The sequence below is a fragment of the Ancylobacter novellus DSM 506 genome, from assembly GCF_000092925.1.
Taxonomy (GTDB): Bacteria; Pseudomonadota; Alphaproteobacteria; order Rhizobiales; family Xanthobacteraceae; genus Ancylobacter; species Ancylobacter novellus.
This window is the reverse complement of sequence record NC_014217.1, coordinates 509,624-623,472: the sequence shown is the minus strand read 5'-3', so window position 1 is coordinate 623,472 and position 113,849 is coordinate 509,624. Positions and strand designations below refer to the sequence as shown.

Here is a 113,849-nt window from a genome sequence, read left to right as displayed (position 1 = left end):
AGAGGTAGCGACCTCCCCTCACCCGCGCCGCAGGCGGCTCCAGGCATAGGCGGCGAAGACGCCGAGCAGCGTGGCGGCGAGGCCGAACCAGGTCAGCGCATATTCGAGGTGGCGGTTGGGGAAGGCGATACGGGTCAGCCCGCCGCGCGGCAAGCCGCCGGGATTGGGCGTCGCGTCGGCGTCGATGAGGAAAGGCGCGACGCGCACCAGCCCCTTGGCGCTCGCGATCGCCTCGGGATCGCGCACGAACCAGCTGTCCTTCGCCGGATCGTTGGCAGGCGTGAACAGCACCGCCTCTTCCGGCAGGCGCAGCAGGCCGGTGATGGTGACAAGACCGTCGACCTGCCCTTCCGCGCGCGTCGCGGGCGAGCGGCGGTCGGTCGGCACGAAGCCGCGATTGACCAGGATGGTGGAGCCGTCCGCCGTCACCAGCGGCGTGATCACCCAGTAGCCCGGCCCGCCCGAGCCGTCCGGCGCCGTGTCGATCAGCGCATAGACCTGTACTTCGAGGTCGTGGCGCAGGCGGCCCTGCACGCTCACCCGGCGATATTCATCGCGATCGTAGTTGATTTCCGGCCAGTCGGCCTCGGCGGGCGGGTCCACCGGCTCGCGATGGATGCGGGCCTCCACCTTGGCGATGAGGCCCTCTTTCCAGGCAAGGCGCTCGAGCTGCCACACGCCCAGCCCGACCAGCACGCCGAAGGCGGCGAGGACGACCAGCGCGACGGGCAGCAGCTTGCGCGCGGAGCGGCCGGAAACGCTCACGCCTCACCCTTGTCCAGACGCCCCTCTTGCGCGCGCTTGGCGTATTGCAGGGCGATCAGCGTGGCTTTCAGCGGGCGCAGCAGGCCGAGGGTGGAGATCAGCACCAGCGGCGTCCACAGCAGGGCATGCACCCAGAGCGGCGGCTGCCAGGTCAGCTCGACCCACAGGGCGAGCCCAACCACCAGCGAGCCGGCGGCCAGGATGATGAACACGACGGGACCGTCGCCGGAATCGTCGAAGCTGTAGTCGAGCCCGCAGTTCTCGCAGGACGGCGCCACCTTGAGGAAGCCGCTGAACAGGCGCCCCCGCCCGCAGCGGGGGCAGCGGCAGGTCAATCCCGCCTGATAGGGCGAGACGCCGGTGTGGAAAGGCTGAAGGTCCATGATCGGCTTCTACTCCCGTTCCCCCGCGGTTGGAAATCCGCAATGCGCCCGATGGCCGGCCGCGAAACGAAAAGGGGCGGCTCGCGGCCGCCCCCGATCCCGAATGTCGTCCGCGTCGTCAGTGCGGCGCGCCCGAGCTGCCCCACACGTAGATGAAGGTGAAGAGGAACAGCCAGACCACGTCGACGAAGTGCCAGTACCAGGCCGCCGCCTCGAAGCCGAAGTGATGCGTCGGCGAGAAGTGGCCGGCATAGAGGCGGCCGAGGCAGACGGCGAGGAAGAGGGTGCCGACAATGACGTGGAAGCCGTGGAAGCCGGTCGCCATGAAGAAGGTCGCGCCGTAGATGTTGCCCGAGAAGGCGAACTCGGCGTGGCTGTACTCGTAGGCCTGCAGCATGGAGAACATCACGCCGAGGCCGACGGTGAGCCACAGGCCCCACTTGGCGCTGTCGCGGTCGCCATGCACCAGCGCGTGGTGCGCCCAGGTCAGCGTGGTGCCCGACGTCAGCAGGATCAGCGTGTTGAGCAGCGGCAGGTGCCACGGGTTGAACGTCTCGATGCCGTTCGGCGGCCAGTGACCGCCGGTGAACTCGGCGCGGGCATAGTTGATCGCCTCGCCGGGGAACAGCGCCGCGTCGAAGAAGGCCCAGAACCAGGCGACGAAGAACATCACCTCGGAGGCGATGAACAGGATCATGCCGTAGCGATAATGGAGCTGCACCACCGGCGTGTGCGCGTGCTGGTGCTCGGCCTCGCGGATGATGTCCCGCCACCACACGCACATGGTGTAGATGACGCCGATCAGGCCAACGATCATCACCAGGCTGGTGAGCTGGCCGTGCATCCAGAAGACGGCGCCGGCCGCGAGGACGAAGGCGAACACCGATACGACGGCCGGCCACGGGCTCGGGTCGACGATATGGTAGTCGTGGTGTCTGGCGTGGGCCTCGGCCATGGGTCGCGCTCTCCGTTCCGTCTACTTCTCTAGCGGGCCGGCGATGCGGCCGCAATGTGGCGTTCTGCCCGTTTCACAAAGGGGTCTTTCCGCCCTTCTCCGTGCCGACGGCCACCGGCGCCGCCTTCTGGAAGAAGGTGTAGGAAAGCGTGATCGTCTTGACGCCGGCCATCTCCGGATCCTCCGCGAAGGCGGGATCGACGAAGAACACGACGGGCATGTCCAGGGTCTCGCCCGGCTGCAGCGTCTGCTCGGTGAAGCAGAAGCACTGCGTCTTGGCGAAATGGTAGCCGGCCTGGGCCGGCGTCACATTGTAGGTGGCGCTCGCGGTGACGGGCCGGTCGCTGCGGTTGTGGGCGCGGTAGAAGGCCATCTTGGTCTCGCCGACGCGCACCGTGACCGAGCGCACTTCCGGCGCGAAGCTCCAGTCGAGGCCCGGCGCCACATTGGCGTCGAAGCGGATCTCGACCGTGCGTTCCAGCGGATGGGCCGGCACCTCGGTGGCGACCCTGGTCGCGCCGCCGAAGCCGGTGACCTGGCAGAACATCTGGTAGAGCGGCACGGCGGCGTAGGAGGCGCCGACCATGGCCGTGACGAAGGCGACGCAGCTGACCGCGACCAGCCGGTGGTTCCTGGTACGCGGCTGCGCGCGCGGGGTGGCGGGAGGCGTATCGGGGGACATGCCGGAATTTTCAGCCATCACTGCCTCACAGCGGCCGGACCAGCACGGCCGGGCCGAGCTTCACGATGGTCACCACGTAGAACAGCACGCACAGCGCGCCGAGCACGACCGCGATGGCGATGGAGCGCGCGCGCCGGCGACGCTTCTGCTCGTCGGTGAGCACAACGCCCTCGTCCTGCGGCTCCGGCTTCTTGTTCTCGTCCGGCATAGGTGTCCTCGCCAGCATGCGCTCAGAGCCCGAACCCGGCCGGCGCCACCGCCTCCACCAGGAGCACGGCGAAGAGCAGGAAGAGATAGAGGATGGAGAAGGCGAACAGGCGCTTGGCGGCCTGCTCGGCCGGGGCGCCCTCGCGGCGGCGATAGACCTGGACCGCGAGCAGCAGCATGAACGCGCCGGTGATGCCGGAGACGAGGCCGTAGCCGATCCCGGCCATGCCGAGGAAGAACGGCGACATGGCGAGCGGCACCAGGATCAGCGTGTAGAGCAGGATCTGGCGGCGGGTCTCGGCGGTGCCGGCGACGACCGGGAGCATGGGCACACCGGCGCGCTCGTAGTCGCCGGACTTGTAGAGCGCCAGCGCCCAGAAATGCGGCGGCGTCCAGAAGAAGATGATGAGGAAGAGCAGCACGCTCTCCAGCCCGATGCCGCCCGAGGCGGCAGCCCAGCCGACCATGGGCGGGAAGGCGCCGGCGGCGCCGCCGATGACGATGTTCTGCGGCGTCCAGCGCTTCAGCCACATCGTATAGATGACGACGTAGAAGAAGATGGTAAAGGCGAGCAGCGCGGCGGAGAGCTCGTTGACCAAGAGGCCGAGCACCAGCACCGAGCCGACGGCGAGCGTCATGCCGAAGGCGAGCGCCTCGCCAGGCGTCACGCGGCCAGCGGGAATCGGGCGGCGCTTGGTGCGGCTCATCACCGCGTCGATGTCGGCGTCCCACCACATGTTGAGCGCGCCGGAGGCGCCGGCGCCGATGGCGATGCACAGCAGCGCGGTGAAGGCGATGACCGGATGCACCTCGCCCGGCGCGCGCACGATGCCGACGAGCGCGGTGAAGATCACCAGCGACATGACCCTCGGCTTCAGAAGCGCGACATAGTCCGACACCGAGGCCTGGGACGGCCCGGTGCGGCTCAGCTCGTATTCGCGCGAGGCGACGTCGCTCATCACTTCACTCCGGCATCGCGCGACGGCAGGGCGTCCGGCGATGCGACTGCGGCGGGGGAGGACCGCGCCCGGGCGGCCCGTCCCTGGCCCTATCGTGCGACCGGCGCGACCTTCATCGCGCCGGATCTCGTTTTCAACGTTCCTGCCGGATCACTTGATCCGCGGCAGCACGTCGAAATGGTGGAAGGGCGGCGGCGAAGGCAGCGTCCATTCCAGCGTCGTGGCGCCCTCGCCCCACGGATTGGCGCCGGCCGGCACCTTGGCGGCGAACATCCGGTAGATGCCGAACAGGAACACCAGCACCGCGAAGCCCGAGATGTAGGAGCCGATCGAGGAGACGTAGTTCCAGCCGGCAAAGGCGTCCGGATAGTCGGCGTAGCGGCGCGGCATGCCGGCGAGGCCAAGGAAGTGCTGCGGGAAGAACACCAGGTTCACGCCGATGAAGGTGAGCCAGAAGTGAATCTTGCCGATGGTCTCGCTGTACATGTAGCCGAACATCTTCGGCGCCCAGTAGTACCAGCCCGCGAAGATGGCGAACACGGCGCCGAGCGACAGCACGTAGTGGAAGTGGGCCACCACGTAATAGGTGTCGTGCAGCGAGCGGTCGATGCCCGCATTGGAGAGCACGACGCCGGTCACGCCGCCGACGGTGAACAGGAAGATGAAGCCGATCGCCCACAGCATGGGCACGCGCATCGAGATCGACCCGCCCCACATGGTGGCGATCCACGAGAAGATCTTCACGCCCGTCGGCACCGCGATGATCATGGTCGCGGCGACGAAGTAGGCCTGCGTCGAGGAGGACAGGCCGACCGTGTACATGTGGTGCGCCCACACGACGAAGCCGACCACGCCGATCGCGACCATCGCATAGGCCATGCCGAGATAGCCGAACACGGGCTTGCGCGAGAAGGTCGAGACGATGTGCGAGACGATGCCGAAGCCGGGCAGGATGAGGATGTACACCTCGGGGTGGCCGAAGAACCAGAACAGGTGCTGGAACAGGATCGGGTCACCGCCGCCGGCCGGATCGAAGAAGGTCGTGCCGAAGTTGCGGTCGGTCAGCAGCATGGTGATGGCGCCCGCCAGGACCGGCAGCGACAGCAGCAGCAGGAAGGCGGTCACGAGCTGCGCCCAGGCGAACAGCGGCATCTTGTGCAGCGTCATGCCCGGGGCGCGCATGTTGAGGATCGTCGTGATCAGGTTGATCGCGCCGAGGATCGACGAGGCGCCCGCGATGTGCAGCGACAGGATCAGCAGGTCCATCGCCGGGCCGGGATGGCCGAGCTTGGAGGAGAGCGGGGGATAGATCGTCCAGCCGCCGCCGAAGCCGTCCGAGCCCGCCGCGCCCTCGACGAAGAGCGACAGGATCGCCAGCGAGAAGGAGGGGATGAGCAGCCAGAAGGCAACGTTGTTGATGCGCGGGAAGGCGGTGTCCGGCGCGCCGATCATCAGCGGCACGAAGTAGTTGCCGTAGCCGCCGATCATCGCCGGCATCACCATGAAGAAGATCATGATGAGGCCGTGCCCGGTGGTGAAGACGTTGAAGGTCTGCGGATCGGAGAAGATCTGCATGCCCGGTTCCATCAGCTCCATGCGAATGCCGATGGAGAGGATGCCGCCCACGATCCCCGCCACGATGGCGAAGATCAGGTACATCAGGCCGATGTCCTTGTTGTTGGTGGAGTAGACCCAGCGCTTCCAACCCGTCGGATCGCCCGCGTGACCGGCTGCATATGCCATAGAACCGTCCCTCATTCGCGCGTTCGCACGCGCTTCGAAACTTCGATACGCCGAACCGGCGACGCTTTAGCGCGTGGCGGCGACCAGCCCGGCGGCCGGCTCGCTCTGCGCGACCTGAGCCGGCGTGCCGGCGCTGGCGAATTTCTGCTTGGCCTCAGCAACCCAGGTCGCGAATTCCGCCTCGCTCACGACGCGGATCGCGATCGGCATGAAGGCATGGTCGCGCCCGCACAGCTCCGAACACTGGCCATAATACACCCCCTCCTTGGTCGCCTGGAACCAGCTTTCGTTCAGGCGGCCCGGCAGGGCGTCGATCTTCACGCCGAAGGACGGCAGGGCGAAGGAGTGGATCACGTCGGCCGCGGTGACCTGGACGCGCACGATCTTGCCCACCGGCACCACCACCTCGTTGTCGACGGTGAGCAGGCGCGGCTGGTCCGGCTTGAGGTCGGCGGTCTGCACCATCAGGCTGTCGAAGCTGAAGGGACCGTTGTCCGGATACTCGTAGGACCAGTACCACTGGTGCCCCGTCACCTTCACGGTGAGGTCGGCCTTCGGCAGGTCGAGCTGCAGGAACAGCAGACGGAAGGACGGGATCGCGATCGCCACCAGGATCAGCACCGGAATGACCGTCCAAGCCACCTCGATCAGCGTGTTGTGGGTGGTACGGGAAGGCACAGGATTGGCCTTCTCGTTGAACTTGACCATCACGACGATCAGCAGCACCAGCACCAGAAGCACGACGGCGATGATGATCGCGAGCAGGAAGGCGTGGAAGGAGTGGATGCTCTCCATCACCGGAGAGGCCGCTCCCTGAAGATTGATCTGCCACGGCGAGGGCTGCCCCGTGCCCGCCAGCGCCGCTCCCGTGCCGGCGAGCGCCAGCGCCAACATGCCGAAGACACCTCCGGCAAGGCCGGCGGCCGTGCGCGCAGCATTGCGGATCCACGAATTCATCGCGATCGTCACTCCCATCAAATCCCCCGCGACCCGGCCATGGCCATGAAAAGCGCGTGCCGGGCCAGTGGCATTTGATCCTCATCAAACACAAAAAGGACACCTGGGCAACGCGCCACGGCCCCTCCCCTCCTGCGACATGACGTCGGTGGCTGGAAACGTTCTATCTGCGCGACGCACGGCGAAGCCGCCTTCTCGGCCGCATTCTTGACACGGCTCTGAGGCGTTGTACGCGCCCGCTCCGCCGGCCCCGGCAGGGGCTCGGCACGATTCGCCTTGTCCGCCGCTGGCGATTCTTTAGAAGACTTAAGCGACGACACTTTTCGGGAGAGAGCCATGCCCGGCTATGCGGCACTCCGTTCAGCCTTTTTCGCGGTGCTTGCCGCTGCCGCCTTGATTGCCAGCGCGAATGGTGCGGCGGCGCAGGGGGTCGTGCGCTCGGTGCACGGCGAGTGGCAGATTCGCTGCGACACGCCCCCCGGCGCCCAGTCGGAGCAGTGCGTGCTGCTGCAGAGCGTGCAGGCCGACGACCGGCCGAATGTCGGCCTCACCGTCATCGTGCTGAAGACCGTGGACCAGAAGAGCCGGCTGCTGCGGGTGCTCGCCCCGCTCGGCGTGCTGCTGCCCTCCGGCCTCGGTCTGAAGATCGACAATGCCGATGTCGGCCGCGCCGGTTTCGTGCGCTGCGTGCCGAATGGCTGCGTCGCCGAGGTGGTGATGGACGACAAGCTGATCGGCCAGCTGCGCAACGGCCAGAACGCCACCTTCATCGTCTTCCAGACGCCGGAGGAAGGCATCGGCATCCCGCTCAGCCTCAAGGGCTTCGGCGAAGGCTTCGACGCCCTGCCGTGAGGCGGGTGCTGACGACCCCTCGTCCTGACCGCACGCCCTCATCCTGAGGTGCGAGCGGAGCGAGTCTCGAAGGATGCTCGCCAGAAATGCACCCGGACGAACATCCTTCGAGGCCCGGCCTACGCCGGGCACCTCAGGATGAGGATGTTCATGCGGGTCGGCAGGCAACGATGAACGACAGCGCCGAGACTCACACTCCCTCCCCGCCGCGCCTGCTCGTCTTCGACATGGACGACGTGATGCTGCGCTACGACGTCGATGCGCGCCGCGCCGCCATGGCGGGGATGGCGGGGCTGACCGTCGCCGATGTCGAGCGGCTGATCTGGACCAGCGGCATCGAGGACGCCTCCGACACCGGCGAGCTCACGCCCGAGGCCTATGTCACCGCTATCGGCGAGGCGCTGGGCGTGCCGTTCGGGCGTGAGGACTGGCTGCGCACCCGCGCGCTCGCCATGACGCTCGACATGGAGATGGTCAACCTCGTGGCGGCCTTGCGCGAGAGGGTCGCCATCGCGCTGCTGACGAATAACGGCTTCATCATGCGCGAGCATTTCGACGTGTTGGTGCCGGGCCTGCGCGAGCTGTTCGGCCCGGCCATGCATGTCGCCGCCGAGTTCGGCGGCAAGAAGCCCGCTCCCGCCATATATAAAGGTGTCGCCGCTCTCTACGGCGTCGCGCCGGAGGAGGCGGTGATGATCGACGACAAGATCGCCAATGTGGAGGGGGCGCTCGCCGCCGGCCTGCGCGCCCATTGCTTCACCGGCATAGGCGAGCTGAAGCGCTTCCTGCGCGGCCTCTCTATATAAAGAGTGCTTGCTGAGGAATCCGCACCGCCATGCCCGAGTTGCCCGAAGTCGAAACCGTCCGGCGCGGGCTCGCGCCGGTGATGGAGGGACGGCGCATCCTCGCCGCCGTCGCCCGCCGGCCGGACCTGCGCTGGCCGCTGCCCGAGCGCTTCGCCGAGCGACTGACTGGCCGGCGCATCGGCCGGCTTGGCCGCCGCGCCAAATATCTCGTCGCCGACATCGAGCCGCAGGACGGCGCCGCGCCGGAGGTGCTGGTCATGCATCTCGGCATGTCCGGCTCCTTCCGCATCGAGCCGGACGAGGGCGTGCCCTCCGTCCCCGGCGATTTCGTCATGGCCCGCTCCAAGACATCCGCCCACGACCATGTGGCCTTCCGCATGGAGGGCGGCGTCGAGGTCGTCTACAACGACCCGCGCCGCTTCGGCGCCATGCTGCTGGTGCCGCGCGCCGAGCTCGACGCGCACCCGCTGTTCCGCGACATCGGCCCCGAGCCGCTCGGCCCCGGCTTCAACGCCGAGAGCCTCGCCCAGGCGCTGGCCGGACGGCGTACGCCGATCAAGGCGGCGCTGCTCGACCAGAAGGTCGTGGCCGGGCTCGGCAACATCTATGTGTGCGAGGCGCTGCACCGCGCCGGCCTCTCGCCCGAGCGGCAGGCCGCGAGCCTCGTCACCGCCACGGGCAAGCCGACCGCCGCCACGCGCCGGCTGGTCGGCATCGTCCGCGAGGTGCTGGAGGAGGCGATCGCCGCCGGCGGCTCGACGCTGCGCGACCATGCCCAGGTCGACGGCACGCTCGGCTATTTCCAGCACACCTTCCGCGCCTATGACCGCGAGGGCGAGGCCTGCCTCACCCCCGGCTGCCGTGGCACCATCGCCCGGCTTGTGCAGAGCGGGCGCTCCACCTTTTACTGTGCGACATGCCAGCGATAGGAGCCGTGCGCCATGGCCTATGACAACATCCTCGTCGAGACCAACGGGCGCGTCGGCGTCATCACGCTGAACCGGCCGAAGGCGCTCAACGCGCTCAACGCCGCGCTGATCGCCGAGCTCGGCCGGGCGCTCGACATCTTCGAGGCGGATGCCGGCATCGGCTGCATCGTGCTGACCGGCTCGGACCGCGCCTTCGCCGCCGGCGCCGACATCAAGGAGATGCAGGCGCTCACCTTCCCGGGGACCTACGTCGACGACTTCATCACCTCCTGGGAGCGGCTGTCGCGCTGCCGCAAGCCGGTGGTGGCGGCGGTGGCGGGCTATGCGCTGGGCGGCGGCTGCGAGATCGCCATGATGTGCGACATCATCCTCGCCGCCGACAATGCCCGCTTCGGCCAGCCAGAGATCCAGCTCGGCATTATGCCGGGCGCGGGCGGCTCGCAGCGTCTCACCCGCGCGGTCGGCAAGGCCAAGGCGATGGAGATGTGCCTCACCGGGCGCACGCTGACCGCCGAGGAGGCCGACCGCTACGGCCTCGTCTCGCGCGTCGTGCCGCTGGCCTCGCTGCGCGAGGAGGCGATGAAGGTCGCCGACGTCATCGCCGGCCTGTCGCTGCCGGCGATGATGATGGCCAAGGAGAGCGTCAACCGGGCACTCGAGACCACGCTGGCCGAGGGCATCCGATTCGAGCGCCGGCTGTTCCAGGCGCTGTTTGCCACGGCCGACCAGAAGGAGGGCATGGCCGCCTTCGCCGACAAGCGCGGCGCCTCGTTCCAGAACCGCTAACGGTTTGCCTGGACGGCCAGGCGCTCGCGCGGGGCTGCCCCGCGCGCCTTTCATGTTGACGCGGCGGCGCCCCGCGACTATAAGCCCGCCACTCGCGCGGGGCTCCTCCGGGTTGGCCCGGCATCAGCTTTTGCAATCACATTCCGGCACGAACGGCCTGCCGTTCCTGCGACGACGAAGAGGATGGCCGATGGCCAATACGCCCTCCGCCAAGAAGGCGGCTCGCAAGATCGAGCGCCGCACCGAGGTCAACAAGAACCGCCGCTCGCGGATGCGCACCTTCGTGCGCAAGATCGAGGAGGCCATCGCCTCCGGCGACCGCACCGCTGCGGACGTCGCCTTCAAGGCTGCCGAGCCGGAGATCATGCGCGCCGCCCAGAAGGGTGTGCTGCACAAGAACACCGCCTCGCGCAAGGTCTCGCGCCTCGCCCAGCGCCTCGCGAAGCTCGGCGCCTGATCGCACCTCCGCGGTCTGCAACCAAGAGTTTATGAAGCCCGGCCTCGCGGCCGGGCTTTTTGCGTTCGCATCGCGTCGCTCCGCCACCCCCGCCGGGAGGCGTCGGACGATCCCGCCGCCGCTCACGGGCGCTCGGGCACCCTGTTGCAGAACCGTCACATCAGGGCAGTGAGCGGAAATCATCCGGTGCGCAACGGAGCGGGCACCCTTGACTCCCATGGCGCCCCGAAGCAGCCGCAAAACCCGCCCGCCGTCCGACCGGCGGGTTGGCGGTCGCGCAGAGATATACAATATAAATCAATGTCTTGCGATCCACGCGGGACAGACCCTTCCGAATCGGCATGGACTCCCCTCCCCCGCCCCGCGGCAAGTGAAAATTAGCTGCGGAAAGAGCCGTCACGAAGCGTCGCAGAATCTTGCAAGTGACTCAGAGATTTGCCGGCTGATGGTTCTATTTTAGGCGCCTGATTCGGCTTCCGCGGCACTCCGAAGCGGCGCGACGCTCACCAATGGCGTTGCGCAGGCGGGGGGCGCTGTGTATGTTGTCTTCATCCCGGTCCTGCCGGGCACCTCAGCGAAAAGTTGAGTTTTCCAACTGCTCATTTGACGTGAGGAGGACGTTGTGTGCTGTAATCATCACCTATCCTCCTCCATGTTTCGCACCATTTCTGGCGGAACGGCGCGCGCTGCTATGGTTTCCAGAGGGCAGCTGCGGGTGTAGTGCGTAACAGCTTGCGCATATAGTTGCATCCACAAGAATGAAGACTGCTAGGGACGGCAACGATCTTGCCGTGAAGGGGCTGCTATGATTACGCGAACGAACGCGCGAGGGGGTGCGTGCCCAGATTGCATCGCCGGTCCGACGGAGGACGGGCGGATCGGCAAGGAGCTCTGGGACCCCCTGTTGTGTTGCGCTCGTTCCGCACCCGCGGTCTTCCGTGAACCGCCCGGTTGAGGCGGCGGCGCCAGTCGTCTAAGACATCGCCGAGCGATTAACCGACGCGATCGACCGACGACTAGCGCCGGCTCATCACGCTTTCCATTCGCATCGAGGAACCGACCCCGACGGCCGCGCGAGCGGCGTCGCTGCGGCGTCGATCCCTTCGTGCGTCCCAACAACCGCAAAAGAAGCGCGGAGCGATCATGTTCAAGTCCGATGGTATCGAACCCTCAGGCCAGGCCCATTTCTCCGGTCCGGCCTCCAGCGCAGCGGCGCGCGCTGGCAAGGACAGTGACGCCCGCGAGGCAAACCATACCCGCGAAGCCTGGGACCGCGTGCGTCGGCGGCTGCGTGCGGAGATCGGCGAGGAAGTCTATTCGAGCTGGTTCCCCCGGCTCGAGCTGGACGGCGTGCAGGGCGGCATCGTGCGGCTCTCCGTGCCGACGCGCTTCCTCAAGACCTGGATCCAGCAGCACTATATCGACCGCCTGTCCGCGCTCTGGCAGGAGGAAGCCTCCGCCGCGCGCGTCGAATTGATCGTGCGCACCGCGGTGCTGCGCGCCCCCGGCACGGGCTCTGCGACCATCCGTAGCGTGACGCCCGCCGTCCGCGTCGTCGCCACAGAGCCGGCCGCAGCGGTCGCCGTCTCCGCCAATCCGGCGGAAGTGGCGAACGGTTCGCCGCTCGACCCGCGCCTGACCTTCGCGAGCTACCGGCTCGGCGAATCCAACCGCCTCGCCCATGCGGCGGCGCAGAAGGTGGCGGGCGCCCCGGCCGGCAGCGGCCCGGTGTTCAACCCGCTCTATCTCCATGCCGCGGTCGGTCTCGGCAAGACGCATCTCCTGCAGGCCATCGCCGCCGCCGGCGCCGAGAACGGGCGCCGCGTCGTCTACCTGACCGCCGAGCGCTTCATGTACGGCTTCGTCGCCGCGCTGAAGAGCCAGTCGGCGCTCGCCTTCAAGGAGCAGCTGCGCGGCATCGACACGCTGGTGATCGACGACCTGCAGTTCCTGCAGGGCAAGAGCGTGCAGCAGGAATTCTGCCACACCCTCAACGCGCTGATGGATTCCGGCCGCCAGGTGGTGATCGCCGCCGACCGTCCCCCGGCCGAGCTCGACGCGCTGGAGGAGCGGGTGCGCTCGCGCCTCGCCGGCGGCCTGGTGGTGGAGATCGCCCCGCTCGACGAGGAGCTGAAACTGGAGATCCTGGCGGCCCGCACCGCCTCGCTCGGCCAGCAGCATCCCGGCTTCAACGTCCCCGGCGACGTGCTCGGCTTCATCGCCCGCCATTGCGGGCAGAACGGGCGCGACCTCGACGGCGCGCTCAACCGCCTGCTGGCGCATAACCAGCTCACCTCCCGCGCCATCACGCTCGAAATGGCCGAGACCGCGGTGCGCGACCTCGTGCGCTCGGGCGAGCCCAAGCGCGTGCGGGTCGACGACATCCTGCGCATCGTCGCCAAGCACTACAATGTCAGCCGCGCCGACATCCTCTCGCAGCGCCGCACGGCGAATGTCGTGAAGCCGCGGCAGATCGCGATGTACCTCGCCAAGACGCTGACCCTGCGCTCGCTGCCGGAGATCGGCCGGCGCTTCGGCGGGCGCGACCACACCACCGTGCTGCATGCGGTGCGCAAGATCGACGGGCTGGTGGGCACCGACCGCGCCCTCGCCGAAGAGGTCGAGACGCTCAAGCGGCTCGTCAGCGACGAGTGAGAAGCGGCGCGCTAGCGCCCCTTCCCCGCAATCACCGCAGATTTCCCCACTAATTCGGCACATCTTCCGGGTGCGCCGCTTGCGTTGCAGCAGCGGTGACGGCAATGTCGTCGCCCCCGGCGGCGCGCCCGCGCCGCCCGCCCGGGGCGCGTTGCCGGGCCGCGCCCGCGCCAGCCGCGCTCCGTGCGCGTTCCTTTTCTCGTAAAGCCACGGGTGTCGCGGCCATGAAGGTCACCGTCGAGCGGGCCGAGTTGCTCAAGTCTCTGGCCCACGTCCATCGTGTCGTCGAGCGGCGCAACACCATCCCGATCCTCGCCAATGTGCTGATGCGCACGGATGCGCGCGGGCTCGCCTTGCGCGCCACCGACCTCGACATCGAGATCGTCGAGACCATCGCCGCGGAAGTAGGCCAGGAAGGCGCCACTACCGTGCCGGCGCACACCATCTACGACATCGTGCGCAAGCTGCCCGAGGGCGCGCAGGTGCAGATCGAGACCTCCGGCGACCGCGGCACGCTGACCGTGCGCGCCGGGCGCTCGCGCTTCGCGCTGCAGACGCTACCGGAGACCGAGTTCCCGGATCTCGCCGCCGGCGAGATGACGCACCGCTTCACCCTGCCCGCGGGCGAACTGAAGCGCCTCGTCGACAAGACCCAGTTCGCCATCTCGACCGAAGAGACCCGCTATTATCTCAACGGCATCTACCTGCACGTCGCCGATGCCAGCGGCCCGGTGCTGCGCGCGGTGGCGACCGACGGCCACCGCCTCGCCCAGGCGCAGACCACCGCGCCGGCGGGCGCGACGGGCATGCCGGGCGTCATCGTGCCGCGCAAGGCGGTCGCCGAGATCCAGCGCCTCGCCGAGGATGCCGAGGCCGAGGTGACGGTGGAGCTCTCCACCGCCAAGATCCGCGTCTCGCTCGACCGCGTGGTGCTGACCTCCAAGCTGATCGACGGCACCTTCCCGGACTATGGCCGCGTCATCCCGCTCGGTAACGACAAGACCCTCGTCGTCGACAAGGCCGACTTCGCCTCGGCGGTCGACCGCGTGTCGACGGTGGCTAGCGAGCGCGGGCGGGCGGTGAAGCTCTCGATCGGCGACGGCAAGCTGACCCTCTCGGTCACCAATCCGGATTCGGGCAGCGCGACCGAGGAAATCGAGGTCGAATACGCGGCCGAGCCGATCGATATCGGCTTCAACAGCCGCTATCTGCTCGACATCACCTCGCAGATCGAAGGCGGCACGGCCGAGCTCAAGCTCGCCGATCCGGGGTCGCCCACGCTGGTGCAGGACCCGGAGAAGCGCGGCGCGCTCTATGTGCTGATGCCGATGCGCGTGTGAGCCGCACACGTCTCACCCGCCTGCGGCTGACGGATTTCCGCAGCTATCACCATGCCGATATCCGGGCCGGCGACGGCCCGGTGGTGCTGGTCGGCCCGAACGGCGCCGGCAAGACCAATCTGTTGGAGGCCATCTCGCTGCTGGCGCCGGGCCGCGGCCTGCGCCGGGCCTCGCTCGACCAGTTCGCCGCCCGCGGGCCGGAGGGCACTCAGGCGGCCGGATGGGCGGTCTCGGCCGTGGTCGAGGGCGCCTATGGCGAAGTGACGCTCGGCACCGGGCTTGAGGCCGACGCCGGCGAGGCGCGCTCGCGCCGCTGCCGCATCGACGGCGAGCCGGTAGGCTCGGCCGCCGCCTTCGCCGATCATGTGCGCGTGGTCTGGCTCACCCCCGACATGGACGGGCTGTTCACCGGCCCGCCCTCCGAGCGCCGGCGCTTCCTCGACCGGCTGGTGCTGGCGGTCGACGCCGAGCATGGCGCGCGGGTCAACGCGCTGGAGCGTGCGCTGCGCTCGCGCAACCGGCTGCTGGAGGAGCCTTCCACCGATCCGCGCTATCTCGACGCGGTCGAGCACGAACTGGCAGCGCTGGCGGTGGCGGTAGCTGCCGCAAGACTTGAAACCGTGCGCCGCCTTGCCGCCAATATCGCGCAAAGCCGCGACGACACCTCGCTCTTCCCCTGGGCCAGCGTGGCGCTGGAGGGCGAGGTGGAGCGCGCGCTTGCCCGCGAGCCGGCGACCGTGGTCGAGGACCAGTACCGCCTCGCTTTGCGCGCTTCCCGCCCGCGCGACCGCGCCGCCGGCCGCACGCTGGAGGGCCCGCATCTCACAGACCTGCTCGTCGGCCACGGGCCGAAGGCAATCCCCGCCGCGCAAGGCTCCACCGGCGAGCAGAAGGCGCTGCTGATCGGACTGGCGCTCGCCCATGCCCGCCTCGTCGGCGAGATGGCCGGCATGGCGCCGGTGATGCTGCTCGACGACGTCGTCGCCTATCTCGACCCCGCCCGCCGTGCCGCCCTGTTCGAGGCGCTGGAGGCGCTGGGCAGCCAGGTCTGGATGACCGGCGCCGACCCTTCCGCCTTCGTGGCGCTGGGCGCGCGGGCCGAGCGCTTCGAGGTGCGGCCGGGGCAGGTCCTGTCAAGCGGCGCCGCATCCTGAGGATGCATTCGCGTAAAGCAGCACTTGACCTCTCGCGCGCGTGCGCGCACGAGAGGGGCATGGGCATTCTCGACCTCGTCGTCTTCGCCGCCGCCTTGGCGCTGGCCGCCGCCTCGCCGGGACCGAGCGTGATCGCGCTCGTCGCCCGCACGCTGGTGCGCGGGCGCGAGGGCGCCGCGCTGCTGGTCGCCGGCATCGTGCTCGGCGACATGGTGTGGCTCGCTGGCGCGGCGCTGGGCCTTGCCGCGCTCGCCGTCACGCTGGGCTCCCTGTTCTTCCTTGTGCGGCTGGCTGCGGCTGCCTATCTGATCTATCTCGCCTACAAGCTGTGGACGGCGCCGGCGCAGCCCGCGGAAGCGGCGGAGATCCGTGAGGCGGATTCCCGCGCGGGCCTGTTCCTCACCGGGCTGGGGATGACGCTGGGCAACCCGAAGGCCATGGCCTTCTACCTCGCTCTGCTGCCGAGTATCGTCGACCTCAACCATTTGACGATGCTTGGCTTTGCCGAGCTCTGCGGCGTCATCTCGGTGGTGCTGACCCTCGTGTTCGGCAGCTATGTGGCCCTCGCCCACCGGGCGCGGCACCTCGCCGCCAGCCCGCGCGGCATAAGGCTGATCAACCGGACCTGCGGCACGGCGATGGCCGGCGCCGCCGTTCTGGTGGCCACGAAATAACCGCGCCGTTGCGCTAGAAAAGACAAGTCAATTCAACCGATTCGAAGAGCTGATCCCATGGCCGATTCCGACAACGCCGCGACCCCGTCTTCCAACGGCGAGGACTACGGCGCGCAGTCGATCCAGGTGCTGCGCGGGCTGGACGCCGTGCGCAAGCGCCCGGGCATGTATATCGGCGACACCGATGACGGCTCAGGCCTGCACCACATGGTCTACGAGGTGGTGGACAACGCCATCGACGAGGCGCTGGCCGGCTATGCCGACGAGGTGACGGTGACGCTCAACGCCGACGGCTCGGTCACCGTGACCGACAATGGCCGCGGCATCCCGACCGACATCCATGCCGAGGAAGGCGTCTCGGCGGCCGAGGTCATCATGACCCAGCTCCATGCCGGCGGTAAATTCAACCAGAATTCCTACAAGGTCTCCGGCGGCCTGCACGGCGTCGGCGTCTCGGTGGTGAACGCACTGTCCACCACGCTCGACCTGACCATCTGGCGCAACGGGCTGGAGCATCACATCCGCTTCCGCCACGGCGACGCCGAGGCACCGCTGGCGGTGAAGGGCCCGGCGCCCGAGGGCCGGCGCGGCACCATGGTCACCTTCGTGCCGAGCCCGGACACCTTCACCCATATCGAATTCGACTACGCCACGCTGGAACATCGCCTGCGCGAACTCGCCTTCCTCAATTCCGGCGTGCGCATCGTGCTGACCGATGCGCGCCACCCGGAGGTGAAGCGCGAGGAGATGATGTATGAGGGCGGCGTCGAAGCCTTCGTGCAGTATCTCGACCGCTCCAAGCAGGCTTTGCTGCCCAAGCCCATCGTCATCCGCGCGGAGAAGGACGGCATCGCCGTCGAATGCGCGATGTCGTGGAACGACAGCTACCACGAGAACGTGCTCTGCTTCACCAACAACATCCCGCAGCGCGACCGCGGCACGCATTTCACCGGCTTCGCCGCCGCGCTGACGCGCCAGGTCATCGGCTATTCCGAGCGCTCGGGCATCGCCAAGAAGGAGAAGGTCGAGCCGACCGGCGAGGATTGCCGCGAGGGCCTGACCGCCGTCCTGTCGGTGAAGGTGCCGGACCCGAAATTCTCCTCGCAGACCAAGGACAAGCTGGTCTCCTCCGAGGTGCGCCCTGTCGTCGAGGCGCTGGTGAACGAGGCACTCGGCAGCTGGCTTGAGGAGCATCCGGCCGAGAGCAAGAGCCTCGTCACCAAGGTGGTCGAGGCCGCCGCCGCGCGCGAGGCCGCCCGCAAGGCGCGCGAGCTCACCCGCCGCAAGAACCCGCTCGACGTCGCCTCCCTGCCCGGCAAGCTCGCCGACTGCCAGGAGCGCGACCCGGCCAAGTCCGAGCTCTTCATCGTCGAGGGCGACTCGGCCGGCGGCTCGGCCAAGATGGGCCGCAACCGCGCCTTCCAGGCCATCCTGCCGCTGCGCGGCAAGATCCTGAACGTGGAGCGCGCCCGCTTCGACAAGATGCTGTCCTCCGAGCAGATCGGTACGCTGATCACCGCGCTCGGCACCGGCATCGGCCGCGACGACTTCAACGTCGACAAGCTGCGCTACCACAAGATCATCATCATGACAGACGCGGACGTGGACGGCTCCCACATCCGCACGCTTCTGCTTACCTTCTTCTTCCGGCAGATGCCGGATCTACTCGATCGCGGCCATGTCTACATCGCCCAGCCGCCGCTCTATAAGGTCACGCGCGGCAAGTCCGAGCAGTATCTGAAGGACGAGCGCTCGCTCGAGGACTACCTGATCGACCAGGGTCTCGACGAGGCCGCGCTGCATCTCGCCTCCGGCGAGGTGCGGGTCGGCGCCGACCTGCACCACGTGCTGGAGAGCACCCGCTCCTTCCGCAACGTGATGAACGGGCTGCACCCCCGCTACAACCGCGCCGTGGTCGAGCAGGCGGCGATCGCCGGCGCCTTCGCGCCGGGGCTGCTCATCGAGGAGGAACGCGCCGCTGCGGTCGCCGCCGAGGTGGCGCGGCGCCTCGACCTCATCGCCGAGGACACCGAGCGCGGCTGGACCGGCGAGGCCGACGGCTCCGGTTACAGATTCTCCCGCACCGTGCGCGGCGTGAAGGAAGTCGCCGTGCTCGACGCCACCTTCGTCGGCTCGGCCGAGGCGCGCCGTCTCGACAGCCTCTCCGCCGAGCTGCAGGAAGTCCACGCCGAGCCGGCGACGCTGCGCCGCAAGGGCAACGACACGCTGGTCTTCGGGCCGATGGACCTGTTCGACGCCGTCACCGACGCCGGTCGCAAGGGCATCGCGCTGCAGCGCTACAAGGGCCTCGGCGAGATGAACGCCGAGCAGCTCTGGGAGACCACGCTCGACGTCAACGCCCGCTCGCTGCTGCAGGTGAAAGTAAAGGAGGTCGCCGACGCCGACGACCTGTTCAACCGCCTGATGGGCGACGTCGTCGAGCCCCGCCGCGAGTTCATCCAGGACAACGCACTGCGCGCCAGCGTGGACGTGTAAAGCTCCTCGTTCCCACTATCCGTCATCCCGGACGGCCAAAGGCCGATCCGGGATCGTTCCGTCCTCCGAGCCCTGTCACAGATCGACCTCATCCTGAGGTGCGAGCGCAGCGAGCCTCGAAGGATGCTCGTGAGAGCGCACCTGGACGAGCATCCTTCGAGGCCGCCTTCGGCGGCACCTCAGGATGAGGTGGTTCGAGGATGGAAGGCAGGAGGGGAGCCGATGCTCCGCCCCCCACCATTCGTCATCCCGGCCGAAGCGAAGCGGAGAGCCGGGATCGCTCTCCAATTGCTTGGCGATCCCGGATCGGGCTGACGGCCGTCCGGGAGGACGGCCCCAGAGAGCCCCACTGTCAAAGATGTGAGCCTTGCCCGGCTCGCCCTGTCGTACACCCGCGCCATAGTCTGGAGCGACTTCCGCAACGACAGGAGCCGCCCATGTCGACCGCGATCCGCCTTCCCTCCCTTCGCGTTTCCGCCCTCACGCTTGCCGGCGCGCTCGCCTTCGTCACGCCGGCACTTGCTCATCACGGCTGGAGCTGGGCCGAGTCCGAGCAGATGACGCTGCAGGGCACCATCAAGACCATCTCCATGTCGCCGCCGCACCCGACGCTGCACGTCACCGCGAGCGACGGCGTGGTGTGGCAGGTCGATCTCGGCAATCCGCGCCAGACCGCCGATTCCGGCTTCACCGGCGACACAGCGAAACCGGGTGATGCCATCACCGTGCTGGGCAACCGCGACCGCGATTCCGCAAAACCGCACATGAAGGCGGTGCGCCTCACCCTGGCCGGCAAGAATTACGACATGTACCCGGAGCGGATCACCAACTAACCGCAGATGGAGCTGTCGAGCCTCGTCGCCCCGCTTGTCACTGCTTTGGGAAGCTGGCCCGGCGCCCGCTGGCTGCAGGGCTCGGGCACGGCGTACCTCTTCGTCAACGCGACGCATGTGCTCGGCATCTCGCTGCTGCTCGGCTCGATACTCGTGCTGGATTTGAAGCTGCTCGGCGGGCTGCGCGGCGTGCCGCTCGCCGTTCTCGGCCCGCTCAATGTGCGCGTCGCCGCGTGCGGCGTGGCACTGGCATTTGCTACGGGCTTCTGGCTGTTCACCGTCCAGCCGCGCGAATATGTCGGCAACCCCGCCTTCCTGATCAAGCTCGGCCTGATCGCCCTCGCCTTGGCCAATGTCGGCGTGCAGCACGCCAACCCGGCCTATGGGCGCGCGCTCGAAGGCGCCACGGTCAGCGCCGGGGTGCGGGTATCGGCGGCGGCCTCGGCGCTGCTCTGGCTCGCTGTTCTGGTGTCCGGCCGCTGGATCGGCTTCGTGTGAGATCGGCGAAAGGTCCACTCGCGCCGTCCGCTCCACGGCACTAGAGTGCCCCGCCTCTCCTCGCGTCGAGTTGTCATCATGAACGCTGCCCATTCCCCCTCCGCCCGCACCGGCGCCCATCTCCTCGTCGACGCCCTGATCGCCAACGGCGTCACGCGCGCCTTCGGCGTGCCGGGCGAGAGCTATCTCGACGTGCTCGACGCGCTCTCCGACACCGAGGTCGACTTCGTCGTCTGCCGGCAGGAGGGCGGCGCGGCGATGATGGCCGAGGCGTCGGGCAAGCTCACCGGGCGGCCGGGCATCTGCTTCGTCACTCGCGGGCCGGGCGCCACCAATGCCAGCGCCGGCGTGCACATCGCCCAGCAGGATTCGACGCCTATGATCCTGTTCGTCGGCCAGATCTCGCGCTCCATGCGCGGGCGCGAGGCGTTCCAGGAGGTCGACTACCGTGCCGTGTTCGGCACGCTGGCCAAATGGGCGGTGGAGATCGACGAGGCCGCGCGCATCCCGGAGATCATCGCCCGCGCCTTCCGCGTCGCCATGCAGGGCCGGCCCGGCCCGGTGGTCATCGCCTTGCCCGAGGATGTGCTGAGCGAATATGCCGACGTGCCGGACGCGCCGCCGGTGGAGCCCGCCGAGACCTGGCCGGGACTGACCGACATGATGCGGCTGCAGAAGCTGCTCTGGGAGGCCGAGCGGCCGATCATGATCGTCGGCGGCACGCGCTGGAACCCGAAGGCGGTCGCCGCCCTCGTGCGCTTCGCCGAGCGCTGCGACCTGCCGGTCGCCGTCAGCTTCCGGCGGCAGATGCTCTTTCCCGCCGACCATCCCTGCTATGCCGGCGACGTCGGGCTCGGCATCAACCCGAAGCTGGTCGGCCGGCTGAAGGAGGCCGACCTCGTCATCGTCGCCGGCGGGCGGCTCGGCGAGGTTCCCTCGCAGGGCTACAGCCTCTTTCCCATCCCCGATCCGGGCGTGCCCTTCGTGCATGTGCACGCGGAGGCTGACGAGCTCGGCCGCGTCTACCAGCCGACGCTCGCCATCAACGCCTCCAATGCCGCCTTCGCCGCAGCGCTGGAGGGCGTGCAGCCGCCGCATGTCGTGCCGTGGGACGACTGGCGCGAGGCGGTGCGCGACGACTATCTCGCCTGGACCGAGGAGCCGCCCGCGAACCCCGGCGCGGTGCAGATGGCGACGCTGGTGCGCTATCTGCGCGCCCTGCCGGACGACACGACGATCTGCAACGGCGCCGGCAACTTCGCCACCTGGGTGCACCGCTTCCACCGCTTCCGCGCCTATGGCACGCAGCTCGCGCCGACCTCGGGCTCGATGGGCTACGGCTTCCCGGCAGCGGTGGCGGCCAAGCGCGCCCACCCCGAGCGCACCGTGGTCGCGGTCTGCGGTGACGGCGATTTCCTCATGACCGGGCAGGAGTTCGCCACCGCCGTGCAGTACGGCATCCCGGTGATCGCGGTGGTGATCGACAACGGCATGTACGGCACCATCCGCATGCATCAGGAGCGCGAATTCCCCACCCGCGTCTACGGCACGGCGCTGAAGAATCCCGACTTCGCCGCCTATGCCCGCGCCTTTGGCGGCTTCGGCGTGACGGTGGAGACGGATGCGGAGTTCACCCCCGCGCTCGAGGCCGCCCTCGCCGCCGGCCTGCCGGCGGTGGTGCATGTGAAGCTCGACCCGGAAGCGATCACGCCGACCATGACGCTGAGCGCCCTGCGCGAGAAGGCGCTGGCCGACCGTTCAGTGGGGTGAGACGCGGCCCTGCTGCTTCAGTGCGAGGCGGACGGCCGCGCCGCCTCGTAGGCCACGACGGAAATATCCGCATGGGCGAGGCGCCGGTAGAGCCGGCGCTCGCGCACCAGCGGCCACCAGTCGAACAGGAAGATCTCCATCGGCCGCCAGTTCGCTACCCATCCGAGGATGACGAGGCCTTCCATCACCACCTCGGCGAGGCGGGAGCCGGGAAACAGGCCGACGAGGAACTGGCCGACGACGAGGCAAACGCCCAGCACGATCAGGCCGATCAGCAGCATCTTGCGGCCGAGTGCGAAAAGATGCGCCAGGTCGGAGCTGCGCCGCTCCGCCTGCCGCTCGAAATGCCGCTGCATGATGCCCGGCAGGCCGAGAGCCCGCTCGCTGCCGGTCACCGCCGCGGGCAGATGGATGGCGATGGCGAGGCGGTGGCCGGGCGCGGTCTCGGCAGCATGCTCGCAGATATATTCGTCAACGTCGCCGTCGAGCCCACGCTCGCGGAACGGATAAGGGTCGAGCATGTCGAGCAACTGCTGCGGGTCGTCCACCCGCAGATCGATCCGGCCCTTTTCACGCTTCGCCATACGATGTCCCCGCCGCGCCGATCCCTCTTCGAATCGGCGCGGTCGGTATCAGATTGCGCCTACGCGGCGCCTGCCGCCAGTTCGCCCGCCAGCGCACGGGCGATGAGCGCGCGGGTCTCCGGAATGCCGTAGGCGGCGACGAAGGAGCCGAAGCGTGGCCCTTCCTTCTCGCCCAGCAGCAGCTCGTAGAGCGCGCTGAACCAGAGGAACGACACGCCCGGCCCGCCTTCCGGTCCCTTGCGCTTCATATCCTGGTAGCGCGGCTCGGCGCGGCCGACATCGAGCACGGCGTTCTGGATCGCGTCGCGGTCCGAACCGTCGAGCGGCGCCAGGGCGGCATCGAGCGCGGCGAGCGCCTTCGCCTCCACCTCGTCCGGCAGACGGAAGGTGCGGCGCGGCTTCACCCGGTCGACGAAGTAGCGCACGGCATAGTCGGCGAGCTTGTCGACGGTCGGGTGCGTGGCCGGCGAGGTGCCGGGCGCGTAGCGCTGGATGAAGCGCCACAGCACCGACTTGTCCTCGGCATTGGAGGCCGAGGCGAGCTTCAGCATCAGCCCGAAGGTCAGCGGCAGCTCCTCCACCGGCGGGTTGCCGGAGTGGATGTGCCAAACCGGATTGCCGAGCCGGTTCTTCCAATCTTGCACGGGATAGCGGGCGAGGAAGTTGAAATACTCGTCCACCGCCTTCGGGATGACGTCGAAATGCAGCTTCTTGGCCGAGCGCGGCGACTGGAACATGTAGAGCGCCAGGCTCTCCGGGCTGGCATAGGTCAGCCACTCGTCGATGGTCAGGCCGTTGCCCTTCGACTTCGAGATCTTCTGGCCGTTCTCGTCGAGGAACAGCTCGTAGACGTAGTGCTCCGGCGCCGTGCCGCCGAGGATCTCGCAGATCGCGTCATAGATCGGCGCGTTGGTCTGGTGGTCCTTGCCGAACATCTCGAAATCGACGTCGAGCGCCGCCCAGCGGGCGCCGAAATCCGGCTTCCACTGCAGCTTCACCTGCCCGCCGGTGACCGGCACGGTCTTGTCCACCCCATCCTCGTCGGTGAAGGTGATAGTGCCCGCCTTGGCGTTCACCTCCTTCAGCGGCACATAAAGCACGCGGCCCGAGGTCGGCGAGATCGGCAGGAAGGGCGAATAGGTCGCCTGCCTCTCCTCGCCCAGCGTCGGCAGCATCACTTCCATGATGGCGTCGTACTTCTCGGCCGCCTTCAGCAGCACCGCGTCGAGCTTGCCGGACTTGTAGTAGTCGGTGGCGCTGGCGAACTCGTAGTCGAAGCCGAACGTGTCGAGGAAGCGCCGCAGCATCGCGTTGTTGTGGTCGCCGAACGACGCAAAACCGCCGCCGAACGGGTTCGGCACCGCGGTGAGCGGCATCTGCAGATAGGGGCGCAGCGCGACGGGATCCGGCACGTTCTCCGGAATCTTGCGCATGCCGTCCATGTCGTCGGAGAAGCACAACAGCCGCGTCGGGATCTTGTCCTCGGTCAGCACGCGGAAGGCGTGGCGCACCATGGTGGTGCGCGCCACCTCGCCGAAGGTGCCGATATGCGGCAGGCCCGACGGGCCGTAGCCGGTCTCGAACAGGACTTCGGATTTCGGCTTCCGCTTCAGGCGCTCGACGATCTTGCGGGCCTCCTCGAACGGCCACGCGCCGGCGTTCTCCGCCAGCTCATGCAGTTCGGCTGCAACATCTTCGACCTGAGCGGTCGCCGTCATGGTCTGCCCTCCTGGGCTACGCGAGAAACTGGGCTATGCGAAAACGGAAAAAGCGCCGTCAAGGCGCTGCGGCATGGTCTAGGTAGTGCGGCCGGCCGCGTCAATAAACGCGGGTCAATAAACGCTGATCGGGAACCAGCGCAGATAGAGGTCGGTATAGACCCCCTCCTCCCAGAGCTGGCCCAGCGCGTAGTTGAGCGACTGGCGCAGCGCCTCGTTGCCGCGCTTCACCGCGATGCCCATGCCTTCGCCGAAATAGAGGCTCTCGGTGAAGGGGCCGCCGACGAAGGCGCAGCAATTGTTGGAGGCGGTGCCGTTGAGCCAGAGCCCCAGCTGCACGCCGTCGCCGAAGATGAGGTCGACGTCGCCCTTCTGCAGCGCGGCGCGCACCGTCTCGGAATCGGCGTAGGGCTTAATGGCGATCTCGCCGAAGAAGTCGCGCAGATAGGCCTCGTGCGAGGTGTCGGCCACCACGCCGACCGACTTGGAGGCGAGCACGTACGGCGTGACCTGGGTCGCCGCATCGCCACGCCGGGCGACGAAGCGCGCCGGCGAGCGGAAATAGCGGTCGGTGAAATCGAGCTTCTCCCGGCTCGCCGGAGTGATGGCGAGGCCGGCGATGGCAGCATCCGCCTTGCCCGTCTCCAGCGCCTCGACCAGAGCGTCGAAGGGCATCACTTCCAGCGTGCAGCGGATGGCGAGTTCGGTGCAGATGGCGCGGGCAACGTCGACGTTGAAGCCGATCGGCCGGCCGTCCTCGCCGCGGAAGCTGAACGGGGGATAGTCGTCCGTCGTCACGAAGCGTATCTGCGTCGGCAGACGGGTGACGTCGGGCCGCTCCGGCCGACGCTTGGGGTCCCAGAAGCCCGGCACCGCCACCGTCGGCAGGGCCTTGGCGGACGCGGCATCGGGCTGGGTGGCCGCCTGCGCCGACGCCGCGCCGGCGACGGCGGATGAAAGCGCCGCGGCGAGCAGGCCGGCGGCCAGCCATTTTGCCGCCAGGGACTTAACTACCGGAACAAAATACCGCACACTGGCCTCGCGCTTGGTTCGGCATCCGCCGCGCAGCGCTGTTCTACCGTCTTGGTGCTGGCTAGGCGAGGGGGCCGCCGCATGACGCCACAGGCGGGCGGGACGGAGCCGGAATGGGGAACGGCTGCGCCGAGCCTCGACCTGCCGGTCGAGGCGGCGGGTGCTCCCGACCGGCTTTCCACCGCCGACAGGTTCTATGCGCTGCGCCGCGCGCGCCGGCTGGGTGTCGGCGTGGACGAGGTGCTGCTCGCGGCCGGCCATGCCTCGGCCGACGAACTCGCGAGAGGCGCGGCGCACGCGCTCGGCGTGCCGTTCGAGCCGCTGGACGCGGTGGCGCCGTTGCGCCTGAACACGGACAGCATCGCCGCGCTGCTGAAATCGGGCCTGATGCGCTACGCCGACGGGCGCGTCGTCCTCGCGACGCGTGGGCTGCGGCTGCGGCAGCTCGCCGGCACCCTCGCCCGGCGCCCCGAGCTGCGCGGCCAGCTGCGGCTGACCACGCCGGAGCGGCTCGCCGCCTATGTGCAGCGGAGTTTCGCCGGGCAGCTCGGCTGGCGTGCGGCCAACGAGCTGAAGCGCCGCCATCCGGAACTCAGCGCGGGGACGTTGCGGGAATCCCGCTACGTCTTCGCCGTTCTGGTGATGGCGATGGTGGCACTGTTCACACCGCTCGGGCAGATGTCCGCGCTCGGCATCTGGCTGTCGGTGCCTCTGCTCAGCTTTCTGCTGTTCGGCGGCGCGCTGTTGAAGTTCGCCGCCTGCAGCCTGCCGCCGCAGTCTGCATCGCCGCCCATGCGCCGCGACGCCGCGCTGCCGCCGTACACCCTCGTCGTGCCGCTCTACCGTGAGGCGCGGGTGGTTCCTCAGCTCGTAGACGCGCTCGATGCGCTCGACTATCCACGCGAGAAGCTGCAGATCCTGCTGGTGGTCGAGCCCGACGACGCGGAGACCGCTACGGCGCTGGCGATCCGTGCCGACTGGCCGGGCTTCGAGGTGATCGTCGCGCCCGCTCTCGGCCCGCGCACCAAGCCCAAGGCGATGAATGTCGCCCTCCCCTTCGCCCGCGGCACCTATGTCGGCGTCTATGACGCGGAAGACATCCCGGACCCTCTGCAATTACGCGAGGTCTGCACCGTCTTCGCCGCACCCGGCAGCGAGAGGCTCGGCTGCGTCCAGGCGCGCCTCGCCATCGACAATCTCGCCGATGGCTGGATCACGCGCCAGTTCGCGGCCGAGTATGCCGGCTATTTCGACGTCGTCCTGCCGATGCTCGCCACCTGCCGCCTGCCCTTGCCGCTCGGTGGCACGTCGAACCATTTCCGGCGCGACGCGCTGGAGGGCGTCGGCGCCTGGGACCCGTACAACGTGACCGAGGATGCCGACCTCGGCGTGCGCCTCGCGGCGTCGGGCTGGCAGACCGCAGTCATCGCCTCGACCACCGACGAGGAGGCGCCCCGCCGCTTCGGCGCGTGGATGCGCCAGCGCACCCGCTGGTACAAGGGGTGGATGCAGACGCTGCTGGTCCATGCCCGCCGCCCGCGCCGGCTGGCGCGGGGAGCCGGACTGACCGGAGCGCTGGCGCTGGTCTTCCTGCTCGGCAGCGGGGTCGCCGCCGCGCTGATCAATCCGTTCCTCATCCTCGGCGTGCTGCTGGATCTGTGGACACAGCCCGCGAGCGATCTGTCGCCCGGCGCGCTCGTCCTCGACTGGATCAGCCTCTGCGTGCTCGTGCTCGGCTATGCCAGCGCCATGACCGCCATCGCCCTCGGCATGCGGCGACGGCGCGTGCCCGGCCTATGGCGGGTGCTGCCGCTCGTGCCGGTCTACTGGCTGATGATGTCGGCTGCGGCCTGGCGGGCGCTGTTCCACCTGGTGATCGCGCCCTATCGCTGGGAGAAGACCGATCACGGGCTGGCGCGCACCTCGCACCGTCGCCCGCACATCATCCGGCTGCCCCTCAGAGGTAGCGGCGCAGCTCGGCGGCGGCGTCGGCGGGCGGCCGCTTGAGGTTGAACGGGGCGATGAAGGCGCCGTCCTTGCCCATCAGATAGACGATCGCCGTGTGGTCCATCGTGTAGTCGCCATCCTGCGTCGGCACCTTCTTCGCGTAGGCGCGGTAGGCCTTGATGACGGCGGCGACCTGCTCCGGCGTGCCGGTCAGACCCTGGATGCTGGGGTGGAAGCTGCCGAGATAAGACTTCATCGACTCCGGCGTGTCGCGCTCAGGATCGACGGTGACAAACAGCCCGGTGACCTTGCGCGCATCCGGCCCCAGCGCCTCGAAGAGCTGGGACATCTCGAACAGCGTGGTCGGGCAGATATCCGGACAATGGGTGAAGCCGAAGAAGACGAGCGTCGGCTCGCCGACGAAACTCTCCTGGGTGACCTTCTGCCCGTCCTGGTCGACGAGCTCGAAGGGACCGCCGATGGCGACCTGGCCGGAAACCGTGGTGGGGGCCTGCGGCAGCAGCGCCAGCGCACCGCCGACGATGGCGACGGCGCCGACGACGAAGGCGGCCAGCAGGAGGAGGATACGGCGATTGGACATGGCGACCGCGATGCGCTTTGACGACCGCGAGAGCGTGGCGCACCCCGGCGGCGCGCCCGTTCGCGGTCAGAAACAATAGGCAATTCCGGCCGCTACCATGTCGAAGAAAACGGCGGCACCGTGGCGCGCCCACAGGCCGATCGCCGCACCCACCAGCGCCACGATCCCGATAGCCGCGACCCAGCGGCCCGTCATCCCGAGCCCGGTCGAACCAGCAGCCATGATCACCTCCGCATCGTTGGTTTACCTTTTCAGGACAAACCCCGGCCGGCAACCGGAAATGTCCCCTTCGCTTGGTTGCACGGGCCCCGAAATAGTATTCTATTGCCGTAATGTCCGCATTCCCTGGAAGGCGGATTAGGGGCGAAACGCGATCCTGTGACCGCCCGTGCGGGCGCGGAAGCGGAAGCCGGATGGAATGGACCATTCGGAATGGTGAATGCTGGACGGTCGAACATGTCCGGCCCCTGCCCCAAATCGGCAGGGCGGACCGGAGCGCGACTTGGCGACCGCAACTTCGCCGGGCTGCTCGACATCATGCGCGACGGCTTCGCGGTGTTCGACGACCAGGACCGCCTCATCTTTCACAACCGCCGCTTCCTCGAGCTCTTTCCCTTTCTCGAGGCCCTCGGCGACCTCCAGGGCCTCACCTTCTACGCGCTCGCCTCCGTTCCCAGCGGCGAATGGCGCTGGGCGCCCGATCCCGAGAAATATGTCGCCCAACGGCTTCAGCGCCATGCCGAGGCCGATGGCGAGCCCTTCCTGATCCCGCTGGAGAATGGCGGCTGGGTTCAGGCACGCGAGCGGCGCACGCCGGACGGCTGGACCGTGTCGACCTGGAGCGACGTCTCCGGGCTGAAGGCCGCCGAGACCCGGCTGGACGACGCCATAGACGGGATTCCCGCCGGCCTCATCCTGCTCGATGCCGAGGACCGGATCGAACTCGTCAACAGCGGCATGCGGCGGATATTCGCCGGCGCCGACGTCGCCCTGGAGGCGGGTCAACGCCTGCCGGAGGTGCTCGACGGAGCGGAGGCGAAAGGCTTCTTCGCCCTCGGCCCCGGCGACGGCGCGATCCGCGAGCGGCTCGCCCGCTCGGCGCAGCAGCCGGTCGAGATCGCGCTACGCGACGGCGGCTGGATCCTGGCCAGCCATCGCCGCCTGCCCAATGGCGGCACGGTCGGCATCTGGACCGACCTCACCACGCAGAAGAAGCGCGAGGCCGAGCTGATCGCCATGCGGGAGCAGCTGCGCCAGCACACCGAGGCGCTGGCGGACTTCGCCCGCCTGATCGCCCAGCAGGCGCGCAACGACATGCTGACCGGTCTGCCCAACCGCTTCGCGTTGGAGGAGCGGCTCGACCAGCTGCTGCGCGACGGCGAGACGGGGAATCTCTGGGTCGGCGTCATCGACGTCGACCATTTCAAGGGCATCAACGACGCCGTCGGCCATGCCGCCGCCGACGACCTGCTGCGCGAGGTCGGCCGTTTCCTGCGCGGCCATCTGCGCGGCGACGACATGCTGGCGCGGATCGGCGCCGACGAATTCGCCATGGTGCTCACCGAGCTCGACGAGGGCGAAGTGATGGGCATCGCCAACCGGCTTCATGCCGCTACCCACAGCCATGTCTTCCGGATCGGCGGACATCGCTTCTCGCTGACGGTCAGCGTCGGGCTGAGCCTCGCCCAGCCGGACCGGCACAGCGCCGCCAGCCTGCTCGCCGCCGCCGACACCGCCTGCCGGGTGGCGAAGGAGGCGGGACGCGACCGCGTGCAGATCTACGACCTCGGCGATCCCAAGGTGAGCACGACGCAGCAACGGCTCGGCTGGGCCGAGCGCATCCGGCTCGGCCTCGAGCTGAACCGCTTCACGCTGCATCTGCAGGCGATTGTCGACGAGAAGCACCGCATCCTCGGCTACGAGGCGCTGATCCGCCTGCGCAACGAGGACGGCGCCTATTGCAGCCCGGCCCAGTTCCTGCCGGCGGCGCGCCGGCTCGGGCTGATGGGCCGCATCGACAGCTGGGTCTGCCGCCAGTGCGTGGGCTATGCGATGCAGCTCATCGCCACCGGCAGCGACCAGTATGTGTCGATGAATCTCGGCGTGCACACGCTCGCCAACATCGCCTTCCAGAGCCGGCTGCTCGACCTCGTGCGCACCAATCCAGGCGTCGAGCAGGCGCTGCGCATCGAGATCACCGAGACCGACGAGATCTACGACGCCCCGCAGGTCTCCGCCTTCCTTGCTGAGATGCGCGAGCTCGGCATGCATGTCTCGCTCGACGATTTCGGCAATGGCTACAATTCCTTCGAGGCGCTGAAGCAACTCCCCGTCGACGGCATCAAGATCGACTGGACCGTCACCCGCGACCTGCTACACGACCCGATCGACGAGGCGCAGATCCGCGCGGCCGTTTCCATCGCCCATTCTCTGGGGCTGGAACTGGTGATCGAGGGCGTCGAAGAGGAGGCCCAGCTCGTCCGGCTGAAGGAGCTCGGCGCGACGCTGTTCCAGGGCTTCTATTTCCACCGCCCCATCGACGCGGCGGATATTTTCGAGGCGCTCCCCCTCGCGCGTTAGAGCGGCGCTCGCGCCGCCGCCCCCCCCCGAGGGCGCCGGCACGGCGGCGGATCAGCTTTCCAACCAGTAAACTGGACGAACACATCGGCCGACAGGCCGCAGCGCCGGGAAAGCGGCGCCCCGCTCGTATGCACGCCAACGAAATTTACCGGCATCCTGCATAATATACCCGACAACTTCTTCCCGATCATAATGTACGGACAAGAAAGGCAATAAAAATCATATCTTTTGACGTCAGATGTCGTTCAAATGTTTGAGAAGGATCAATGACATTCGCTTCCCTAGAGCAAAACATGACATTGTGTGGCGAGGTGGATTGTATCGGCCAAGGATCCACCCTCACCACTCCCGTACGATAGCTTTGGATGGACGGTTTTTACTTATGACCACAGCATCTGAATACCCCTCCACACGTGATGGCCGTGAAGTGATGAGATCGAAGCAATGCGTCTCCTGCTGGTGGAAGATGAACGCGAACTCGCCGGCCTACTCGACGCCGGACTGAGGGCCGCCGGCTTCGCCGTCGATCGCGCCCGGACCGTGGCCGACGCCGAGGCCGCGCTGAACACTGAGGGCTATGACATCGCCGTGCTCGACCTGCGGCTGCCCGATGGCGATGGCCTCGACCTACTCAGGCGGCAGCGCGCCAGGGGCCTGGCCATTCCCGTCCTGATCCTCACCGCCCGCGACAATCTGGCGGACCGGGTGCGCGGACTTGAGCAGGGCGGCGACGACTACGTGCTCAAGCCCTTCCATATGGACGAACTGGTGGCGCGGCTACGGGCTCTGCTGCGCCGTCCGAACCAGGCGCTCGGCGCCAATATCATCGTCGGGAACGTCGCGCTGAACACGGCGGACCGCAGCGTCACCGTCTCCCACGCGCCGCTCCCGCTTTCGCGCCGTGAACTGGGGCTCCTCGAACTCTTCATGCGGCGGTCTGGTCGCGTCCTCACGCGGGAATGCATCGAGCGCGCGCTCTACAGCTTTGACGACGAGCTCGAATCCAACGCGGTCGAGGTTCTACTGCATCGGCTGCGCCGCAAGCTGACGGGGGCCGGTGCGAGCCCTGAAATCCATACGCTGCGCGGTATCGGCTACCTGCTGGAAGAAGCATCGTGAGCCTCGGTTCGCGCTCGTGGTCTCTGAAGCGCCGGCTGGCAACGCGGTTGCTTGTCGTGCTCGCCATAGCCGTGCTCGGCCCGCCGATCGCCTTCCTCTTCTTCTCTTGGTGGACCGTCGGCTCGCTGCACCATCGGGCATTGCAGGACCAGGCCGCCGACATCGTGCGCGGCCTCGACACCCGCGTCACGCCGCCCGTGCTGACGCTGCCGGAGGTGCTCGCCGCCGCGTATACGCGTTCCAATGATTCCTATTTCTACCTCGTGCTGGAGCGCGACGGCACAGTCGTCACCGCATCGTCGCCGCTGGCCGCGTCCCTGGCTACCAATGCCACGATCGTCCCGCCGGGGGAGTTCTTCCTCGTGCCCCGTGCGGGAGGCGCCCCCTGGTACACCTATTCGACGAACGCCGACGGCTATCGCATCGTTGTCGCCCAGGACAGCTCGCACGAGAACGTCCTCTTCGACAGCATCGTCCGCGAAGTCGCGGGGTTCACGCTGTGGCTCGCGCTGCCCCTGCTGCTGGTGGCGCTGCTCGTGATGATGCACACGCTCAACCGGGCCTTCCGTCCGATCGCGCGAGCGGCGGAAGATGCGCGGACGATCACGCCCGGGGGACAGGAGGCGCAGATCTCGGCCCACGGGCTGCCGCGCGAGATCACGCCCCTCGTCAAGGCGGTCAACGCCGCACTGGCTCGGTTGGCCCGCGCCTATGACGTCGAGCGGCGCTTCACCACCGATGCGGCGCACGAACTGCGCACGCCGGTAGCCGTGCTCATGGCACGCATCGACATGCTGCCGGAGGGACCGGCAAAGGAAAGCCTCGTCCTGGACACGGCCCGTCTCAGTCGATCCGTCTCCCAGCTGCTGCAGGTGGCAAGGCTGGACGCCAAGCCGCTGGCGATAGACGAGGACATCGATCTTGCCAGGGTGGTGCGCCACGCGGTGGCGTTGCTCGGCCCGCTGGCGATGCAGGACGGGCGCCGCATGGAAATGACGGCGCCCAATCGACCGATCATGGTCCGTGGCAACGCGCAGGCGATTGCGCTGGCGGTCACCAACCTCGTGGAGAACGCGCTCTCGCATACGCCGGCGGGAACGCCGATCGACGTCCAGGTGACATCCGAGCCCGCGATCTATGTGCTCGATCGCGGCCAGGGCGTGCCGCCCGACGAGCGCATGGCCATCTTCGAGCGTTTTCAGCGCAGCCCCAACACGGCGAGTTCCGGCACCGGTCTCGGGCTCGCCATTGTCGCCGAGATCGCCGCCCGCCACCACGCCGTGGCCAGCGTGGAGGCGCGTGCGGGGGGCGGCAGCATATTTGCGATCCGGTGGATCAACTCGGCTTGATCGGCACGAAGCCTGCATCGGGGGCCCGCACGAACTCCGCAGATCGGATCAGCTGCTTTGGCCGCTCAGCATGAGGGACTCGACGCCCGTCGGGTCGAAATCCGACCAAAAATCGGCACGTCACCCCCCCGATTCCACCGAATCTTAAGAAACGATGTAAGTTTGATGTAATTTTGAATTGTTATCTAATGATCCTATCCACCAATGCCGGTGGCATTACAGGAGTTGGATATCTTGTGAAGAAGCGAAAGGCACCCTGAGCGGTGCAGCCTCATGCACTAAGTACACCGCGCAATTTACGATCCTAGCATTTCGCAGGAACGCGTCGTCGTATCTGCCTGCATCTCGCTGTCACGCGCTCAATCCGACAGCCTAAATCCGCCAACTATATTTGGTCCTAAGGTTCTGCATCATGCAAGGAACGATGACGCGTATCCTCACGATCCATGACGTCGCCGACGCGTCGCACGATCGGAGAGTTTTAATCACCGGAGGCGCTGGCTTTATTGGCTCACACCTTTGCGACCGATTGATCGAAGGTGGAGCCTATGTGATTTGTCTGGACAATTTCTCAACCGGCCGACGACACAACGTCGAGCATCTGGTCGGCCATCCGCGTTTCTCGCTCATCCGCCACGACGTGATCGATCCGATCGCCGTGGATGTCGACCAAATCTACAATCTCGCATGCCCGGCCTCGCCCACGGCCTATGCCGCCGATCCGGTGCACACCACCAAAACGAGCGTTCTCGGGGCGCTGAACCTGCTGAAGCTGGCCACGGAAAACGGCGCGCGCATCCTGCAGGCGTCGACCTCCGAAATCTACGGCGATCCGCAGGTCAGCCCGCAGCCGGAGGCGTATTGGGGCCATGTCGACCCCACCGGCCCGCGCGCCTGCTATGACGAAGGAAAGCGCTGTGCCGAAAGCCTATTCTTCGACTATGCGCGCCGTTTCGGCACCCGCATCAAGATCGCCCGCATCTTCAACACCTACGGGCCGCGCATGCGCGGCGACGACGGGCGGGTGACCTCGAACCTCATCATCGAGGCGCTGCGCGGGACCGACATGACCGTCTATGGCGACGGCTCGCAGACACGTTCCTTCTGCTACGTCGACGAGACCGTGGAAGCGCTCATACGCCTGATGGCGACGCCTGACGGCGTGGAAGGACCGGTTAATATCGGCAATCCCGACGAGCGGACCATCCAGGACTTCGCCGGCGTCGTGCAGCGCATGACCGGATCGTCCTCGCGCATCTCCCACCGTCCGCTGCCGGTGGACGATCCGCGCCGGCGCTGCCCGGACATCAGCGAGGCGACGCGCCTGCTGGGCTGGGTTCCCACCATTTCCCTGGAAGCAGGGCTCGCGCTCACCATCGACTATTTCCGCGAGGAACTGGTCCGGGAGCCGGGCGTGCGGGAGGCCGTCGCATGAACGCGCCCCGTATACTCGTCACCGGCGGAGCCGGCTACATCGGCAGCCACGCCTGCAAGGCGCTCGCGGCCAACGGCTTCCGCCCGGTCGCCTTCGACAATCTGTCCCTCGGCCACCGCGACGCGGTGCGGTGGGGCCCCTTCGTGCATGGCGACATACTCGATACGCAGAGGCTGGCCGAGGCGATGCGCGCCCACGGCATCAGCGCCGTCATCCACTTCGCGGCGTTGGCCTATGTGGGCGAGTCGGTATCGATCCCCGCGCGCTACTACCGCACCAATGTGGGCGGCACGCTGTCGCTGCTCGAGGCATGCCGGCTCGCGGAGGTGCGCCACCTCGTCTTCTCCAGTTCCTGCGCCACCTACGGCATCCCAGATCACCTCCCCGTCTCGGAGAGCGCCGAGCAATGCCCGATCAACCCCTACGGTCGGACCAAGCTCGTGGCGGAAGAAATGCTCGCCGACGAGGCGAATGCGAACGGGCTGCACTTCGCCATCCTGCGCTACTTCAATGCTGCCGGCGCCGACCCCCAGCTCGAACTCGGCGAACGGCACGATCCCGAGACCCACGTCGTGCCCCTGGCGATCATGGCTGCACTGGGCCAGGCCGGGCCGCTGGCGATCTACGGCGACGACTACCCGACCGCCGACGGCACCTGCGTGCGGGATTTCGTCCATGTGAGCGATCTCGCCGAAGCCCATGTTCGCGCGCTCGACCACCTGCTGAGCGGCGGCCACAATCTCACGGCCAATCTGGGCTCGGGCACGGGAACCTCGATTCTCCAGCTGATCCGCGCTGTCGAGCGCCAGATGAACTGCGGCGTGCCGATCCACGTCGCGCCGCGGCGTAGCGGCGATCCGCCCGCCCTCTATGCCGACATCACGCGGGCGCGCGACCTTCTCGGCTTCGCGCCCCGCCATTCGGACCTCGACGCGATCGTGGCCACCGCCGTGCGCTATCATGCCAATGGGGGGCTCTCGTGAACGAGGTCCCTCCCCTCATCCTCTCGGCAGCGGACGACCGGCCCGAAGCCTTCGCCGACCGGCGGCGCTACAACCGTCCGCGCGCGGCGCTCGTGCCGCTCCTCTCGCCGCCGCAGCGGGTCGAGCTGTTCCTCGCCATTTCCGCGTGGACCGCCGCCTATCTCTTCTTCTGGCTTTGGTGGCTCGACCCCGCCCATATCACCAGCGTCGGACGCTTCATCTTCGCGAGCCTGCCCTTCGCCTGGCTGACGCTGATGCCGATCTACTTCTTCACGGTCTTCGTCGGCAGCCGCAAACCGGCCGGCCTCGCGCAGCTGCCGGAGGGCAGCACCGTCGCCATGGTGGTGACGAAGGCGCCGTCCGAGCCGTTCGAGGTCGTGGCGCGCACGCTCGAAGCCATGATCGCGCAGCCCTACCCCCACGACACCTGGCTGGCGGACGAGGATCCCTCGGCCGAAACCCTGGACTGGTGCGCGACGCACGGCGTCCGGGTCTCGACGCGCAGGGGCGTCGACGACTATCAGCGGGAGGAATGGCCGCGCCGGGTGCGCTGCAAGGAAGGCAACCTCGCCTATTTCTACGATCATTTCGGCTACCGGCTGTACGACTTCGTCGTCCAGATGGACGCCGATCATGTGCCGAGCCGGCACTATCTCGAGCGCATGCTCGCGCCCTTCAGCGATCCGCGGATCGGTTATGTATCGGCGCCGAGCATCTGCAACCGCAATGCCGGTGAGAGCTGGGCGGCGCGCGCGCGCCTCTACGCCGAAGCGTCGATGCACGGCCCGCTTCAGGCCGGCTACACGGGCGGCTGGGCGCCGCTGTGCATTGGCTCGCACTATGCGGTGCGCACCGAGGCGCTGGAGACCATTGGCGGGCTTGGCCCGGAACTGGCCGAGGACCATTCCACCACGCTGATGATGAACGCCGGCGGCTGGCGCGGCGTCCATGCCATCGATGCCATCGCCAATGGCGACGGCCCGCGCAGCTTCGCGGATCTTGCGACGCAGGAGTTCCAGTGGGCGCGCAGCCTGGTCACCATCCTGCTGCGCTACTCGCCCGCGCTCGTGCCGCTGCTGCCCGCGCGCCTGCGCTTCCAGTTCCTGTTCTGCCAGCTCTGGTATCCGCTCTATTCTAGCATCTGGGCCGTGCTCTTCCTGATGCCGGTGGTGGCCCTCGCCAGCCGCGAGCATTTCGCCGACGTCACCTATTACGACTTCGTCGTGCACTACGCGCCGATGTCTGTGGTGCTGTTGTGCATGATCTATCGCTGGCGGGCCGGCGGCTGGCTGCGCCCGGCGAATGCACGGGTGCTCAGCTGGGAGGAGATCCTCTTCGTCCTCGCGAAATGGCCCTGGTCGCTGCTCGGCACGATCTACGCGCTGCGCGACTTCTTCACCGGCTCCTTCGTCGATTTCCGTGTCACACCAAAGGGGAAGGGAACGGTCGAGCCCGTGCCGCTGCGCGTGGTCGCCCCATATGTGGCGATCTCGCTCGGATCGGCCGCGCCGGTGCTGCTGCTGGACGATGCCGGGCCGGCGAGCGGCTTCTACATCTTCGCCATCGTCAACGCGGTGCTCTACGCCGTCCTGGTCCTCGTCATCCTGGTGCGTCACCGGATCGAGAACCCGGAAGGCCGAGGCCCGCGCGGCCGCAGGCCGATGGAGGTCGGGCTCGTCGCCGCGCTGCTCGCGCTGCCTCTCACGGCCGCCGTCCAGCGCGGGCCGGAAGGTCTCGGCGCCCTCGCCTGGGGCGCCCTGCCGGTCTCGTACACCTACACCGTCTTTTCCGCCGCCGGGGCTGGCCTCGGCTACGGCACCCGCAAGCTCATCTTCGTGATGCCCTGGGCCGAGAGGCCCCAGCAGGGGACCCCGTCCCCGTCCGTCGACCAACAGGCCGACCAATCGCCGCACAGGCGCAATTCTGGGAGAACGCAATGAAAGTCGCAGTCATAGGAACCGGCTATGTCGGCCTGGTCGCCGGCGTGTGCTTTGCCGATATGGGCAACCGCGTTGTCTGCGTCGATACGAACGCGGCCACGGTGGAAAAGCTGCGCGCCGGCAGGAGCCCGATCTACGAGCCGGGCATCGAGGAGCTTCTCCGGCGCAACATCGCCGCGGGCCGCCTCACCGTCACCACCCAGGCCCGCGAAGCCCTGGACGGCACGGAAGCCGCGTTCATCTGCGTCGGCACCCCGCCGCGGGACAGTGACGGCGAGCCCGATCTCTCGCTCGTGTACGGCGCGGCGAAGGACATCGCCAATGCCATGACGGGTCCGCTCACCGTGGTCGTCAAATCGACCGTGCCGGTGGGCACCGGCGACGCGGTCGAGGAGATCATCCGGCGGACGCGTCCCGACATGTCGTTTTCGGTCGCCTCGAACCCCGAATTCCTGCGCGAGGGGTCCGCCCTCGCCGACTTCCAGTCTCCCGACCGGATCGTGTTCGGCGTCGAGGACGCCAAGGCGGAGGAAACGCTGCGCAAACTCTATCTGCCGCTGCGTGCCACCGGTGCGCCGCAGATCGTCACCCGCCGGCGCACCTCCGAGCTGATCAAGTACGCCGCCAACGCCTTTCTCGCCACCAAGATCAGCTTCATCAACGAGATGGCCGACCTGTGCGAGAAGGTCGAGGGCGACGTGACCGAACTCGCCGCCGCCGTCGGGCTCGACAGCCGCATCGGCGGTGCCTTCCTGCGCGCCGGGCCCGGCTATGGCGGGTCCTGCTTCCCGAAAGACACCTGCGCCCTGCTGCACACCGCGCAGGAATACGGCGTGCCGCTGCGGGTGGTCGAAGGCACCGTCGCCGCCAACAACGCCCGCAAGCACCGCATGGCGCAGAAGGTGATCGAGGCGGCCGGCGGCTCGGTGATCGGCATGAAGATCGCAGTGCTCGGCCTGACCTTCAAGCCGGACACCGACGACATGCGCGACGCGCCGTCGATCCCGCTGATCCGCCACCTGCAGCGCGCGGGCGCCGAGATCGCGGCCTACGACCCGCAGGGCCTGCGGCAGGCGCGCGACCGGCTGGGCAACGTGGCGTTTCACGGCGATCCCTATGAATGCGCCGCCGATGCCGACGTGGTCGTGCTGATGACCGAATGGAACGAGCTGCGCTCGCTCGACCTCGGCCGCCTGCACCGGATCATGCGCACCCCCGTCATGGTCGATCTGCGCAACATCTATCCGCCGGAGCTCGCCCGTCGCTTCGGCTTCCGCCTGGTGAACATCGGCCGCCCCGGTCCCCGCGGCACCGTCCACCAGCTGCCGCCGGCGCTCGTCGCCTCACCGCCGATCCAGAGCGATGCGGCTCCAATCCTCGTCAAATGAAAACGGAAGGAGACAAGCAATGAGACCTCTGTCCAAGAAGGCTTATGTTGCTGCGGTGTCCGGCCTGATGACACTGGCGGCGGCGGTCACGCTCGTCGCACCAGGTCTGTCCCAGACCGCCCCGCGGCCGACCGCGAAGCCCGCCGACCAGGTGAAGTTCGGCGTCTATGACCCCGAGGGCGTCTTCGCGGGCGACAAGAGCGTCGGCATCGAGCACGTCTACATCCCGTGGCGCGATTCCGACCCGACCTCGCTGGCGAAGGCGGACGCCTATGCGCGCGAGCACCGTCGCGACCTGATGGTCACCGTCGAACCCTGGTCCTGGTCGCCGGGGACGAACGTCTCCGGTGAGCAATTGCTGCACGGCATCCTCGCCGGCGCCTATGACGGTCCGGCAAAGGCCGTCTGCGGCGAGATCGGCAAGCTCGACCGCCCCGTGACCATCCGCTGGGGTCACGAGATGGATCTGCCCAACGGCCACTTCCCCTGGTCGAGCTGGGCGCCGGACGACTATGTCGCGGCCTATCGGCACTTCGTTTCGCAATGCCGGATCGACGCGCCGCAGGCCCGCTTCATGTGGTCGCCGCGCGGCGAGGAGCGCCTCGCCGCCTATTATCCCGGCGATGCCTATGTCGACGAGGTCGGCCTGACCGTGCTCGACCTTCAGCAGTACGACATCGACCAGTACGGCCATGCGCGCAGCTTCAGCGAGGCGCTCCGGCCCGCCTATGACCGCGTCGTCGGCTTCGGCAAGCCCATCGTGGTTGCCGAGCTGGGCTTCCAGGGCGACAGCGCGTTCATGGAACAGTGGCTCCAGGACGTGCGCACCGTGGGAGGCGAATTCCCGCAGCTGGCCGCGGTCGTCTACTTCAACGCCGTCGATCCGTATGCCTGGCCGGAGCCCTATGGACGCCCCGACTGGCGGCTGCAGCGCGGCTTCGTGAACTGAGTGTCACCGCGACGCCCCGGCGCTCGCGGCGACGCCGCACATCCACCAAGCAGACAGAAGGAAGATCGTCATGAGAACCTCCACGCTTACTCTGGCAGCGATCGCCGTCTCGCTGACCTGCACTCTTTCGGCAAGTGCCGACGCTGCCCAGCGTCGGGCGACGGCGACCGTGATGCGGCCGAACGACGTGCGCGCGCTCTATGCCGGCAAGACCTGGATCTGGTCGGACGGAGCCGCCTATTTCGCCCCGAACCGCCGCTTCGTGGCGTGGTCCGGCTCCGGCAAGCAGGCGAGCTATGCCGAAGGCGAGTGGCGCGTGACGCCGCTTGGGCGGATGTGCTTCTCGGCCATCTGGCGCGGCGTCGGCCCGTCCGGACGCAACATCACCTGCTTCGGCCATCGCGTGATGGGCGGGCAGGTGATCTACCAGCAGAAGGAGCCGGGCGGCGCGTGGTACGTGTTCAAGCACGGGCAGACCGCCGCCGGCGACGAATACGCCAAGTTCAGGGCCGGCGACGAGGCGAGCGCCGGTGTCGGCAAGGTGAAGCAGGAACTGAAACTGCTGAGCGCGCGTAGCTGAAGGCCATGGCGGCCCGCGCGACACGGACGGAGCGGCCCTGGGAACGCGGCCCGAAAGCGCGGCTCCCGGACCCGCTCCGCGCCCGTCCGACGCTCTTCGCCGCCTAACTAGGCGGAAGACGGCATGGCCGGGAGCGTGCGGTCTCCCATTGGACGCAAGCGGGGAGCCGCAGCGGGATCGCCACTCGCACCGGGCGGCGCGAGCTGTAAACAGTTATGGGGAACGTGGGGACCGCGCAGTTCAGCGGTAGAGCGGCGAAACCGTTGGCTGGTAACGGTCGGCGCTGGAGCGGGCGAAGGGAATCGAACCCTCGTATGCAGCTTGGGAAGCTGCCGTTCTACCATTGAACTACGCCCGCTCGGCCGGCGCACATTAGGGGCGCGGACGGGGTGGTTCAAGTCCCCGTTGGCGAGGTTTCACAGCCTCGCGGATGATGGGCGCGGCAAGTGCCGGCAATGCCGCAGCGTGGGACGCCGGTGCTTAACTGTCCCTTGTTTGTAACCTCGCATCGCCATGCATAAGGTCTGTCCGCCTCGCAAACTGGACTTCAAAGGAAGAACGTTCGAGCAGCCGACGCGCGCCTCTTCGCCGACTGAGGCGCGCCTCAGATAAGCCGTGACGTCTCTCAGCTTCGATCGCTGCCGTTCACTTGTCGGGAAGGCCGGCTTGGCGCAGGCCGTCGGCGAACAGGGCGAAATCTTCCTGTCGGCGGATCGGCAGCCAGTCCTTCAGGCCGGAAATGTGCAGAGCGGGGGCAAGCTCCCGCAATTGATCCATGGTCCGGCGGGCTTCCTCGGTCCGGCCCGACAGCGCCTGGCTCGCCGCGCCGGTGGCAACGGCCATGAGGAAGCTCGGCAGGTTCCGCTGGGCCTGGTCCGCCCATAGCGACGCGGTCTCGAAACGGCCGGCGAAGAGATGCGCCATCGCGATCCCGGCCTGCATCCGGTAGAGCTCGGGATCGACAGGGCTCAGGCGCATAGCGTGCTCGAAATAGTCGATCGCCGCCTCCGGCTCGCCGTGCCAGACCCTCAGGAAACCGCCGAGAAACCAGGCGGGCGCCAAATTGGGATTAAGGAACAGCGCGCGGTCGAGGAGGCCGATGCCGCTCTCGAACTCGCCGGCGAGATGGGCGAGCGCATGGCCGGCCCTCGCCAGCACCACCGCGTCGTCCCGTCCGAGCTCCACGCCGCGGCGGGCAAGGGCGATGCCCTCGGCCGTCTCCTGCACTGGATCGATCGTCCAGCCATTGACCTTGCGCCAGAAATAGCCCCACGCCGCCATTGCGTAAGGCGGCGCGAACTCGCCATCGAGCTCGATCGCCTTGCGGAACAGCGGCAGCGCCTCCTCGACCGATTCCCGGCCGCCGCGGTGCAGATGCGCGAGGCCGCGCAGATAGCAGTCATAGGCGCTGAGGTTCTCGGTGGGCTTGCGCCGCGCGCGCTCGATCTCCGCCAATTCCATCTGCGGGGCGATGGCGCCGACGACATTGCCGGAAATGCGGTCCTGCAGCGTGAAGATATCGTCGAGGGCACCCTCGAAGCGGTCGGCCCAGAGATAGCCATTGGTGCTGGCATTGACGAGCTGGCCGGTGATGCGGATGCGGTCGGCTGCCTTGCGCACGCTGCCTTCGAGAACGTAGGTGACGCCCAGCTCGCGGCTGATCTGCTGCACGTCGGCGGCGCGGCCGCGATAGGCGAAGCTCGAATTGCGCGCGATGACGAACAGCCAGCGCACGCGCGAGAGCGCCGTGATGATCTCCTCCGCCACCCCGTCGGCGAAATAGTCCTGCTCCGGATCGCCGCTGAGATTCTGGAACGGCATCACCGCGATGGAAGGCTTGTGCGCGGTCACGGCCGTCGCGGGGATGGCGATCTCCGGCATGATCGCGGCGTCGCGTGACGCCTCCGACATCCCGACCTGCTGGATGTCGCCGACGAAGCGGAAACCCTTGCGCGCGACGGTGCGCACGAGGCGCTGCTCGGCGCCGCTGTCGCCGATCGCCTTGCGCACCGCGTTGATGTGGCTGGTCAGGGTGGATTCGGAAACGATGCGGCCGTTCCAGACCGCATCGAGCAGGCCGTCCTTGCTCACCACCCGTTCGTGATTCTCGACGAGATGCACCAAGAGATCAAAGACCTGCGGTCCGACCGCGACCGACTGCGACGCGCGAGTCAGCTCCCGTCGGTCAAGGTCGAGCACGCAGTCCGCGAAATGATACTTCAATCCAGCGCTCCATCAGCCGATCCGCAGAGCCGGACAGCTTTCCGCACAGTTCTCCGATCGGCCTTCATATCATGGTGCCGATGGAGCTTTTTCCATTAGGCCGCGCGTGTCGCCTTTTGGACGCAAAAGCAAGGCCAATCCAACCGCTCTGCAAGGACTTCGCGCCAGCCCGGACGCACTCTGCCCTCACGAAGCAACCGAACCGTGAGCGTGGACCGATGGACGATACCATCCTGCGCGTGCCCTCGCTGGAGGATCTGTTCCGCACCTCCGAACCCATCCAGGAACAGCCATGGACCGGCGCCCGGCCCACGGCGGACGAGATGGCGCGCGTCCTCGGCACCACGCCGCGCCGCATCGTCACCGAATTGTCCGGCAGTTCCATCGCCCATTGGAATCACGGCGAGCTGCACGATGTCGTCGAGCCGATGAAGGACCATGTCATCATGACCTATATCGGCACGATGCAGCGCCTGGAGCGCCGGACGGGGAGATCGCTCGCATCCGGGACGGCGCGGCCGGGCGTGGTGACGATCATCCCCTCCGGCACCAGCTCGCGCTGGGACATCGGCGGAGCGGTCGACGTCCTCCAGCTCTATCTGCCGCATGCCATATTGGAGCGCGTCGCCGCCGAAGCCGATACGTCCGGCCCCGCGCCGCTGCTGGAACGCACCGGCCATCTCGACCCGACGACGTCGCGGCTGCTGATGAGCGCCTCCGAGGTGCTCGACGGCAGCGAAGCCCTCGATGCCCTGTTCCGGCAGCAGCTCACCGAGCTTCTGGCGACACGGCTCCTGTCCGCGCATACCGGTGCCGGCGCCAGCCTCCAGCTGGCATTGGGCGGGCTGGCGCCGACGGCGCTGCGCCGCGCCATCGAACGACTGCGCTCGGATGACGACGCCGACCTGTCGCTCGCCGCCCTCGCCGCGGACGCGCATCTGTCGCGCTTCCATTTCTGCCGCGCCTTCAAGCAGAGCACCGGGCTTTCGCCGCATGCCTGGCTGCGGCAGCACCGGCTGGCGCAGGCGATGACGATGCTGCGCGATACCGACGAGTCGGTGGTCTCGATCGCGGTGACGCTCGGCTACGGCTCGCAATCCGCCTTCGCCGCCGCCTTCCGGCGCCTGACCGGAGAGACCCCGAGCGATTGGCGCCGGCGGGCGCGTTAGCGGCAATCGCGCTCTAACCACGGCAATCGCTCTCGGCCAGTCCCTTACCCCTCGCGCTAAACCCATCCCGTGCTCACCGACGAAAGGAGACAGACGATGATCGGACCTCTTCCTCACCTGTCGCGCCGCAACGTCCTGGTGACGGCCCTCGCGGGGGCGGTGTCCGCGACCGTCCGCACCTCCTCCGCCGAGGGGGCGAGCAATGACCACATCGCCGAAAGGAACCGGATCATGCGTACCGTCACCACCAAGGACGGCGTCCAGATCTTCTACAAGGACTGGGGCCCGAAGACCGGGCAGCCGATCTTCTTCCATCATGGCTGGCCGCTCTCCTCCGACGACTGGGACGCGCAGATGCTCTCCTTCGCCGGCCGGGGTTATCGCGTCATCGCCCATGACCGGCGCGGGCACGGCCGCTCGACGCAGGTGAGCGACGGCCACGACATGGACCACTACGCCGCAGACGTCGCGGCGGTGGTCGAGCATCTCGATCTCCGCAACGTCGTCCATGTCGGCCATTCCACCGGCGGCGGCGAGGCGACGCGCTATGTCGCCCGCCACGGCAAGGGCCGCGTGGCCAGGCTGGTGCTGATCAGCGCCGTGCCGCCGCTGATGGTGAAGACATCGGCCAATCCCGGCGGCCTGCCGATCGAGGTGTTCGACGGCCTGCGCGCGAAGCTCGCCGCCAACCGCTCGCAATTTTATCTCGAGTTCGCGAGCGGCCCGTTCTACGGCTACAACCGGCCCGGTGCCGAGCCGTCGCAAGCGGTCATCTGGAACTGGTGGCGGCAGGCCATGATGGGCGGCGCCAAGGCGCAGTATGACGGCATCCGCGCCTTCTCCGAGACCGACTTCACCGACGATCTTACCCGCATCACCGTGCCGACGCTGGTGATGCACGGCACCGACGACCAGATCGTGCCCATCGCCGACTCCGCCCCGCTCTCGGCGAAGCTGGTGAAGAACGGCACGCTCAAGACCTTCGAGAAGCTGCCGCACGGCATCTGCACCACCCATGCCGATCTCGTCACCGCCGAGTTGCTCGCCTTCGTAGCGGGCTGACGCTCGACCCACCCGCATCGCAGCCGCCTCCCAAGGCCTCGCCGGCTCGACCGCGCGGCAGCGGCGACCTGCGCCCTTCCGGCATCCTCACAGGAGTAGTTCACATGCGACTGGTCATCATCGGCGCCGGCTTCGCCGGCATGTATGCCGCCCTTTCCGCCGCGCGCCTGCGCAATCTCCAGGGCGTCTCGCCCGAGGAGCTCGAGATCGAGCTGGTGGCGCCGCAGCCGACGCTGGTGGTTCGCCCGCGGCTCTACGAACCCAAGCCCGAGACGCTGACGGCGCCGCTCCTGCCGGTGCTGGAGGAAATCGACGTCCGCTATGTGCAGGGCACCGCCGAGACGGTCGACACACGGTCCAATTCGGTGGGCATCGTCACCGGTGGCGGCGAGCGCAGGACGCTTGCCTATGACCGGCTGGTGCTCGCCACCGGCAGCCGGCTGTTCCGCCCGGACATTCCCGGCGTCGCCGAGCATGTGTTCAGCGTCGACCAACTCGACGACGCGGTCGCCCTCGACCGCCATCTCCACGCGCTGGCGCGCCGGCCGGCGTCGGCCGCCCGTGACACGGTGGTCGTCGCCGGCGGCGGCTTCACCGGCATCGAGGCGGCAACCGAAATGCCGGCGCGGCTGCGGACCATTCTCGGCGACAAGGCCGGCATCCGCGTCGTCATCGTCGACCGTAACGACGCCATCGCACCCGATATGGGCGCCGGGCCGCGCCCGGTCATCGAGAACGCCCTGCGCAAGGTGGGTGTGGAGACCCGGCTCGGCGCCGGCGTCGCTGCGGTGGATGCGGACGGCGTGACGCTCGCCGGCGGCGAGCGCATCGAGAGCGCCACTGTGATCTGGGCTGCCGGCATGCGCGCCGCGCCGCTGACCCAGCAGATCCCGGCCGAGCGCGACAATTCCGGCCGGCTGCTCGTCGACCGCGCCCTGCGCGTGCCGGGCGTCGGCGGCGTCTTCGCCACCGGCGATGCCGCCAAGGCGGCGTGCGACGACATCGGCAACTACGCGCTGATGTCCTGCCAGCACGCCACCCGCATGGGCGCCTTCGCCGGCCACAACGCCGCCGCCGAGCTGCTGGGCGTGCCGACCATCGCCTACCACCAGGAGGCCTATGTGACCTGCCTCGACCTCGGCGACGCCGGCGCGCTGTTCACGCGCGGCTGGGACCGTCAGGTCGAGTTCGTCGGCGCCGAGGCCAAGAAGATGAAGCAGGAGATCAACACGGTGTGGATTTACCCGCCCCGTGCCCAGCGCAACGTCGCTCTCGCCTCGGCGGAACCCGAGCGCGTCACCGACCTCTAGGCGCGACCGATCCCGTGCGCGCGCCGCATCGGCGGCCGCGAGCGGATCACCTCACGACAACCCACCAACCTCAGCGGAGCCGGCCTGGCCGGTTCCATCATCTCAGCAGGAGACGAACATGAACTTGCAAAACACCGCCGCCCCCCGTCGAACGGGACATGAAGAGCTGGTGCCGTCGCGTTACGCGGTGCGGGTCGGCGAGATCGACGTGCTGATCGTCAGCGACGGCGTCCTGCCGCTTCCGACCAAGATGCTGGGACACAACGCCGAGCCCGCGGCACGAGCGGCCTGGCTGAATGACATGTTCCTGCCGACCGAGGCTTTCGACTGGGCGCTGAACGTGGTCGTGGTCCGCAGCGGCGGGCAGACCATTCTCGTCGATGCCGGGCTCGGCCTCGATCCGGACCTGAACCTGCCGCGGGCCGGGCAGCTGATCAAGCGGCTCGCGGCTGTCGGCATCGACCTGGCGGCCGTGACCGACGTGGTCCTGACCCACATGCACATGGATCATGTCGGCGGGCTGCTGATCGACGGAGTGAAGGAGCGCCTGCGTCCGGATCTGCGGATCCATGTGGCCGCCGCCGAGGTCGAGTTCTGGAAGGCGCCCGATTTCTCCCACGTCAACATGCCGGCGGGGTTCCCGGACGCGCTTCGAGCCGCCGCGAAGCGGTTCGCGAAAGAGTATCAGAGCCATCTGCGGCTGTTCGATGAGGAGGCCGAGGTGGCGCCGGGCGTGGTCGTCTCTCGCACCGGCGGGCACACCCCCGGCCACAGCGTGGTCCGCGTGGCGTCCGGCGGCGACCGGCTTATGTTCGCCGGCGACGCCGTGTTCGCGGTCGGGTTCGAACACCCCGAATGGTACAACGGCTTCGAACATGACCCCGAAGAAGCGGCCCGCGTCCGGGTCCGTCTTTTGAAGGAGCTGGCGGCGACCGGATCATCGCTCGTGGCCACCCACCTGCCGTTCCCGTCCGTCGGCCATGTGGCGGTCGAGGGCGACCACTTCCGCTGGGTGCCTGTCTTCTGGGACTACTGAGCTCTTGGCGCATCCCGGAGCATCTCCGCGTTCAGCGCAGAGATGCTCCGGGATGCCCGATCCCGTCCTCATCCCGGCTCGGCCGGGGGCGATCTACCGCAAGCAACCCCGGCGAAGCTCTTCCATGTCTGGCGATGACCACTACCTGCCGCTTGCCCTAATCAACATCCTAGGCATTGCCGGCATCGTCGTCTGGCACCTTCAGGGCCCCAGCCGCCCCACAGGTCGCCTTATCGTCCAGATCCTGTTCTTCGCCGGCATGAGCCTCGTCCTTTATGCGGGAGGCATCGCGCCGCAGCAGCCCGACGACGTCTACACGGAGGGTTTCGCCGCGCTGCTGTCGAAGTCCGCCAGGGTTCTTTGGTGGACCCACCTCGCATGGACGATCATCGGCCTCATCCACATCTATGTCCGGCTCAATCGCAAGCCGCGGGAAGCGCATCTGATCTTGGACATGGCCGTTGCCGTGATCTATCTCGGCGTGGCGCTGTCGGTGATGGGCTTTGTCTTCGGCATGCCCGTCGCCTCCCTGGTGACGACCTCGGGCGTCGTCGCCCTCATATTGGGCCTGGCGCTACAGAACACGCTCGGCGATGTCTTTTCCGGCATCGCGCTGACACTTGGCAAGGCCTATGCGATAGGCGACTGGGTGCAGCTGAGCGACGGCACGGCGGGCCGCGTCACCGAAACCAACTGGCGCTCCACCAATCTGCTGACCGCGGCGAACAACATCGTCGTGCTGCCCAACAGCATGCTGGCGAGGCAGGGCCTGACCAGCCTCAGCCGTCCCGACGAGACGCATCAGATCACATTGGGCGTGCGCTTCGCCGCCGTGCAGAGCCCGCGCCTCATCGAGGAGGCGATGCGAAGCGTGCTGCAAGCCAGCACCCGCATCGTGCAGGACCCGCCGCCGGCCGTTGCCCTGAAGTCCATCGACGCCATCGCGATCGACGTCGAGCTGCAGTTCCGCGTCGCCAGCCTCGCTGTGGGGACGCTCGCCAAGAACGAGATCATCGACCTCATCCACGGCCACCGCAAAGCAGACGGGCTTTCCCTGGCCTTACCCGCACAAAGCCTCGTCTTCGTACCGGCACCGCAGGCAACAATTGTGCGGCTTTGATCGGCGGTCAGGCACGCTCATCGCCCATGATCTCAACCAATTACGCATTGGTTGAGATCATGGGCTTCTATTGCTTGGCTCACCGTCGCCTGCGCTGCGATCGTTTAAATCTTATGATGCTAGCGTCCCCTCAAAAATGAGCCCGCCTCCACACCCCTCAACGCTTGACGCCCGCTCAGACCAATCTATAACCAATAACAATATGGCTGAATGGTTCGCGGGCGCACCGCGGCGAGAAGAACAGCCGGTGCCAAGGGCACCTGGGAGGAAATCGATGACAATCATGCTCGACAGGCGCCATGTGCTCATGGCCGGGGCCGGCGCGCTCGCGGCCTCGTTGGCGCGTCCCGCGCGCGCAGCAGGCGACTTTCCGGACAAGCCGATCCAGGTGCTGATCCCGACCGGCGAAGGCGGCGGCGTCGATCAGGCGGCGCGCGCCTTCAACCGCATCTGGTCGAAATATCTCGGCGCCAATTTCGAGTATTCCTACTTCCCTGGCGCCTCGGGCCAAGTCGGGTACGAAGTCTTCATCTCGAAACGCCCCGCGGATGCCTACAACATCCTCTTCGGCAATATCGGGCCGGAGATGATCATGTACGCCACCCAGAAGGTTAAGTACAAATATCAGGAAGACTTCACCTATATTGGCAGCATGGACATCGACGATTCCGTCATCTGGGTCGGCTCCAGCAGCAAGTTCAAGACCATCCAGGAGCTGGTCGAGGAAGGCAAGAAGCGCGAGATCACCCTTTCGACCAGCCGCCTGCCGCATCCCTCCACCATCGGCGCGCTGGCGCTGGCGGAGGCCACCGGCATGAAGGTGCGCATGATCCCCTATGGCGGCGGCGGGCCCGCCCGCTCGGCGGCGATCACCGGCGAGGTCGATGGCTGCGCCACCTTCCTCTCCTCCTCGCTCGGCCTCGGCGACCAGGCGCGCTTCCTCACCGTCTTCAACGACACCAACCGCGCGCCCGAGCTCACCAACAACGCCCCGCCGGTCAACCAGGCGCTCGGCACCAAGATCCCGCAAATGTCCGGCCAGCGCGCCATCGCCATCCATACGAAGGCGGTCGAGGCCTATCCGGACCGGGTGAAGAAGCTCACCGACAGCTTCAAGCAGGTCTTCGCCGATCCCGAGTACAAGACCGTGGCGGAGAAGGCCGGCACGCCGTGGGAATTCATCCAGTACGGCGACGCCGCCTCCTGCCAGGAATCGGCGAAGGAATTCGTCGAGCTCGCCGATCGCTTCCGCTCGCTGCTCACCGCCACGAAGTAACGCAGGCAGGGTCCGCCCGCCATGGGCCGGCGGACCCTCGCGCCCCGCGCGCAGGATCGCAAGCCATGAACGACGATCGCAAGGCCAAGGTCGCCACCGGCGCCGACTGGATCATCCCGGTCCTCGGCGCCATCTTCGCGACCTACTACCTCATCTCGATCAAGGACCTCGACTGGGAAGCCAAGGTAAGCGGCGTGTTCTGCGCCGTGATGCTGTTCGGACTGATCGGCATCTTCGCGCTGAGGACTGCCATCGGCCTGCTGCGCGGCACCCATTATCTCGAGTTCCGCAGCCTCTATGAGAGCCACAGGCTCGCAGTGCTGCGCGGCTCGCTCTTCGCGCTGACCGTGACCTCGGTGGCGGTGATCCCCTGGGCGGGCTTCACGCTGAGCACCTTCGGCTTCCTGTTCGCCTGCTTCCTGTGGCTGCAGCGCATGAGCGTGCGGGCGGCGGCGATCACCGCCGGCGCGCTGGCGCTCGGCGGCTATGTGCTCTTCATCCTCATCCTGCGCACCTCCTTCCCGCAGGGGCCGTTCGAGAGCCTCGTCTCCACCCTTACCGGCCTCTAGGCCGCGCCGCGCACCCGCGGGATATCCGACATGAACCTCAGCCTCAGCCTGCTCTCCGACCAGTTCCTGCTGAACTTCAGCTATCTGTGGCTGATCGTCATCGCCACCACCATCGGCATCATCATCGGCGCCATGCCGGGCTTCGGCTCGGCCAACACCATCATCATGCTGCTGCCTTTCACCCTGGCGGTGGATGTCGAGGTGGCGATGATCTTCATGGTCTCGCTGTTCGTCGCCTCGCATATGGGCGGCGGCATCACCTCGATCCTCTTGAACATACCGGGCAACGGCGGATCGGCGGCCACCTGCCTCGACGGCTATCCGATGGCGCGCAAAGGGTTGGGCCAGCAGGCGCTGGTGCTGTCCTTCGTCGCCTCGACGGTGGGCGGCATGGTCACGGCGCTGATGTCGATCTTCCTGCTGCCCTACATCGCACGCCTCGCCTTCTACATGCACAGCGTCGAGATGGTGGTGATCCTGCTGTTCGGTATCACGCTGATCGCTTCGGTCGCCTCCGACAACATGCTGAAAGGACTGATCGCCGGCTTCCTCGGCCTGTTGATCGGTGCCATCGGCGCGGACCACATCTATTCCACCCCGCGCGGCACCTTCGGCTTCATCGAGCTCTATGACGGCGTGCCGCTGATCGCGGTGCTGATCGGCGTCTTCGCCATCTCCGAAGCGCTGATCATGATGGAGAGCTCGTCGGTGCTCTCCGACACCGGCAAGCAGATGATGCGCCAGTCCGGCTGGAAGGAGACCTGGGAAGGCGTGGTCTGGTCGTTCCAGCGCACCTGGCACATGATCTGGACCGGCATCATCGGCCTCATCATCGGCATCGTGCCGGGTGCCGGCGCCTCCATTGCCGCCTTCGTCGCCTACCAGCAGTCGCGCCTCTATTCGAAGACGCCGGAGAAGTACGGCACCGGCATCCCCGAGGGCGTCATCGCGCCGGAATCGGCCAACAACGGCTGCGCCTCCGGCGACCTCATCCCGCTGCTGGTCATCGGCGTGCCCGGCGGCACGACCGCCGCGGTGATGCTGATCGTGATGACCTATCACGGCGTCCAGCTCGGCCCGCGCCTGTTCATCCAGAACCCGGGCATCGGCTATGGCGTGTTCATCACCATGCTGATCGCCTATGCGGTGATGCTGTTCACCACCCTGCCGCTGACCCGCTGGGTGTCGAAGCTGGTGCTGATCCCGACCCCGGTGCTGGCGCCGATCATCATCGCCTTCACCCTCGTCGGCGCCTTCGCCCCGCGCGGCTACATGTTCGACCTGTGGCTGACGCTGCTGTTCGGCGCCATCGGCTATGTCTGCCGCCGCACCGGCTTCAACGTGGTGGCGCTGCTGATCGGCGTCATCCTCGGGCCGATGCTGGAGGCGAACGTGATGCGGGCGCTGCGCATCAGCGGCAACGACCCGTGGGTGTTCTTCTCCTCGCCCGTGGGTAACATCCTTTGGGCGGCGCTGGCAGTCTCGCTCGCCATTCCCTCCATCGTGCAATGGCGGCGCAACCGCGCCGCCGCCCGGACGGCCACGGCATGAACGCGCATCCGCCGGCTGCCGCCCTGCGCAGCGCCAACGTCACCCCGCTCGCCCGGCTCGACATTCCCGGTGGTGGCGAGGTGGTGCTGCATCGCGGCCACGCCTTTATCGGCCACATGTCGCCGCCGCTCGGCACCAGCATTTATGACCTGGCGGATCCGCGAAAGCCGCGCCTCGTCGCCCAGATCGCGCCGAAGGACGGCTTCTCCCACACCCACAAGGTGAAGGTCGCCGGCGACCTGATGATCACCAATGTCGAACGCCACCGCCGGCACTTCTACCGCAAGGGCGAGCGCATCGAGGCGGTGACGGCGGAACTGGCCGCGCATCTTGGGCGCCCGCCGCAGGAGGCGGAGATCGCCGCCGCGCTCGGCGTGAAGGAAGGCGACGTCGCCGACCTGCGCGCGGGGCTGGCGCGCGGCTATGACGACGGTGGCTTCCGCGTCTGGGACATCGCCGACCCCGCCCATCCGCGCGAGCTCGCCTATGTGAAGACCGGCGGCATCGGCGTGCACCGCTTCGACATGGAAGAGCGCTACGCCTACATCTCCACCGAGATGGCGGGCTATGTCGGCAACATCCTCGTCATCTACGACCTCGCCGATCCGACCCGCCCGCGCGAGGTGTCACGCTGGCACCTGCCGGGGCAGCATGTGAGCGCCGGCGAGACGCCGACATGGTCCGGCCAGCGCCACCGCCTGCACCACGCGCTGCGCGTCGGCGACGTGATGTGGGCTGCCTGCTGGTACGCCGGCGCCTATGCGATCGACGTGTCGGACATCAACCGTCCGCACACCATCGGCTCGTTCAACTATCACCCGCCCTACCCCGAGCCGACCCACACCTTCTTCCCGCTGGTGCAGCCGCTCGGCGGGCGCAACGTAGCCCTCGCCATCGACGAGGAGCACGACCACGTTCCCGGCCAGCCGCACGCCTTCCTGTGGGTGCTGGACATCGCGGACCTGACGAAGATCGCGCCGATCTCGACCTTCCATGTCGGCGAGGCCGCCTCACCCTATGCGACGGCGGGCGGGCGCTTCGGCGCGCACCAGTTCCAGGAGCGGCAGGTGGGGAGCCTCGTCTTCGCTACTTGGTTCGCCGGCGGGTTGCGCGTCATCGACCTCGCCGACCCGACGCTGCCGAAGGAGATCGGCCATTTCATCCCCGCCCGGGCGTCGGGTCATGTGGCGCCACAGAGCAACGACGTCGACGTGAATGCGGACGGCATCGTCTGCCTGCTCGACCGCGACTGCGGCCTCGACATCCTGCAGTTCGAAGGCTGAGGGGGCGCGGCCATGTGCGACGATTGCTTCGACGATGAGGACGCCGCGCCGACCGATTTCCCTCTCGTCGACATCGCGCGCGCCGCGCGGATGATCGAGCGCGACATTGCCGGCGAACTCGCGCCGGAAGAGGCGTGGGCCGTCTATTTCGGCGAGGCCAGCGGCGCGCTGGACTGGCGCGTGCTGGACCGGCTGGCGCGCAGCGTCGACGCCGCGAAGCTGCTGCTCAGCCTGAGCGGTGCCGGAAGGCGGCCGCACCTTCAGCCCTCCTAGCGAATTGCCGCCGTCCGCGAGATCGTCTCGCCGAACGACGCCCGCATCCCCGCCGGCTATTCGATGCCGAAAGCCGCACTCTGCTCGATTTCGTCGCTCACCAGCAATTCGCGCGAATTGGGCGGGATGGTGAACTCCTGGTAGTAGAGCGGCGCCTCGTGGCTCCATGTCAGTGCCGTCAGGATGAGGCGGGCCGGCTCCTGCCCCTGCCTGGCATAGCGCAGCTTGTGGATCACATGGGTGACCGGCAGGTGGCACCGGCTGGCGATCAGATGCTTCAGGTTCTCGCCGTCGAGCTGCGAGACCGGCCCCGAGCGTAGCGCCGACAGGCGGTTGGCATCGCCCCAGAAGCGGCTGTCGACCGAGAACTCGCCGGCGACGTTGAAGTCACGCTCGATATAGAGATAGCCCGCGGCCGCCGGTCCGAGATGCGCGGTCCACGGGCCGACCTCCTCGATCACCAGCCGCTTGCGGGTCGTGGGCGAGACGGGGAGCACCGTCCGGCCGTCCTCCGCCAGGAACCGGCAGTGCCAGGGCTGGCGGATCTGCGTCCGCTCGGTGACGAAGCTGCCGAGCTTGGGGGTGCGGGTCAGGTACCCCTCCTCCACCAGCGTGCGCAACGCGCGCTGCACGGTGCCGAGGCTCAGCCCGCTTAACGTCGCGAGGTCGCGCTCGGTGGGAAGACGGGTGCCGGCCGGGAGATTGCCGGCGAGGATCATCGTCCGCAGGCACTCGGTCAGCACGGCGTATTTGGCCCTGCCCGAGACATCGCGATCCGCGAGGTCGCGGACGGCTTCGAGCGGAAAACTGCGTTCCATGGTGACAACGGGCATTGTGACGCCGTCCGATATCCTATATAGCATTGAAGCATAGAATTATAACAGGGAAAGGGAAACGCCAATGCCCGCCCCCTCGAACGTTCTCATCATTATGTCGGATGAGCACAATAAGGCGATCACCGGCTGCTACGGGAACGCCGTTGTCGCCACCCCGAACATCGACGCCCTTGCGGCGCGGGGGACGCTGTTCGAGGCCGCCTACACCAACTGCCCGGTCTGCGTACCGGCGCGCGCGTCCTTTGCCTGCGGCCGCTACGTCCACGACATCGGCCATTGGGACAATGCCGACCCCTATGACGGCACGCAGCGGAGTTGGCACCACCACCTGCGCGCGAGCGGGCACGAGGTGACGTCCATCGGCAAGCTGCATTTCCGCAGCGCCGCGGACGACTACGGCTTCACCGAGAGCCTCATTCCCATGCATGTGGTCGAGGAGAAGGGCGACCTTCTCGGCCTCGTGCGCGACGAACTCCCCAAGCGCAAGGGCGCCTGGAAGATGGCCCGGCTCGCCGGTCCGGGGGAGTCGAGCTACACCTTCTACGATCGCGACATCCTCGCGCGTGCCCAGATATGGCTGCGTGGCGCGGCGGCGCGTGCCCGTGCGAAGCCCTGGGCGCTGTTCGTCTCGTTCGTCGCGCCGCATTTCCCGCTCACTGCGCCCCCCGAGCACTATTACCGCTATTACGACGACGCCCGCCTCCAATGGCCCAAGCTCTACGAGACGCAGGCGCGCCCCGAGCATCCCTATCTGCGCGAATATGCCGAGTGCTTTGCCTATGACGAGCATTTCGCCGGGCCGGACGACGTGCGCCGCGCGCTCGCCGGCTATTACGGGCTCGTCGGCTTTCTCGACGAGAACATCGGCAAGCTGCTGGCGACGCTGGACGCCACTGGCCTGTCGCAGGACACGCGCGTCGTCTACGTGTCCGATCATGGCGACAATCTCGGCGCGCGCGGCCTCTGGGGCAAGTCGACCATGTATGAGGAGGCGGTCTCGGTGCCGCTGATCGCGGCGGGACCGGGCTTCGAGCCGGGCAAGCGCGTGCGCACGCCGGTGTCGCTGGTCGATCTCTCGGCGAGCATCCTGAGCTGGTGCGGGGAGGAGAAGCCCACCGACTGGCCCGGCGAAGACCTCGCCGGGGACCTGCCGCCAGATCGCGCCGTGTTCTCCGAATATCACGGCATGGGATCGAAGTCGGGCTTCTACATGCTGCGCGACCGGCGGTTCAAATATGTCCACTACGTCGACCATCGCGCGCAGCTTTTCGATCTTGAGGCCGACCCGCAGGAACTGAACGACCTCGCGGACGATCCCGCCTTTTCCGACGTGCGCGCGCAGCTTAACGCCCGCCTCTGCGCCATCTGCGATCCGAACGACACCGATCGGCGCGCCAAGGCGCGCCAGGCCGAGCAACTGCACCGCAATGGCGGGCGCGAGGCCGTCATCGCCAGGGGAGATCTCGGCTTCTCGCCACCGCCAGGGTTCTCGCCAGACTTCATGTGACACCCCCGCCAAGAGGGGCGCTCTACATCCGGGAGGAATGCCAATGAAAACGACCGTCAAACTGGTCGTCGCGCTCGCCGCGACGCTCTTCGTCGCACCTGCACTCGCGCAGGACAAGATCACGCTCAGCCTCGCCACCTGGGGCGCATCCTCGCATCCGCAGGTGAAGACCTACGCCAAGGTGTTCATGGACGAGGTAGTCAAGCGCACCAACGGCAAGGTGGAGTGGAAGTACTTTCCTGACGACACGATGGTGAAGCAGGCCTTCGTGCCGAGCGCTATCCCCGGCGGGCAGGTCGACATCTCCCTCACCACGCTGGACAACTGGATCGGCCGCGTCCCACAGGTGGCGATCACGGCGAGCCCGCTCTGGACACTGACGATGGAGCAGGCGCAGGCGGAGCTGCAGCCGGAGAGGCCGCTGTTCAAGCACTTCGAGGAGCTGCTCGCCAAGCAGAACACCAAGCTGCTCTCCCTGTTCGACATCGGCGCGCCAGCGCTGTTCTCGAAGTTCGACGCGCGCGATCCCGCGTCCCTGAAGGGACGCACCCTGCGGGCCTATTCCAAGGGTGCGTCGCAGAGCCTGCAGGCGCTCGGCGCCGCGCCCGTGACCATGGGCGTCGCCGACGTCTATTCCGCGCTCCAGCGCGGTGCCATCGACGGTGCGCTGGGCGGTCTTCAGGGCGCCTACGGGCTCAAGCATTACGAGGTCACGAAATACGCGCTCGGCACCGGCGGCGTGCTCGGCGCGCTGATCAACGGCTACGTGATGAACCGCCGCTCCTTCGAGCGCCTGCCCGATGACGTCAAGAAGGCGGTGCTGGAGGCGACGCAGGTTGCGCTCGACACCACCAACAAGGAAATCGCCCAAAGCTACCAGCAGTACCTTGCCGATACACGCAAGCACGGCCTCGAAGTGTCCGAGCTGAAGCCCGGCACGCCGGAGCGCGCGGCATGGGAAGCCGCGCTCAAGGATTACCGCGAAGAGATCAAGGACGAATTCCCGGCCGAGACGGTCGCGCTCGTCACCTCCGTCCGCTGATCCCGGCCACCGCGAAAAGCTGGAGCCGGACACATGATCAGCCGCTTTCTCGACATCGCCGCCCGCGCCTTCACGGCGGCGAGCGCCACGATCGTCGCCATCCTCGCGCTTCCCGTGGCCTATGACGCGATCAGCCGGTCGCTGCGCCATCCGAGCATATGGGTGTTCGACGTCTCTCTCTATCTGATGATCGCCGCGGCGTTCCTCGGCAACGCCTACGCGCTGCGCTCGGGCGCGCATTTCCGGATGATGATGGCGGTCGACATGGCAGGGCCGCGGGTGCGGCACTGGGCCGATCGGCTCACCTTCCTCGTCACCTTCCTCTTCGCCGTGGCCATGACATGGCTCTCGGCGGGCTACGTCGCCGAAAACTACCAGCTGGGATTCACCTCGGGCACGCTGTTCGACGCGCCGCTCTGGATTCCCCAGCTCGCCATGCCGCTCGGCGGCCTCTCGCTGGCGATCGAGGCGCTGCGCCGCCTCATCCTCGACGATTATCCCGACGTGCTGGAGGGCTGACGATGACAAGCGGCATCGCCATCACCGTCCTGTTCCTCCTGCTCATGGTTGCGAGCCTGCCGGTCTTCGTGGCCATGGGCATCGCCGGCTTCCTCGGCTTCGCGCTGTCGAAGGGCCTCGACGGCGCGCTCTACGGCTTCACCGAGACGCTCTGGCAGGCGACCCATGTCTACGAGCTGATCGCCATCCCCCTCTTCATCCTGACGGGAACGGTGATGCAGCAGAGCGGCGCGGGCCGCGACCTGTTCGCGGTGGTGAACGCCTTCGCCGGAAGGGTGCGCAACGCCACCGGCGTCGCCACCATCCTGGCATGCGGCATCTTCGCGGCCATCTGCGGCTCCTCCATCGCCACGGCCGCCACGGTCGGCCTCGTCGCCGTGCCGGCGCTGCGCGAGCAGGGCTATGGCGATGCGAGGGCCGGCGGCTTCGTGGCCGCCGGTGGCACGCTGGGCATCCTCATCCCACCCTCCATTCCACTCATCCTCTACGGCATCATCACCGACACATCGATCGGCCAGCTCTTCATCGCCGGCGTCGTGCCGGGGATATTGATGATGGGCGTGTTCGCGGCCTATGCGCTGTGGTCGCGGCCGCAGGTGGTCGTGAACGGGAGCGAAGGCGGGGACCGCTGGGCCCTGCTGCGCGGCAGCGTCGGCGTCCTGCTGCTGCCGCCGGTGATCGTGGGCGCCATCTATCTCGGCCTGTTCACGCCGACCGAGGTGGGAGCTCTCGCGGTCATCTACGTCGCGGGCCTCGGCCTGCTGCAGCGGCGGCTCGATGGCCGCAAGCTGGTCGCCGCCGTGCTGGCCGCCACCCGCACGACGGTCATGCTCATGATGCTGATCGTGTTCGGCCAGTATTTCGCGCACTACCTCACCTATGAGGAGGTACCGCAGATCATCGCCCAGAGCATCACCCAGGTGCCCGGGGGGCCACTCGTCACCATCACCTTGGTCGTTCTGGTCTATCTGCTGCTCGGGATGTTCCTTGAATCGGCGGCGATGCTGCTGATCTCGGTGCCGATCTTCTTTCCGGTCGCCATGGCGATCGGGATGGACCCGCTGACCTTCGGCATCTTCGCGATCATGGCGATGGAGATCGCCCAGATCTCCCCGCCGGTCGGCATCAACCTCTTCACCATCCACGGCATCAGCCGCATCCCCCTGGAACGTCTCGCGCTCGGCGTGCTGCCGTTCATCGGCATCCAGATCGTCTTTCTCTACTTGATCTTCTTTATGCCGGAGATCGTTCTCTGGCTTCCGGGACAGATGAAATGAAACTCAATGAAGAAGAACGTGCATTGCTTGCGGGTGAAGGCGGCCGTGCCCGTCAATGGGCCATCCGCCATCAGATCGAGGTCGGCCGGTTTTTCGACGCCGAGGACATGGTGGAGGTCGACCAGGCCCATGTCATGGCCGATCCGGAGAGCCTGGGAGAGGCCGGCGTGCGCTGGCTCTCCGACATGGCCGGGCTGCCGGAAGCCGAGCGGCGCGTGCGCGTGCCGACCATCACCGATCCGCGCGGCGTCGACTTCGCAGCCTATAAGCGGCTGCACCAGACCGACGAGATGGCGACGCTGGAGGAACGCGCCATCCGCGCCTTCGAGGCCATGGGCGTGCTGATGACCAATACCTGCATCAACTACCAGACCATCCTGCCTCCGGTCCGCGGCGAGCACGTCGCGTTCGGCGATACCGGCGTGGTCATCTATTCCAACGCGGTGTTCGGCGCGCGCTCGAATTTCGAGGGCGGCCCGTCGGCGATCGCCGCCGGCCTGACCGGGCGCACGCCGCGCTATGGCTACCATCTCGAGAAGAACCGCCTCGGTACCAAGCTCTTCGAGCTGCGCCATCAGCCGAAGGACTTCAGCGAATGGGGCGCGCTCGGCGCCGTCGTCGGCCGCGGCTCGGGAAGCTATTGGGCGGTGCCGGTCATCACCGGCGTGGAGAACGCCCCGACCTCCGACGACCTCAAGCATTTCGGCGCGGCGCTCGCGAGCTTCGGATCGGTGGCCATGTTCCACATGCCCGGTGTCACCCCCGAGGCGCCGACGCTGGCGGATGCCTTCGACGGCCCTCCGCCGCCGGCCTCGCCCATCACCGCCGAGGACATCGCCAATGTCTATGAGGGCTACGCGGCCCGCGGCGACAAAGTCGACGTGGTGGTCTTCTCCGCGCCGCAGCTCTCGCTGATCGAACTGGAGAAGGTAGCGAACCTGCTCGACGGACGGCGCGTCCATTCCGGCACGACACTGATCGCGGCGACCTCGCCCGAGATCAAGTTCGCCGCCGACCGCATGGGGCTCACCCGCCGGATCGAGGCGTCGGGCGGGATCGTCCTGTCCGGCGTCTGCTTCTACCAGAGCTATGCGCGCGAGATGGCCGAAGCCAATGGCTGGAGCCGACTCATGTCCAACTCCGCCAAGCTCGTGAACATCATCGGCGGCTACGGCTACAAGCCGACGCTCGCCACCATGGAGCGCTGCGTCGACAGCGCCGTCGCCGGAAAGGTGCTGTGATGGCCCAGACGCTTCTCTGCCACCCCGGCATTGGCCCGGATGTCGAAGGCATCGCCCTCGTCGCCTCCGACGACTTCAGCGCCCGCTACGATCTCGATCGCATCAAGGGCGTGTTCTCCCGTCCCGCCCACAAGCTGTTCGGCGAGGACTATCGCGAGCGCGTCTTGGTGCTGAACAATGTGAAGGGCGGCGTCGCATCCGCCTGGATGCTCAACGAGATGGCCTCGCGCGACGTGAAGCCGGCGGCCTTCGTGTTCAATCGCGTCAACCCGATCCTCGCCCAGGGCGCCGCGCTCGCGGGGCTGCCGCTCGTGGACCGCTTCGCCGATGGCGACGTCACCACGCTCATCTGCAACGGCGAGCGGATCAGGGTCAGGCCAAGCGAAGGACAAGTCATCCTGCTCGACCGTCCATGAAGGGCGGCGGCGAGACGATCGGGAGAGGTTGAACCCTTATGCGATGGTGGCAGACCGGGACGAGGCCTGATTACCGTTTTTCCCTTGCCAATGAGCGGACCTTTCTCGCCTGGATCAGGACCGCGCTCGCGCTCATCGCGGGCGCGGTCGGCATCGACCAGTTCGCTTCCCATCTCGGCTCTCCGCTGACGAGGCTGTCGCTGGCGCTGGTGCTTTTCTGCGCCGGCGGAACCCTCGCCGCGACGGCCTACATGCGCTGGGCACGCGCTGAGCGGGCGATGCGGCACGATGCGGATCTGCCGCGCAGCCTGCTGTTGCCCCTTCTTGCCACCCTCACGGCGCTGCTGGCGACAGCGCTCGCCTGGCTCGTCGTCACGAGCTGAACGCGATGCCGGAACGGCGCGAGGCCAGGGCCCCCGGACTGCAGCCGGAACGCACGGCGCTTTCCTGGTCGCGCACCGGCTTTCTGGCCCTGCTCGTGGCCGCGCTCCTCGGACGGGCCGGCACGCCGGCGGCGAGCCTGATCGAGCTGGCGCTGATCCTGCTGCTCGTGCCCATGGCCGGGCTCTTCCTGTATCGAGGCTTCCGGATTCCCTGCGACGGAAACGCGAAGCATGACGACGTCGCGGAGCGCCGGAGCGCCCTGCTGTTCGTCTGTCTCGGCATCGCCGCCCTTGCCGGTCTTCACGGCATGGCCACGTTGGGACGTATTGTCGTGTATCTGCAGAGCCATGGCATCGATATGCGCATGTGAGGCGGCGTTCATCGCACCGCACCGCGCCCTGCCACCTCCATAAGATGCCATCGGAAAATGCGGGATCGGCGGCAGCCGATAGCGCAGCGCCGACACCGCACAGGCCGGGCTCCCCGCGGCTTGATGACGATCGGGCTTCGAAGCTATGGAGGGGTCGTCCCGGCGAATCCTTCCAGCCGCGAGACATCGACGATGCCAGGGCGGCCCATTATGCTTCGATCCTCACATTTTGGGCCGGCGCAGCGGAAATCGCACTGCCGCGCATCTCGCGACGTCGCTGCCTGTACCTGCGGGAACGAGCCGGATACGAGAGCGAAAACTCGGCGGCGGCGCTCAGCGCTGCGGTTCAGAGCAATCACCACTACATGTCACGACTTGTTGCTTGCCGTATGGGCAGGGCACATCTTTCCTCGGCGGTCCGCGCTCGCTACCCTCGAATTCCAGCTTCATCTGTCTGGGGGGACGGCGATGACGCGCCTCGCGAAAATCTTTCTCATATTGTCTTTGGCGTTGCTTTCGCTGGGGATCCCCGGCGCTCAAGCGGTGGATCTTCGGTTTACCGCGGGAGAATACTCGGGATTTACGCGGCCGTTTCTTGAACGCGTCGCGCGCGACTACGAAGTGCTGCATCCGGGTACACGCATCCAGATCGAGGTCATTCCGTGGGACAGCTATTTGCAGAAGCTGACCACCGACATCAGCAGCGGCGATCAACCCGATCTCTCGATCGTGCCGACCATGTGGATCTCCGATCTCGCCGCGGACGGCCTTCTCGAACCGCTCGACGGGCTGGCGTCACCCGAATTCAAGGCGAAGTTCATTCCCGCCTTCCTGGTGCCGGCTACCGTCAAGGGGCAGCTTCTCGGCTTCCCGGCCGCGGCCTCGGCGCGGGCGATGGTGGTGAATACCGAGTTGCTGCAGAAGGCCGGCGCGCCCGAGCCGAAGACGTGGGACGCGCTGCGCACCGCCGCCCAGAAGATCGCCGCCCTGCCGAACACCTATGGCTTCGGCCTGCCGGGCAAGGAAGTCGAGGTCGACACCTATTTCTACTATGCGCTCTGGGGTTTCGGCGGCGAGATCATCAAGGACGGCAAGAGCGGCCTCTCTTCGCCCGAGGCCATCCGCGCCGCGACCTTCTACATGTCGCTGATCAACGACAAGGCGACCGAGCCGGCACCCACGGCGCATAGCCGCGAGGACATCTTCAAGCTGTTCAAGGAAGGACGCATCGGCATCATCTTCACCTATCCGATGCTGGTCCCGCAGCTGAAGACCGAGGCGCCGAACCTCAAATATGCCGTCATGCCGTTTCCGGTCGAGACCAAGCCGGTCACGCTCGGGGTGACCGACGTGCTGACCATGTCGAGCTCGTCGAAGAACAAGCAGGAGGCCTTCGATTTCCTGCAATTCCTCTATAGCGACAAGTACCGCACCGAATTCGACCGCGCCGAGGGGTTGCTTCCCGTCACCGTCTCGGAGGCCGCCAGCAGCTATTACAAGGACAATCCGGACATCGCCGCCTTCGCCGCCGGCCTCGCCTATGCGCGCTTCTTCCCGACCATCAAGGGCTGGCCGGAAATCTCGGACATCACCGTGCGCGCCCTGCAGACCATGTATCTCGGCCAGAAGACATCGACCGAAGCGATGACCGATGCCGCGCGGCAGATCGACGACGTCCTTGCCCGCCGCTGACATCAAGTCCACGCAAAGCAGGCTCACGCAGAACCGCAACCTGCTGCTTCTGCTCCTCGCGCCGAGCGCCATGGCGACGGGGCTCATCGCCCTGGTGCCCGTGCTGCTGCTCGTGCGGATGTCGCTGTCCGAGGTGTCGCGCTTCGGGCGCATCGGCGCCTATGTCGGGTGGGAGAACTTCGCCCGCCTCGCGGCGGACCCGCTGCTGCCGGCGATCCTGCTGCGCACCGGCATCTGGACCGGCTCGGTGGTGGCAGGAACGGTGCTCATAGCCCTGCCGACGGCGCTGATACTGAACCAGCGTTTCCTCGGCCGCGGGCTCGCCCAGTTCCTGGTGCTTGCGCCATGGGCGATCTCCGTCGCCTCGATGGCGGTGGTCTGGCGGCACGCGCTCACCGACGAGGGCGGGCTATTGAACCGGCTGGCCGTGGCAGCCGGCCTTCTCGACCGCCCGATCCCATGGCTCGGCTCCGTGCCCGCCGCCTTCGGCTTCGAAATCCTGATCGCGATCCTGGTCTCCGTCCCCTTCAGCACGGTGATCCTTCTCGCCGGCCTGTCGTCGATCCCGGACGACCTCTACGACGCGGCGCGCCTCGATGGCGCCCGTGCCGTCGATAGGCTGAAGTTCCTCACCCTGCCGCTGCTGCGGCCGTTCATCTGGATCGTGCTGATCTTCAACATCGCCTATGTCACCAACTCGTTTCCGATCATCTGGATCCTCACGCAGGGCGGCCCGGCGAACGGCACGGATATCCTCGTAACCTATCTCTACAAGCTGGCCTTCACCTTCGGCCGCCTGGACGAGGCGGCGGCGCTCTCCATTCTCCTGCTCGGCGGGCTCGCCGCGCTGACAATCCTGATGCTCCGCGCGCTGGAACGCCCGGCCCATGCTTAGGCGCAGCCTGCTCTACTGGGGCGCCCTCCTCCCGCTGCTCGGCCTGAACCTGTTTCCCTTCGCGGTGGCGCTCGACACCATCTATCGCCGCAGGGGCGGCGAGGACATGGGCGCCTTCTGGGCCGGCATGTGGCTCAGGACCGAGCTCGGCACGTCCCTCGTCAACAGCCTCGTCATCGCCCTTGCAACCGCCATCGCCTCGACCCTCGTCGCCCTGCCCGCGGCCTATGCCCTCTCCCGCTTCCGTTTCCGCGGCCGGCGGGCCTTTTCCGAGGCGCTGCTTGGCACGCAGATGCTCACGCCGATCATGCTGGTGCTGGGTCTTTCCCAGATGATCGCGGGAATGGGCCTCACCGACACGCGCTTCGCGCTGGTGCTGCTCTATTCAGCGTTCCAGGTGCCCTTCGCCGTGTGGATGCTGCGCGGCTATATCGACGCGATCCCGGTGGAACTGGAGGAGGCGGCCCTGCTCGATGGCGCCTCGCGCCGGCAGATACTCGGCTCGATCATCCTTCCACTGTCCGTGCCGGCCATCCTGGTGACGGCGACCTTCGCCTTCATCACCGCCTTCAACGAATTCGTGCTGGCGCTGACGCTGCTGCGGAGCCCGGCCAACTTCACGCTGCCGCTGAGGGTCAACGCGCTGACCGCCGGACGCTACGCGGTCGACTGGCCCGACGTGATGGCCGCGGTCCTCGTCGCCAGCCTGCCCGTGCTGATCATGTTCATCGGGTTGCAACGATACATGCTGCGCGGCCTTCGCCTCAGCCTCGGCGCGACATGAGCCCACAGGCTCGGGCCGCGATCCTGTCGCGTGCGGCCGATCGGGGTGGTATAACGCCGGCCACAGACCCCAGCACATCGATAGCATTGACGGAATCACGGTGATCGAACGGGACGCAGCGTCAGTCGGGCAGCTGTCCTTCGGGCCTTTCACCTTCTTCCCTGGGCAGCAACTCCTGGTGGAGGACGAGACCCCGATCAATCTCGGCAGCAGGGCGCGGGCGATCCTGCTCGCCCTTCTCGAGCAGCAGGGCGAAGTGGTCAGCAAGGCGCAGCTGATCCAGCGCGCCTGGCCGGACACGTTCGTGGAAGAGGCCAATCTCCGCGTGCATATCGGCGCGCTGCGGCGCGCTCTCGGCGACGGACAGGACGGCCGCCGTTACATCGTCAACATCCCCGGACGGGGCTATTCCTTCGTCTTCCCGGTGGAACGCTCGGATGCGGTCGGTGCGCGGGAGATGCCCCCGGCCCTGGCGGCGGACAGCCCGAGCCTTCCGCCGGCGCTCGCCCGTATCGTCGGCCGCAGCGAAACCGTCCAGCAGGTGAAGGCCCTGCTGGTAGAGCAGCGCTTCGTCTCCATCGTCGGGCCGGGCGGCATCGGCAAATCGACGGTGGCCATCGCGGTCGCGCACGAAATGCGGGGCCGCTTCAGCGAGGGCGTCTGCTTCGTCGACCTATCCGCGCTCGGCGATCCCCAGCTCGTGCCGGCGGCGCTCGCCGCGGCGCTGGGTGTGGGTCTTCGCTCGGAATCGCCGACGCAGAGCCTGATCGCCGCGACGCGGGCGAAGCCGCTGCTCCTTCTCCTCGACAGCTGCGAGCATGTCATCGAGACCGTCTCGCACCTCGCCGAACAGCTCTTCGGCAATGGCGGCGAGGACCTCCATATCCTCGCCACCAGCCGCGAGCCGCTGCGCGTCGAGGGCGAGCGCATCCATCGGCTGTCCTCGCTCGACGTGCCGCCTACGAGGGCGAACCTCTCCAGCGCCGAGGCCCTCGCCTATCCGGCGGTGCAGCTCTTCGTCGAGCGCGCCGCGGCCAATCTCGGCGGCTTCCAGCTCACCGACGCGGAAGCGCCCCTCGTCGCCTATCTCTGCCGCCGGCTGGACGGGATCGCGCTCGCCATCGAGATCGCGGCGGGACGGGTCGAAAGCCTCGGCGTCGCGGGCCTGGCGAGCCGGCTGGACGACCGCTTCCGCCTGCAGCTGCAGGGCCGCCGGACCGCGCTCCGCCGCCACCAGACGCTCAGCACCCTGCTCGACTGGAGTTACGCGCTGCTGCCGCCCTTCGAGCAGCTCGTGCTCCGGCAGCTCGCCATCCTCGCCGGCAATTTCACCATGGACGACGCGGTCGCCATCATCGCCGACGACGAGGCCACGGATTCGGAGATCGTCAACGCCGTCGCCAATCTCGTCGAGAAGTCGCTGATCACCGCCGATGTGCATGGCCTGCAGGCGCACTACCGGCTGCTCGACACGACGCGGGCCTATGCGGCCGTGAAGCTGGCGGAGAGCGGCAAGGTCGAGCTGCTTCGGCGCCGTCACGCGGCCATCTTCCGCGACGCTCTCCACCGCGCCAACCTCGCCTGGGAGATCCAGCCCGCCCCGGCATGGACCGAGGACCACCGGCATCTGATCGACAATGTGCGCGCCGCTCTGGACTGGGCGTTCTCGCCGAAAGGCGATGCAGAGATCGGCGTCGCGCTCACCCTCGGAGCGGTGCCCCTCTGGTTCCAGCTCCAGCTCATCGCCGAGTCCCACCAGCAGGTGCGGCTGGCGCTTGCGAGCACCGACCTTGACCGCGCGCCACACATCCAGATGCGCCTGCAGGCCGTGCTCGCCTGGTCGCTGATGCAGATCAGGGGACAGGTGGACGAGACCCGCACCGCCTGGGAGCGGACGCTCGAGCTCGCCGAGGCGCTGGACGACCGGGACTACCAGCTGCGCGCCCTGTGGGGCCTCTGGTCGGGCCTGCTCAACCAGAGCCGGTTCAGGGAGGCGCTGGCGCTGGCGCATCGCTTCGCGGAGGTGGCCGCGCGCGGCAGCGACCTGAACGACAGCTATGTCGGCTACCGCATGATCGGCTACATCCTGCATCTGCTCGGCCGGCAGACGGAGGCGCGGCGCTATCTCGAGCCGATGGTGAAGGGCTATGTCGTCCCCATCACCGGCTCGCAGATCATCCGCTTCGTGTTCGAGCAGAAGGCCACCGGCCGCTGCTTCCTCGCCCGCATCCTCTGGCTTCAGGGCTCGTTCGATGCGGCCATTGCCGAGATCGACGACATCGTCGCCTCCGCCGAGGCCAGCGACGACCGGCTGACGCTCTGCCAGGTGCTGGTGCAGGCGGCATGCCCGGTCGCGTTCTTCGCCGACGACCTCGTCCGCGCGCGCCGCTTCGTCGGTATGCTCGTCGATGAATCGGCGCGGGACGGGATCGAGTTCTGGCAGGTCTGGGGCCAGTGCTTCGCCGGCGTCCTCATGATCCGCGAAGGCGACCTTTCCAACGGCATCAAGAGCCTGGGGGAAGCGCTGGGCCGGCTGCGGAACATCTCCTACGGCGTCTACTACATCGTCTTCCTTGCCGAATATGCCGCGGCATTGGCCCAAGTCGGCGAGTTCGACCGCGCTTTGTCCTGTCTGGAGGAGGCCCTGGCCCGCTCGGAGCAGAACGAGGAAGGCTGGTTCGCCCCCGAGCTCTGGCGGCTCGCCGGCGAACTTGCTGCGCTCAGGGGCGGCACCGACGCCGGCGGCGAAGCCGAGCAGCGGCTGGCGACGGCCCTGAACATCGCCCGCGAGCAGGAGGCGCTGTTCTGGGAGATCAAGGCCGCGGTCAGCCTCGCCCGTCTGTGGCAGAGGCAGGATCGCGTACGGGAGGCCGAAGCCCTCCTGGCGCCGCTGGTCAGCCGGTTCGCCGGCAGCCTTGATCAGCCGCTGTTGAGGGAGGCGGCCGAGCTGTCCGACAGGTTGAAGACGGCGGCGAGCCCTGTGGGCAAATCCAAATACAGGAAGCCGCTCGACGGCCCGGCGACGAGGACGCTGCAATAGCCGCGTATACGCGGCCCGCCCCGACAATTTGCAACCTTTTACACCCGCGTTCCCACGGAGCCGCTACATTGCTAGCCGTAGCTCAGTCTTGGGAGCCGACCGCCGTGAAACCGCAACATCACCTGTCACTGGTTCCGCCGGAGCATCGGAGCTTGTCCTGCGTGGTCGACACGGCCGAAGTGGCGGCGTCGATCTGCCTCGCCCGGCCCGATCCCGAAACATATGGCGAGCTGGCCTCGTTCGCCCTGCCGATCATCGACGTCGACATGCGCCACCAGATCGCGGAGGCGCTCACCGCCATCATCGCCCAGGCCGAGGCGACGCGCCGCAATGCTCTGAAGCTGCCGGGGGGCAGCGCCGAGGTGATCGCCTCTTCCGAGCATATCGTCGTGTGCGCCAAGCGTATCTGGCAGCTGATCGACGACCCGCAGGGCTCGGGCAAGCGCCGTCGCTGAACATCGTCGACGCGACGCAAGGCCATTTGAGGGCCACGCGCGCGGCACGGCGCATCGCCAGCGCCCTCAGAACGGCAGGCGCGCATCCTCCTTCACTTCCTTCATGACGAAGAAGGTCCGGGTCTGCCGCACGCCCGGCAGAGCGATCAGCTTCTGGCCGTGCAGCTTGTTGAAGTCGGCCATGTCACGGACCCTGATCTTCAAAAGGTAATCGAAGTCGCCGGCGACCAGATTGCAGTCGAGCACCTCCTTCAGCTTCAGCACCGCCTCTTCGAACGCCGCGAAGCTCTCCGGCGTCGAGCGGTCCAGCACCACCCCCACCATGACCAGCGCCCCGAGCCCGACGGCGGCCGGCGCGACCTGCGCCCGCACGCCGGTGATGTAGCCCTCGTCGAACAGGCGCTGCGTGCGCCGGTGGCAGGTGGCGGCACTCACGTTCACGCGCAGGGCAAGCTCGGCATTGGTCAGCCGCCCTTCGGCCTGAAGCGCACGCAGGATGCGCATGTCGGTACGGTCGAGAGACGGCGTGAAAGGATCTTCCATTTTATGAATTTTCCTGGCACCAAATCTCTCGGACTATACTTATGACTTGTAAAATAAGGAAATCCATAACTTCACTTAGAGAGCACCTTTCGAACGAAAGCCCCTATCTTCCCTTCCGTCACGCCGCTGATGAAAACCGCTGACGGAGGCAAGATTCGTGTCACTCTTCGTGTCGCTTCTCGATAAATTCGAACGCTATCCCCTCACCTTCGGCCCGACGCCGATCGAGCCGCTGCCGCGGTTGTCGGCGGCGCTCGGCGGCAAGGTCGAGATCTACGCCAAGCGCGACGACTGCAATTCCGGCCTCGCCATGGGCGGCAACAAGCTGCGCAAGCTCGAATATATCGTGCCGGACGCCATCGCTTGCGGAGCCGACACGCTGGTCTCCATCGGCGGCGTGCAGTCGAACCATACCCGCATGGTCGCGGCGACCGCCGCCAAGATCGGCATGAAATGCGTGGTGATCCAGGAGAAATGGGTCCCGCATTACGACGCCGTCTATGATCGGGTCGGCAACATATTGATGACCCGGCTGATGGGTGCCGACAGCCGGCTGATCGATGCCGGCTTCGACATCGGCATCCGCCAGAGCTGGGAGGACGCCATCCGCTCGGTCGAGGCGATGGGCGGCCGGCCCTATCCAATCCCGGCCGGCGCCTCGGTGCACAAGTTCGGCGGGCTCGGCTATGTCGGCTTCGCCGAGGAGGTCGCCCGGCAGGAGGAAGAACTCGGCTTCCGCTTCGACTACATCATCGTCTGTGTAGTCACCGGCTCGACCCAGGCCGGCATGATCGTCGGCTTCGCCCATCAGGGCCGGGCCGAGCGGGTCATCGGCATCGACGCTTCCGGCACGCTGGAGCGGACGAGGGCGCAGGTGCGCCGCATCGTCGACGACACCGCTGAACTCGTCGGCCTCGGCCGCACGGTCCGCGAGGACGAGATCGTCATCAATCCGGACTACGCCTACCCCGCCTATGGCGTGCCGTCGGAAGAGACCAACGAGGCGATCCGCCTCGCCGCCCGGACCGAGGCGATGATCACCGACCCGGTCTATGAGGGCAAATCCATGCAGGGCCTGATCGACCTGACGCGCAAGGGCTTCTTCCCCGACGGCTCGAAGGTCCTCTACGCCCATCTCGGCGGCGTGCCGGCAATCAACGGCTACAGCTACTACTACAAGGACGGCTGAGCCGGCGGCGGCGCCCACCGCCCCAGCCACTGATCCCCCTCCCCGACCAAGGCCACCGGCTGGCGACAGTCCGGCGACGGAGAGGCTTTGCCCGACGCCCCGCGCCCTCCCGCCGCGGCTCGCAGGACACGAGAAGCGTCGCTCCGCCCGGACAAGACGCCGCGAAACGGAATGAACCGAAATCCCCCACGCACATGGAAGGAACCACATCATGGGACTGAACTCGCTTATCTCGCTGTCGCTTGCCGGCGGCATGCTTCTCGCACTCGCCGCCGGCGTGCCGGCGCATGCCGCCGATCCGGTCAGGAACGTCGTCATCGTCCATGGGGCGCTGGCCGACGGATCGGGCTGGCGCAAGGTGCATGACCTGCTCGTCGCCAAGGGCTACAACGTCACCGTCGTGCAGCCGCCGATGACCACGCTGGAGGCCGACGTCGCGGCGGCCAGGCGCATCCTCGACCTGCAGGAAGGCCCGTCCGTGCTGGTCGGCCACTCCTATGGCGGCATGATCATCACCGAGGCCGGCAACGCCGACAACGTCGCGAGCCTCGTCTACATCGCCGCCTTCCAGCCGGATGCCGGCGAGAACCTGCTCGACCTCGCCGGCCGCACGCCGCCCGCGACGACCGGCATCAAGGCGACGGAGGACGGGTTTCTCTATCTCGATCCGAAGGTCTATGCCGCCGACTTCGCCGCCGACGTGCCGGCGGCGGAAGCGAAGTTCATGGCCAATTCGCAGGTCTTCCCGTCCAAGGTCGCTTTCGAGACCCGGATCAAGCACCCGGCCTGGAAGGGCAAGAAGAGCTGGGCGCTCATCGCCACCGACGACCGGGCGATCAACCCGGAGCTGATGCGCTTTATGGCCAAGCGCGCCGGCAGCACACCCGTCGAGGTCAAGGGCAGCCACGCCGTGTTCATGTCGCAGCCGGAAGCGGTGGCGGCGCTGATCGAGAAGGCTGCCAAGGCTCCTGCGAAGTGAGCTCATGCCGCCTCCGGGGAGACCTCGGGGGCGGCTCTATTTCCGCGACAGCGACCTGTTCCGCGCGGCGATCTGCGCCCGGCGGCGCTGCGCGGGGCCCTGCGGGTCAGTCGGCGTCCAGGTGAGATAGACCGAGTTGTCCGACTCGAGGACCAAGCCGAAATTGCCCGCGCTGTAATAGAGGTTGCCATCGCCGAACCAGATGTTCGCGTAGCCGTTCGGGAACATCATGAACTGCCACCGGCGCGGCTGCTTCCAGAACGGATCGCCGGCATCGGGATGAACACCGAGGCCGGCGAATTCGAGCAGGTACATGGGCGCGTCCCCCGAGAGGCCCACGCCGCTGCTGGCGTCGTTGAACAGGTAGCCGTTCCATCCCTCGCCCGGCTTGGAATCGACGTCCGCCACCAGCTTCTCCAGACGCCAGTAGATCATGGCGCTGCCGGCGATCGTGGCCGTCGCCTGGAACTCCAGAATGCCTGTCAGCGGCCCCGGACGGACGATGCCGCCGATGGTGGCCTCGCCGGAGATCACACCGGCCCCTTCGAAGATGCCGCCCGGCATCGGGCTGTCGCCGACGGCGGCGATTGAGACCGCACCCTCCAGCGTCCCGTTCTCCAGATGCAGCGTCGCCCCCTGCGCGACGTCGATCGGCCCGGCGACGCTGCCGGTGACCTCCAGTCTGCCCGCCGAATGCACCTGCACGGTCCCGGAGCCGGTTGCCGAGGTGCCGGCGGCAATGAGCGTGCCGGTGTTCACGTTCACCATGCCGGACAGGCTGCCGCTATTGTCCGCCGACAGGGTGAGCGTGCCGGGACCGAACAGGCTGAGCCCGCCGCTGCCGCTCAAATTCGAGCTGATCTCCAGCCCATCCGACGTGGAGGCATAGACGATGGCCGCGGCGGCGCCGATGGTCAGCGTGTCGACGCCGATGCTGCCGGCATTCATGATGATGCCCGCCACGCCGCCTGCGGCCTGATTGCCGACCAGAAGCTGCGCCCCGCTGCCGGATACCGTGCCGCCATTCAGCTCCAGCGCCGCCAGTTGCGGGGCGGCGCCGCTGTCGATGACCTGCTCGTCCACCACCTCGTAGACGGTGCTCACCGTGACGCTGTTGATGCCGAGGCTGGTCGAAAGCGTCGGCGACGCCGCGATGAAGCCACTGGTGACGTCATAGGTGACAAACTTGCCCGACAGGTCGGTGTCGATGCCGAGAATGGCGGGGGTGACGATGCCATCGGTGACAATCGGCAGGTTGCCGTCCGTGCCGGTGACCAGCACCTTCTGGCTCGTGCCGAGCGCGGATATCCCGCCGCCTGGGGCGATCGCCAGCGTGCCGTCATTGGCCAGCACGATATTCGGCAGCTCGCCGTCGTCGCAGCCGCCGAGGGTGACCGAATAGCTGTTGGTGCCGTCCAGCCGGAGGGTGCCGCCGCCGGCATCGACGATGAAGCGCGCGAGATGGCCCGAGGCGATCTCCACCGCGACCGGATCGGAGGTCTCCGGCGCGAGCGCCAGCGCGCCGCCGTTGCGCAGGACGACGGTCCACGTGCCGAAGGGCGTGTCGGTCGTCAGCGTGCTCGCCAGCGTGCCGTTGCAGACCTCGTTGCGGCCCATCAGGCGGTTGGAATTGGTGAGCAGCAGCGTCCCCTCGCCATATTTCACGAAGCCGCCACGGCCGGCGAGCGGCGCCAGCACGGTGAGCGTCGCCTCGTTGGTGTTGAGGCTCTTGGGGCCGTCGATCTGCCAGGTCGCCGGCGCGTAGCCGGGCGTGGTCGGAAGCGCGGACGCCGAGATGATCCAGCTCTCGGCGAGCCACAGGATCGCGAAGTCGTCGCCGCTGCCGAGGATGTCGGTCATGACCTCGCTGTATTGCTGCGGGTCGTTCAGGCCCTCCACCGTCATGCCTTCCGGCACGAGTTGAAGCTCCACGGTCTGCGGGTTGCTCGACGGCTCGTTGGGCACGTCGAGGAACGACATCGGGTAGGCGTTGTTGAGCGTGACCTTCTGCGTGAACAGGTCGACCTTGAGCGGCGCCAGCGTGTGCCCGCCATCATTGCAGAGGGTGCAGCCGCAGGTGGGCTCGTCGTCCTTCGGCTTGTAGAACCAGCCGACTGAGAAGACGGTGAGCGAGATCCATTGCGGATCCTCGACGTAGTTCGGTGCCAGCTGGGTATCGAGCCACTGCACGTCAGGGATGCCGGTGCTGATGTAGGTGTATTGGTCCAGCCCAAGTCCACGGGCGGCGAAATAGTCGGCAAGGCCTGCAAGCGAGCCGGTGCCCTGGGTGGGCGAGGTGCCGATTATGCCGGCGATCAGCCGCTCGAACAGGATGCTCTCGCGGTCGTCGGGGCCGGCATAGCTCGCCGGGGCGAGCTGGGTGAAGCCGTTGCCGCCGAGATAATAGAGCCCCATCACCACCGAGGTCGGGGCGCAGTAGCTCTCCCCGTCGGCCGGAAGCGAGGTCCCCCACGGGCCGAAATTGGTCTGCACGATCGACGGCGTATTGCCGACGGGATCCTTCCACATGCTTAGCTCCATCCCGCTTGCCGGCGTTGCGATCCAAGATGAGCGGCTGCGCCGTCGCCATCCACTGGAAGCGAGGCGCACCGGCCGATAGCCGACGCAAAAGCCGTCGCGTACCCCTCCACCGTGCGCTAGCATGGTCGAGGGGCGCGGCTACACATTGCGACAGGTGATGATGCAATGCAGGCGGCGGAACGCGCCATTACCCCAGAGGGTACATCCCACGACGCCGGGCTGGCGCAGGAGATCATAGGTCTCTACGAGGCCGAGCCCGACCTCATCACCCTGCCCGCGGCTTTGTTCGCCGGCGTTGGACGTCTTATCGACGCCGACGTCGTGACCTATTCCGAGTTCCATCACACCAGCGGCGAGTTCCGCTCGCTGCTGTCGGTGGAGGACGACCCGGCGCGGCGGGCGGAAGGCATCGCCGCCTATGCCCGCCACATGCACAGCCACGCCTTCTGGCGCTACGACCCCGCCTTCTTCGGCGAGCGGGCGCTGCGCGAATCCGACTTCTTCAGCGACGAGGAATTCCTCGCCTTGCCGATCGCGCGGGAGGTGTTCCTGCCGTCCAACGCCCGGCACATCATGTCCATCGTCATGCGGCACGAGGCCTATGTGCTGACCATCAACGGCTTCCGGACGATCGGGCGGACGGCCTTCAGCGACGCCGCGCGCGACCGGCTGGAGGCCTTCCGCCCGCACATCATGCGCAGCTACCGGCAGGCCTTCCAGCGCACCCTCGCCACGCTGACGCCAACCGACCGGCTGCGCATCGCCTTCCCCGAGCTGACACCGCGCCAGCTCGAAGTCGGCTCCTGGATCGCCCGCGGCAAGTCGAACGAGGACATCGCCACCATCCTCGACGTCGGCGTCGACACGGTGAAGGCGCACGTCAAGGCGATCCACGCCAAGGTCGGCGCCGACGGGCGCCTCGCCATCGCGGTCATCGCCCACACCATCCCGCCCTTCGCGCGCATGCCGCCGCTGTGGCGGATCGGCGAGGACGTATGGGCGGGCGCCGCCCAGCGCGAGCGCGACCGGCCGCGGCGGGCGTCCTGAGCCTCCGTCAGCCCAGCTGCGCCAGCGCCACCGCGTCGGCGCCGGCGGGAAAGCGCAGCCGGCCCTCTATATCGGTCGCCGCCTGCCAGATGGCCTCGGCGACATCGATCTCCCGCGTCACCATGGCGGGCTGGGCGTATTCGGCAAAGATCGGCTCGGCGAAGGGGGCATAGTCCGGGGGGATGAGGTCGGCGATGTCGATGTCGACGTTCTGGGCAAAGCGGGTGGTCGGGGCATAGCCGGGTTCGACCAGCTTCACCCGCACGCCAAAGGCGGCGAGCTCGAAGGCGAGCGAGGCGGTGAAGCCCTCGATGGCCATCTTGCTGGCGGTGTAGGCAGCCGCCAGCGGCATGGCCGCCAGCGTGACGCTGGAGGTGACGTTCACGATCACGCCGGACCGGCGGGCGCGGAACTGCCTGATCGCCGCCTGCGTCATCGCCATCACGCCGAAGGTGTTGGTCTCGAACACCTTGCGCACATGTTCCATCGGGGTCGCCTCGAAGGCACCGACCACGCCGATGCCGGCGTTGTTGACCAGCACGTCGATCGGCCCGCTGTTCTCGAAGGCGGCGGCGATGCTCTCGGGGTTGGTGACGTCGAGCGGCAGGATGCGCATCCGCTCCGAGGAGGGCAGCAGATCCTCGCGCGGATTGCGCATGGTGGCGACCACGGTCCAGCCGCGGCAATGGAAGTAGCGGGCGGTCTCCAGCCCGTAGCCGGACGAACAGCCGGTGATGAGTATGGTTTTCACATCTCGCTCCTGTGACGTTGACGCTGTGGAAATAGCCGCCACACTCGGGACCATCATCAATCCGAAGTCGCTATTTCGTTTGAGATAGTCCGAGAATGACAGACCCTCTGTCCCAGATCGTCCAGCTCCTGCGGCCGCGCGCCGTCTACTCCAAGGCGATGAGCGGCGCGGGGCGCTGGGGCGTGCGCTATTCCGACTTCGGACAGCCCGGCTTCTGCGCGGTGATCGAGGGGCGTTGCCTTCTCACCCTCGACGGCAAGGCACCGGTCGCGTTGGAAGAAGGCGACTTCGTGCTGCTGCCGGCGACACCCGCCTTCACCATGTCCGGCTTCGAGCCGGTGGCGCTGGCGCCGCTCGACCCGAGGGCGACCCCGACGCCGACCGGGGAAGTGCGGCACGGGCGCGCCGAGGGGCCGCCGGACGTCCGGCTGTTCGGCGGGCACTTCACCTTCGAATCGCCGGACGCCGCCCTCCTCGTGGCGCTGCTGCCGGCGATGATCCATGTCCGCGGCATCCCGCGGCTGTCCCAGCTGGTGCGTGTCCTCGGCGAGGAGGCCGGCGAGGACGCCATCGGCCGCGACCTCGTGCTCGCGCGCCTCGTCGAGATCTTGCTGATCGAGGCGCTGCGGGCTGCGCCCCGCGAGGACGCCTCGCCGAGCCTGCTGCGCGGGCTGGCGGACCCACGCATCGCGCTGGCGCTCAGGCAGATGCACGGCGAGGCCGAGCGGGCCTGGACGGTCGCCGAGCTGGCGCGCGGGACCGGCATGTCGCGGTCGGCCTTCTTCGACCGCTTCGCCCGCACCGTCGGCATATGCCCGATGGAGTATCTGCTGGCCTGGCGTATGGCCCTCGCCAAGGACCTCTTGCGCGGCGGGCATATCGCGCTGGACGAAGTAGCACGGCGCATCGGCTACGGGTCGGCCAGCACCTTCAGCACCGCCTTCAGCCGGCATGTCGGCCAGCCGCCGGGCCGGTTCATGCGCGAGGCGGCACGGACGGCGGCCTGATCGGCAGGGCCGCCTCAGAACACGGTCTCCACGGCGGCATCGAAGACATAGCCGATGCCGCGCTCGGTCCGGATAAGCCGCGGCTGGGCCGGGTCCGGCTCCAGCTTGCGCCGCAGCCGCAGCACCTGGACGTCGATGCTGCGGTCGAACACGTCCTGATGCGTGCGCGTAGCGCTCAGCAGTTGCTCGCGCGACAGCGGCCGCAGCGGCGCCTCGAGGAACGCCACCAGCAGCGCATAGCCGCCCTTGGTGAGATCGACGGCCTTGCCGGAGGGATCGGTCAGCCGCCTCGTGCGGCGCCTCAGCTCCCAACCGTTGAAGCGGTAGCCGCCCCGCACCGGCCTGGCGGTGAGCTGCCGGCCCATTTCCTGCCGGCGCAGGATGGCCCCGGCCCGCGCCAGCAATTCGCGCGGGTCGAAAGGCTTGATGAGGCAATCATCGGCGCCGAGCTCAAGGGCGACAATGCGGTCGGCGTCGTTGCAGCGCTGGCAGGCGACAAGGATCACCGGCACGGGCGAACGGTCGCGGATCTGGCGCAGCACCGCGAAACGGTCGGGCGGGCCGGACTGGACGTCCAGCACAATGAGGCTGAACTGGTCGTGCCGCAGATGATGCGGCATGTCGCGGACGCCGCAGCCGACGGCGTGGCATCGGTGCTCGTTCAGATGACCGATGACGGCGTGGCGCATGTCGCGGTCGTCGTCGACCACCAGCACGCGTCCGAGAGGGAAAGGACGATCGAGCGGATTTGCCGGGACTTCGTGCCGGCTGACACTCACGAGTTGATGCATTGATCCAGAACCTTCCAGTTCCGCGAAAAGGAGGGGCGTTCCCCCGGCCGCCGCATGTGTGCCGTGGGATGCGCGAGGAGGACCGTCCTCGACGGCCTCCCTCCCGCATCGAGGCCCGCGCCGCGGCGCCGGTCGGGGCGATGATCACAGGCCGTGCGCGGTGCGCAGCATCGCGGCGGCGCGTTCGCCGATGACGGCGCAGGGCGCCTGTGTGTTGCCGGTGGCGACGCGGGGCATGATCGAGCCGTCGGCGACCCGCAACCCGTCGACCCCGTAGACCCGGAGCGAGGCATCGACGACCGACATTGGGTCGCGGCCCATCTTGGCGGTGCAGCTCTGGTGCCAATAGGTGACGGCGGCCTCGCGGATGAACTGCCTCAGCGCCTCGCCCTTGAGGTTGCCCGGCATCGCCTCGCCGCGGACGAGCGGGCGGAAGGCGTGCGCATTGCCGAGTTCGCGGCACAGCTCGACGCAGGCGACGGCCGTGTCCATGTCGGCGGGATCGGACAGCATGTTCGCGTCGATGGCGACCGGCGCCAACGGATCGCTGTCCTGCAGGCGCACCCGCCCGCGGCTCGCCGGCTGTGCAAGGCCGGCGAACATAGTCCATCCATGTTCGGGCACGCCCCTCGCCGCCGTCCGCTCGCTCGCGACGGGGAATTCGAGCTGGCAGAACAATAGGTCCGGCGCGTCGAGGTCCGGCCGACTCTTCCAGTAGAGCGTGGCCTCGCTGCCACTGTTGCGCGGCGCGAGCGGCTCCGCATAGTCCCAGATGCAGCCGAACGAGACGTGGTCCTGCAGGTTCTGCCCGACGCCGGGCAGGTGCTGCACCACGGGGATGGCGAAGCGGTCCAGCTCGGCGCGGTCGCCGATGCCGGAATGCATGAGCACCTTCGGCGTGTGGATGGCGCCGAGCGACAGCACGATCTCCTTCTCCGCGCCGACGATCAGCACTTCTCCACCGCGGACGATTTCCACGCCGGTCGCCCGCCGGCCGGTGAACAGCACGCGACGCACCAGCGTATCGGTCAGCACCGTCAGGTTCGGACGGTCGAGCATAGGGCGGACATAGGCGCGATAGAGCGAGTGCCGCCGCCCGTCGCGGATCAGCGCGTCGCTGATGGCGGCGCCGCCCGCCCCTTCCATCATCCGGCCGTTGGGATGGTCATAGGCGGGAATGCCGAGCTCGCGCGCCGCATCGACCATGGCGCCCGCGATCGGGCTGGGATCTGGCGCCGGCTGCACCCATACTGGACCGGAGGTGCCGCGATAGTCGGGGTCGGGCGCGCCCTGCCAGTTCTCGATCCGGCGATAGATGTCGAGCACCGCGTCGTAGCCCCAGGCCGGATCGTCCGCCTCGGCGGCAAAATGGTCCCAGTCGCTGCGGTGCCCGCGCGCCCACACCATGACGTTGATGCTGGAGCCGCCGCCCAGCCCCTTGCCCATGGACATGGGCAGGGCGCGGCCGTTCAGGTGCGGGTTCGGCTGCGCCTGGAATCCCCAGTCGCGCTCGCTGCCGAGATTGGCGGGCCATTGGGCGGGGTCGAGCACGGTCTCGGCGTCGTCGCTGCCGCCGGCCTCGATCAGCAGGACATGGACATCGGGGTTCTCCGCCAGGCGCCGGGCGACCACGGAGCCCGACGCTCCGGCGCCGCAGACGATGAAGTCGTAGCTCGGCTTCAGTCCGGCGGTCAGCCGGGCCTGGTTCTCATGCGCCCGCCGGGAAAAATCCCGATCCTCGGCATGCGCGGCTTGCGTGATCATCTTGGACTTCCTTGTTGAAGGGAACTCGCATTGGTCGGGAACGGGGGGGCGGCAGGACGGGCAATGTTCTGCTGGGCTAGCAATCGGGCGGGCGGTGCTGATCCTCTGCGCTGCCGGCGCATGGGGGGCGCCACTCACTCACACGATCTGCCAGAGCCTTCCCGTCCGCTCGCGTGCCTGCAGAGCACGGCGCGGGCGGGAACCGCCTCCGACGACGGCGGGCAGATGCGCTCACCGTCGGGGCGAGATGAGTATCAAATCTATCAAATTTAGCAACTCTTATAATTTTGCGCGACGATCCCCAGCTTGATAGGGAATAGGTCAGCGCAACGCCGGAAAGCTGAACGTTTCCGGTGCGTGAAGGGCGTGAGCTGCCGGGAAAGCGATGGGAAAGACCGACAAGGACATTCTGACTACAGCGGACACCGCGAGGCTGCTCGGCGTCTCGATCCGCACGGCGCAGCTGCTGATCGAGGGCGGCTCGGTACCGTCATGGAAGACGCCGGGCGGGCACCGGCGCGTCTATCGCGCGGACATCATGGCGCTGATCGAAAAGCGCGCGCAGGACGAGGCCCTGCCCTCGGCCACCGTGATCGTCGTGGCGCCGGCGGAACGGCTTGCCTTCTATGAACGCCTGTTCGCCGACGTCGCCGAGTGCACGGCGGAGGTCTTCGACGATGTGCACGACGCGCTGTTCGCCATCGGCTCGGCGCGGCCCTATGCCATCCTCGTCGACCTCGACGAGACCGATCCCGAGCGGCTGGCGCTCTTGAACAACGTGGCCTCGAACCCCTCCCTCGGCCATACCCGCCTGCTGGCCGTCGCCGCGTCGGCGCGCGCCCTGCCCGACCGGGTGCTCCGCCTCGACGCGCCCGACCAGGCGCCGGCGGCGATCCGCGCCTCGCTGGCGGATGCGGGCGAGGTCATCGTCGCTCAGGACGACCTGCCCTTTCCCATCGCGCTGAACGAGAGCCAGAGGCTGGTGGCGCTGGAGCGTTCGGGGCTGCTGGACACCGCACCCGAGGAGGCGTTCGACCGCCTGACCTGGCTGGCCGCACGCAACCTCGACGCGCCCATCGCGCTGCTCACGCTGCTCACGCCGACCCGGCAATGGTTCAAGTCGCGCTTCGGCCTCGACCTTCCCGAAACGCCGCGCAGCTGGGCCTTCTGCAATCACACCATCCTGCAGAAGGGCGTCTTCTCGGTGGAGGACCTGTCGCGCGATCCCCGCTTCGCGAAGAATCCCGCCGTGCAGGGCCAGCCGCTGTTCCGCTTCTATGCGGGGGCGCCGGTCATGGACAATGAGGGCTTCACCGTCGGCTCTCTCTGCGTCATCGACTACAAGCCCCGCAAGCTGGACGAGCGCGAGGCGCAGACCCTGATGGCGCTGGCGGCGCTGGCGTCAGACGAGGTGCGCCTGCGCGCGATCGACCGCCAGCTGCGCGAAACGCTGCGCCGGGTCGAGCGGCAGGCGCCGGTCCGCACCGGGACCGCGACGGCCCCACACAAGCGTGATCACTGACCGTCCGACTTGACCGCCGTGCGCGGTGGCAAGACAGTCCGCCACGGCATGTCACGATCCGACCCTCAGAGAAGTCGGACGGCATGGGAGGACAACATGCAGGTACGGATCCGGGCGGTGATGGCCGCCCTCCTTCTCCTCGTCCCGTCGCAGGTGAATGCCGACGGCTCCGGCGACCCGGCCGCCGTCAGTTCCAGTGACGGGGAATATGCCGACAAGAACGGCAACCCGACCTTCAAGATCGACAAGGACGGCACCGTCGACTGGTACACCTCGGTCGGCTACATCCGCTACACGGCCAACTGCATGCAGTGCCATGGACCGGACGGGCTGGGATCGAGCTTCGGCCCTTCGCTGGTCGACGCGCTCAAGACGCTCAGCTACAGCCAGTTCACCGACACGGTGACGAACGGCAAGCAGAACGTCAGCGCCAGCCAGGACCTCGTCATGCCCGCCTTCGGCACCAACCCGAACGTGATGTGCTACCTCGACGCGATCTTCGTCTATCTGCGCGCGCGCTCCGACGGCGCCCTCGGGCGAGGGCAGCCGCAGAAGAACGCGCCGAAGCCGGCCGGATACAGCAAGACCGAGGATGCGTGCATGGGCTGATGCCCAGTGCGCATCCCCGGCCTGGCATGCTGGACGGCGTCAGCCTCGCGCGGTCACCCGCTGGCACTGGTGGCCGAGACCGGCGATCTCGATCTCCACCACGTCGCCCGCCTTCAGCCAGATCGGCTCAGGCTTCTGGCCCATGCCGACGCCGGGCGGCGTGCCGGTGGCGATGATGTCACCGGGCGCCAGCGTCATGTAGCGGCTGACATAGGAGACCAGCGTGCGCACGTCGAAGATCATGGTCGACGTGCTGCCGTCCTGCATGACGGTGCCGTTGACGCTCGCCTTCATCGCCAGAGCCTGCGGGTCCGGCACCTCGTCCTTGGTCACGAACCACGGGCCGATGGGGCCGAAGCTGTCGCAGTTCTTGCCTTTGTCCCATTGCGAGCTCTGCATCTGGAAGGCGCGCTCGGAGACGTCGTTCACCACGCAATAGCCCGCCACCGCCGAGAAGGCGTCGGCCTCACTGATGTTGCGGGTCGTCTTGCCGATGACCACGCCGAGCTCGACCTCCCAGTCGAGCTTGCTGGAGCCGACCGGGATGATGGTCGGGTCGTTCGGGCCGCAGAAGGCGCTCGGCGCCTTGAGGAAGATGATCGGCTCGGAGGGGATGGCGAGGCCCGCTTCCTTGGCGTGGTCGGAATAGTTCAGGCCGATGCACACCATCTTCGAGACATTGGCGATCGGAACGCCGTAGCGCGGCGTGCCGGCGATGAGCGGCAGCGCCTCGACATCGAGGCCGGCCAGCTTGCCGAGGTCGCCGCGCTCCAGCACGCCGCCGTCGATCTCGCCGATGACCTGCGAGATGTCGCGCAGCCGCCCATTGCCATCGACGAGGGCCGGCTTTTCCTTGCCCAGTTCACCTACGCGGCAGAGTTTCATGTGTCGTTCCGTCTTGGTTAGGAAGTCGAGTGGAGGGATGGCGGGTCCGATCGATCGGACTCGCCGCAGGCGCCCGGGAGGCCGGACGCATGTCGGTCTGGCGAGCGGACCCCGGTGCCTGAAGGCGCCCGGACCCGCGCCTTATGTCAGCGGAAGATGTCGTTGAACTTTTCCTTGATCTCGGCGGCCTGGGTTTCCAGCTTCTCATAGTCCACCGGCATCAGCTTGATCTCGTCGACCTTGGGATTGCCGGCGGGCGGCGCCATGTCGACGCGCGCCGAATATTCGCCGGTCTCCGGGAAGGTCTTCTGCGCCTCGGGGCTGATCATGAACTCGGCGAAGGCCTTGGCCGCGTTCGGGTGCGGGCCGCCCTTGATGATCCCCGTCGGCGAGGGGATCAGCAGCGTGCCGTCCTCCGGATAGATCGAGACGAAGTCGTGGCCGTTGCGGCGGTCGGCGGCGATGTAGACGTCGAGCGCGCCCACCGCGATGAGCCGCTCGCCGCGCTTGATGTTGTCGGCGACCTGCTGGTTGCCCTGGACGATCATGATGTCGCCGTCGTTCAGCTTCTCGTAGTAGTCCCAGCCATACTTGTCGGCGAGCACGCCGACCGTGGTGAGCTGGACCGAGGTGAAGCTCGGGTCGGTCATCACCAGCTTGCCGTCATATTTCGCGTCGGTGAGGTCGGTCCACTTCTTGGGCCGCTCGGCCGGCGGCACCTTGTCGCCGCGCATGTAGATGGTGATGGCGTTGAGGCGCTGGGCGATCCAGTAGCCGTCCTTGTTCCTCGCGGTTTCGGTGATCTTGTCGAAGTCCTTCGGCTTGAAGGCGACGAAGGTGCCCTTCTCGGAGAGCTGGTCGGCCGCGGCCGGGTCCGACATCGTCATCACGTCGGCCGCGATCTTGCCGGCGGAGGCTTCCTGCATGAAGCGGCGCAGGATGGCCGAGCCGCCCGAGCGGAACAGCTCGACCTTGATGCCGGTCTGCTTCTCGAACATCAGCGCGAGGTTGTTGGCCTGCCCGATGGCGGTCGAGGTGTACCAGACCAGCTTGCCCTCGGCCTTCGCCTTGGCCATGTCGACCTCCTCCGCCGAGGCGGCGAAGGCGAAGCTGCCGATGAGGAGGCCCGCGCCGGCGGCAAGCCAGCAACGCACGGATCTATGCACGATGGCGTTCTTCAGCATGGTTTCCTCCGGTTCTTTTGTTTTGTGATTGGTGCTTGCTCAGCCGCGATAGACGGGGTCCGGCTGGGTGAAGAAGGCGTGCAGTATGTGGTAGACGATCATGTAGTTCTTCTGCTGGATCGAGGCGTGCGAGATGCCCGGCATCACCGCGAACTGCTTGTCGGGATTGGGCAGAAGCTTGAAGAAGGCGGCGAGATCGTCGAAGCCGGCGATGCCGTCCCACTCGCCGCGCATGATGATGGTCGGCACGGTGATCTTCGCCGGGTCGATGAGCGGCAGCCGCGTGCACATGTCGATATAGGTGCCGTTCGGCATGGAATCGTCGAGGGCGGTGATGCCGTCGGCGAAGGCTTCGATCACCTTGTCCTCAGCCGCGCCGGGATGGTCGCGGTTGAAGATCGAATAGACGAAGGCCTTGTCGATCGGCCGCCGCTCGCCCTCGCGGAAGTCGGGGAGCTTCTTGCGCCGGTTCTCCAGCGTGTGGCTGCCCTCCCCGGTCCACACGAAGGCGTCGAGCGCGAGGCGCTTCACGCGTTCGGGCTTGAGCTCGGTGAAGGCGGCGGCGCGCAGCGCGCCGGAGGAGATGCCGTAGGTGTGGAACGACGTCGCCCCGGTCTCGCGGATGATGTAGTCGGTCGCCGCCACCAGATCCTCGGCGCCCTCGGCGATGGTCGCGCGCGTGCCCGGCCGCTTGTCGGAGCGGCCATAGCCGCGCATGTCGACGCACCAGGTCTCGAAGCCCTTGTCGACGAAATAGTCCATCGCCGAGGACCACGGCCGGCCGGGCACCTGCAGGTCGAAGGTCGGCTGCGAGGCCATGGACGAGCCGTGGACGAACAGGATGGTGCCGGCCGGCGTGCGCCCGTCGGCGGGCGCCTTCTGCCAGAGGAACAGCTCGGCATCGCCGTTCTTCGTCCAGTGCTCGCGCCCGGTGACGACGGGCTTCGGCGCGGTCGCGCTCTGCATGATGTTCTCCGTTCTCGAATGCGTGCCTAGTGTTTGGTCGAGGGTGACGCCTCGCCGCGCGGGAAGACGCTGCTCTCCTGAGCATCGATGACGAGGCCCACGGCCTCGCCCGGATCGAACTGCTCCAGCGGATGCGTCTGCGCCCGCAGCACCGCGCCGGAGGCGAGTTGCACCCAGTATTCGATGAGGTTGCCGAGATAGGTCTTCTCGGTGATCGTCCCGGTGAGCCGCTTGCCGTCCGCTCCGTCGCGGGACAGGCGCACATTCTCCGGCCGCACCGCGACGTCGATCGGCTCGCCGGGGACGAGCCCGCCCGCATGCGGCGAGCGCATCTCGACGCCGTCGATCTCGATCGTCTCGCCGCCGCGCGCGATGCCCGGCACAAAGTTCACGATGCCCATGAAGTCGGCGACGATCTTGTTGGCCGGGCGCCGGTAGACATCGTCAGGCGTGCCGTATTGCTGGAGCTTGCCACCATGCATGACCGCGATCTGGTCGGAGAGCGCCAGCGCCTCGGCCTGGTCGTGCGTCACATAGACGAAGGTGATGCCGGTACGCCGCTGGAGCTGCTTCAGTTCGAGCCGCATGCGCTCGCGCAGCTTGGCGTCGAGATTGGACAGCGGCTCGTCGAGCAGCAGGATCTCCGGCTCCACGACCAGGCTGCGGGCAAGCGCCACGCGCTGCTGCTGCCCGCCGGAGAGCTCGGCCGGGAAGCGGTTCTCGAGACCCGTGAGGTTCACCAGCGCTAGCGTCTCCAGCACGCGGCGCCGAGCCTCCTCCGAAGGGATCCGGCGCAGCTTCAGGCCGAAGACGACGTTCTCGTAGACCGTCTTGTGCGGCCAGACGGCATAGTTCTGGAACACCATGCCCATGCCGCGCTTGTCCGGCGGGGCGACGCCTTCGGCCGACGAGATGACCCGGTCGCCGACCCGGATGGTGCCGGCATCCGGTGTCATGTAGCCGGCGATCAGGCGCAGCGTCGTCGTCTTGCCGCAGCCGGACGGGCCGAGCAGGGTGACGAACTGGTTGTCCTTGATGTCGAGGTCGAGCGCGCTCAGCGCGGCGCCGTTGCCGGTATAGGACTTGGTCAGCCCGGAGATGAGGATCCTGGCCATTAGCGTGCGCCTCCGAACGACGTGCTGCTGTCGTCGCTCACCGTCTTGCGGCCGGCACCGAGGCGGTGCGCGATCAGCATGGCGACGACGATGATGGTCATGTTGACCATGGCGAGGGCGGAGACCGGCTCGATGTAGCCGGTCTCGTAGAGGTTGTAGACCGCCACTGCGAGGGTGATGGTGCCGGACGAGAACAGCAGGATCGACGCCGAGAGCTCCTGCACCACCGGCACGAACACCAGCAGCCAGCCGGCGAGCAGGCCCGGCCGGATCAGCGGCAGGGTGATCTCGCGCATGGTGTGGCCCCAGGAGGCGCCGAGTATGTGCGCCGCCTCCTCCAGCGAAGGGTCGACCTGGCGCAGCGAGGAGTTCGCCGCACGCACGCCGAGCGGCACGTAGCGGCCGATATAGGCCAGCAGCAGGATGGCGAAGGTGCCGTAGAGCACGATGTAAGGCACCGACAGCCAGAACTGCAGCAGCGCCACCGCCATGACGATGCCCGGCAGGCCGAGCGGCACCAGCGAGGCGTAGTCGAGCAGGCGCCGCCCCGGCATCTTCGTGCGCACGTCGATCCAGCCGATGATGGCGCCGAGGGCCACGCAGGCGGTGGCGGCGATGGTCGCCAGGACGAGGCTGTTGAGGATGGCGCGGCGGGTGACGTCGTACTCGAACAGGATGAACCTGTAATTGTCGAGCGTCAGGCTCTGCCAGAAATCCAGCCCCCACGACTTGCTCAGCGACACGGCGATGAGCGAGGCGAAGGGCATGACCACGGCGAACAGGCACACCAGCACGCAGACGCCGAACAGCACCCAGCGCCAGGGGCCGAGATCGACCAATTGGCTGCGCGCTCCCTTGCCGCCGAGCGTCACATAGGAGCGCCGCGCCAGGAACATGCGCTGGAGATAGAGCGCGATGACGGTGATGGCGACGAAGAGCAGCGACAGCGCCGCCGCCAGCCCGTATTGCGGGGGATAGTCGAACAGCGCGTAGATGCGCGTCGGCAGCGTCACGATGCGACCGGGCAGGCCGATGATCGCCTGTGAGCCGAACAGCGCGATGGCGTTCACGAAGGCGAGCAGCGTGCCGGACAGGATGGCGGGCGCCACCAATGGCGCGGTGATGGTGAGTGCCGTGCGGATCTTGCTGGCGCCGAGGATCTGCGCCGCCTCCTCATAAGACGCATCGACCGACTGCAGCGCGCTTGATGCCAAGAGGTACACGAAAGGGAAGGTGTGCAGCGCCGTGACGAAGACGAGGCCGCTCATGGTGAAGATGTCGAAGGTGATCCCCAGCCCCAGCACGTCGCGCAGCAGGACGTTGATGATCCCGGCATTGGGGCTGAATAGATTCACGAAGGCGATGGAGGTGAGGAAGGGCGGCGACAGATAAGAGAGCGTCGCCGTCGCCTGGATCAGCGGCTTGCCCGGCACATTGGTGCGGCTCACCGCCCAGGCGAGCGGCACGCCGACGATGACGCTGATCAGCCCGACCCAGGCGCCCAGCGTGAGCGAATTGCCCAGCGCCCTCAGATAGGAGCCGCCGGTCAGCGCCCGCTCGTAATAGGCCAGGGTGACGCCGTCCTCAGACCACAGGCTGGCGACCACCAGCGAGGCGACGGGCAGGACGACGAGGATGACGAGCGAGAGGATCGCGCCTCCCAGCACAAAGGTCTCGAGGCTTAACCAGCGCGATGCTGCACTCGGGCGCGCCACGCCGCTCGCAGCGGCGATCGAACTCATGGGCTCCTCCTGGCCCGGCCCATCTTTGCGATGTGTGCCGGTTTATTCTTCTGTGATCCGCCATGGCGTCGGCGGCAGGCATCCGTCAGTGCGTCAGCCACTCCTCCATGGCGTCGGCGACGGTGGCGGCAGCCTCCATCGTGCTGAGATGGCCCGAGCCTTCCACCACGGTCAGCCTTGCGCCGGGCACGAGACCGGCCATCTCGGCGGCGGTGGCGACCGGGGTGACGATGTCCTCCGAGCCGACCACGATCAGCGTGGGCACGGCGACGCCCTCCAGCACCGGGCGGGAATCGGCGCGGCCGATGATGGCGTTCTGCTGGCGGGCGAAGGCGGCGCCGCCGGTGGCGACCAGCATCGAATAGACCTGCCCTTCGAGGACGGCGTCATCTCGGCGGCTCGGCGCCACCAGACGCGGCCACAGCGCCTCATGCACCTCGTCGAGGTGCCCGCGCAGAGCGAGATCGCTGAGCTTCAGGCGGAACTCGCGGGCGCTCTCGGCATCGGGCGCCGCGGTGGTGTCGAGCAGAGCCAGCCGGGTGACACGCGAAGGCGCCTGCCGGACGACCTCCATGGCGACATAGCCGCCCATGGAAAGTCCGGCGAGCGCGAAGGGGCCGTCGACCTCCTCCAGCAGCCGGCGGGCCATGCCGGCAATGGTGTCATCGCGCCGCGTATCGGCGAAGCGCACCCGCGAATGCCGCGCGAGCCGGCAGACCTGGCCGGCGAAGAGCTGCTCCGTGCAGCCGAGGCCGGGCACGAGCACTAGCTGTCCGACGGCGGCGCCGGCGTCGAGGGTGGGCTCGATGAAGGCACTGTCCATGCGGCGCCCTTTCGGTCGCGGTCGAGACATCCGGGCGGGAAAGGTCTCAACCTCCCCCCTGCATGTCAATAAAAAATATATATTTTTTCCGATACTATATTTTCACGTCGCGGTCAGCATCGACAGGTCGCCGTCGCGGTCCACGTCGATGATCAGATTCGTCGTCCGGTTGTAGTGGTCGGCCAGCAGGCGCACGGCGCGCTCCGCGTCCCTTCCGATCACGGCGTCCGCGAGCTCGCGGTGCTCGGCATCCGCCGAGCGGCCGCGCTCATGGTAGCGGATGGTCAGCACGCGGAAGCGCTGCGACTGGTGGAAATAGGCGAGGCACAATCGCATCAGCCGCGGCGAGTTGCATCCCGCCACCAGTGCCATGTGGAAATCCTGGTGCAGCTTGGACCAGCGCGGGTTGGGCGCGCCGCTGTCGTCGAGCACGGGCTCGTTCGACAGCCGGAATATGGTCGAGACGATGCCCGCCTGCCAGTCGAGGCCGCCCTTGGCGATGGCGTGCCGGAGCGCCGCGGTTTCAATATCGATGCGGGTTTGCGTGAGGTCGAGCAGGTCGCTGCGCGAGACCGGCGCGACACGGAAGCCGCGCTGGTCCTCCGAGACCACGAGTTCCTCCGCCACGAGCCGCGTCAACGCCTCGCGCACGGCGCCGGGGCTGCAACCGTACTGCGCGGCGAGGTCGGAGATCTTCAGCCGCTGGCCCGGCTGCAAGGCGCAGGCGAGGATGTCCTTCTTCAACCGGCGATAGGTCGCGCTGGTCAGACTGCGCGCCTCCGCCTCGCCGCCCATCTCCTCCAGCGGATTCACGCTCATGGGGCGCAGTGCCCCTGCGCCGGCCGCTTCGTCCACCATGTCCTGCCCATCCGAAATCCAACCCCGGCCCCGTTCGGAGAAAATATATATTTTTTCCGAGACGCAGCCTAGTATGCGCACGAGGCTTCGGCAAACAGGCCGTCGGAGAACGGCCGCCGCCACCCTTGGGAGGAACGAGATGCGGTCACTTGGCACCGACGGACTGCGCGTGTCGGATATCGGGCTCGGCTGCTACGGCATGTCCGGCGAATACGGCACGCCGAACGATCCCGAATCCATCGCCACAATCCATCGCGCGCTGGAGCTCGGGCTCGACTTCATCGACACGTCGGACGCCTATTCCGCCGGGAAGAACGAGCAGCTCGTCGGCGAGGCGCTGAAAGGCCGCCGCGACAAGGCGATCCTCGCCACCAAGTTCGGCAATGTGCGCGGGCCGAACGGCGAGCGCGGCTTCACCAATGGCCGGCCGGACTATGTCCCGGTCGCCTGCGAGGCCAGCCTGAAGCGGCTCGGGGTGGAAGTGATCGACCTGTATTATCTCCACCGCATCGACCCGGACGTACCGATCGAGGAGACGGTGGGCGCCATGGCGCGGCTGGTCGAGGCCGGCAAGGTGCGCCATCTCGGCATATGCGAGGCGGGCGTGAACACGATCCGCCGGGCGCATGCGACTCATCCCCTCGCCGCTTTGCAGACCGAATATTCGCTGTGGAGCCGCGACGTGGAGGCGGAGATCCTGCCGACCGTGCGCGAGCTCGGCATCGGCTTCGTCGCCTATTCCCCACTCGGCCGCGGCTTCCTTACCGGCGCCTTCCGCACCCGCACCGACCTCATCGAGGCCGACCGCCGGCACGACCATCCACGCTTCAAGGAAGGCAATTTCGAGCAGAATGTCGGGCTTCTCGGCACCATCGAGCGCATTGCGAAAAAGCACGGCGCGGCGCTGTCTCAGGTGGCGCTGGCCTGGCTGCTGTCGCGGGGCGACGACATCGTGCCGATCCCCGGCACCAAACGCCGCAGCTACCTCGAACAGAACTGGGGCGCCCGCGCGGTGACGCTCGACGAAGACGATATCGCCGCGCTCGATGCCGGCTTCCCGCTGCATGCGGCGGCAGGCGGGCGCTATCCCAAGGGGCAGCTCGACAAGCTCGGCCTTTAGAAAAGCGAAAGCGCAGGACCGGCTTCCCCGATCCTGCGCCCGCATCACGCCGGCACCGGCCGCCTTCAGGTGGAGGCGGCCGGCGTCGAACTCAGTTGGTGCTCTTCTTCGGCGGAGTGGCCGGCCAGCTCTTGATCAGCGTGTCGTAGTCGATGGTCTCGCCCTGCGGCTTCTCATTGGCGAGCTTGGGCTGCGGGGCGAGGTTGCCTTCCTTCTTGGCGAGCTCGACCCAGTATTCCATCGGCTTCTTGGCGTTCAGCTTCGGGCCGCACTCGCCCTGCACGCCGGCACGCTCCAGACGCTCCATCACCGAGTCCTGCGCCGCGGCGAGGGAGTCCATCGCCGCCTGCGGGGTCTTAGCGCCGGAAGAGGCATCACCGATGTTCTGCCACCACAGCTGCGCCAGCTTGGGGTAGTCCGGCACGTTGGAGCCGGTCGGCGACCACTGCACGCGGGCCGGCGAGCGGTAGAACTCGACCAGGCCGCCGAGCTTGGGCGCGCGCTCGGTCATCGACGGCGACCAGATGTCGCTCTCGCGGATGAAGGTGAGGCCGACATGGCTCTTCTTCAGCGAGACCGTCTTGGAGGTGACGAACTGGGCGTAGAGCCAGGCCGCCTTGCGGCGCTCCGCCGGGGTGGACTTGAGCAGGGTCCAGGAACCGACGTCCTGGTAGCCGAGCTTCATGCCGTCCTTCCAGTAGGAGCCGTGCGGCGAGGGCGCCATGCGCCACTTCGGCGTGCCGTCGGCGTTCATCACCGGCAGGCCGGGCTTCACCATGTCGGCGGTGAAGGCGGTGTACCAGAACATCTGCTGGGCGATGTTGCCCTGCGCCGGCACCGGGCCGGCCTCGGAGAAGGTCATGCCGCCGGCCTGCGGCGGCGTGTATTTCTTCAGCCACTCGATGTACTTGGTGATGGCGTAGACCGAGGCCGGGCCGTTGGTATCGCCGCCGCGCTCGACCGAGGAGCCGACCGGGCGGCAGCCTTCCATACGGATGCCCCATTCGTCGACGGGCAGGCCGTTCGGCAGGCCGCGGTCGCCATTGCCGGCCATGGAGAGCCAGGCATCGGTGAAGCGCCAGCCGAGCGAGGGGTCCTTCTTGCCGTAGTCCATGTTGCCATAGACCTTGACGCCGTCGATCGTGCCGATGTCGTTGGAGAAGAACTCGGCGATGTCCTCATAGGCCGACCAGTTCACCGGCACGCCGAGCTCGTAGCCGTACTTGGCCTTGAACTTGGCCTTGTAGTCCGGGTTGGTGAACCAGTCGTAGCGGAACCAGTAGAGGTTGGCGAACTGCTGGTCGGGCAGCTGGTAGAGCTTCTTGTCCGGCGCCGTGGTGAAGCTCAGGCCGATGAAGTCGTTGAGGTCCAGCGTCGGCGAGGTGACGTCCTTGCCCTCGCCGGCCATGAAGTCGGTGAGGTTCACCGCCTGCTTGTAGCGGAAATGCGTGCCGATCAGGTCGGAATCGTTCACCCACGCATCGTAGATGTTCTTGCCCGACTGCATCTGCGTCTGGATCTTCTCCACCACGTCGCCCTCCTGGATGAGGTCGTGGGTGAGCTTGATCCCGGTGATCTCCGAGAACGCCTTAGCGAGGGTCTTGGCCTCGTATTCATGCGTGGTGATGGTCTCGGAGACGACGTTGATCTCCATACCGGCGAAGGGCTTCGCGGCATTGATGAACCACTGCATCTCCTTGAGCTGGTCCTCCTTGGAGAGCGTGGAAGGCTGGAACTCGTTGTCGATCCACTTCTTGGCGGCGGCCTCGTCGGCGCGTGCCGGCGCGGCGAAGGCGATCAGCGCCACGGCGCTGGCGGCCAGCAGAAGCCGGCCTCGGCTCGATGACTGCAACATGTCTTCCTCCGGTTTCTTCCCTGTATTCCGCGGCTTGCCGCCGCTTCGGCGAGATCACACGAGGCGGAACACCGCCAGTGCGTAGACAAGGCAGAGCGCGAGCGCCCAGCCGAGATCGGGTCCCACCAGGCCGAGCCAGGCGAGGTTGATGAAAGCGCTGCCCAGCAGCGTGATGAACAGCCGGTCGCCGCGCGTGGTCGGGATGCCGAGCACGCCGACGCGCGCCCGTTCCGGCCTCCACAGCGCCAGCAAAGTGAAGACGAGGAGCAGGCTGGCGATCACGGCGAAGAACAGGCCGGTCTGCCAGGTCCACGCCATCCAGGCGAGGCTTTCGGGGAGGAGCGAAGTGCCGGTTTCCATCGTCCCCTCCTCACACCCGTCCCAGGGCGAAGCCCTTGGCGATGTAGTTGCGCACGAACCAGATCACCAGCGCCCCCGGGATGATGGTGAGCACGCCAGCGGCGGCGAGCAGGCCCCAGTCCATGCCGGCCGCCGAGACGGTGCGGGTCATGGTCACCGCGATGGGCTTGGCGTTGGTGGCGGTGAGCGTGCGCGCCAGCAGCAGCTCGACCCAGGAGAACATGAAGCAGAAGAACGCCGCGACGCCGATGCCGGAGGCGATCAGCGGCATGAAGATCTTCACGAAGAAGCGCGGGAAGGAATAGCCGTCGATCGCCGCGGTCTCGTCGATCTCGCGCGGCACACCGGACATGAAGCCTTCCAGGATCCACACGGCGAGGGGCACATTGAACAGGCAGTGCGCCAGGGCGACCGCCCAGGGCGTATCGAACAGGCCGATGGCGGAATAGAGATTGAAGAAGGGCAGCGCGAACACCGCCGGAGGGGCCATGCGGTTCGACAACAGCCAGAAGAACAGGTGCTTGTCGCCGACGAAGGTGTAGCGCGAGAAGGCATAGGCCGCCGGCAAAGCGAGCGTGATCGAGATGATGGTGTTCAGCACCACGTAGCTGAGCGAATTGATGTAGCCCGAGTACCAGCTCGAATCGGTGAAGATCTTGACGTAGTGCTCGAAGGTTATGTCGCGCGGCCAGAGCGTCAGCGTGGTGCTGATCTCGAAATTCGTCTTCAGGCTCATATTGACGAGCCAGTAGATCGGCAGCAGCAGGAAGACGAGGTAGAGCCCCATCACCAAGGCGTCGGAGCGGGAGCGATGCGTCGAGGCGCTCATGCCGGCGTCTCCTGCTTGCGGCGCTCGGTGCCGGCGTTGATCATCACCGTGTAGAACACCCAGCACAGCGCCAGCACGATGAGGTTGTAGACGAGGCTCATCGCCGCCGCCTTGCCGAGGTCGAACTGGCCGAGGGCGATCTTCACGAGGTCGATGGAGAGGAAGGTCGTGGCGTTGCCCGGCCCGCCGCCGGTCAGCACGAAGGGCTCGGTGTAGATCATGAAACTGTCCATGAAGCGCAGCAGCACCGCGATCAGCAGCACGCGCTTCATCTTCGGAAGCTGGATGGTGGTGAACACCGCCCAGCGCGAGGCGCCGTCGATGCGCGCCGCCTGGTAATAGGCATCCGGGATCGACTTGAGGCCGGCATAGCACAGCAGCGCCACCAGGCTGGTCCAGTGCCAGACGTCCATGACGATGATGGTGATCCACGCCGCCAGCGTGTCGCCCGTGTAGTTGTAGGGGATGCCGAGCCAGTTCACGGCATAGCCGAGCAGGCCGATATCGGCGCGAGCGAAGACCTGCCAGATGGTGCCGACGACGTTCCACGGGATCAGCAGCGGCAGCGCCATCACCACCAGCGTGGCGGCGACCTTCCAGCCCTCGCGCGGCATGGACAGGGCGACGAGGATGCCGAGCGGCACTTCGATGGCGAGGATGATCGCGGAGAACAGGAGGTTGCGCCACAACGCGTCGAAGAAACGGCCGCCGAGCTCGGTCGAGGGGTCGAGCAGTTCCTGGAACCAGCCGAGTCCGTTCCAGAAGAACTGGTTGTTGCCGAAGGTGTCCTGAACCGAATAGTTCACCACCGTCATGATCGGCACGATGGCCGAGAAGGCGACGATGAGGAAAACGGGCGCGACCAGCAGCCAGGCGCGGTTGTTGACGGGCTTGTCCATCACGCCCCTCCCTCGCCGGCGACCAACACGCCGCCCGCATAGATATGGATCTGCCGCGGATCGAGCTTTAGCCCGGCCTCGTCGCCATTGAGCGATAGGGCGCCCGGCACGGTCGCCGCAGCCGGGTGGCCGGCGATCTCGATGCGGGCGATGCGGGCGCGGCCGATGTCGTCGATGCGCCGCAGCTTCACCGGCACGCCGCTGCCGGGGCGCGTGAGGGTGGCGAATTCCGGCCGCACGCCGAGCTCGATCCTCTCGCCCGCTGGCAGCGCGGGATAGGCCCGCGCCAACTCCACCGAGACGCCGTGCTCGCCGCCAATATGGGCGGTGCGCCCCTCGACCGAAGCCGGCAGCAGGTTCATGCCCGGCGAACCGATGAAATGGCCGACGAAGGTGTGGGCGGGGCGCTCGAATAGCTCCTCCGGCGTGCCGGTCTGCACCACCGCGCCGTCATGCATGACGACGACCGTGTCGGCGAAGGTCAGCGCCTCGGTCTGGTCGTGCGTCACATAGATCATGGTGAGGTCGAGCGCCCGGTGCAGCTCCTTCAGCGTCGAGCGCAGCTGCCATTTCAGATGCGGGTCGATGACGGTCAGCGGCTCATCGAACAGAATGGCGGCGACGTCCGAGCGCACCAGCCCGCGCCCCAGCGAGATCTTCTGCTTGGCGTCGGCAGTGAGGTTCGCCGCCTTGCGGTCGAGCACGGAGGTGAGGTCGAGCCGCCCGGCGATCTCCTCGACACGACGTGCGATGGCCTCGCGCGGCAAGTGCCGGTTCTTCAGCGGGAAGGCGAGATTCTCGCGCACGCTCATCGTGTCGTAGACGACCGGGAACTGGAACACCTGGGCGATGTTGCGCGCCTCGGTCGGCAGGTTGGTCACGTCGCGGCCGTCGAACAGGATGCGTCCCTTGGTCGGGGTGACGAGGCCGGAGATGATGTTGAGCAGCGTGGTCTTGCCGCAGCCGGACGGGCCGAGCAGCGCATAGGCGCCGCCCTGCCGCCAGACATGGTTGATCTCCTTCAGCGCATAGTCCTGCGGGCCGCGCGGATCGGGCCGGTAGGCATGGGCGAGACCGTCGAGCGTGATGCTGGCCATTCTCCCCTCCCCTATGCCGCCGCGTCGAGCACGCGACCGGCCCGGCGGCCGTCGGCGTCGAACAGCAGGATGTGGCTGGGGTCGATCAGCACCTCGACCGGCGCGTTCGGCTCCAACCGGCGCACACCCGGTACCAGCGCGGTGAGCCGCTCTTCGCCCATCTGCATGTGCAGGAAGCTCTCCGAGCCGGTGACCTCGGTGACGGAGATGACCGCGCCGAGCCGGATGCGCCCATCGGCATGGCTCGTTCGCTCGGCGACGGCGACGTCCTCCACCTCAAGGTGATGCGCGCGCACGCCCATCGTGTAGCGCCCGTCCGCCGCGGTGGCGAAGGTGCCGGAGGCCGGCAGCACCGCGCCGCTCTCCAGCAGCACGGTCCCACTAGACTTCGTCACCTTCAGCATGTTGAGCGGCGGATCGGAGAAGACGCGCGCGGTGGCGAGGTCGGCGGGGCGGCGATAGACATCGGCGGTCGGGCCGAACTGCGTCACCGCGCCCTCCATAAGCGTCGCCGTATTACCGCCGAGCAGCAGCGCCTCGGTCGGCTCGGTCGTCGCATAGACGAACACCGCGCCGGTGGAGGCGAAGATGCGCGGCAATTCCTCGCGCAGCTCCTCGCGCAGCTTGTAGTCGAGATTGGCCAGCGGCTCGTCGAGCAGCACGAGGTCGGCGCGCTTCACCAGCGCGCGGGCAATGGCGGTGCGCTGCTGCTGGCCGCCGGAAAGGGCCAGCGGCAGGCGCTGCAGATAAGGCTCCAGCTTCAGCAGCTTGGCGGCTTCGGTGACGCGCGTCTCGATCTCGGCCTTCGGCAGCCCCTGCACGCGCAGTGGCGAGGCGATGTTCTCGTAGACGCTCAGCGAAGGGTAGTTGATGAACTGCTGGTAGACCATGGCGACGCTGCGCTTCTTCACCGGCAGTCCGGTGACGTCGCGCCCGTCGACGAGGATGCGGCCGGAGGTCGGCGCGTCGAGGCCGGCCATCAGGCGCATCAGGCTGGTCTTGCCGGCCAGCGTGGCGCCGAGCAGCACGTTCAGGCTGCCATGCTCCAGCCGCAGCGAGACGTCGCGAATATAGGGGACGCCGGCAACGGTCCGGCTGACGCCGTCGAGTTCGAGGATCATCGGGCGACCTCCCTTAGGGAAGCCGACTGTAGCCGATGCGGCGCGTTGTCCTGCATGAAAGCATCGAGAGCGGCCACCTGCTCGGCATCGAGGCGCAGGCCGAGCTTGGAGCGGCGCCACAGCACGTCCTCGGCGGTGCGCGCCCATTCCTCGCGCATGAGGTAACGCACCTCGGCCTCGGAAAGGTCGGCGCCGAAGATGCGGCCGAGATCGGCCGGCCCGCGCATGCCGTCGAGCAGGCGCAGCGCGCGGGTGCCGTAGGCGACGACGAGCCGCCGTGCGAGCGCCTCGTCGAGCCAGGGATGGGCGCGTTTGAGCTGCGCGACGATGCGCGGCTGATCGTTGACCGCGAAGTCGCCGCCGGGCAGCGGCTCCTTTCCGGTCCAGGACGATTTCTTCGCCGAGGACAGGAACGGCGCCAGCTTCTCCAGCGCATGCTCGGCGAGCCGGCGATAGGTGGTGATCTTGCCGCCGAAGACGGAGAGCAGCGGCGGTCGCCCCTCGCCGTTCTCCAGCTCCAGCACGTAATCGCGCGTGGCCTCCTGCGCCTTGGAGGCGCCGTCGTCGTAGAGCGGGCGCACGCCGGAATAGGTCCACACCACCCGGTCCGGCGTCACCGGCACCTTGAAATACTCGCTCGCCGCCGCGCAGAGATAGGCGATCTCCTCGGGGCTCGCGACGGGCTTCGCCGGCTCCCGGCCGAAGTCGCGATCAGTGGTGCCAATCAGCGTGAAATCGTGCTCATAGGGGATGGCGAAGATGATCCGCCCGTCGGCGTTCTGGAAGATGTAGGCGCGGTCGTGCTCGTAGAGCTTGCGCACCACGATGTGGCTGCCCTGAACGAGACGCACATCGGCCGGCGAGTTCATGCCGATCACCCGCGCCAGCACCTCGTGCACCCAGGGGCCGGCGGCGTTCACCAGCACCCGAGCGCGAAGGGTCGTGCGCGTGCCGTCCTGGTCGACCTCGACGCGCCAGTGGTCGGCCGCCCGCTCCGCACCGACGACGCGGGCATGCGAGCGGATGTCGGCGCCGCGCTCGGCGGCGTCGAGCGCGTTCAAGACGACGAGACGGCTGTCCTCGACCCAGCAGTCGGAATACTCGAAGGCGCGGTGGTAGCCCTCGCGCAGCGGCTTGCCGGCCTCGTCGCGGGAAAGATCCAGCGTGCGCGTCGCCGGCAGCAGCTTGCGGCCGCCGAGATGGTCGTAGAGGAACAGGCCGAGGCGCAGCAGCCAGGCCGGCCGCAGCCCCTTGTGATGCGGCAGCACGAAGCGCAGCGGGCGGATGATGTGCGGGGCGATGGCCCACAGCACCTCGCGCTCCATCAAGGCTTCGCGCACCAGCCGGAACTCATAGTGCTCGAGATAGCGCAGGCCGCCATGAATCAGCTTGGTCGAGGCGGAGGACGTGGCGCCGGCGAAGTCGCCCTGTTCGAGCAGCACGACCGAGACCCCGCGCCCGGCGGCATCGCGGGCAATGCCGCAGCCATTGATGCCCCCGCCGATGATGGCGAGGTCATACATCTCGTCCTGTACACGAGCGACCACTGGCGTCTCCCGGCGCGCACTCGTTAGCTTGGGTGCGCTTTCGTTTTTATGTTCGACTTGACGCTATATGAAACGCATATCGCGATCAACTGGCCTTAAACGAAAGATATGAACCTTCGTTTGGTGCAATGCAGCACTCGGGTGCCGGCGGCCCTGAAATGCAGCAACCCCGGCTCGTCGGCGACGAACCGGGGTGCGAAGGCGGTCTGCGAAAGGCGGCCCAGCCGCCATCGCTCACTCGGCCGGGGTATGGACCAGGCCGGGCGCGATCTCGGCGTGGGCGGTGTGGTGGATTCGGCCGATCAGCGAATAGACGGTCGGCACCACGAACAGCGTCAGCAAAGTGCCGAGGCTCATGCCGCCGACGATGACCCAGCCGATCTGCGCGCGGCTCTCCGCGCCGGCACCGGCGGCGAACGCCAGCGGCACCGCACCCAGCACCATGGCGCCCGTGGTCATCAGGATCGGGCGCAGGCGCAGCACCGCCGCCTCGATCACCGCGGCGCGGCGGTCGAGCCCGGATTCCTGTTGCTGGTTGGCGAACTCGACGATGAGGATGCCGTGCTTGGTGATGAGGCCCACCAGCGTCACCAGACCGATCTGCGAATAGACGTTCAGCGACCCGCCGGAGAAGTACAAGGCCGCCAGCGCGCCGGTCATCGACAGCGGCACGGTCAGCATGATGATGACGGGATCGCGGAAGCTCTCGAACTGCGCCGAGAGCACCAGATAGATGAAGCCGAGCGCAAGCAGGAACACCAGCACCAGGCTCTGGCCGGCGGCGCGGAACTCGCGGCTCTGGCCGGAGACGTCGGTCTGCACGGTCTGCGGCAGCACCTCGCGCGCCACCTCGTCGAGATGGGCGAGCGCCTCGCCCTGCGAGAAGCCGGGCGCGAGGTTGGCCGAGATGGTGGCCGAGCGCAGCTGGTTGAAGCGCTTGAGCTCCTGCGGCGCCACGCTCTCGCGCACAGAGACGAGGTTGGAGAGCTGCACCATCTCCCCGCTCGCCGCGCGCAGATAGATGGTGTCGAGCGTCGCCGGCGAGGAACGGTCGCGGGCGTCGAGCTGGACATAGACGTCGTACTGCTCGCCGCCCACCTCGAAGCGCGTGACCTGCCGCCCGCCGAGCAGGCTCTCCAGCGTGCGCCCGAGCACGGCGATGTCGATGCCGAGATCGGCCGCCTTGGCGCGGTCGACCGCCACCGAGATCTCCGGCTTGTTGAGCTTCAGGTCGCTGTCGACGCTGATCAGGCCGGGATAGTCGCGGATGCGGTCGAGGAAGCGGTCGACATATTCGTCGAGCTGCTCATAGGTGCCCGAGGTCTGGATGACGAACTCGATGGGACGCGAATTGTTGGACGCGCCGAGCGAGGGCGGGTTGTTGGCGTAGGCGTTCACGCCGGCGATGCGCCTGAGCTCCGGCGTCACCTTCCTGACGATCTCCTGCTGGCGGCGGTCGCGTTCGTCCCAGTCCTTCAGCCGGCCGATGACGAGGAAGCGGTGCACCTCCGGGAAGCCGTTGATGATGAGGACGCTGTTGACCTCCGGCTCCTTCTCGAGGATGCCCTCCACCTGGTTGGTGTAGCGCGCCGTATAGGCGAGGGTCGAACCCTCCGGCCCGCTGCCGCTTACGCGCACCACGCCGCGGTCCTCCACCGGCGAGAGTTCAGAGGGCAGCACGCTCAGGAAGTAGGCGCTGGCCCCGGCAACGCAGAAGGCCACAAGGAGGATAAGCGGGCGCACCCGCAGCGTCGCTCCGAGCAGGCGGCGATAGCCTTCCTCCATCCCGCGCAGACGGCGTTCGATGAAGGCGGAGACCCGCCCCGGCTTGTCCTCGTGCTTGAGCAGGCGCGAGCACATCATCGGCGTGAGGCTGAGCGCGACGAAGCCGGAGACGATGACCGCGCCGGCCAGCGTCAGCGCGAATTCGAGGAAGAGCCGCCCGGTGCGGCCCGGTGCGAAGGCGACGGGCGCATAGACCGCCGCCAGCGTCATGGTCATGGCGATGACCGCGAAGCCGATCTCGCGCGCGCCCTTGATGGCGGCGGGGATCGGCTTCATGCCGTGCTCGATGTGGCGGAAGATGTTCTCCAGCACCACGATGGCGTCGTCGACCACGAGGCCGATGGCGAGCACGAAGGCGAGCAGCGTCAGCGTGTTCACGCTGAAGCCGAGCGCATACATGATGCCGAAGGTGGTGATCAGCGAGATCGGGATGGTGACGATCGGGATGATCGAAGCGCGGATCGAGCGCAGGAACACGACGATCACCAGCACCACCAGCAGCACCGCCTCGAAGATGGTGTGGAACACCGACTTGATCGAGCGGTCGATGAACACGGCGTTGTCGTTGCCGATGGCGCCGCTCATGCCTTCCGGCAGGCTCTCGTTGACCGCCGGCAGCACCTCGCGCACGCCGGCCGAGACGTCGAGCGGGTTGGCGACCGCCTGCTTGATCAGGCCGACGATGATCGCCGCGCCGCCGTTGAAGCGGCTCGCCCGGCGCTCGTCGGCGGCGCCGAGCTCGACCCGGGCGACGTCGCTCATATGCACCTGCGCGCCGTCGGCCCGCTTGACCACGATGTTGTTGAACTGCTCGACATTGGCCAGCGCCGTGCGCGAGAGCACAGTGAACTCGCGGTCCACGCTCTCGATGCGGCCGGACGGAATCTCGACGTTCTGCGCGCTCAGCGCGTCCTCGACGTCCTGGACGGTGAGGTTGTAGGCGGCGAGGCGCTCGCGATCGATCCAGATGCGCATGGCGTAGCGCCGCTCGCCATAGATCTGCACGTCGGCGACGCCGGTGATGTTCTTGAAGCGGTCGACGATGTAGCGGTCGATATAGTCCGAGAGTTCAAGCGGCGTCATGCGGTCGGAGCGGAAGACGACGAACATCACCGGCTGCGCGTCGGCCTCGACCTTGGAGATCACGGGTTCGTCGATCTCGTCCGGCAGCCGCTGGCGCACGCGACTGACGCGGTCGCGAACGTCGCTGGCGGCGACGTCCGGGTCGATCTCCAGCCGGAAGCGCACGGTGATGCGGCTGGATTCCGAGCGGCTGGTCGATTCCAGCACGTCGATGCCTTCGATGCCGGCGATGGAGCCTTCCAGCACCTGCGTCACCTGGCTCTCGACGATGCTCGCCGAGGCGCCGGGATAGGTGGTGACGACCGAGACCACCGGCTCGTCGATGTTGGGATATTCGCGCACCGTCAGGCGGCTGAACGACACGATGCCGATCAGCACCATCAGGAGGCTGAGCACCGTCGCGAAGACCGGACGGCGGATGCAGAGCTCGGAGATGCCCATGATGCGGCCTCAGCCCTGAGGCGCCGGCGGCGGCGTGACCACCTCCACGAGTGCATCGGGCTGCAACCGGCCCTGGCCGGCCACCACGATGGTGGCGCCGGCGGGCACGCCCTTGATCTCGACCTCGCCATTGCCGCGCTGGCCGAGCTGGACCTTGGCTTCCCTGGCCTTGCCGTCGACGACCTGCCAGACGAGGCGCTCCTGCCCGCGCGGCACGATGGCGCTCTCGGGCACGAAGACGGCATCGCGCGTCTCGCGGCCCTTGATGGTCACGCGGGCGAACAGGCCCGGCCGCAGCGCCATCTGGGCATTGTCGAGCCGGGCGCGCACGCTCAGCGAGCGGCCGTTGACGTCGACCATCGGGTCGATGGCGTAGATGGTGCCGGTGAAGGTGCGGCTCGGCAGCGCGTCGACCGAGACCATCACCGTCTGGCCGGGCGAGACGCTGGCGAGGTGGCGCTCGGGAACCTTGAAGTCGAGCTTGAGCGTGTCGATCTTCTCGAGGTTCACCAGTTCGTCGCCGGTGTCGATATAGGCGCCGTTGGAGACCGAGCGCAGGCCGACCACGCCGTCGAACGGGGCGGTGATGGTGTGCTTGGCGATCTGCACGCGCTGGGAATGCAGCAAGGCGCGCGAGGTGTTGAGCTCGGCCTGCGCCTCGTCGAGCGCGCGGGCGGTGCCGGAGCCGGAGGCCTGGAGCTTCTGGGCGCGGCTGAAATTCGCCTCGGCGAGGTCGAGCCTTGCCTCGGTCTCGTCGAGCGAGGCCTTCACCAATGCCGCGTCGAGCTGCACCAGCACGTCGCCGGCCTTGACCTGCTCGCCCTCCTTGAAGCGGATTTCCTGGATGCGGCCGGCGACCTCGGAGGCGACCTTCACCGATTCGTCCGACTGCAGCGAGCCGATGGAAGAGATGTCGGTCGTCACCGTCACCTGGCGCGCCGGCGCGACCTCGACCGGGATGTGCGGCGCGGGCTTGGGCTCGGCGGCGGCGTTGGCCTCGCCGCGTCCGCCGACCAGCGCTCCGACGTCGATCCACCCTCTCTGCTGGGCGAGCGCACCCGCTCCCACGAGGACAGCCACCGTCAGAAGCACGCCGGTACTACGTCGCATCAGGCCCTCATCTTGCCGCGCCGGAGGCAGAAACCGTTCATGCTGCGACACAGCAGAGCTGGAAGGAACTTCCAACTTAATTCTATGTCATAAACGCATGGCGTGGATCACAATCCCGCGGTCAAGAGGGCATCATACTCCATCGGGGGGCCGCTGCCGACCGCCACCGGCGATCGGCGTTAATTCTGTCGACAGTGTCAGCCGTTCTTCACCATGACGTGGCGCACGACGGTGTAGTCCTCCAGCGCATAGGCGGAGAGATCCTTGCCGTAGCCGGACTGCTTCAGCCCGCCATGCGGCATCTCGTTGACCAGCATGAAATGGCAGTTCACCCAGGTGCAGCCATATTGCAGGCGCGAAGCGGTCGCCATGCCCTTGCCGATGTCCCGCGTCCACACCGAGGAGGCGAGGCCGTAGTCGCTGTCGTTGGCCCAGGCCACCGCCTCGTCGACATCTTCGAAGCGGGTGACCGAGACGACGGGGCCGAACACCTCGCGGCGCACGATCTCGTCGGACTGCAAGGCGCCGGCCACCACCGTCGGCTCGTAGAAGAAACCCTTGCCCGACGCCAGCTTGCCGCCGGTGGCGATCTCGATGTGGTTGAGCTCGGAAGCCCGCTCGACGAAGGAGGCGACGCGGGCGCGCTGGCGGGCGGAGATCAGCGGGCCGATGTCGTTCTGCGCGTCGTCCGCCTGGCCGAACTTCAGACCCGAGACGGCGGAGGCGAGGTCGGCGACCAGCTTCTCGTAGACCTTCTCGCCGGCATAGATGCGGCAGGCGGCGGTGCAGTCCTGCCCGGCATTATAGTAGCCGAAGATCTTCACCCCCTCGACCACGGCATCGATGTCGGCGTCGTCGAACACGATCACCGGCGCCTTGCCGCCGAGCTCCAGATGCGTGCGCTTCACCGTCTTCGCCGCGGCGGTCAGCACCTTCTTGCCGGTGGCGATGTCGCCGGTGAGCGAGACCATCGCCACCCTGGGGTGGTGGATCAGCGCGTTGCCGACACTTTCCCCGCGCCCGACCACCACATTGACCACGCCCTCGGGGAAGATGTCCGCGATCACCTTGGCCAGCTTCAGCAGGGTCAGCGGCGTCTGCTCGGAGGGCTTGATCACCACCGTATTGCCGCCGGCGAGCGCCGGGGCGAGCTTCCACGCCGCCATCATCAGCGGGTAGTTCCACGGCGCGATGGAGGCGACGACGCCGATCGGGTCGCGCCGGATCATCGAGGTATGCCCGGCCATGTACTCGCCCGCCACCATGCCGTGCTGGGTGCGCGCGGCGCCGGCGAAGAAGCGGAAGCAGTCGACCACGCCGGGGATCTCGTCGTTCAGCACCGCGTGGCGGGGTTTTCCGCAATTCAGCGCCTCCAGCGTGGCGAAGGCTTCCGCCTCCTGCTCGATGCGGTCGGCGAGCTTGAGCAGGAGATAGGAGCGCTCCGCCGGGGTGGTGCGCGACCACGTCCTGAACGCCTTGTCCGCGGCCGACACCGCCGCGTCGATCTGGTCCGGCGAGGCCTCCGGCAGCTCGATCAGCGTCTCCTCGGTCTTCGGGTTCAGCACCGTCTCCGGCGTCTCGGTGCCGGCGACGAACTCCGAGCCGATGAGCATGTCGGTGTCAGAAAGAGCGGTCATGAGGCGTCTCCTATTTGCCTGAGCCGGCCACCACCTCGCCCTCGCGCGTCAGATAGTAGGCGGCGAGGATGGGCAGGAAGGTCACGATGATGATCAGCACGGCCACAACATTGGTGACGGGCCGCTGCCGCGGGCGGATGAGTTCGGACAGCATCCAGATCGGCAGGGTGGATTGCTGGCCGGCGGTGAAGGTGGTGACGATCACCTCGTCGAAGCTGAGCGCGAAGGCGAGCATTCCGCCGGCGAGCAGCGCGGTGCCGATGTTCGGCAGCACGACGAGGCGGAAGGTCTGGAAGGCGTCGGCCCCGAGGTCCATCGACGCCTCGATCAGCGAGGGCGAGAGCCGGCGCAGCCGCGCCACCGCGTTGTTGTAGACGACGACGATGCAGAAGGTCGCGTGGCCGAGCACGATGGTCCAGAAGGAGAAGGGCATCTCCATCAGCCCGAAGGCCTGGCGCAGCGCGATGCCGGTGACGATGCCGGGCAGCGCGATGGGCAGCACGAAGAGCAGCGAGATCGGCTCCCGCCCGAGGAACTTCGCCCGCGCCAGCGCCCCGGCGGCCAGCGTGCCGAGCACGAGGGCGAGGAGCGTGGCGATGGTCGCGACCTTCAAGGACAGCCCAACCGCCGCCCAGATGTCGGCGCGGTCCCACACTATGGCGAACCATTTCAGCGTGAAGCCCGGCGGCGGGAAAGCGTAGCTCTTCTCTTCCGTCGTGAAGGCGTAGAGCAGGATGAACAGCAGCGGCACATGCAGGAAGGCGAGGCCCCCGAGCGCCGCGATCTTCAGGGAGAGGGGCGCGCGAGTCATGGGCGGACCACTCCCGTCAGAACCCCGTCATGCCCGGGCTTGGCCCGGCCATCCACGACTTTGGACCGGGTGCCGCGTGGCTCGGAATGAAGACGTGGATGCCCGGGCCAAGCCCGGGCATGACGCTGTGCGTGTTGGTCCTCACAGCGCATCGAACGCTCCCGTCCTCTTGGCGAGCGTCAGGAACAGGGCCATGACCAGGATCGGCACCAGCGAGAAGGCGGCCGCCAGCGGGATGTTCCCCGCCGTGCCCTGCAGCGTGTAGACCGCCTGCCCGAGCACCAAGGCCGAGGTGCCGATGATCTGCGGCACGATGTAGTCGCCGAGCGTCAGCGAGAAGGTGAAGATCGCCCCCGCCACCACGCCGGGCATGGCAAGCGGCAGGATCACCGTGCGCAGCACCATGCGCGGCGAGGCGCCCAGATCCCCGGCGGCCTCGATGAGATGCGGCGGCACCCGCTCCAGCGCCGCCTGCACGGGCAGGATCATGAAGGGCAGCCAGAGATAGGTGAAGGTCAGCACCATGCCGGTATAGCTGACCGAGAGCGACGGTCCGCCCACCACCGGCAGGTCGAGCCACGCCTGCAGCGCGCCGGCGAGGCCGAGCTTCCCGGCGAACCAGCCGATGGCGCCTTCGCGGGCGAGCAGCAGCTTCCAGCCATAGACCTTGACGAGGTAGCTCGACCATAGCGGCATCATCACCGCGAGGTAGAAGCCCGCCTTCGTCCGCGGCCCGGCATAGCGGGCGGCGTAATAGGCGATGGGGAAGGCGATGATGGCGCACAGCGCGGTCACCGCCGCCGCCACGAAGACGGTGCGCATGACGATGTCGAAATTGGCCGGGCGGAACAGCTCCAGCAGCGTCGCCGTGGTCGGCTCGCGCACGATGGTGCCGGAGAACTCATCGATGGAGAAGACCGCCTGGCCGAGGAAGACGAACAGGCTGCCGAGATAGACGAGGCCGATCCACAGGAGCGGCGGCACGAGCAAGAGCAGCGTCAGCAGCCGCGCCCGCCGCACCAGGAAGTCCGAGAGGCGCCGCCGCAGCCCCTCGGGCGGCGCGGGAAGATCGAGTACCGCGAGGCTCATCCCTCGCCCTCCATCGGCTCGATGGCCGCGCGGGGTATGGCGAGCCGCACGCCCTCCCCCGGCGCGACGCGCGGGCCGCTTGCCGGCACGGCGGCGGTGAGCGTCAGCCCGGAGGCGCAGCGCGCGGCGACGCGGCGCACCGGCCCCTGATAGGAGACGTCGAGCACGTCCGCCTCGACGAGCGCGGCGCCCTCCGGCACCGGATCGCCCGGGCCCAGCAGCGCGATCTTCTCCGGCCGCAGGCTGCAGGGCCGCTCGGCCGCGCCCAGCGCTGCCGCCTGCGCCGCGCCGAGCACATTGGCCGAGCCGACGAAGCCGGCGACGAAGCGGGTCGCCGGGCGCTCATAGACCTCTTCCGGCGGGCCGACCTGGACGATGCGGCCCTCGTTGAACACCGCCACCCGGTCGGCCATGGAGAGCGCCTCGCTCTGGTCGTGGGTGACGAAGACGAAGGTGAGGCCGAGCGCGCGCTGCAGGTTCTTCAGCTCGACCTGCATCTCCTCGCGCAGCTTGAGGTCGAGCGCGCCGAGCGGCTCGTCGAGGAGGAGCACCTTGGGCCGCACCACCAGCGCGCGGGCGAGCGCGACGCGCTGGCGCTGGCCGCCGGAGAGCTGCACCGGGCGGCGGCCCTCCATGCCGGCGAGCTTGACCATGGCAAGCGCCTCGCGCGCCAGCTTGTCCCGCTCCGCCCGCCCGACGCCACGCACCCGCAGCCCATAGGCGACGTTCTCGCCGACCGAGAGGTGGGGGAACAGCGCGTAGTCCTGGAACACGGTGTTCACCGCCCGCCGATAGGGCGGCAGGCCCTCCACCGTCTCGCCGAAGATATCGATATGGCCGGCATCGGGCTGCTCGAAGCCGGCGATGAGCCGCAGGCAGGTGGTCTTGCCGGAGCCGGACGGGCCGAGCATGGCGAAGAACTCGCCGGGCTGGATGGCGAGGTCGACGCCGTCAACCGCTTTCACCGTCCCGAAATGCCGCATCACGCCCTGGAAGCGGACGGCGGGGGTGGTCAGGACGGTGTCGAGCGTGGCGTGCATGAAAAGACGGTCCGGAAGGCGTGAGCGGCTCTTTCGCCGAGGCTCGGCGTAGGCAAGAGGTCGGCGGTGGAAAGGCGCGGCTGCCAGACGGTGCCGACGCCGTGCGGCATCCGCGCCATGTGGGTCGCGGCGAAGGCGTAGCCGCCGCGCGGATGCGGAGCGTGGTCCTCGCCCTGCTCGCACACCTGCAAGGCCGGGTCCTCCAGGGCGATGGCGGCGCGGTCCCACACTGAGACGACCCCAGCCACGATGGCGCCGCCGGCGGTGAAGGCGATGACGCCGATCAGTATCCCCTTGGTCGTGGCGGTGTAGGCGGTCATGCGACGTGTCATGGCATGCACCCTGGTGGCCTCCGGGCCGGCAGCCGGACGGCTTGTCGTCCGGCCCGAAGGTGGTCGGCGGCGGGGGAACCGCCGCGGGGAGTTCGGTCGTTCATCTCCCGCCCGAAGGCGGCCCCTCATCCCCTTCCCTCTCCCGTCGCCGGGAAAGGGAGCCCCTCATGCACTATCGCCCGCCGAGCACGGCGATGTAGTCGGACACCCAGCGGTAGTAAGGCACGCATCCGGCTGCCTGCGTCGGGCACTTGGCGACCGGCGTGCGCCAGAAATGGATCTTCTCGAAATCCTCGATGCCGTTGGTCTTGCAGCCCTCGGCGCCGAGCAGCTCGTTGCCCTTGCAAGCGGCGGGCACGGCCGGCACCGAGCCGAACCAGGAGGCGAGGTCGCCCTGCACCTTCGGGCTGAGCGAGTGCTCCATCCACATATAGGCGCAGTTGGGATGCGCCGCGTCGGCATGCAGCATGGTGGTGTCGGCCCAGCCGGTGGCCCCCTCGGAGGGGATGGTCGAGGCGATCGGCTTCTTCTGGCTCTGCAGCAGGTTCACCTGGAACGGCCAGGAGGAGGAGGCGACGACGCCCTCATTGGTGAAGTCGTCGATCTGGATCATCGCGTCGTGCCAGTAGCGCTGCACGATCTTGCGCTGCTGGCGCAGCAGGTCGAGCGCCGCCTTGTACTGCTCCTCGGTCAGCTCGTAGGGGTCCTTGATGCCGAGCTCCGGCTTGTGCGCCATCAGATAGAGCGCGGCGTCGGCAATGTAGATCGGCCCGTCGAAGGCCTGCACGCGGCCCTTGTTGGACTTGCCGTCGGGCAGCGTCTGCTCCTCGAACACGACGTTCCAGCTCTTCGGCGCTTCGCCCTTGAAGGCCTCGGTGTTGTACATCAGCACGTTGGAGCCCCACTGGTAGGGCACGCCGTAATGCACCCCGTCCACCGTGTGCCAGGGCGCGTTCTGCAGCCGCTCGTCGACGGTGCCCCAGCTCGGGATCAGCTTGGTGTTGACGGGGGCGACCTTCTTGCCGGCGATGAGGCGCAGCGAGGCGTCGCCGGAGGCGGTGACAAGGTCGAAGCCGCCCTCGTTCATCAGCGCCACCATCTCGTCCGAGGTGCCGGCGGTCTTCACATTGACCTTGCAGCCGGTCTTCTTCTCGAAATCGGTGACCCAGTCATAGGCCTTGTCGGTGTCGCCGCGCTCGATGTAGCCGGCCCAGGCGACGATATCGACCTGGCCCTCGCCCTTGCCGAGCGAGGTCATCTCGGCGGCGAGCGCGGGCTGCAGGCTGAGCGAGGCGCAGGCGGCAAGCGCCGGCAGATAACGGGCGATGCGCGGCATATCGATGTCCCTCTGGTCTACGGGCACTTCCGGCCCTTTGAGAGAAGTCTGCCGCTACGTCGCGCCCCGCGCCACACCAAAGATCAGAAGGGAGCCATCGGGGAAATCGATGAGTATTTGATAGGCAGCTATCGCCCGCGCGAAGCGTGCCGCGTGGCGGCGATGGAGACGAAGCCGGCGGCGGCGGCCGAGAGCGGCGAGCCGCGCCGCCAGGCGGTCGCCACCTCCACCGCCGGCACCTCGTCGATCAGCGCCCGCGCCTCGATCTTGTCGCCTTCCAGCGACCATGGCCGATAGGTCAAGTCCGGCAGCACCGCCACGCCCGCGCCTGTGGCGACGAGGCTGCGCACCGCCTCGACTGAACGCGTGCGGAAGGCCACCGGCGGGCGGATGCCGAGCCGGCGCCAGACGCCCTCGGAAGCTTCGGCGATCTCGTCGATGGTCAGCAGCACATGCGGCTCGGCGCTGAGGTCGCGCAGGCTCACCCGCTCCTGCGTCAGTGCCGGATGGCCGAGCGGCATCCACGCCCGATAGGGCGAGACCTCCACCGCCTCGGTCTGCAACGCCTCGGAGCGGCGGCCCGAAGGCAGCACCATCACCGCGACGTCGAGTTCGCCGCCGACGAGAAGGTGCTCGAGATAATCCGCCGCATCCTCCACCGCCTCGACCGCGATGCGCGGAAAGGCGCGGCGGAAGCGGGCGATGAGGTCGGAATAGATGTAGCCGGCGACCAGCGGCGTCACCCCGACCGACAGCCGCCCATCCAGCGCCGCCGCCTCCGAACCGGCAAAGGCGCGCCGGGCATCCGCCACGTCGCCGAGGATTTTTCGTGCATGGCGTAGGAAGTGATGGCCCTTGAGCGTGAGGTCGGCGCCGCGCGCGTGCCGCTCCAGCAGCTTGAAGCCGAGGTCGAGCTCCAGTTCGCGCAGCGCCTCGGTGACGGTCGACTGCGAGATGGACAGCGTATGCGCGGCCGAGGAGACGGAACCGTTCTCCGCCACGGCCACGAAATATTGGAGCTGGCGCAGCGAGAAGGCCATCGGCTTATCCGGGATGCGGCGGATATGCCGATGTTACCTCAATGGCGGGTGACGCCAAGCGCTCGCGACGACGGCAGGCACCTTATGAAAAGAAAACCCCGCCTCGGACGGCGGAACCGGCCGGGGGCGGGGTTCAGATCGGCGTCACTCCGCCGCGATGCGCAGCGCCGGGCGGGGCGTCTCGACCGGCATGGCGCTCGCGACCGTGCCGGCGATGATCTGCGCGGTCGCGCAGGACAGCGTCCAGCCCAGATGCCCGTGGCCGGTGTTGTAGAACACGCCGGGCTTGGCGCCGGCGGCGACGCGCGGCATCAGGTCCGGCATCATCGGCCGCAGCCCGGCCCACGGCACGGCGCGGTCGGTGTTCACGTCGGGGAACAGCTTGCGCACCCAGTCGGTCAGCGGGCGGATGCGGTCGGCGCGGATGTCGCGGTTCTCGCCGTTGAACTCGGCGGTGCCGGCGACGCGGAAGCGATCCTTGCCGAGGCGCGAGGTGACGATCTTGGTCTGGTCGTCAAGCAGGCTCACCCAGGGCGCGCCGGCCTGGCTCTGCTCGTCATCGAGCATGACGGTGATGGAATAGCCCTTCACCGGATAGACGTTCACCCGGTCGCCGAGCTGCGCGGCGAGGGCGCGCGAGCCGACGCCGGCACACACCACAACGCCGTCGAAGGCGAGCGTCTCGCGCACCGGCCGCGCATCCTCGGCATCGGGGACGATGGTCAGCGCGATCTCGACGCCCGTGCCCGCCTGCCCCTTGCCGGTATGGGTCACGCTATCGACGCTCGCCTCGTTGATGAAGCGCACGCCCTTGCGCCGGCAGGCATCGGCGAGGCCGCGGGTGAATTTGTGGATGTCGCCGGTGGAATCGGACGGGGTGAAGAAGCCGCCATAATAGCTGCCGTGCAGCGTCGGCTCGATGGCGCGAATCTCGGACGGCGTGACCGGCCGGCGCTCCAGCCCGCCCTCGGCATAGAGCTCGCTCACCTTGGCGGCGGCGTCGTAGCCGACCTTGTCGCGGTAGATGTGCAGGATGCCGCGGGTCACATGGTTGAAGTCGATGTTCTCGCGCGCGGCGATCTCGAACATGTAGTTGCGTGCCTGGATGGCGAGGCGCGTGGTCTCGACCGTGTTGGCCTTGTAGTTCGGGATGTTGGCGAGGAACTCGGCCATCCAGCTATATTTGTGCCAGCTGGGCAGCGGGTTCATCAGCAGCGGGGCGTCGGGGGTGAACATCCACTTGATGCCCTTCAGCACCGTCGACCAGGAGTTCCACACCTCGGCGTTGGAGGCCGAGAGCTGGCCGCCATTGGCGAAGGAGGTCTCCATCGCCGCGTAGCGCTGGCGATCGATGACGGTGACGTCGTAGCCCTTCTCGTTGAGGGCATAGGCGGTGGTGATTCCGGTGATGCCGGCACCGATAACGGCAATCTGGCGCATGGGGCTCTCCCGCGCTTGAGGACACAAGGCTGGACCCCTTCGGTTCCAGCCGGCTGTCCCCAATCTGTCGCGGTACCTGAGAGCTCGCCCCGAGACAGACGGCGACGCCGCCTTGAAATCCCGGGCTTCCCCTTCGGTGGACGCCTGGCACTGACGGGTGCCGACGCCTCTCTCCAGATTGTCCTGATTATGCGGTCCGTGGTGCCTGAGAGTTTCCTGGGGGGTTGCTCCGTCGGCGCCGACACATGTCCGGGAGGACTGTCGGTCTCTCCCGCATAACCATTAGCAGACGGCTATATGCATCGCACAAAAGCATGCCTTTTTCAAGGGCAGAGGCGGCGCCGGGCACCGCTTTCAGGTCGCTAGACAGCCCGCCTTTAGTAGAATTTCGAAGGATAATGCAACTTTTGATTTTATCCGGCATTCGTGAGACGATCGGTGCTGGTGTGAGGACGGCCCCGCTTCGGATGGAGGTCGATCCGGGCGCGTAAGATCCTGCCTGTGGGGGCGAGCGGGAGAATGACCACCGCCAGGGTAAAAGTACCGCCGGCATTGCCGCTTGCCTCGTCGCTGTGGCGCGTCATGGCGTTCATCATCGTCTTCGCCGTAACGGCGGGATGCGCGCTCCGGCTGGCGCCGCAATACGATCCCTCGATCGTGAGGGGGATCGAAAGCGCGAACGAACAGGCCATGGTGCTGTTCGCGACCGTCGCGCCGGGCGTCAAGGCGTCCACCTTTCCCACCCGCGCCCCGGCCTATGCCCAGGTGATCGGCCAGCTCGACGCGCTGCGGCTGCTCGCCGAATCGCGGCCGGCGCCTCCGCCTTCTTCCTTCGGACCGTCCGCGGGGCAGGTGGTCGATCCGCCCACGCCCTCCATCCTCACCAACGTATCCGCCCTCATCGCGCAGATGCGCGACAGGGATGCCCGGCACGGGCTGACGGCCGCGCAGGTACCCGGTTTCCGCCAGAGCTACGAGACGTGGATGGAGCAGGCCATCACCTACGAGACCGCGTTGCGGCGATAGGGAACGGGCGGCGATGTCGATCGATATGGAGCAGTTGCAGCGGGACATCCTGACGGCCGCATCCGGCGCCGCGGCGACCGACATCGGCAACCTTGCCGGCTTTTCCCGCAGCCAGCTCAGGAAGATCGCGAAGCAGACTGAATGGATCCGCGCCGGCCGCCTCGCCGGCGATCTCGACGACGAGCTGTTTCGCTTTCACCTCGACGATCTCGCGCGCCTCATCGACAGCTTCGTCAGGGTGCTGGCGGCGCTGACCATCGTCATGATGGAGAGGGTCTGGAACGCCATCGTCGGCGTCGTCTGGCGAACGATGGAAACGGCGATCGGCGCGCCCATCCCCCTGCCCTTCCGGCCCTAGCCGGCCCCGCGCCCTCACACGCTCGCCGCGTCCAGCCCCAGATCGAGGATCGGCGCGGAATGGGTGATCCAGCCGACCGAGATCAGGTCCACCCCGCTCGCCGCGATCGGCCCGACCGTCTCGCGCGAGACGCGGCCGGAAGCTTCCGTCAGCGCCCGCCCGCCGACGATGCTCACCGCCTCCTTCAGCACCGGCGGCGTCATGTTGTCGAGCAGCACCGCGTCGACGCCCTCCGCCATCGCTTCCTCGAGCTGGTTGAGGGTGTCGACCTCGACCTCGATCTTCACCATGTGGCCGGCATTGGCCTTGGCGGCGCGGATGGCCGGCGCGACGCCGCCGGCGACCGCGATGTGGTTGTCCTTGATCAGCACCGCGTCGTCGAGGCCGAAGCGGTGGTTGGAGCCACCGCCCGCCTTCACCGCGTGCTTCTCCAGCGCGCGCAGGCCCGGCGTGGTCTTGCGGGTGCAGACGATGTGCGCCTTGCCGTGCTGGCGGGCGATCTCGACCAGGCCGGCGGTGGCGGTGGCCACCCCCGACATGCGGCAGGCGATGTTGAGCGCCACCCGCTCGGCGGTGAGGATGGCACGCGCCGAACCGTTAAGCCGCATCACCACGTCGCCCGGCCCGACGCTCGTCCCGTCGCGGCGCTCGACGACGATGCTAAGACTCGGATCGATCAGCTCGAAGGCGATCACCGCCGCGTCGATGCCGGCGATGACGCCGGTCTGGCGCGAGGCGATCACCGCGTCGAAGCGGGCTTCCACGGGGATGACGGAATCGGTCGTCACGTCGCCGGCGCGGCCAAGGTCCTCCAGCAGCGCGGCGCGCACGACCGGCTCGACCAGCAGGCGGGGAAGAGGGGGGAGGGTCATTCTGGTTCTTTCGCGCTAGGCCACCCGCCGCACCTCGCCGGCCTCGCGGCGGTCGAGGGCGTCGAGCGTGGTCTCGGAATGGCGGGCCAGCGTCGCCGGCAAGGGATAGTCGGCGCGGAAATGTCCACCCCGGCTCTCCTCGCGCCGCAAGGCCGCCTCGGTTACCATCAGCGCCACCAGCGACGGGTCGTCGTCATGGCGGTCCGCCAGCTCGCCGAGCCAACGCGCGGCGGCTTCCAGATTCGCGGCGTCGCGCACCACCCCGACCTTGAGGTCCATCAGCGCGCGGATCTCGGCCCGAGCCGGCGAGGGCGCGCGAGGGCTCACGGGCGCCGGAACGGCGGAGTGCGCCGCCTCCTCACCCGCAATGTCGGCGGCGATCCACTGCGCATAGGCGAGCGCCTCCAGCAGCGAGTTGCTGGCGAGGCGGTTGGCGCCGTGCAGCCCGGTCGAGGCGACCTCACCGCAGGCCCACAGGCCCGGCACGGTCGAGCGGCCGGCATCATCCACCTTGATCCCGCCCATATGGTAATGCGCCGCCGGCCGCACCGGGATCGGCGCGCGCGCCGGGTCGAGCCCGTTGGCGCGGCACAGCGCCACCACGCCGGGGAAGCGGCGCTCGACGTCCTTCAGCCGCGCGTCCAGAACCACGCCATGTCCCTGTGCGATCTGCGCGAAGATGGCACGGGCGACGACGTCGCGCGGCGCTAGTTCCTGCCCCGGCACCTCGGCCATGAAGCGCTCGCCGCGCGCGTTGAGCAGCTTCGCCCCCTCCCCGCGCAACGCCTCGGTGGCGAGCGGCATGGGATCCGCACCTGCGGCAATGGCGGTCGGGTGGAACTGCACGAACTCCATGTCGCGCAAGGCGGCGCCGGCCCTCGCGGCCAGAGCGAGGCCGGAGCCGACCGCGCCGAGCGGGTTGGTGGTCGACGCATAGAGCCCGCCCAGTCCGCCGGTCGCCAGCACGACCGCGCGAGCGGCGAGCGCCGTCACCCGGCCCTCGCGGTCGCGCACCGCGACGCCGGCGACGCGGCCCTCAGTGAGCAGCAGCTCGGTGGCGCGCACGGCCTCGATCACCTGGATGGAGGGGCAGGCGCGCGCGGCCTTCGCCAGCGTCTCCAGCACCACACGGCCGGTGCCGTCGCCATCGGCATGGACGATGCGCCGGCGCGAATGCGCGGCCTCCAGCCCGAGGGCGAGGCTGCCATTGGCATTGCGGTCGAAGGGCGTGCCGAGGCCGACCAGCCAGTCGATAGCCTCCGGCGCCGCGGCCGCGACGCGGCGGGCGACATGCGGCTCGGACAGGCCCGCGCCAGCGGTCAGCGTGTCGATGGCGTGGAAGTCCGGCCGGTCGTCGTCGCCGATGGCGGCGGCGATGCCGCCCTGCGCCCAGCCGGTGGCGGCGTCGCTGCCGAGCGGCGAGGCGACGACGAGCGTCACCTTCATGGGCGCGAGCCGCAGCGCGGTGGCGAGGCCGGCGACGCCGCCGCCGACCACGACGATGTTCTCAGGCGAATGGCTCAACGCAGCGATCCTCTGCCTTCAGCGGATGGCGAGCATGCGCTCGACGGCAAGGCGCGCGCGGTCGGCCACGGCCGGGTCGATCTCGACCTGGTGGCCCATGGTCTCCAGCGCCCGGCGGATGTTCGGCAGAGTGATCCGGCGCATATGCGGGCACAGATTGCAGGGCCGCACGAACTCGACGTCGGGATGGTTCACCGCGACATTGTCGGCCATGGAGCATTCAGTGATCAGCACCACCCGCGCCGGTTTCTCGTCGCGCACATAGTCGGCCATGCCGGCCGTGGAGCCCGCATAGTCGGCCGCCGCCACCACCTCCGGCGGGCATTCGGGGTGCGCCAGCACCAC

At 67.7% G+C, this 113,849-nt stretch carries 102 protein-coding genes, 1 tRNA gene and 2 riboswitches (1 of these 105 cut by a window edge); of the genes, 55 read left to right on the top strand and 48 right to left on the bottom strand.

What is annotated here, in order from left to right:
• Window positions 1-18 precede the first annotated feature (18 nt).
• The 8 genes from SNOV_RS02985 to coxB form a co-directional block, all read right to left on the bottom strand.
• A complete protein-coding gene (locus SNOV_RS02985) occupies window positions 19-765 on the bottom strand; it encodes an SURF1 family protein (protein ID WP_013165429.1) in 747 nt (248 codons plus the stop codon).
• A complete protein-coding gene (locus SNOV_RS02980; RefSeq protein WP_013165428.1) occupies window positions 762-1,148 on the bottom strand; it encodes a DUF983 domain-containing protein in 387 nt (128 codons plus the stop codon). The genes SNOV_RS02985 and SNOV_RS02980 overlap by 4 nt, the downstream gene beginning before the upstream one ends.
• A 118-nt stretch (window positions 1,149-1,266) precedes the next feature.
• On the bottom strand, window positions 1,267-2,103 hold the full coding sequence (locus SNOV_RS02975; RefSeq protein ID WP_013165427.1) for a cytochrome c oxidase subunit 3: 837 nt from the start codon (window positions 2,101-2,103) through the stop codon (window positions 1,267-1,269).
• Between the two features lie 73 nt (window positions 2,104-2,176).
• Window positions 2,177-2,803 (bottom strand): cytochrome c oxidase assembly protein, encoded by a 627-nt coding sequence (locus SNOV_RS02970; RefSeq protein ID WP_013165426.1) that lies wholly within the window; start codon window positions 2,801-2,803, stop codon window positions 2,177-2,179.
• Window positions 2,804-2,810: 7 nt separating this feature from the next.
• Window positions 2,811-2,993: a hypothetical protein gene (locus tag SNOV_RS02965; protein WP_013165425.1), complete on the bottom strand. Its 183-nt coding sequence runs from the start codon at window positions 2,991-2,993 to the stop codon at window positions 2,811-2,813.
• A gap of 22 nt (window positions 2,994-3,015) precedes the next feature.
• Window positions 3,016-3,951, bottom strand: coding sequence for a heme o synthase (locus SNOV_RS02960; protein WP_013165424.1), 936 nt, complete (start codon window positions 3,949-3,951; stop codon window positions 3,016-3,018).
• A 150-nt stretch (window positions 3,952-4,101) separates the two neighbouring features.
• Window positions 4,102-5,694: a cytochrome c oxidase subunit I gene (gene ctaD, locus SNOV_RS02955; protein ID WP_013165423.1), complete on the bottom strand. Its 1,593-nt coding sequence runs from the start codon at window positions 5,692-5,694 to the stop codon at window positions 4,102-4,104.
• A 66-nt stretch (window positions 5,695-5,760) separates the two neighbouring features.
• A complete protein-coding gene (coxB, locus tag SNOV_RS02950; RefSeq protein WP_013165422.1) occupies window positions 5,761-6,588 on the bottom strand; it encodes a cytochrome c oxidase subunit II in 828 nt (275 codons plus the stop codon).
• A gap of 399 nt (window positions 6,589-6,987) precedes the next feature.
• Here coxB and SNOV_RS02945 point away from each other — a divergent pair, with 399 nt between their 5' ends.
• The 13 genes from SNOV_RS02945 to SNOV_RS02885 all read left to right on the top strand — a co-directional run bounded on the left by SNOV_RS02945 (window position 6,988) and on the right by SNOV_RS02885 (window position 21,901).
• Window positions 6,988-7,503, top strand: a complete 516-nt coding sequence (locus SNOV_RS02945) for an invasion associated locus B family protein (protein WP_013165421.1) — start codon at window positions 6,988-6,990, stop codon at window positions 7,501-7,503.
• Window positions 7,504-7,673: 170 nt separating this feature from the next.
• Entirely contained in the window at window positions 7,674-8,309 is a 636-nt protein-coding gene (locus SNOV_RS02940) for an HAD-IA family hydrolase (RefSeq protein WP_013165420.1), read from the top strand.
• Window positions 8,310-8,338: 29 nt separating this feature from the next.
• A complete protein-coding gene (gene mutM, locus SNOV_RS02935; RefSeq protein WP_013165419.1) occupies window positions 8,339-9,238 on the top strand; it encodes a bifunctional DNA-formamidopyrimidine glycosylase/DNA-(apurinic or apyrimidinic site) lyase in 900 nt (299 codons plus the stop codon).
• Window positions 9,239-9,250: 12 nt separating this feature from the next.
• The gene (locus SNOV_RS02930) at window positions 9,251-10,024 is read left to right on the top strand and encodes an enoyl-CoA hydratase (RefSeq protein ID WP_013165418.1); all 774 of its coding nucleotides are present in this window, start codon (window positions 9,251-9,253) and stop codon (window positions 10,022-10,024) included.
• 190 nt (window positions 10,025-10,214) lie between these two features.
• On the top strand, window positions 10,215-10,481 hold the full coding sequence (gene rpsT, locus SNOV_RS02925) for a 30S ribosomal protein S20 (protein WP_013165417.1): 267 nt from the start codon (window positions 10,215-10,217) through the stop codon (window positions 10,479-10,481).
• Window positions 10,482-11,624: 1,143 nt separating this feature from the next.
• Window positions 11,625-13,136 carry a chromosomal replication initiator protein DnaA gene (gene dnaA / locus SNOV_RS02920; RefSeq protein ID WP_013165416.1) on the top strand — a complete coding sequence of 504 codons (1,512 nt, stop codon included), beginning with the start codon at window positions 11,625-11,627 and terminating at the stop codon, window positions 13,134-13,136.
• A 224-nt stretch (window positions 13,137-13,360) separates the two neighbouring features.
• Window positions 13,361-14,476 carry a DNA polymerase III subunit beta gene (gene dnaN / locus SNOV_RS02915; protein ID WP_013165415.1) on the top strand — a complete coding sequence of 372 codons (1,116 nt, stop codon included), beginning with the start codon at window positions 13,361-13,363 and terminating at the stop codon, window positions 14,474-14,476.
• On the top strand, window positions 14,473-15,630 hold the full coding sequence (gene recF, locus SNOV_RS02910) for a DNA replication/repair protein RecF (protein WP_013165414.1): 1,158 nt from the start codon (window positions 14,473-14,475) through the stop codon (window positions 15,628-15,630). The genes dnaN and recF overlap by 4 nt, the downstream gene beginning before the upstream one ends.
• 59 nt (window positions 15,631-15,689) lie before the next feature.
• Complete coding sequence (locus tag SNOV_RS02905) at window positions 15,690-16,304, top strand: LysE family translocator (RefSeq protein WP_013165413.1); 615 nt, start codon at window positions 15,690-15,692, stop codon at window positions 16,302-16,304.
• Between the two features lie 57 nt (window positions 16,305-16,361).
• A complete protein-coding gene (gyrB, locus tag SNOV_RS02900) occupies window positions 16,362-18,800 on the top strand; it encodes a DNA topoisomerase (ATP-hydrolyzing) subunit B (protein ID WP_013165412.1) in 2,439 nt (812 codons plus the stop codon).
• A gap of 437 nt (window positions 18,801-19,237) precedes the next feature.
• Entirely contained in the window at window positions 19,238-19,633 is a 396-nt protein-coding gene (locus SNOV_RS02895) for a DUF6152 family protein (protein WP_013165411.1), read from the top strand.
• 6 nt (window positions 19,634-19,639) lie between these two features.
• Window positions 19,640-20,131 carry a DUF6644 family protein gene (locus SNOV_RS02890; RefSeq protein WP_013165410.1) on the top strand — a complete coding sequence of 164 codons (492 nt, stop codon included), beginning with the start codon at window positions 19,640-19,642 and terminating at the stop codon, window positions 20,129-20,131.
• A 78-nt stretch (window positions 20,132-20,209) separates the two neighbouring features.
• On the top strand, window positions 20,210-21,901 hold the full coding sequence (locus tag SNOV_RS02885; RefSeq protein WP_013165409.1) for a thiamine pyrophosphate-binding protein: 1,692 nt from the start codon (window positions 20,210-20,212) through the stop codon (window positions 21,899-21,901).
• 17 nt (window positions 21,902-21,918) lie between these two features.
• On the opposite strand, the gene SNOV_RS02880 is transcribed toward SNOV_RS02885, so the two are convergent.
• The 3 genes from SNOV_RS02880 to SNOV_RS02870 all read right to left on the bottom strand — a co-directional run bounded on the left by SNOV_RS02880 (window position 21,919) and on the right by SNOV_RS02870 (window position 25,235).
• Window positions 21,919-22,485, bottom strand: a complete 567-nt coding sequence (locus tag SNOV_RS02880) for a hypothetical protein (protein WP_013165408.1) — start codon at window positions 22,483-22,485, stop codon at window positions 21,919-21,921.
• Window positions 22,486-22,544: 59 nt separating this feature from the next.
• Complete coding sequence (locus tag SNOV_RS02875) at window positions 22,545-24,203, bottom strand: lysine--tRNA ligase (RefSeq protein ID WP_013165407.1); 1,659 nt, start codon at window positions 24,201-24,203, stop codon at window positions 22,545-22,547.
• Window positions 24,204-24,317: 114 nt separating this feature from the next.
• On the bottom strand, window positions 24,318-25,235 hold the full coding sequence (locus SNOV_RS02870; protein ID WP_013165406.1) for a transporter substrate-binding domain-containing protein: 918 nt from the start codon (window positions 25,233-25,235) through the stop codon (window positions 24,318-24,320).
• Between the two features lie 81 nt (window positions 25,236-25,316).
• On the opposite strand from SNOV_RS02870, the gene SNOV_RS02865 reads away from it, so the two are divergent.
• Window positions 25,317-27,242, top strand: coding sequence for a glycosyltransferase (locus SNOV_RS02865; RefSeq protein WP_013165405.1), 1,926 nt, complete (start codon window positions 25,317-25,319; stop codon window positions 27,240-27,242).
• Here SNOV_RS02865 and SNOV_RS02860 read toward each other — a convergent pair.
• Both SNOV_RS02860 and SNOV_RS23700 read right to left on the bottom strand, forming a co-directional pair.
• Window positions 27,193-27,783 carry an SCO family protein gene (locus tag SNOV_RS02860; RefSeq protein WP_013165404.1) on the bottom strand — a complete coding sequence of 197 codons (591 nt, stop codon included), beginning with the start codon at window positions 27,781-27,783 and terminating at the stop codon, window positions 27,193-27,195. The genes SNOV_RS02865 and SNOV_RS02860 overlap by 50 nt on opposite strands.
• Before the next feature lie 66 nt (window positions 27,784-27,849).
• Window positions 27,850-28,005: a hypothetical protein gene (locus tag SNOV_RS23700; protein WP_013165403.1), complete on the bottom strand. Its 156-nt coding sequence runs from the start codon at window positions 28,003-28,005 to the stop codon at window positions 27,850-27,852.
• A 234-nt stretch (window positions 28,006-28,239) separates the two neighbouring features.
• Between SNOV_RS23700 and SNOV_RS22500 the strand changes: the two genes are divergently transcribed.
• The 9 genes from SNOV_RS22500 to SNOV_RS02815 all read left to right on the top strand — a co-directional run bounded on the left by SNOV_RS22500 (window position 28,240) and on the right by SNOV_RS02815 (window position 40,106).
• Window positions 28,240-30,363 carry a putative bifunctional diguanylate cyclase/phosphodiesterase gene (locus tag SNOV_RS22500; RefSeq protein ID WP_013165402.1) on the top strand — a complete coding sequence of 708 codons (2,124 nt, stop codon included), beginning with the start codon at window positions 28,240-28,242 and terminating at the stop codon, window positions 30,361-30,363.
• A gap of 444 nt (window positions 30,364-30,807) precedes the next feature.
• Entirely contained in the window at window positions 30,808-31,482 is a 675-nt protein-coding gene (locus SNOV_RS02850; RefSeq protein ID WP_013165401.1) for a response regulator, read from the top strand.
• Window positions 31,479-32,831 (top strand): sensor histidine kinase, encoded by a 1,353-nt coding sequence (locus SNOV_RS02845; protein WP_013165400.1) that lies wholly within the window; start codon window positions 31,479-31,481, stop codon window positions 32,829-32,831. Before SNOV_RS02850 ends, SNOV_RS02845 begins: the two co-directional genes overlap by 4 nt.
• Before the next feature lie 424 nt (window positions 32,832-33,255).
• Window positions 33,256-34,266, top strand: a complete 1,011-nt coding sequence (locus tag SNOV_RS02840; RefSeq protein ID WP_013165399.1) for a UDP-glucuronic acid decarboxylase family protein — start codon at window positions 33,256-33,258, stop codon at window positions 34,264-34,266.
• Complete coding sequence (gene galE, locus SNOV_RS02835; RefSeq protein ID WP_013165398.1) at window positions 34,263-35,249, top strand: UDP-glucose 4-epimerase GalE; 987 nt, start codon at window positions 34,263-34,265, stop codon at window positions 35,247-35,249. Before SNOV_RS02840 ends, galE begins: the two co-directional genes overlap by 4 nt.
• A 92-nt stretch (window positions 35,250-35,341) precedes the next feature.
• Window positions 35,342-37,189, top strand: a complete 1,848-nt coding sequence (locus tag SNOV_RS02830) for a glycosyltransferase (RefSeq protein ID WP_144296051.1) — start codon at window positions 35,342-35,344, stop codon at window positions 37,187-37,189.
• Window positions 37,186-38,577: a UDP-glucose dehydrogenase family protein gene (locus SNOV_RS02825; protein ID WP_013165396.1), complete on the top strand. Its 1,392-nt coding sequence runs from the start codon at window positions 37,186-37,188 to the stop codon at window positions 38,575-38,577. Before SNOV_RS02830 ends, SNOV_RS02825 begins: the two co-directional genes overlap by 4 nt.
• A 19-nt stretch (window positions 38,578-38,596) precedes the next feature.
• The gene (locus SNOV_RS02820) at window positions 38,597-39,526 is read left to right on the top strand and encodes a glycoside hydrolase family 26 protein (RefSeq protein WP_013165395.1); all 930 of its coding nucleotides are present in this window, start codon (window positions 38,597-38,599) and stop codon (window positions 39,524-39,526) included.
• Between the two features lie 70 nt (window positions 39,527-39,596).
• Complete coding sequence (locus SNOV_RS02815; protein ID WP_013165394.1) at window positions 39,597-40,106, top strand: DUF995 domain-containing protein; 510 nt, start codon at window positions 39,597-39,599, stop codon at window positions 40,104-40,106.
• A 284-nt stretch (window positions 40,107-40,390) separates the two neighbouring features.
• Here the strand turns inward: SNOV_RS02815 and SNOV_RS02810 are convergent.
• Window positions 40,391-40,464, bottom strand: a tRNA-Gly gene (locus tag SNOV_RS02810).
• A gap of 287 nt (window positions 40,465-40,751) precedes the next feature.
• Window positions 40,752-42,329, bottom strand: coding sequence for a winged helix-turn-helix domain-containing protein (locus SNOV_RS02805; protein ID WP_013165393.1), 1,578 nt, complete (start codon window positions 42,327-42,329; stop codon window positions 40,752-40,754).
• 218 nt (window positions 42,330-42,547) lie between these two features.
• Here SNOV_RS02805 and SNOV_RS02800 point away from each other — a divergent pair, with 218 nt between their 5' ends.
• The 10 genes from SNOV_RS02800 (at window position 42,548) to SNOV_RS02755 (ending at window position 52,978) form a co-directional block, all read left to right on the top strand.
• Window positions 42,548-43,498: a helix-turn-helix transcriptional regulator gene (locus SNOV_RS02800; protein WP_013165392.1), complete on the top strand. Its 951-nt coding sequence runs from the start codon at window positions 42,548-42,550 to the stop codon at window positions 43,496-43,498.
• A 231-nt stretch (window positions 43,499-43,729) separates the two neighbouring features.
• Window positions 43,730-44,560 (top strand): alpha/beta fold hydrolase, encoded by an 831-nt coding sequence (locus SNOV_RS02795; RefSeq protein ID WP_041782754.1) that lies wholly within the window; start codon window positions 43,730-43,732, stop codon window positions 44,558-44,560.
• A 104-nt stretch (window positions 44,561-44,664) separates the two neighbouring features.
• Window positions 44,665-45,870 (top strand): NAD(P)/FAD-dependent oxidoreductase, encoded by a 1,206-nt coding sequence (locus SNOV_RS02790; RefSeq protein WP_013165390.1) that lies wholly within the window; start codon window positions 44,665-44,667, stop codon window positions 45,868-45,870.
• A gap of 118 nt (window positions 45,871-45,988) precedes the next feature.
• Window positions 45,989-46,906 carry an MBL fold metallo-hydrolase gene (locus SNOV_RS02785; protein WP_013165389.1) on the top strand — a complete coding sequence of 306 codons (918 nt, stop codon included), beginning with the start codon at window positions 45,989-45,991 and terminating at the stop codon, window positions 46,904-46,906.
• A gap of 124 nt (window positions 46,907-47,030) precedes the next feature.
• Entirely contained in the window at window positions 47,031-48,026 is a 996-nt protein-coding gene (locus SNOV_RS02780) for a mechanosensitive ion channel family protein (protein WP_041781936.1), read from the top strand.
• Window positions 48,027-48,300: 274 nt separating this feature from the next.
• Window positions 48,301-49,302, top strand: coding sequence for a Bug family tripartite tricarboxylate transporter substrate binding protein (locus tag SNOV_RS02775; RefSeq protein ID WP_013165387.1), 1,002 nt, complete (start codon window positions 48,301-48,303; stop codon window positions 49,300-49,302).
• 65 nt (window positions 49,303-49,367) lie between these two features.
• Entirely contained in the window at window positions 49,368-49,871 is a 504-nt protein-coding gene (locus SNOV_RS02770) for a hypothetical protein (protein WP_013165386.1), read from the top strand.
• 30 nt (window positions 49,872-49,901) lie between these two features.
• Window positions 49,902-51,422 (top strand): tripartite tricarboxylate transporter permease, encoded by a 1,521-nt coding sequence (locus tag SNOV_RS02765; protein WP_013165385.1) that lies wholly within the window; start codon window positions 49,902-49,904, stop codon window positions 51,420-51,422.
• A complete protein-coding gene (locus tag SNOV_RS02760; RefSeq protein WP_013165384.1) occupies window positions 51,419-52,705 on the top strand; it encodes a DNA-directed RNA polymerase sigma-70 factor in 1,287 nt (428 codons plus the stop codon). Before SNOV_RS02765 ends, SNOV_RS02760 begins: the two co-directional genes overlap by 4 nt.
• A 12-nt stretch (window positions 52,706-52,717) precedes the next feature.
• Window positions 52,718-52,978, top strand: a complete 261-nt coding sequence (locus SNOV_RS02755) for a hypothetical protein (protein ID WP_013165383.1) — start codon at window positions 52,718-52,720, stop codon at window positions 52,976-52,978.
• 56 nt (window positions 52,979-53,034) lie between these two features.
• On the opposite strand, the gene SNOV_RS02750 is transcribed toward SNOV_RS02755, so the two are convergent.
• Entirely contained in the window at window positions 53,035-53,811 is a 777-nt protein-coding gene (locus tag SNOV_RS02750) for a GntR family transcriptional regulator (protein ID WP_013165382.1), read from the bottom strand.
• Window positions 53,812-53,878: 67 nt separating this feature from the next.
• Here SNOV_RS02750 and SNOV_RS02745 point away from each other — a divergent pair, with 67 nt between their 5' ends.
• From SNOV_RS02745 to SNOV_RS02685, 13 genes are all read left to right on the top strand, one after another.
• A complete protein-coding gene (locus SNOV_RS02745; protein ID WP_013165381.1) occupies window positions 53,879-55,321 on the top strand; it encodes a sulfatase family protein in 1,443 nt (480 codons plus the stop codon).
• Between the two features lie 43 nt (window positions 55,322-55,364).
• Window positions 55,365-56,363 (top strand): TRAP transporter substrate-binding protein, encoded by a 999-nt coding sequence (locus tag SNOV_RS02740; RefSeq protein ID WP_013165380.1) that lies wholly within the window; start codon window positions 55,365-55,367, stop codon window positions 56,361-56,363.
• Between the two features lie 33 nt (window positions 56,364-56,396).
• On the top strand, window positions 56,397-56,882 hold the full coding sequence (locus SNOV_RS02735) for a TRAP transporter small permease subunit (protein WP_013165379.1): 486 nt from the start codon (window positions 56,397-56,399) through the stop codon (window positions 56,880-56,882).
• 2 nt (window positions 56,883-56,884) lie between these two features.
• A complete protein-coding gene (locus tag SNOV_RS02730) occupies window positions 56,885-58,159 on the top strand; it encodes a TRAP transporter large permease (RefSeq protein WP_013165378.1) in 1,275 nt (424 codons plus the stop codon).
• A complete protein-coding gene (locus SNOV_RS02725) occupies window positions 58,156-59,400 on the top strand; it encodes an aconitase X (RefSeq protein ID WP_013165377.1) in 1,245 nt (414 codons plus the stop codon). Before SNOV_RS02730 ends, SNOV_RS02725 begins: the two co-directional genes overlap by 4 nt.
• Window positions 59,400-59,816 carry an aconitase X swivel domain-containing protein gene (locus SNOV_RS02720; RefSeq protein WP_013165376.1) on the top strand — a complete coding sequence of 139 codons (417 nt, stop codon included), beginning with the start codon at window positions 59,400-59,402 and terminating at the stop codon, window positions 59,814-59,816. The genes SNOV_RS02725 and SNOV_RS02720 overlap by 1 nt, the downstream gene beginning before the upstream one ends.
• Window positions 59,817-59,854: 38 nt before the next feature.
• On the top strand, window positions 59,855-60,199 hold the full coding sequence (locus SNOV_RS02715) for a YidH family protein (RefSeq protein WP_013165375.1): 345 nt from the start codon (window positions 59,855-59,857) through the stop codon (window positions 60,197-60,199).
• Window positions 60,200-60,204: 5 nt separating this feature from the next.
• Window positions 60,205-60,570: a DUF202 domain-containing protein gene (locus SNOV_RS22495; protein ID WP_013165374.1), complete on the top strand. Its 366-nt coding sequence runs from the start codon at window positions 60,205-60,207 to the stop codon at window positions 60,568-60,570.
• A gap of 468 nt (window positions 60,571-61,038) precedes the next feature.
• Window positions 61,039-62,262, top strand: coding sequence for an ABC transporter substrate-binding protein (locus SNOV_RS02705; protein ID WP_013165373.1), 1,224 nt, complete (start codon window positions 61,039-61,041; stop codon window positions 62,260-62,262).
• Window positions 62,249-63,157, top strand: coding sequence for a carbohydrate ABC transporter permease (locus SNOV_RS02700; protein ID WP_013165372.1), 909 nt, complete (start codon window positions 62,249-62,251; stop codon window positions 63,155-63,157). The genes SNOV_RS02705 and SNOV_RS02700 overlap by 14 nt, the downstream gene beginning before the upstream one ends.
• On the top strand, window positions 63,150-63,941 hold the full coding sequence (locus SNOV_RS02695; RefSeq protein ID WP_013165371.1) for a carbohydrate ABC transporter permease: 792 nt from the start codon (window positions 63,150-63,152) through the stop codon (window positions 63,939-63,941). Before SNOV_RS02700 ends, SNOV_RS02695 begins: the two co-directional genes overlap by 8 nt.
• A gap of 100 nt (window positions 63,942-64,041) precedes the next feature.
• On the top strand, window positions 64,042-66,981 hold the full coding sequence (locus SNOV_RS02690; RefSeq protein ID WP_013165370.1) for an ATP-binding protein: 2,940 nt from the start codon (window positions 64,042-64,044) through the stop codon (window positions 66,979-66,981).
• 161 nt (window positions 66,982-67,142) lie between these two features.
• On the top strand, window positions 67,143-67,436 hold the full coding sequence (locus SNOV_RS02685) for a hypothetical protein (RefSeq protein WP_013165369.1): 294 nt from the start codon (window positions 67,143-67,145) through the stop codon (window positions 67,434-67,436).
• A gap of 66 nt (window positions 67,437-67,502) precedes the next feature.
• Here the strand turns inward: SNOV_RS02685 and SNOV_RS02680 are convergent, their stop codons facing one another.
• Window positions 67,503-67,979, bottom strand: a complete 477-nt coding sequence (locus SNOV_RS02680) for an Lrp/AsnC family transcriptional regulator (RefSeq protein WP_013165368.1) — start codon at window positions 67,977-67,979, stop codon at window positions 67,503-67,505.
• A gap of 169 nt (window positions 67,980-68,148) precedes the next feature.
• Here SNOV_RS02680 and SNOV_RS02675 point away from each other — a divergent pair, with 169 nt between their 5' ends.
• Together SNOV_RS02675 and SNOV_RS02670 are read left to right on the top strand one after the other, a co-directional pair.
• Entirely contained in the window at window positions 68,149-69,168 is a 1,020-nt protein-coding gene (locus SNOV_RS02675) for a 1-aminocyclopropane-1-carboxylate deaminase (RefSeq protein WP_041782741.1), read from the top strand.
• A 211-nt stretch (window positions 69,169-69,379) separates the two neighbouring features.
• On the top strand, window positions 69,380-70,147 hold the full coding sequence (locus SNOV_RS02670; protein WP_013165366.1) for an alpha/beta fold hydrolase: 768 nt from the start codon (window positions 69,380-69,382) through the stop codon (window positions 70,145-70,147).
• 36 nt (window positions 70,148-70,183) lie between these two features.
• Here the strand turns inward: SNOV_RS02670 and SNOV_RS02665 are convergent, their stop codons facing one another.
• Entirely contained in the window at window positions 70,184-72,676 is a 2,493-nt protein-coding gene (locus tag SNOV_RS02665; protein WP_013165365.1) for a hypothetical protein, read from the bottom strand.
• A 177-nt stretch (window positions 72,677-72,853) separates the two neighbouring features.
• On the opposite strand from SNOV_RS02665, the gene SNOV_RS02660 reads away from it, so the two are divergent.
• Entirely contained in the window at window positions 72,854-73,735 is an 882-nt protein-coding gene (locus SNOV_RS02660; RefSeq protein WP_013165364.1) for a helix-turn-helix transcriptional regulator, read from the top strand.
• Window positions 73,736-73,742: 7 nt separating this feature from the next.
• Here the strand turns inward: SNOV_RS02660 and SNOV_RS02655 are convergent, their stop codons facing one another.
• Entirely contained in the window at window positions 73,743-74,486 is a 744-nt protein-coding gene (locus tag SNOV_RS02655; RefSeq protein ID WP_013165363.1) for an SDR family oxidoreductase, read from the bottom strand.
• A gap of 95 nt (window positions 74,487-74,581) precedes the next feature.
• Between SNOV_RS02655 and SNOV_RS02650 the strand changes: the two genes are divergently transcribed.
• A complete protein-coding gene (locus SNOV_RS02650; protein ID WP_013165362.1) occupies window positions 74,582-75,493 on the top strand; it encodes an AraC family transcriptional regulator in 912 nt (303 codons plus the stop codon).
• A 14-nt stretch (window positions 75,494-75,507) separates the two neighbouring features.
• On the opposite strand, the gene SNOV_RS02645 is transcribed toward SNOV_RS02650, so the two are convergent.
• Window positions 75,508-76,284 carry a winged helix-turn-helix domain-containing protein gene (locus SNOV_RS02645; protein WP_013165361.1) on the bottom strand — a complete coding sequence of 259 codons (777 nt, stop codon included), beginning with the start codon at window positions 76,282-76,284 and terminating at the stop codon, window positions 75,508-75,510.
• Window positions 76,285-76,428: 144 nt separating this feature from the next.
• On the bottom strand, window positions 76,429-78,048 hold the full coding sequence (locus tag SNOV_RS02640; RefSeq protein WP_013165360.1) for a GMC family oxidoreductase: 1,620 nt from the start codon (window positions 78,046-78,048) through the stop codon (window positions 76,429-76,431).
• Window positions 78,049-78,433: 385 nt separating this feature from the next.
• Here SNOV_RS02640 and SNOV_RS02635 point away from each other — a divergent pair, with 385 nt between their 5' ends.
• Together SNOV_RS02635 and SNOV_RS02630 are read left to right on the top strand one after the other, a co-directional pair.
• Window positions 78,434-79,570 carry a GAF domain-containing protein gene (locus SNOV_RS02635; protein WP_013165359.1) on the top strand — a complete coding sequence of 379 codons (1,137 nt, stop codon included), beginning with the start codon at window positions 78,434-78,436 and terminating at the stop codon, window positions 79,568-79,570.
• 96 nt (window positions 79,571-79,666) lie between these two features.
• Window positions 79,667-80,179: a c-type cytochrome, methanol metabolism-related gene (locus tag SNOV_RS02630; protein WP_013165358.1), complete on the top strand. Its 513-nt coding sequence runs from the start codon at window positions 79,667-79,669 to the stop codon at window positions 80,177-80,179.
• Between the two features lie 39 nt (window positions 80,180-80,218).
• Here SNOV_RS02630 and SNOV_RS02625 read toward each other — a convergent pair whose 3' ends face one another.
• The 7 genes from SNOV_RS02625 to SNOV_RS02595 all read right to left on the bottom strand — a co-directional run bounded on the left by SNOV_RS02625 (window position 80,219) and on the right by SNOV_RS02595 (window position 87,752).
• Entirely contained in the window at window positions 80,219-81,064 is an 846-nt protein-coding gene (locus SNOV_RS02625) for a fumarylacetoacetate hydrolase family protein (RefSeq protein WP_013165357.1), read from the bottom strand.
• 146 nt (window positions 81,065-81,210) lie between these two features.
• Window positions 81,211-82,248 (bottom strand): ABC transporter substrate-binding protein, encoded by a 1,038-nt coding sequence (locus tag SNOV_RS02620; RefSeq protein ID WP_013165356.1) that lies wholly within the window; start codon window positions 82,246-82,248, stop codon window positions 81,211-81,213.
• A gap of 39 nt (window positions 82,249-82,287) precedes the next feature.
• A complete protein-coding gene (locus tag SNOV_RS02615) occupies window positions 82,288-83,214 on the bottom strand; it encodes an alpha/beta hydrolase (protein ID WP_013165355.1) in 927 nt (308 codons plus the stop codon).
• Between the two features lie 26 nt (window positions 83,215-83,240).
• On the bottom strand, window positions 83,241-84,329 hold the full coding sequence (locus SNOV_RS02610; protein ID WP_013165354.1) for an ABC transporter ATP-binding protein: 1,089 nt from the start codon (window positions 84,327-84,329) through the stop codon (window positions 83,241-83,243).
• Complete coding sequence (locus tag SNOV_RS02605) at window positions 84,329-86,071, bottom strand: ABC transporter permease (protein ID WP_013165353.1); 1,743 nt, start codon at window positions 86,069-86,071, stop codon at window positions 84,329-84,331. Before SNOV_RS02605 ends, SNOV_RS02610 begins: the two co-directional genes overlap by 1 nt.
• Before the next feature lie 85 nt (window positions 86,072-86,156).
• Window positions 86,157-86,894 carry an alpha/beta fold hydrolase gene (locus SNOV_RS02600; protein WP_013165352.1) on the bottom strand — a complete coding sequence of 246 codons (738 nt, stop codon included), beginning with the start codon at window positions 86,892-86,894 and terminating at the stop codon, window positions 86,157-86,159.
• A 102-nt stretch (window positions 86,895-86,996) separates the two neighbouring features.
• A complete protein-coding gene (locus tag SNOV_RS02595; protein WP_013165351.1) occupies window positions 86,997-87,752 on the bottom strand; it encodes a GntR family transcriptional regulator in 756 nt (251 codons plus the stop codon).
• Between the two features lie 139 nt (window positions 87,753-87,891).
• Between SNOV_RS02595 and SNOV_RS02590 the strand changes: the two genes are divergently transcribed.
• A complete protein-coding gene (locus SNOV_RS02590; RefSeq protein ID WP_013165350.1) occupies window positions 87,892-88,872 on the top strand; it encodes an aldo/keto reductase in 981 nt (326 codons plus the stop codon).
• 91 nt (window positions 88,873-88,963) lie between these two features.
• On the opposite strand, the gene SNOV_RS02585 is transcribed toward SNOV_RS02590, so the two are convergent.
• The 17 genes from SNOV_RS02585 to SNOV_RS02505 form a co-directional block, all read right to left on the bottom strand.
• Window positions 88,964-90,727, bottom strand: coding sequence for an ABC transporter substrate-binding protein (locus tag SNOV_RS02585; RefSeq protein ID WP_013165349.1), 1,764 nt, complete (start codon window positions 90,725-90,727; stop codon window positions 88,964-88,966).
• 54 nt (window positions 90,728-90,781) lie between these two features.
• Window positions 90,782-91,087, bottom strand: a complete 306-nt coding sequence (locus SNOV_RS02580) for a DUF2160 domain-containing protein (protein ID WP_013165348.1) — start codon at window positions 91,085-91,087, stop codon at window positions 90,782-90,784.
• Between the two features lie 10 nt (window positions 91,088-91,097).
• Entirely contained in the window at window positions 91,098-91,916 is an 819-nt protein-coding gene (locus SNOV_RS02575; RefSeq protein ID WP_013165347.1) for a carbohydrate ABC transporter permease, read from the bottom strand.
• Window positions 91,913-92,815 (bottom strand): carbohydrate ABC transporter permease, encoded by a 903-nt coding sequence (locus tag SNOV_RS02570; RefSeq protein WP_013165346.1) that lies wholly within the window; start codon window positions 92,813-92,815, stop codon window positions 91,913-91,915. The genes SNOV_RS02575 and SNOV_RS02570 overlap by 4 nt, the downstream gene beginning before the upstream one ends.
• On the bottom strand, window positions 92,815-93,912 hold the full coding sequence (locus tag SNOV_RS02565) for an ABC transporter ATP-binding protein (protein ID WP_013165345.1): 1,098 nt from the start codon (window positions 93,910-93,912) through the stop codon (window positions 92,815-92,817). The genes SNOV_RS02570 and SNOV_RS02565 overlap by 1 nt, the downstream gene beginning before the upstream one ends.
• An 11-nt stretch (window positions 93,913-93,923) precedes the next feature.
• Window positions 93,924-95,033, bottom strand: a complete 1,110-nt coding sequence (locus tag SNOV_RS02560; RefSeq protein ID WP_013165344.1) for an ABC transporter ATP-binding protein — start codon at window positions 95,031-95,033, stop codon at window positions 93,924-93,926.
• The gene (gene glpD / locus SNOV_RS02555) at window positions 95,030-96,556 is read right to left on the bottom strand and encodes a glycerol-3-phosphate dehydrogenase (protein WP_041781930.1); all 1,527 of its coding nucleotides are present in this window, start codon (window positions 96,554-96,556) and stop codon (window positions 95,030-95,032) included. Before glpD ends, SNOV_RS02560 begins: the two co-directional genes overlap by 4 nt.
• A 258-nt stretch (window positions 96,557-96,814) precedes the next feature.
• On the bottom strand, window positions 96,815-99,889 hold the full coding sequence (locus SNOV_RS02550) for an efflux RND transporter permease subunit (RefSeq protein ID WP_013165342.1): 3,075 nt from the start codon (window positions 99,887-99,889) through the stop codon (window positions 96,815-96,817).
• A gap of 9 nt (window positions 99,890-99,898) precedes the next feature.
• Window positions 99,899-100,999, bottom strand: a complete 1,101-nt coding sequence (locus SNOV_RS02545; RefSeq protein ID WP_013165341.1) for an efflux RND transporter periplasmic adaptor subunit — start codon at window positions 100,997-100,999, stop codon at window positions 99,899-99,901.
• Between the two features lie 197 nt (window positions 101,000-101,196).
• Entirely contained in the window at window positions 101,197-102,636 is a 1,440-nt protein-coding gene (locus SNOV_RS02540; protein ID WP_013165340.1) for a gamma-aminobutyraldehyde dehydrogenase, read from the bottom strand.
• 10 nt (window positions 102,637-102,646) lie between these two features.
• The gene (locus tag SNOV_RS02535) at window positions 102,647-103,447 is read right to left on the bottom strand and encodes an ABC transporter permease (protein WP_013165339.1); all 801 of its coding nucleotides are present in this window, start codon (window positions 103,445-103,447) and stop codon (window positions 102,647-102,649) included.
• A 141-nt stretch (window positions 103,448-103,588) separates the two neighbouring features.
• Entirely contained in the window at window positions 103,589-104,536 is a 948-nt protein-coding gene (locus SNOV_RS02530) for an ABC transporter permease (RefSeq protein WP_013165338.1), read from the bottom strand.
• A complete protein-coding gene (locus SNOV_RS02525; protein ID WP_013165337.1) occupies window positions 104,533-105,576 on the bottom strand; it encodes an ABC transporter ATP-binding protein in 1,044 nt (347 codons plus the stop codon). The genes SNOV_RS02530 and SNOV_RS02525 overlap by 4 nt, the downstream gene beginning before the upstream one ends.
• Window positions 105,549-105,908 (bottom strand): hypothetical protein, encoded by a 360-nt coding sequence (locus SNOV_RS02520; protein ID WP_013165336.1) that lies wholly within the window; start codon window positions 105,906-105,908, stop codon window positions 105,549-105,551. The genes SNOV_RS02525 and SNOV_RS02520 overlap by 28 nt, the downstream gene beginning before the upstream one ends.
• Before the next feature lie 172 nt (window positions 105,909-106,080).
• Complete coding sequence (locus tag SNOV_RS02515) at window positions 106,081-107,244, bottom strand: ABC transporter substrate-binding protein (protein ID WP_013165335.1); 1,164 nt, start codon at window positions 107,242-107,244, stop codon at window positions 106,081-106,083.
• Window positions 107,245-107,372: 128 nt separating this feature from the next.
• Window positions 107,373-108,284: a LysR family transcriptional regulator gene (locus SNOV_RS02510; RefSeq protein ID WP_013165334.1), complete on the bottom strand. Its 912-nt coding sequence runs from the start codon at window positions 108,282-108,284 to the stop codon at window positions 107,373-107,375.
• Between the two features lie 144 nt (window positions 108,285-108,428).
• The gene (locus SNOV_RS02505; RefSeq protein WP_013165333.1) at window positions 108,429-109,724 is read right to left on the bottom strand and encodes a D-amino acid dehydrogenase; all 1,296 of its coding nucleotides are present in this window, start codon (window positions 109,722-109,724) and stop codon (window positions 108,429-108,431) included.
• A 56-nt stretch (window positions 109,725-109,780) separates the two neighbouring features.
• A riboswitch (glycine riboswitch) is annotated at window positions 109,781-109,906 on the bottom strand.
• Window positions 109,907-110,008: riboswitch (glycine riboswitch) on the bottom strand.
• A gap of 235 nt (window positions 110,009-110,243) precedes the next feature.
• Here SNOV_RS02505 and SNOV_RS22490 point away from each other — a divergent pair.
• A complete protein-coding gene (locus SNOV_RS22490) occupies window positions 110,244-110,750 on the top strand; it encodes a hypothetical protein (RefSeq protein WP_013165332.1) in 507 nt (168 codons plus the stop codon).
• Between the two features lie 13 nt (window positions 110,751-110,763).
• Window positions 110,764-111,108 (top strand): hypothetical protein, encoded by a 345-nt coding sequence (locus SNOV_RS02495; RefSeq protein WP_013165331.1) that lies wholly within the window; start codon window positions 110,764-110,766, stop codon window positions 111,106-111,108.
• A gap of 14 nt (window positions 111,109-111,122) precedes the next feature.
• Here SNOV_RS02495 and nadC read toward each other — a convergent pair whose 3' ends face one another.
• The 3 genes in view from nadC to nadA are tightly spaced (at most 18 nt apart) and all read right to left on the bottom strand, a layout consistent with a single transcriptional unit that may run on beyond the window.
• Window positions 111,123-111,980: a carboxylating nicotinate-nucleotide diphosphorylase gene (nadC, locus tag SNOV_RS02490; protein ID WP_013165330.1), complete on the bottom strand. Its 858-nt coding sequence runs from the start codon at window positions 111,978-111,980 to the stop codon at window positions 111,123-111,125.
• Window positions 111,981-111,995: 15 nt separating this feature from the next.
• Window positions 111,996-113,504, bottom strand: a complete 1,509-nt coding sequence (locus tag SNOV_RS02485) for an L-aspartate oxidase (protein ID WP_013165329.1) — start codon at window positions 113,502-113,504, stop codon at window positions 111,996-111,998.
• A gap of 18 nt (window positions 113,505-113,522) precedes the next feature.
• Window positions 113,523-113,849 carry the end of a quinolinate synthase NadA gene (gene nadA, locus SNOV_RS02480; RefSeq protein WP_013165328.1) on the bottom strand. It continues 744 nt past the right edge of the window, so the window shows 327 of its 1,071 coding nt (coding positions 745-1,071); its start codon lies beyond the right edge, outside the window — the gene reads right to left on this strand; it ends in the stop codon at window positions 113,523-113,525.

What these genes read in the sequence shown, in the direction of transcription:
- SNOV_RS02860 (WP_013165404.1), bottom strand. Translation starts at nt 27,783, where the DNA reads ATGTCCAATCGCCGTATCCTCCTCCTGCTGGCCGCCTTCGTCGTCGGC.
- SNOV_RS02945 (WP_013165421.1), top strand. Translation starts at nt 6,988, where the DNA reads ATGCCCGGCTATGCGGCACTCCGTTCAGCCTTTTTCGCGGTGCTTGCC.
- SNOV_RS02495 (WP_013165331.1), top strand. Translation starts at nt 110,764, where the DNA reads ATGTCGATCGATATGGAGCAGTTGCAGCGGGACATCCTGACGGCCGCA.
- SNOV_RS02620 (WP_013165356.1), bottom strand. Translation starts at nt 82,248, where the DNA reads ATGCTGAAGAACGCCATCGTGCATAGATCCGTGCGTTGCTGGCTTGCC.
- SNOV_RS02520 (WP_013165336.1), bottom strand. Translation starts at nt 105,908, where the DNA reads ATGACACGTCGCATGACCGCCTACACCGCCACGACCAAGGGGATACTG.
- SNOV_RS02585 (WP_013165349.1), bottom strand. Translation starts at nt 90,727, where the DNA reads ATGTTGCAGTCATCGAGCCGAGGCCGGCTTCTGCTGGCCGCCAGCGCC.
- SNOV_RS02630 (WP_013165358.1), top strand. Translation starts at nt 79,667, where the DNA reads ATGCAGGTACGGATCCGGGCGGTGATGGCCGCCCTCCTTCTCCTCGTC.
- coxB (WP_013165422.1), bottom strand. Translation starts at nt 6,588, where the DNA reads ATGTTGGCGCTGGCGCTCGCCGGCACGGGAGCGGCGCTGGCGGGCACG.
- SNOV_RS02825 (WP_013165396.1), top strand. Translation starts at nt 37,186, where the DNA reads ATGAAAGTCGCAGTCATAGGAACCGGCTATGTCGGCCTGGTCGCCGGC.
- SNOV_RS02800 (WP_013165392.1), top strand. Translation starts at nt 42,548, where the DNA reads ATGGACGATACCATCCTGCGCGTGCCCTCGCTGGAGGATCTGTTCCGC.
- SNOV_RS02875 (WP_013165407.1), bottom strand. Translation starts at nt 24,203, where the DNA reads ATGACGGCGACCGCTCAGGTCGAAGATGTTGCAGCCGAACTGCATGAG.
- SNOV_RS02755 (WP_013165383.1), top strand. Translation starts at nt 52,718, where the DNA reads ATGTGCGACGATTGCTTCGACGATGAGGACGCCGCGCCGACCGATTTC.
- SNOV_RS02610 (WP_013165354.1), bottom strand. Translation starts at nt 84,329, where the DNA reads ATGGCCAGGATCCTCATCTCCGGGCTGACCAAGTCCTATACCGGCAAC.
- SNOV_RS02640 (WP_013165360.1), bottom strand. Translation starts at nt 78,048, where the DNA reads ATGATCACGCAAGCCGCGCATGCCGAGGATCGGGATTTTTCCCGGCGG.
- SNOV_RS02795 (WP_041782754.1), top strand. Translation starts at nt 43,730, where the DNA reads ATGCGTACCGTCACCACCAAGGACGGCGTCCAGATCTTCTACAAGGAC.
- SNOV_RS02740 (WP_013165380.1), top strand. Translation starts at nt 55,365, where the DNA reads ATGAAAACGACCGTCAAACTGGTCGTCGCGCTCGCCGCGACGCTCTTC.
- SNOV_RS02815 (WP_013165394.1), top strand. Translation starts at nt 39,597, where the DNA reads ATGAGAACCTCCACGCTTACTCTGGCAGCGATCGCCGTCTCGCTGACC.
- SNOV_RS02605 (WP_013165353.1), bottom strand. Translation starts at nt 86,071, where the DNA reads ATGAGTTCGATCGCCGCTGCGAGCGGCGTGGCGCGCCCGAGTGCAGCA.
- SNOV_RS02905 (WP_013165413.1), top strand. Translation starts at nt 15,690, where the DNA reads ATGGGCATTCTCGACCTCGTCGTCTTCGCCGCCGCCTTGGCGCTGGCC.
- SNOV_RS02650 (WP_013165362.1), top strand. Translation starts at nt 74,582, where the DNA reads ATGACAGACCCTCTGTCCCAGATCGTCCAGCTCCTGCGGCCGCGCGCC.
- SNOV_RS22495 (WP_013165374.1), top strand. Translation starts at nt 60,205, where the DNA reads ATGCCGGAACGGCGCGAGGCCAGGGCCCCCGGACTGCAGCCGGAACGC.
- SNOV_RS02625 (WP_013165357.1), bottom strand. Translation starts at nt 81,064, where the DNA reads ATGAAACTCTGCCGCGTAGGTGAACTGGGCAAGGAAAAGCCGGCCCTC.
- rpsT (WP_013165417.1), top strand. Translation starts at nt 10,215, where the DNA reads ATGGCCAATACGCCCTCCGCCAAGAAGGCGGCTCGCAAGATCGAGCGC.
- SNOV_RS02775 (WP_013165387.1), top strand. Translation starts at nt 48,301, where the DNA reads ATGACAATCATGCTCGACAGGCGCCATGTGCTCATGGCCGGGGCCGGC.
- SNOV_RS02525 (WP_013165337.1), bottom strand. Translation starts at nt 105,576, where the DNA reads ATGCACGCCACGCTCGACACCGTCCTGACCACCCCCGCCGTCCGCTTC.
- SNOV_RS02720 (WP_013165376.1), top strand. Translation starts at nt 59,400, where the DNA reads ATGGCCCAGACGCTTCTCTGCCACCCCGGCATTGGCCCGGATGTCGAA.
- SNOV_RS02570 (WP_013165346.1), bottom strand. Translation starts at nt 92,815, where the DNA reads ATGGACAAGCCCGTCAACAACCGCGCCTGGCTGCTGGTCGCGCCCGTT.
- SNOV_RS02635 (WP_013165359.1), top strand. Translation starts at nt 78,434, where the DNA reads ATGGGAAAGACCGACAAGGACATTCTGACTACAGCGGACACCGCGAGG.
- SNOV_RS02850 (WP_013165401.1), top strand. Translation starts at nt 30,808, where the DNA reads ATGCGTCTCCTGCTGGTGGAAGATGAACGCGAACTCGCCGGCCTACTC.
- SNOV_RS02505 (WP_013165333.1), bottom strand. Translation starts at nt 109,724, where the DNA reads ATGCGCCAGATTGCCGTTATCGGTGCCGGCATCACCGGAATCACCACC.
- SNOV_RS02695 (WP_013165371.1), top strand. Translation starts at nt 63,150, where the DNA reads ATGCTTAGGCGCAGCCTGCTCTACTGGGGCGCCCTCCTCCCGCTGCTC.
- SNOV_RS02595 (WP_013165351.1), bottom strand. Translation starts at nt 87,752, where the DNA reads ATGGTGGACGAAGCGGCCGGCGCAGGGGCACTGCGCCCCATGAGCGTG.
- SNOV_RS02765 (WP_013165385.1), top strand. Translation starts at nt 49,902, where the DNA reads ATGAACCTCAGCCTCAGCCTGCTCTCCGACCAGTTCCTGCTGAACTTC.
- SNOV_RS02560 (WP_013165344.1), bottom strand. Translation starts at nt 95,033, where the DNA reads ATGATCCTCGAACTCGACGGCGTCAGCCGGACCGTTGCCGGCGTCCCC.
- SNOV_RS02840 (WP_013165399.1), top strand. Translation starts at nt 33,256, where the DNA reads ATGACGCGTATCCTCACGATCCATGACGTCGCCGACGCGTCGCACGAT.
- SNOV_RS02660 (WP_013165364.1), top strand. Translation starts at nt 72,854, where the DNA reads ATGCAGGCGGCGGAACGCGCCATTACCCCAGAGGGTACATCCCACGAC.
- SNOV_RS02515 (WP_013165335.1), bottom strand. Translation starts at nt 107,244, where the DNA reads ATGCCGCGCATCGCCCGTTATCTGCCGGCGCTTGCCGCCTGCGCCTCG.
- SNOV_RS23700 (WP_013165403.1), bottom strand. Translation starts at nt 28,005, where the DNA reads ATGGCTGCTGGTTCGACCGGGCTCGGGATGACGGGCCGCTGGGTCGCG.
- SNOV_RS02930 (WP_013165418.1), top strand. Translation starts at nt 9,251, where the DNA reads ATGGCCTATGACAACATCCTCGTCGAGACCAACGGGCGCGTCGGCGTC.
- SNOV_RS02530 (WP_013165338.1), bottom strand. Translation starts at nt 104,536, where the DNA reads ATGAGCCTCGCGGTACTCGATCTTCCCGCGCCGCCCGAGGGGCTGCGG.
- SNOV_RS02705 (WP_013165373.1), top strand. Translation starts at nt 61,039, where the DNA reads ATGACGCGCCTCGCGAAAATCTTTCTCATATTGTCTTTGGCGTTGCTT.
- SNOV_RS02670 (WP_013165366.1), top strand. Translation starts at nt 69,380, where the DNA reads ATGGGACTGAACTCGCTTATCTCGCTGTCGCTTGCCGGCGGCATGCTT.
- SNOV_RS02960 (WP_013165424.1), bottom strand. Translation starts at nt 3,951, where the DNA reads ATGAGCGACGTCGCCTCGCGCGAATACGAGCTGAGCCGCACCGGGCCG.
- gyrB (WP_013165412.1), top strand. Translation starts at nt 16,362, where the DNA reads ATGGCCGATTCCGACAACGCCGCGACCCCGTCTTCCAACGGCGAGGAC.
- SNOV_RS02820 (WP_013165395.1), top strand. Translation starts at nt 38,597, where the DNA reads ATGAGACCTCTGTCCAAGAAGGCTTATGTTGCTGCGGTGTCCGGCCTG.
- SNOV_RS02885 (WP_013165409.1), top strand. Translation starts at nt 20,210, where the DNA reads ATGAACGCTGCCCATTCCCCCTCCGCCCGCACCGGCGCCCATCTCCTC.
- SNOV_RS02760 (WP_013165384.1), top strand. Translation starts at nt 51,419, where the DNA reads ATGAACGCGCATCCGCCGGCTGCCGCCCTGCGCAGCGCCAACGTCACC.
- SNOV_RS02600 (WP_013165352.1), bottom strand. Translation starts at nt 86,894, where the DNA reads ATGGACAGTGCCTTCATCGAGCCCACCCTCGACGCCGGCGCCGCCGTC.
- SNOV_RS02865 (WP_013165405.1), top strand. Translation starts at nt 25,317, where the DNA reads ATGACGCCACAGGCGGGCGGGACGGAGCCGGAATGGGGAACGGCTGCG.
- SNOV_RS02745 (WP_013165381.1), top strand. Translation starts at nt 53,879, where the DNA reads ATGCCCGCCCCCTCGAACGTTCTCATCATTATGTCGGATGAGCACAAT.
- dnaN (WP_013165415.1), top strand. Translation starts at nt 13,361, where the DNA reads ATGAAGGTCACCGTCGAGCGGGCCGAGTTGCTCAAGTCTCTGGCCCAC.
- SNOV_RS02665 (WP_013165365.1), bottom strand. Translation starts at nt 72,676, where the DNA reads ATGTGGAAGGATCCCGTCGGCAATACGCCGTCGATCGTGCAGACCAAT.
- SNOV_RS02980 (WP_013165428.1), bottom strand. Translation starts at nt 1,148, where the DNA reads ATGGACCTTCAGCCTTTCCACACCGGCGTCTCGCCCTATCAGGCGGGA.
- glpD (WP_041781930.1), bottom strand. Translation starts at nt 96,556, where the DNA reads ATGTATGACCTCGCCATCATCGGCGGGGGCATCAATGGCTGCGGCATT.
- SNOV_RS02645 (WP_013165361.1), bottom strand. Translation starts at nt 76,284, where the DNA reads ATGCATCAACTCGTGAGTGTCAGCCGGCACGAAGTCCCGGCAAATCCG.
- galE (WP_013165398.1), top strand. Translation starts at nt 34,263, where the DNA reads ATGAACGCGCCCCGTATACTCGTCACCGGCGGAGCCGGCTACATCGGC.
- SNOV_RS02940 (WP_013165420.1), top strand. Translation starts at nt 7,674, where the DNA reads ATGAACGACAGCGCCGAGACTCACACTCCCTCCCCGCCGCGCCTGCTC.
- SNOV_RS02550 (WP_013165342.1), bottom strand. Translation starts at nt 99,889, where the DNA reads ATGGGCATCTCCGAGCTCTGCATCCGCCGTCCGGTCTTCGCGACGGTG.
- SNOV_RS02970 (WP_013165426.1), bottom strand. Translation starts at nt 2,803, where the DNA reads ATGGCTGAAAATTCCGGCATGTCCCCCGATACGCCTCCCGCCACCCCG.
- SNOV_RS02580 (WP_013165348.1), bottom strand. Translation starts at nt 91,087, where the DNA reads ATGGAAACCGGCACTTCGCTCCTCCCCGAAAGCCTCGCCTGGATGGCG.
- SNOV_RS02780 (WP_041781936.1), top strand. Translation starts at nt 47,031, where the DNA reads ATGTCTGGCGATGACCACTACCTGCCGCTTGCCCTAATCAACATCCTA.
- dnaA (WP_013165416.1), top strand. Translation starts at nt 11,625, where the DNA reads ATGTTCAAGTCCGATGGTATCGAACCCTCAGGCCAGGCCCATTTCTCC.
- SNOV_RS02750 (WP_013165382.1), bottom strand. Translation starts at nt 53,811, where the DNA reads ATGCCCGTTGTCACCATGGAACGCAGTTTTCCGCTCGAAGCCGTCCGC.
- SNOV_RS02510 (WP_013165334.1), bottom strand. Translation starts at nt 108,284, where the DNA reads ATGGCCTTCTCGCTGCGCCAGCTCCAATATTTCGTGGCCGTGGCGGAG.
- SNOV_RS02575 (WP_013165347.1), bottom strand. Translation starts at nt 91,916, where the DNA reads ATGAGCGCCTCGACGCATCGCTCCCGCTCCGACGCCTTGGTGATGGGG.
- SNOV_RS22500 (WP_013165402.1), top strand. Translation starts at nt 28,240, where the DNA reads ATGTCCGGCCCCTGCCCCAAATCGGCAGGGCGGACCGGAGCGCGACTT.
- SNOV_RS02715 (WP_013165375.1), top strand. Translation starts at nt 59,855, where the DNA reads ATGCGATGGTGGCAGACCGGGACGAGGCCTGATTACCGTTTTTCCCTT.
- SNOV_RS02790 (WP_013165390.1), top strand. Translation starts at nt 44,665, where the DNA reads ATGCGACTGGTCATCATCGGCGCCGGCTTCGCCGGCATGTATGCCGCC.
- SNOV_RS02725 (WP_013165377.1), top strand. Translation starts at nt 58,156, where the DNA reads ATGAAACTCAATGAAGAAGAACGTGCATTGCTTGCGGGTGAAGGCGGC.
- SNOV_RS02545 (WP_013165341.1), bottom strand. Translation starts at nt 100,999, where the DNA reads ATGCGACGTAGTACCGGCGTGCTTCTGACGGTGGCTGTCCTCGTGGGA.
- SNOV_RS02680 (WP_013165368.1), bottom strand. Translation starts at nt 67,979, where the DNA reads ATGGAAGATCCTTTCACGCCGTCTCTCGACCGTACCGACATGCGCATC.
- SNOV_RS02895 (WP_013165411.1), top strand. Translation starts at nt 19,238, where the DNA reads ATGTCGACCGCGATCCGCCTTCCCTCCCTTCGCGTTTCCGCCCTCACG.
- SNOV_RS02785 (WP_013165389.1), top strand. Translation starts at nt 45,989, where the DNA reads ATGAACTTGCAAAACACCGCCGCCCCCCGTCGAACGGGACATGAAGAG.
- mutM (WP_013165419.1), top strand. Translation starts at nt 8,339, where the DNA reads ATGCCCGAGTTGCCCGAAGTCGAAACCGTCCGGCGCGGGCTCGCGCCG.
- SNOV_RS02565 (WP_013165345.1), bottom strand. Translation starts at nt 93,912, where the DNA reads ATGGCCAGCATCACGCTCGACGGTCTCGCCCATGCCTACCGGCCCGAT.
- SNOV_RS02730 (WP_013165378.1), top strand. Translation starts at nt 56,885, where the DNA reads ATGACAAGCGGCATCGCCATCACCGTCCTGTTCCTCCTGCTCATGGTT.
- SNOV_RS02615 (WP_013165355.1), bottom strand. Translation starts at nt 83,214, where the DNA reads ATGCAGAGCGCGACCGCGCCGAAGCCCGTCGTCACCGGGCGCGAGCAC.
- SNOV_RS22490 (WP_013165332.1), top strand. Translation starts at nt 110,244, where the DNA reads ATGACCACCGCCAGGGTAAAAGTACCGCCGGCATTGCCGCTTGCCTCG.
- SNOV_RS02535 (WP_013165339.1), bottom strand. Translation starts at nt 103,447, where the DNA reads ATGACTCGCGCGCCCCTCTCCCTGAAGATCGCGGCGCTCGGGGGCCTC.
- SNOV_RS02975 (WP_013165427.1), bottom strand. Translation starts at nt 2,103, where the DNA reads ATGGCCGAGGCCCACGCCAGACACCACGACTACCATATCGTCGACCCG.
- SNOV_RS02540 (WP_013165340.1), bottom strand. Translation starts at nt 102,636, where the DNA reads ATGACCGCTCTTTCTGACACCGACATGCTCATCGGCTCGGAGTTCGTC.
- SNOV_RS02770 (WP_013165386.1), top strand. Translation starts at nt 49,368, where the DNA reads ATGAACGACGATCGCAAGGCCAAGGTCGCCACCGGCGCCGACTGGATC.
- ctaD (WP_013165423.1), bottom strand. Translation starts at nt 5,694, where the DNA reads ATGGCATATGCAGCCGGTCACGCGGGCGATCCGACGGGTTGGAAGCGC.
- nadC (WP_013165330.1), bottom strand. Translation starts at nt 111,980, where the DNA reads ATGACCCTCCCCCCTCTTCCCCGCCTGCTGGTCGAGCCGGTCGTGCGC.
- SNOV_RS02890 (WP_013165410.1), top strand. Translation starts at nt 19,640, where the DNA reads ATGGAGCTGTCGAGCCTCGTCGCCCCGCTTGTCACTGCTTTGGGAAGC.
- SNOV_RS02965 (WP_013165425.1), bottom strand. Translation starts at nt 2,993, where the DNA reads ATGCCGGACGAGAACAAGAAGCCGGAGCCGCAGGACGAGGGCGTTGTG.
- SNOV_RS02590 (WP_013165350.1), top strand. Translation starts at nt 87,892, where the DNA reads ATGCGGTCACTTGGCACCGACGGACTGCGCGTGTCGGATATCGGGCTC.
- SNOV_RS02880 (WP_013165408.1), bottom strand. Translation starts at nt 22,485, where the DNA reads ATGGCGAAGCGTGAAAAGGGCCGGATCGATCTGCGGGTGGACGACCCG.
- SNOV_RS02735 (WP_013165379.1), top strand. Translation starts at nt 56,397, where the DNA reads ATGATCAGCCGCTTTCTCGACATCGCCGCCCGCGCCTTCACGGCGGCG.